The following is a 115,068-nucleotide window of genomic DNA, read 5'->3' as shown; positions in this document are numbered from 1 at the left end:
CTCCTGAGGAGAAGGGGGGCGGGGGCGGCAGCGTGACGAAGGTCGCGGGGGCTGTGGGGAAGGGTGCGGGTGAGGGGGCGGTGGGCAAGGAGGCTGTGGGCAAGGGGGCTGCTGGGAAGAAGGCGCTGAAGAAGAAGGGCGTCGGGGTGGGGAGCGCCGCCGGGAAGACGGCAGGGGCGAAGAAGGCGGCGGCTGAGACGGCTGTGCCCGGGAAGGCCACCGGGAAGATCGGGGCCAAGAGGGCGGCGGCGAAGGACGCGGCGGCTGAGACGGCTTCGCCCGGAAAGGCCGGAGCCAAGGCGGCGAAGAAGGGCACGCCGGCCGAGAAGGCTGAGCCTGGGAAGACCTCGGCCAAGAGGACGGCGCCGAAAAACACGCCAGTTGAAACGGCCGAGCCCGGAAAGGCCGCCGCCAAGAGGACGACGACGAAGAACGCCGGTACGAAGAAAGCCGCGGCAACGAAGGCAGCGGCGAAGAACGCCGTGCTCAAGAAGGCCGCGGCCAAGCAAGCGACGAAGAAGAACGCCGTGGCGATGACTGGTTCGGCGGAAGACACCTCGGCGACAAGAGCTGCGACGGAGAAGGCCATGACGAAGACGGGCGCCGCGAAGACGGGTACGGCGAAGAGGACGAACGTGACGGCGAAGATCCCGGCGGAGACGGGCTCGGCAGAAGACGTCGTGGCGGAAACGAGCAGCGCGAGGAAGACCGTGACGAAGAGGGCCGCAGCGAAGAAGGACGTAACCAAGAAGGGTGCCGGGAAGAAGAACTCGGCGAAGAAGGGCCTGGCCAGGAAGACGATCGCGGCGGACGAGAAGTCCACGCGGCGGACGGTGACTGCTGACACGGGGGTGGATTCGGGGATGGATTCCGGGCCGGCTTCTCTCGCGCTGGACGGGGAGGTTGCCGAACGGGAAGGGGTGGCTGCCGCGCCGGACCAGGGCGTTGCCACACCGGAGGAGGCTGATGCCACTTCCGGCATCGCGTCCACCCCGGAACCGGGTCCCGCCTCAGAGCCGGGTGCCACCTCAGAGCCAGGTGCCACTCCGGGATCGGGTCCCGCCCCGGAGTCGACCACGCCGCCGCTGGCGACCAAGGCCGCGGAGCCGACCGCGTCCTCGACCTCGCCCACCGCTCCGGCTGCGCTGCCAACTCCGGCCGACACCTCGGAGCCGAAGTCGGCCACACCGCCGACGCCGTCCACCTCTCCGACCGCACCGGCCACGGCGGTACTGCCAGCCCCGTCCGATACCCCGAAGCCGAAGCCGGCCACACCGCCCACCTCGCCGACCGCTCCGACTCCGGCCACACCGCCGGTATCGACCGACGCCCCGAAGCCGACCACCCCGCCGACGCCGTTCACCGCTCCGGCCCCGGCGCCGCTGATGGCCCCGACCGACGCAACCGAGTCGGCCACACCGTCACCGCTGCCAACCGCATCGGCTCAGGACCAGACTCCGGCCGATGCCCCAGAGCCCGTCACGCCCCCGATTCCGACCACCGCCCCGGCGCGGAACCAGCCTCCGGTCCCGGCGAACACCTCGGAGTCGACCACGCCCCCGCCCACCGCACCGACTTCGGCCACGCCACCGGCCTCGGCAGACGCCCCGAAGCCGACCGAGCCGCCGACGCCGAACCTGCCCACGCCGCCGGCCCCACTCACCGCCCCGACCCCGCCCGCCGCTCCAGCTGCGACGCCGGTCCCGCTGACGACTGCGGCTGACACCTCGGAGCCGACCACCCCACCGACGCCGGCCACCGCACCGACCACGCCCATACCGTCGGTCTCCGCCGACGCCCCGAAGCCGACTACGCCCACGACCCCATCGGCTCCGCCGGCAGCGCCCGCCCCTCCGGCCCAGGCCCCCGCCCCGCTGCCGACCCCGGCCGACATCCCGGAGTCCGCCACACAGCCCACCCCACCCACTCCCCCCACCATCACCATCTCCCCCGCCCTGGACGCCCCAGACCGCGACCGCCTCCTCCACGGAAACCACCACTCCCCCCACTCCGTACTCGGCGCCCACCTGGTCCCAGGCGGAGTCGCGTTCCGGGTGTTTCGGCCGTTCGCGCTCGGAGTGACCGTCGTGGCAGGGCAGTTGAAGGCCGAGTTGCACGACGACGGGGACGGGTTCTTCTCGGGGCTGGCCCCGCTGCAGGGGGTGCCGGAGTATCGGCTCGCCGTGGCCTACGAGGGCACCGTGCAGGAGGTCGAGGACGCGTACCGGTTCCTCCCCGCGCTCGGTGATCTGGATCTCCACCTGATCGGTGAGGGCCGGCACGAGGAGCTGTGGCAGGCGCTCGGGGCGCGGACGATGACGCATCAGGGGGTCACCGGCACCCGGTTCACCGTGTGGGCGCCGGACGCTCAAGGCGTGCGCCTCGCCGGTAGCTTCAACTTCTGGGACGGGACGGGCGCCCCGCTGCGCTCACTCGGCGGAACCGGTGTCTGGGAACTGTTCATGCCCGGCGTCGGCGAGGGCGAGCTGTACAAGTTCGAGATCACCCGGCCCGACGGATCGAAGACGATGCGCGCCGACCCGATGGCCCGCCGCACCGAGATCCCGCCCGCCACCTCCTCGATCGTCCACGCCTCGCACTACGAGTGGAACGACGAGGAATGGCTCGCCCAGCGCGCCGAACTCCCCGCCCACGAAGCGCCCCTCTCCATCTACGAACTCCATCTCGCCTCCTGGCGCCCGGGTTTGACATACCGCCAGCTCGCCGAGCAACTCCCCGCCTACGTCAAGGACTTGGGTTTCACCCACGTCGAGATGATGCCGGTCGCCGAGCATCCGTACGGCGGCTCGTGGGGTTACCAGGTCACCGGCTTCTACGCCCCGACCGCCCGCCTCGGCACCCCCGACGACTTCAAGTTCCTGGTCGACGCCCTGCACCAGGCCGGTATCGGCGTCCTCATGGACTGGGTCCCGGCTCACTTCCCGCGCGACGACTGGGCGTTGGCCGAGTTCGACGGCCGCCCCCTGTACGAGCACGAGGACCCGCTCCGGGCCGCGCACCCCGACTGGGGCACCCTGGAATTCGACTTCGGCCGCCGCGAGGTCCGCAACTTCCTTGTGGCGAACGCCGTTTACTGGTGCGAGGAGTTCCACATCGACGGCCTGCGCGTGGACGCGGTCGCCTCGATGCTCTACCTCGACTACTCACGCGAGCCGGGCCAGTGGACCCCGAACGAGCACGGCGGCCGGGAGAACCTCGACGCCGTCGCCTTCCTCCAGGAGATGAACGCGACCGTGTACCGCAGGGTGCCCGGTGTCGTGACGATCGCCGAGGAGTCCACCGCCTGGGACGGCGTCACGCGCGCCACGGACCATGTCGGACCCGGCGGATTCGGCGGCCTGGGCTTCGGGTTGAAGTGGAACATGGGCTGGATGCACGACTCGCTCGACTACATGTCGCACGAGCCCGTCCACCGCAAGCACCACCACGGCGAGATGACGTTCTCCATGGTCTACGCCTACAGCGAGAACTACGTCCTCCCCATCTCCCACGACGAAGTGGTCCACGGCAAGCGCTCGTTGGTGTCGAAGATGCCCGGCGACTGGTGGCAGCAACGCGCCAGCCTCCGCGCCTACCTCGCCTTCATGTGGTCCCACCCCGGCAAGCAACTCCTCTTCATGGGCCAGGAGTTCGCCCAGGGCGCGGAGTGGTCGGAGACAAACGGCCCCGACTGGTGGCTCCTGGACCCCTCCTACGGCGCCGAAGCCGACCACCGAGGCGTACGCGACCTGGTCCGCGACCTCAACACGGTCTACCGCCACACCCCGGCCCTGTGGCAACTGGACACCAACCCGTCCGGCTTCCAGTGGATCACCGGAGACGCTTCCGAGGACAACGTCTTCGCCTTCCTCCGCTACGACACCGACGGCTCCCCCCTCCTCGCCGTCAGCAACTTCTCCCCCGTCGTCCGCCACGACTACCGCCTGGGCACCCCCGACGACATCCCCGCCTGGCACGAAACCCTCAACACCGACACAGCCCGCTACGGCGGCAGCGACATCACCAACCAGGACCCCATCAAGCCCGAACCCCAACCGTGGCACGGCCGCCCGACGAGCATCCGCCTGACATTGCCCCCGCTGGCGACGGTCTGGCTGCGCCCGGCCTAGCACCCACAACTCCAGTTCCCGGCCGGCACCTTCACAACGCCGATCGGGACCTTCGCAGTGCCGGCCGGGACCTTTTCAGCTCCGGCCGGCACATCTCACCACCGGCCGGGACCTTTTCACCCCCGGCGGCAAATCCAGCCGGTCCGGCACTTGCTGACCCAGGCCGGCAAAATCCAGCCCGTCCGGCGTTTGAGGACGAGGCCCCTTCAGGGCCGACGGGGGTCTGGGGGCGCAGCCCCCAGGAACGCCCACACCAACACCGGCCACCAACACCAGCCGCCCTCACACCACCCCCGCTCCCGCCAAGCTCAGCGGCAGCGAACCCGTGTGCAACACCCCCAACCTCTGCGTAGCCCGAGTCAACGCCACATACAAATCACTCGTCCCGTACCGCCCCGGCTCGACAACCAACACCGAGTCGAACTCCAACCCCTTGGCCTGCCGAGGATCAAGCAGAACGACACTCCGCGTCAGATCCGGCTCGGCGCCCGCCGTCACCCCGTCCAGCCGCGCAGCCAACCGCCGATGCAGATCCCGAGGCGCGATAACCGCCAACCGCCCCTCCACAGGGGCAAGTTCACCCACGGCCTTCGCCACCGCACCCGGCAGATCGTCAGTCGCCCGCACCCAAGGCCGCACGCCAGTGGCCCGCACCGAACTCGGCGGCTCGAACCCCGGATTCTCCGCGCGGACGACCGCCGCCGCGAGGTCCATGATCTCGGCGGGGGTGCGGTAGTTGACGCCGAGGCGACGGTGGTCGAAGCGGTCCTCGACGTACGGGGCGAGGATCCCCGACCACGAGCCGACACCCGCCGCCTCCGCAGTCTGGGCGGGGTCGCCGACCAGGGTCATCGACCGGGTCGGACTCCGCCGCATCAGCAACCGCCAGGCCATCGGCGAGAGTTCCTGCGCCTCGTCGACGATGATGTGCCCGAACGCCCAGGTCCGGTCGGCCGCCGCACGCTCGGCGGCACTGCGGTGATCCTCCTCCTCATGCCGCTCCGCGAAGCGCTCCGCGTCGATGATGTCGTGCGCAGACAGCACCTCGGAACCCTCGGGATCGCCCTCCTCCTTGTCCTCGAACTCGAACGTCCGGGAGGCGAAGGACACGTCCAACACACCCTGCGCGAACGACACTTGCTCCTCCCGCTCGCGCTGCGCCCGCGCCCGCCGCACCCGGTCGTCCCGCCCGAGAAGCTCCGCGGCCTCGTCCAGCAGCGGTACGTCCGCCACGGTCCACGCGCGGGTCACCGGGCGCCGGATGGCGTCCGCGTCGTCGTCGGAGACGTAGCCCACGGGGTCGGCGAGGAAGTCCGCGACGAGGTACTGCGGGGTCAGCCGCGGCCACAACTGGTCGATGGCGGCCCAGACTTCGGGGTTCTCGGCGAGTTCGTCGCGGATCTGGGTGATGTCGCTGGGGTCGAGCAGGTTGCTGCCGTCGAAGGGGTCGGTGCCGATGCGTTCGGCGACCATCTCGGTGAGCGTGTTGAGGATGTGGCCCTCGAAGTGCTCCCGGGCCGCGTTGTGCGGGAGTTGGGCTTCGCGGGCGCGGTCGCGGGCCACCCGTACCAGGCCGTCGTCGAGCATGAGGATCTCGCGGTCGTGCTCGATCGCGATGACCGGGTCGGGCAGCGACTGCCAGTCGCGTACGACGGCGGCGAGGACGTCGGCCATGTCGGCCCGCCCCTTGACGGACGCCGCGGCCCGAGTGTCGGTGGCCGTGGCCTTCACACCGGGGAACAACTCGCCGACGGTGGCGAGGAGTACGCCGGTCTCGCCGAGGGACGGCAGCACCTCGCCGATGTAGCCGAGGAACGCGGGGTTCGGGCCGACGATCAGGACGGCCCGCTTCGCGAGCAACTCCCGGTATTCATAGAGGAGATATGCGGCCCGGTGCAGCGCGACGGCGGTCTTGCCGGTGCCGGGGCCGCCTTCGACGACGAGCACCCCGCGATAGGGCGCGCGGATGATCTCGTCCTGTTCGGCCTGGATGGTCTGCACGATGTCGCTCATCCGGCCGGTGCGCGCGGAGTTGAGCGCGGCGAGCAGGACGGCGTCGCCGCTGGGGTCCTCGTGGCCGGTGCGGGTGGCGTCGCCGAGGTCGAGGATCTCGTCGTGCAGGGCGGTGACGCGGCGCCCGTCGGTGGTGAGGTGCCGACGGCGGCGCAGATCCATCGGGGTGTGGCCGGTGGCCAGGTAGAAGGGGCGGGCGACCTCGGCCCGCCAGTCGATCAGGATCGGCGTGAGGTCGGCGTCGTCGGAGCGGATGCCGATCCGGCCGATGTGGTGGCTGACCCCGGAGGTCAGATCGATCCGGCCGAAGCAGAGCGAACCGTCCACGGCGTTCAGCGCGGCGAGCAGCCCCGAGCGCTCGGCGACCAGGATGTCCCGCTCCAGCCGGGCCTGCATGGGCGTGTTGCCCTGCCCGAGCGCGTCCGTGACAGAGTCCTCGGTGGCGCCGCGCAGCGCGTCCACGCGTGCGTACAGACCGTCGATGAATTCCTGCTCACCGTGAATTTCATCGCTGTTTGACAATTCCACTCCCGGACCTATATACTGTGCTCATTGAGCCTCTTTGCGACTCAATTCCCGTGAAGTCGCGAACCATTGAATATACGCAAAAGAATCCCCCGAGCGCAATTGCTCAGGGGATTTCCTCGTTCAAGAGGCTCGTCAAGAGGCCCGGGTCCCTCAGATCACATCGGCCAGTTCCTCCAGCAGCCGCCGCTTGGGCCGGGCCCCCACCATGGCCTTCACCGGCTCACCGCCGCGGAAGACCATGAACGTGGGCATCGAGAGAACCTTGTAGGCGTTCGTGGTCTCCGGATTCTGATCGACGTTCAACTGCACCACTTTCAGCCGATCCGCCTCCTCGGTGGCGAGGGCGCGCAGTACCGGTGCCATCTGCCGGCACGGAGGACACCAGTCCGCCGTGAACTCGACCAGCACCGGCAACTCGGCCCCGATCACCTCCGCCGTGAAATTCTCGTCCGTCACGTCCATTACGTGGGTCGCGTCGATCACAGTTCATGCCCTCCCAGTTCGCACAACGGTGGTGGCTCCTCGACCGTCGCCAGCCGCACCCCGATCTCCGCCCGCACGGCCTGCAACTCCCCGATCAGGGAGTCCAGTTCGGCCAGCTTGCGCCGGTAGACCGCGAGCGACGCCGGGCACGAGTCGCCCTCCGGGTGCCCGGCCCGCAGACACTCCACGAAGGGCCGCGTCTCCTCCAGGTCGAACCCGAAGTCCTGCAAGGTCCTGATCTGCCGCAGCAGCTTCAGATCAGCCTCGTCGTACGTCCGGTACCCGTTGCCGCCGCGCCGCGCGGGCAGCAGCCCCCGTGACTCGTAGTACCGCAACGCCCGCGTCGTGGTCCCGGCCCGCGCGGCCAGCTCGCCGATTCGCATGTCTACGACGGTAATCCTTGACGTCGGCGTCAGGGCAACAGCGGTTTCCGCTCCACCGGTGAGGTCAGCACGATGGACGTCGTGGTGCGCCCGAGGGCGGAGACCGCTTCGAGAACTTCCTCCAGGTGGACGGTGTCCCGGACGGCGACCTTGAGGATCCAGCAGTCCTCGCCGACGACATGGTGGACCTCGGTGATCTCGGGCCGCTCGATCAGCTCCAGGGTGCGGGGGTGCTTCAGGGTGTAGCCGCCGTGCGGGTCGACCCGGATGAACGCCTGGATGCCGTAGCCGAGCCGGCCGGGGACGACATGGGCGCCGTAGCCGCTGATCACGCCCGCCGCCTCCAGCCGTCGGACCCGCTCGGTGACCGCCGCCGGGCTCAGCCGGACCTGTCGCCCGAGCTCGCTGAGCTTGATCCGGCCGTCGGTCTGGAGGAGGTGGAGGATCTGCCGGTCCACTCCGTCGAAGGCCACCGGTGTTTCGTCGGCGGTGGCTCGCGGATGCCGTGGTTCTTTCGGTGCGGCGGCCCGAACTCCCATGTCTCCCCCTTCAGATCCTGCTCGTACGCCCGAAGAATTATGGTCATGGAAAAGGCACGGGACGTCCTGGTCATCGGCGGCAACCGCTACTTCGGCAAGCGGCTGATCGCGCGGCTGCTGGCCGCCGGGGACCGGGTCACGGTCCTCAACCGGGGTTCGTCGGCGCCGCCCGCGGGGGTGGTGCACCTGGTCGCCGACCGCGACGACGAGGACGCGTTGCGCGCCGCGCTCGGCCCGCGCACCTTCGACGTCGTCGTCGACCAGGTCTGCTACACCCCGCGCCAGGCGGCCATCGCCCGCCGCGTCTTCACCGGCCGCACCGGCCGCTATGTGATGACGTCGACGGTCGAGGTGTACGAGTACGAGGACTCGCCCGCGCTCGTGAGCGAGGCGGCCGTCGATCCGCTCGCCGTGACCGTGGATCTCCAACTCCCCTGGGAAGAACCGGAGTTCCTCGACGCGCACTACGGCGAGGGCAAGCGGCAGGCGGAGGCGGTGCTCGCGGCGGCCGGGCCGGAGTTCCCGTACACGGCGGTCCGCGTGGCCCATGTCCTGGGCGGCGCCGACGACTTCACCGGCCGCCTGGCCCACTACGCGGACCGCATCCGCACCGGCGAGCCGATCGCCGTCCCCCGCACCAACCACCCGGCGACCTACATCCACGTCGACGAGATCGCCGACTTCCTCTTCTGGACGGCCGGCCAGGACTTCACCGGCCCGGTCAACGCGGCCTCCCACGACCCGCTGACCACGGAGGACCTGTGCGCGGCACTCGCCGCCCAACTCCCGTCCGGGAGCGTGGTGTTCCGGACGGTGATGGAGGGCGAGCCCGTCTCCCCGTTCTCCTTCGCCCGCTCCTACGGCATGGACAACTCCCGTGCCACCGGGCTCGGTTACACCTTCACTCGGGCTCGGGAGTGGCTGCCGGGGGCGGTTCGGTAGCCGGGCACGACACCCCGAGCAGCCGGCGCGTCAACTGGTCGTGGTCCGAGAGGAGTTCGTCGAGGGCCTCGCGGAGGTCGGCGGGTTCCGTGCGTGCCGACTCGCGTTCGGCCGCGATGAGGACGGAGCGCCGTACCAGCTCCTTCGTGAAGGACGCCGTCGTGCCCTCCGTGCGGGTCACCACCTCGGCGGTGGTCTCCTCGTCGAGGTCCAGGCCGGTGCCGTAGAGGCCGAGGAGGCGGGCGCGGCCCGGGGCGTCCGGGAGGGGGATCTCCACGGCGAGGTCGACGCGGCCGGGGCGTTGGACCAGGGCCGGTTCGAGGAGGTCGGCGCGGTTGGTGGTGAGGAGGAAGGCCACGTCGGCGTCGTCGCCGAGGCCGTCCATCTCGTTCAGGATCTGGAAGAGCAGGGGCTGTTCGCCGCTGCCGTGGTCGCGGGCCTCGGCGATCAGGTCGCAGTCCTCCAGGACGACGAGCGCGGGCTGGAGCATGCGGGCCAGGGCGCAGGCGGGGCCGATCGCCTCGATGGTGGTGCCGGAGAGGATGACGACCGTGAACTGCGGGAGGTGGGAGAGGAGATAGCGGATCGTGTGGGTCTTGCCGGTGCCGGGCGGGCCGTAGAGGAGCAGGCCGCGGCGCAAGTGCTGGCCGGCGGCGCGGAGTTGTTCGCGGCGGCGGGCCACGCCGACGACCTGGCGTTCGACGCGCTCCAGGAGGCCCTCGGGGAGCACGATGTCGTCGCGGGTGAGAGTGGGGCGGCGGTGGAAGCGGAACGGGCCCAGGCCGTGGCCGAACTCGGAGCCCTCGAAGGAGAGCACCTGGCCGCGGAAGATGTTGTGCTCGCGCACGAGCACGTCGATCTCGGCGAGCAGCCGGTCCGCGAACTCCTTGTCCTGCGCGAGGACTTCGATCTCGACCTTGTTGTGCCCGTACTCGTCGGCGGGTCCGCGCAGCAGCACCGCGAACCGGTCCTCGCCGTCCGCGCCGAGGTAGAACCCGCAGGAGACACAGGCGAGTTCGGCGTCGGGCGAGATGGGGAGGTGGGCGTAGTCGACTGCCCCGATGGTGAACCGGTCGTGGCGGTCGGCGGCTTCGAGGATGTCGCCGAGGGTGAGGTCGGTGCGGTTCTGCGCGCCGCGCATGCCGACCAGTTCGTAGGAACGGCCGTCCCCGGCGAACCACTTCTCCAGCGCGAGCTGCACGTTCGGGAGGTCGTACGGCGGATACGCGGCCTTGACGACGGGCCGGTCGCCGGGGGCGGTGCCGAGGTGGGCGCGGAGGCGTTCGGTGAGGTTGCGGGCGGGGTCGTAGTCCTTGGTCTTGGGGCGGGCGACCGCGGCGAGGAACTCGTAGAAGAGTTCGCTGATCTGCTGCAACGACAGGGGCGAGGCCTCGCGTTCGGCGCCGTATCGGCGCTCGTACTCGGCCTCGCTCATGAACTCCACTCCGCCCGGTTCGCCCATGTTTGCCTCCGTAGTGCCCAGGTTCCGACGTTTCGAACCAGAGTGTCAGACCATGACCCCGGCCGATGTCTCCACCTCCAGCAGGGACGCGCTCTCCCGCTCCTCGTCGAAGGCCTTCCGCCCGCCGCGCAGCCCGAACAGCCGCTTGGCCAGGGCGATGTAGAGGACGGCGAGTATGTTGAGGACGAGGGTGGCGATCTTCAACCAGCTGATGTGTTCGGTGAGTTCGTAGATCTCCAGCGGCAGGAACGCGGCGGTGGCGACCACCGTCAGATACTCCGCCCAGCGCTTGGCGTACCAGAGCCCACCGGCCTCGACGAGTTCGATCAGCGCGTACGCCAGCAGCAGTACGGCGACCAGGACCAGCGTGGAGTGCTTGTAGCCGAAGGTCTTCTGGATGGTGCCGACGATCGGCGAGTGGTCGAGGTCGTAGTGGAAGTGCTTGAAGACGGGCCGGAAGACGTCGAGGTACTCGTCGAAGAGCTGGCGCACCGAGTCCTGGCTGTTGCTGAACTTCCATACGGCGGCGGCGACCAGCACGATGAACACCCCGCGCACGGCCCGCTCGATCGCGAGGAAGCGCAGGATGAACAGGTCCCGCAGCACCTTGCCGCGCGGTACCAGCGGGGCGTGGTCGGCGGGCCCCGAGCCGTGCGGTTCGCCGAGGACGAAGTCGCCGCAGCGCAGACAGCGCCAGGCCTCCCCGAACCCGGTCTCGGTACGCAGCCGTTCCCGCAATGGCGTCTCGTCGGGCGCGTACGTCGCGTGCCCGTGCCGTGCGCAGTGCCGCCGGTCCCAGTCGATCTTCATGCCCATGGCCCCCGTGACTCCTGCCCAACGTGAACGTGCCGTGCGGCGCCGGAGGTTTCCGGCACGGCACGGCACGCTAGTACATCCCTACTACGTCCCTGTAAGGAACTACGTCCCTGTAAGGACCGGGCGGCTGAGCGACGGGGGGACACCCAGCCGCCCGGAGTGCGTGGGGCGTCCGGACCGTGTTCAGGTCGGCCCGGGCGCCACGCTTGAGCAGAAGCGCTCAGGCCTTGGCGAGTTCCTTCTCGCCGCCCTGCTCGGGCACGCCGTCGAGGTGGTCGTCGCCGTCCTTCTCGTCGAGCAACGTCTTCTCGTCAAAGGGGAGTTCACCGGCGAGGACCCGGTTCACCCGCTCCTTGTCGACCTCGCCGGTCCAGGTGCCGATGAGCAGCGTGGCGACGGCGTTGCCGGCGAAGTTGGTGACCGCGCGGGCCTCGCTCATGAAGCGGTCGATGCCGATGATCAGGCCGACACCGTCGACCAGGGCCGGCTTGTGCGACTGGAGACCACTGGCGAGTACGGCGATGCCGGAGCCGGAGACACCGGCCGCGCCCTTGGAGGCGACCATCATGAAGAGCAGCAGACCGATCTGCTGGCCGATGCTCATCGGCTGGTCCATCGCGTCGGCGATGAACAGCGAGGCCATCGTCAGGTAGATCATCGTGCCGTCGAGGTTGAAGGAGTAGCCGGTCGGCACGGTGATGCCGACGACCGGGCGGCTGACACCCAGGTGCTCCATCTTCGCGATGAGCCGCGGCAGCGCGGACTCGGAGGAGGAGGTGGAGACGATCAGCAGGAACTCACGGCCGAGGTACTTCAGCAGCTGGAAGAGGTTGACCTTGGCGACCAGCTTGGTCAGCGTGCCGAGCACGACCACGATGAACAGGAAGCAGGTGACGTAGAAGCCGGCCATGATCGTGCCGAGCGCTTTGAGCGCGTCCATACCGGTCTCGCCGATCACAGCGGCCATCGCGCCGAAGGCACCGACGGGCGCGGCCCACATGATCATGCCGAGGATGCGGAAGACCAGCTTCTGGATGTACTCGACACCGCGCAGCACCGGCTCGCCGGTCCGGCCCATGGCCTGGAGCGCGAAGCCCGCGAGGAGCGCGATCAGCAGCGTCTGGAGGACCTGGCCCTCGGTGAACGCCGACACGAAGGTGGTCGGGATGACCCCGAGCAGGAAGTCGACCGGGCCCTCGGCGGCGGCCTGGGCCTGCGTGTGTCCGACGCCCTTGACGGCCTCGGTCAGGTGCATGCCGCTGCCCGGGTGGATGATGTTGCCGACGACCAGGCCGATGGCCAGCGCCACGAACGACATCCCGATGAAGTAGGCGAGCGCGAGCCCGCCGACCTTGCCGACCTGAGCGGCCTTCCGGACCGAGCCGACGCCGAGCACGATCGTGCAGAAGATGATCGGCGAGATCATCATCTTGATCAGCGCGACGAAGCCGGTACCGAGCGGCTTGAGCTCCTTGGCGAAGTCCGGCGCGGCGAACCCGACGGCGATGCCGAGGGCGACCGCGACGATCACCGCGATGTAGAGGTAGTGGGTGCGGTCCCGCTTCACGGGCGGTGCTGCGGGTGCGGCAGGTGCGGGTGCGGGGGTGCTGGCCACGGCTGCCCTCCTTGACGACGTCGTCGGCATCATCCGGCGTGCGGCTCACGACCGGCGGAACCCTGGCTGCGAGTGCGGCTCACGTCCGGGGTTTGGGGAATTCAAGCGGTCCGCGCCGAACTCCGTGCGGATTTCCGTACGGAGTTCCGTGTGGATCTCCGTAGGGGATCTCCACACAGCTCTCTCTGCGGGCCGGTCCGGGAGGCGGCTGCTTCCGGGGGTTGCGGTGACTATCTCCCGGCTTGTGAGAGCGGTCACCCTTACGTTCATTAAGTCCACGGCTCACACACTGCCCTGTTAGTTTCTGAGAATGACCGAGCCTGTTAAGCGGGCCTTCAGGTACCGCTTCTACCCGAGCGACGCGCAGGCGGCTGAGCTGATGCGCACGTTCGGCTGTGTCCGCACGGTCTACAACCTGGCTCTTCAGGCCCGTACCTCCGCCTGGTACACCGAGCGGCGTCGGATCAACTACGTCCAGACCTCGGCTCTGCTGACCGCGTGGAAGAAGACCGAGGAGTACGCCTACCTGGCCGAAGTCTCCTCGGTTCCCCTGCAGCAGGCGCTGCGACACCTGCAGGGAGCATTCACGAACTTCTTCGAGAAGCGTTCCGCCTATCCGCGGTTCAAGTCCCGCAAGAAGTCCCGCAACAGCGCGGAGTACACCCGCTCGGCGTTCGTCTACCGCGACGGTCGACTGACCCTGGCGAAGATGCGGGAGCCTCTGGACATCGCATGGTCCAGGCCTCTGCCGAAGGGGCAGGTGCCGTCGACAGTGACGGTGTCACGGGACAGCGCGGGACGCTGGTTCGTCTCGATGCTCTGCGAAGACGCTTCGGTGAAGGCGCTCCCGACGAGCCGCGCGGCAGTGGGCGTCGACGCGGGCATCACCTCGCTGGTGACTCTGTCGACCGGCGAGAAGGTCGTCAATCCGAAGTTCGAGAAAAAGGACCGGGCGAAACTGGCCCGCGCGCAGCGGGAGCTGTCCCGTAAGAAGAGGGGTTCCAGGAATCACGACAAGGCCCGCACTCGGGTCGCACGGATCCACGCCCGGAGCGCCGACCGGCGCCGGGACTTCCTGCACAAGCTGTCCACGCGTCTCGTTCGTGAGAACCAAACGATCGTGATCGAGGATCTCGCCGTCCGGAACATGCTGAAGAACCGCGCGCTCGCCCGTGCGATCTCCGACGCCTCATGGGCCGAACTGCGTTTCATGCTGGAGTACAAGGCCCGGTGGTACGGCCGCGAACTGATCGCGGTGGACCGCTGGTACCCGTCGAGCAAGACCTGCTCGGCCTGCGGCCATCTGGTCGCGAGAATGCCGCTGAACATCCGGGAATGGACCTGCACCGCATGCGGGGCACACCACGACCGGGATGAGAACGCGGCGAAGAACGTCCTGGCCGCCGGGCTGGCGGTGTCGGCCTGTGGAGCCGGTGTAAGACCCCAACGGAGAATCTCCGGGCGGGCGGCCGGTGTTGAAGCAGGAAATCTTCGAAGGAGTGCCGGACAGCGGCGCGGAGTCGGAGAGTCCCCCTCCGCGGAGTCGGGAGAGGCCAATTAGTTCGCGCTTGACCAACCGGGCGTAGATACGGGAATCAGAGGGGTGAGCTGCGGAGAGACGGGGAGGCACACTGATCCCATGCGCATTCCCCGCGTCCCCCGCCCCCGCAGCCTCGCCGGCCAGCTCTTCGGCATGCAGGCCGTGCTGATAGCGGTCGTCGTCGCCGGGTACGCGCTGTTCACCTACGTCAGCGACCGCAGCCAGGCCGAGGACGCGGCCGGCCGCCAGGCGATGGCGGTGGCGCGCTCGGTCGCGGACTCGCCGTCGGTGATCGCGGCGATCGGTACGTCGAACCCCACCGCGCACCTGGAGTCGTACTCCCTGAAGGTCCAGCGGGACACCCAGGTGGACTTCATCACGATCATGAATCCGCAGGGCATCCGCTGGACGCACCCGGACCGGAACCAGATCGGCAAGAAGTTCCTCGGCCACATCAAGCCCGCGCTGAAGGGCGACTCCTTCACGGAGACCTACACCGGCACACTCGGCGCGTCCGTCCGCGCGGTCACCCCCGTCAAAAGCGGCGACAAGGTCATCGGCCTGGTCAGCGCCGGCATCCGGGTCGAGGCGATCACCCAGCGGGTGCAGGACCAGGTCACGGCACTGATCGGGGTGGCGGCCGGCGCCCTGGCACTGGGTGCCGTAGGCACGTACGTCGTCAACGCCCGCCTCCGCCGCCACACCCACGGCATGAACGCGACCGAGCTGAGCCACATGCACGACTACCACCAGGCCGCGCTGCACGCGGTGCGCGAAGGGCTGCTAATGCTCGACGGTCAGTACCGGGTGGCGCTGATGAACGACGGCGGGCGGGAGTTGCTCGGGGTGACCGGGGACGTGGTGGGCCGGTCGGTGGCAAGCCTGGGCCTGCCGGCGCCGTTGACGGGCGCACTGCTGTCGTCGGAGGAGCGGGTGGACGAGGTCCATCTGACGGCGTCCCGGGTGCTGGTGGTGAACACCTCGCCGGTGTCGGGCGGTGAGCGTCGCGGAACGGTGGTGACCCTGCGAGACGTGACCGAACTCCAGTCGCTGATGGGCGAGTTGGACTCGGAGCGCGGCTTCACACAGGCGCTGCGGTCACAGGCCCACGAGGCGGCGAACCGCCTGCACACGGTCGTCTCGCTGATCGAGCTGGGGCGCGCGGAAGAGGCGGTGGACTTCGCGACGGCCGAACTGGAGCTGGCCCAGACGCTGACGGACCAGGTCGTCTCGGCGGTCAACGAACCTGTGCTGGCTGCCCTGTTGCTCGGCAAGACGGCCCAATCCAACGAGCGGGGCGTGGAGTTGGTGGTGTCCGAGGACAGCAGCATGGACGACGGCCTGCTGCCGGATTCGCTGTCCGCGCGGGACTTGGTGACGATCCTCGGCAACCTGATCGACAACGCGGTGGACGCGGCTCAGGGGAGCCTGCGGGCGCGGGTGACGGTGACGGCGTACACGGAGGCGGGGACGGACGGTTCGGCGCTGGTGCTACGGGTCGCGGATACGGGTTCGGGGGTGGATCCGGCGCACGCGGAGGCGGTGTTCCAACGGGGCTTCTCGACGAAGCCGGCCGGGCCCGGGGGTCGGGGGTTGGGGTTGGCGTTGGTGCGGCAGGCGGTGAATCGGCATGAGGGGACGTTGACGGTGGCTGAGGCGGAGGGGGGCGGGGCGGTGTTCGAGGTGCGGTTGCCTTTGTGGGGGGTGGGGGCGGATTCGGGGGCGCGTTCAGGTGCGGGTGCGAGTTCGGGTTCGGGTTCGGGTTCGGGTCGTGCGCGGGCGTCGTCACAGGGTTCTGTTTCCGAAGGTGGCAACTCATGAGTACGGCCGAGCCGATCCGTGTCCTCATCGTGGAGGACGATCCCGTCGCCGCCGACGCGCACGTGATGTACGTCGGCCGGGTGCCGGGGTTCGTGGCGGTCGGCAAGGCGCACACCGGGGCGGAGGCGCGGCGGGCGTTGGAGCGGACGCAGGTGGATTTGCTGCTGCTGGATCTGCATCTGCCGGATGCGCATGGCCTGCAGCTGGCTCGGTCCTTGCGGGCGGCCGGGTATCACGCCGACGTCATCGCGGTGACCTCGGCGCGGGATCTGGCCGTGGTGCGGGAGGGGGTGTCGCTGGGGGTCGTGCAGTACGTGCTGAAGCCGTTCACCTTCGCCACGCTTCGGGATCGGCTGGTGCGGTATGCCGAGTTCCATGCGGCTGCGGGTGAGGCGAGCGGTCAGGACGAGGTCGACCGGGCGTTGGCTGCTCTGCGGGCGCCGTCGCCTGCGGCGTTGCCCAAAGGGCTGAGTGCGCCGACGTTGGAGAAGGTGACTGTCGCTCTGCGGGACTGTGGGGAGGGGCTTACTGCGGCGGGGGTTGCGGAGGCGGTGGGGATTTCTCGGATTACTGCTCGGCGGTATTTGGAGCATTTGGTTGAGGCGGGGAGGGCGGCGCGTAGTCCGCAGTACGGGACTGTGGGGCGGCCTGAGTTGCAGTATCGGTGGGTTAAGGGGTGAGTGGGGGGTTGGGTAGGGCGGCGGCTCGGGTGCGGGAACGGGCGGCTTCGGTGGGGGCGTTGGCTCGGGTGAAAGCGGCGGCGGATTGTAGGTAAGCGGTGCGGGCTTCGGTGGGGCGGTAGACGGTCCGGTAGGCGAGGGCCAGGTTGTGGAGAGATCGCCCCTCGCCGTACCAGTCCTCGAACTGGCGGCAGATCTCAAGGGACTTGCCGTAAGCATCGGTCGCTTCCTCCGTCCGGCCCGAGTTCAGGAGAGCGTTGCCGAGGTTATTCCACGCCATAGCCTCGCACTGGCGGTCACCGGCGGCCTGAAACAGATCACGAGCCCGAGTATGGGCGCCGATCGCCTCACCTGGCCGGCCCTCGTCCAGCAAGGCGAGGCCGAGGTTGTCCCACGCCTTGCCCTCACCCCGACGGTCACTGGCGGCCTGAAACAGATCACGAGCCCGAGTATGGGCCTCGACCGCCTCAACTACCTGGCCCGCCTCTATCAGAGATCCTCCGAGGTTATTCCACGCATTGGCCTCGCCTTGGCGATCTCCAACGGCCTGGAACAGATCGCGGGCGCGGGTGTGGGCGTCTATGGCTTCCTCCACCCGGCCCGCCTGCCGCAGGGCGATGCCGAGGTTGCCCGATGCCATGGCCTCGCCCGGCTGATTCCCCGCGCAGTGAGCAGCTTCCCGTGCGGCCTCCGTGACAGCGATCCAGTCGTCGAGATATCGCCGCCAATTCAGGTACTCCCCCAGACATAGGGCCAACCGAATCGCAATGTCCGCGAACCGCTCCTCCCGCGCCCACTGCACCGCCGCCGCGACCAGCCCCGCCCTCTCCCCGTCCAACCACGCCAAAGCTTGCGCCCGATCATCAAACCGCTCCGGATTCGGCTGCCCTGGCAGCCACCGCAACCGGTCATCAGCCAAATCCGCCCACAAGAAGTAGAACTCCAACATACGCTCCCGCGCCGCCTCTCCTTCCTCCCTCAGCCTCGCGTCCCCCGCCGCCACTCCCACCCCGAAAGCCCGCACCAAGTCATGCAACCGCCACCACCCGCGGCCACTCCCCCGCTCTACGAGATGCGCACGGGCCAAAGCCGTCAACTCCCGCCCGGGAGGCGCCTCGGCTCCGACCAATGCGGCAACAACCTCGGCACTCACCTCCGGCCCGGGCGCAAGGGCGAGCAGTCGCAACAGCCGCGACTGCTCGGGCGACAGCCGGCGGTAAGAGAGTTCGAAGGCAGCACGGACGCTCCGCTCACCGTCGTCAAGATGATCGAGCCGATTGCGGGACTCCCCCAGTTCCACCACGAGTTCAATCACCGGCTTGCCCGGATCCTCCGCCAGCAGCGCGGCCGCGATCTGTAGCGCCAGCGGCAAATGTCCGCAGAGAAGGGCGAGTTGCTCGGCCGTGTCGGGGCCATCGACAACCCGGGTGTCGTGCGGGTCGGCGATCCGCAGGGCTCGGTCGAGAAGTTCGTACGCCTCCTTCGGCGTGAGCTGGTCCAACGACACCAGCCGCGCGCCCAGTTGGGGCAACCGGTCCCGAGAGGTAACCAGCACACGATGCCGACCGTCCCCCGGCAACAACGGCCGTACCTGATCCGGCGACGACGCATTGTCGGCCAGCACGAGCAGCGCACCGTATTCCCGCGCACGCGCCGCCAGCGTGGAACGGTAGAGCGCCACCCGTTCGTCCGCCGTGGCCGGCATGTGTTCCGGCGGGGTGCCAAGCGCGCGCAACAACGCCTGGAGCGCCCGGTCAGCAGTGACCGGCTCCTGGTCATACCCATGCAGGTCGATGAACAGCACCCCACCCGGGAACCACCCCCGCCCGCAGACCAGATACGCGGTCTCGACTGCCAGCGCGGTCTTACCGATGCCACCGAGTCCGGACACTGCAGCAACGAGAACCGCCGGCGTCTCCTTCGACTCCCCGGCTGGATCCAGCGCCCGGAGCAACGCCGTCGTCTCCTCCTCCCGTCCGGTGAACCCGCCAGGCCTCGGCGGCAACCCGGCCAACGCCTCGGGTACGGCAGCGCCACCCCGCTGAATCACGACCTGTACGCCGACGACCTCACGCAGAAAGACCCCGCCCCGGAAATCGGCGTGGTCCCCGTCGTACCAGGAAGCCGTAGTCCCACGCCCCATGGCCCGCGCAACCGCACCGGCAGCACCATCCGGATCAGCGGAGAGCAGCTCAGCCAGAGCCTCACCCCACTCGCGTACGGCATCGCGCCACGCGGGATCGTTAGCCGCCTCGGCGATTTCGCGCGCAGACGCCCCACCATCGAGCCCCAGCTTCCGCGCCAGCTCCGCCACCGCACAACGCCCCGCGTCCCCACCGGCCCCCGCGGACAGAGCCTCCAACAGCGCAGCTTTCATGCACTCGTCCCACCGTTCCGTACCAGGCTCACGCCGCCTGCCCCCAGTGGGTCAACGGTAGGGCTTCGGGCGGGACTTCACGCCGCCTTCGCGTACCAGACGACCTGCCAAGCCAGCCCTGCCACAGCGAGCACCTCCAACCCCGAGATGGCAACGAGCAGCCCGCTCCCCGCATCCACCCAGAACACCACCAGCGCGGCCAACGGCACCGCACAGAACGCCGTCAGATCAACCACGACCTGAACCGCCTTCCGGGACCCGCGCCGCCGGTCCCCCCGATGCGCGGTCTCCCACCCGAACGCCTCGAACCCACCGCCCGGTTGGGCCAACACCGCGAGCCTCGGCCCGAGTTCGTCGCGGACGTACGCCCCGATCGCCGAGATCTTCTGGTCGTTCACGAGGTACGTCCACCCGAGCACGACACACACCGGCGGCAACGCCAGCAGCATCGACGCCTGCTTGGCCTGCGCGGCGGCGGCGATGACGGCGGCCACGACGCCCAACGTGACGTAGAGCAGGTTGTCCCGGAACCCGATCCGCGCCTTCTGCTCGTCCTTGATGCTCTGGTACTCGGCGAGCAACAACTGCCCGACCGTTACGTCCTGTTCCGGCACTCGATTCCCTTCCCCCGCAGTACCTTATGAGTGTGCCGGAGCCGCAGCCCACAGTCCTCGTCCTGACCGCACTCCCTCTCGAATACGCCGCCGTTCGCGCGTACGTCGAGCAGCGAGAGGAAATTGTCACTTCCGACCGAACCCGAGTCGAACGGGGTCAACTCCCCGGCACCCCATGGCATGTTGCCCTGAGCGAACTGGGCGTGGGATCCGACCGAGCCGCCGCGCTCACCACTCAGCTCATCAACTGGCTTCATCCGCAAGCCGTGTTGTTCGTCGGAGTCGCGGGCAGCTTGAAGGACGACATCGGGATCGGTGACGTCGTCGTGGGGACGCAGGTGTACGAGATCCACGGCGGGAAGCAGACGCCGGAGGGTTTCCTGGTCCGGCCGAAGGCTCTGCCGGGGTCGCACGCGTTGGAGCAGGCGGCGCGGTCGGCCGTACGGGACATGCCCGATGTCCGTGCGCACTTCGTTCCGATCGCGACGGGCGATGTGGTGCTGGCGGACGCCAAGTCCGAGATCGCTCAGTTCATCCGCAGCAACTACAACGACGCCGGTGCGATCGAGATGGAGGGCTCCGGGGCTCTCCAAGCGGCCCATCTGAACGGGCAGTTGGACGCCCTGGTCGTCCGTGGCATCAGCGATCGCGCCAATGACGACAAGTCCGACGACGACGCCTCCGGGTCACAGCAACGCGCCGCCAAGCAGGCTGCGTTGGTGACGGTGGCGCTGCTGCGGAAGCACCGGCCGCGCGAGGGTTCCGCCGGCGCCGAGGAGGAGCCCCATCGAGGTGGCGGCGGAGCGACATACGGGGGAGATCACATCGACTTCCGGGGAGGGACCTTTAACGGGCCCGTCGTCGGGAAGCGGGTTGACGGGCGGGGGTAGGGGTACCACTCACGGGCCGGTTCCCCGGGCTAGCGCGACGCTGCGGCCAAGGCCGCTGGGCTTCACCGGGCGCTCGGCGGAACTGGACCGCTTGCTCCGACACCTCACACCTGAACAGGACGACCCAGCAGCTTTCCCTATCCTCATCTTCGCCGTCACCGGCATGGGCGGCATCGGCAAAACCGCGCTGGCTGTGGAGGCGGCGCACCGAGCCCGGGCGCAGGGTTGGTTCCCTGGCGGGACACTCTTCGTAGATCTGCGCGGGTACGACGACGATCCGGTCACGGCTGACCAGGCGGTCCTGGCGTTGCTCGACGCGTTGGGTGTGCAGGGGCAGGATCTGCCGCCGACTGCGGAGCGGCAGTACGACGTGTACCGGGGGCTTCTCGCCAAGCGGCGGGAGCGGATGTTGCTGATCCTGGACAACGCGTCGGATCCGTCGCAGTACGTGCCGTTGCTGCCGGGGTCGGATCATCACCGGGTGCTCATCACGTCCCGGGACCGTTCCGACGCCCTTCCGATGCGGCTCATCGACCTTGAGGCGCTCGATCCGGCGGAATCCGTCGCCTTGGTTACCCGCGCCCTGCAGGAGACCGACGAGCGGGACGAACGGCCGGGGCGGGAGCCGGACGCGCTGCGTGAACTGGTAGATCTCTGCGGGCACTTGCCGCTTGCTCTTCAGATCGCGGCTGGGATGCTGCGCAGGCGCAGACACCGTGACATCGCATCACTGGTGACCGAGATCCGGGAGGCCGGGGACCCGACGGTCGTACTCGACAAGGGCAGCCCCGGGACGGACCTGTACGGCCGGTCACTCGTGCTGCGCCCCGTGCTGGAGACCTCGTATCGCCGACTGCCGCCCAAACAGGCCCGGTTGCTACGGCTGCTCTGCCTTGCTCCAGGTGCGGAGACCGGGGCAGAGGCGATCGCGGCCTTGGTCGACCTCGAACTGGAGCCCGCGCTCAATCTGTTGGAGGAACTGGCCGCCACCCATCTCGTCACGCCGGTTCGCTGTGTCGACGGGACGGCTCCCGCCATGCGGTGGCGGGTGCATGACCTGGTGCGGGGGTTCGGGGTGGGTGTGGTGGCCGGCGATGTCGGGTTGCGGAAAGAGGGGGAGGCAGGGCGGGAGAGGGTTCTGGCGTTCTACTGCCGGTGGGCGAATGCGGCTGATCGCCGGTTGCGGTGGCTACCGGGGACAGCGGAGCCCGAGCGGTTCGGGGACCGAAAGCAGGCGTTGGCATGGTTCGACGGCGAGCGTGCGGGGCTGGTGGCGGCGGTGCAGTGGGCGCGGGAGGAGCGGTTCGCGGCTGCGGCAGTGCGACTGGCCGAGCATCTCGGGGTGTACTTGGATTGGCGGCGGTATTTCGACGACTGGATCGCTGTCGCGGAGGCCGAGCGTGAGGCCGTCCGCCGCGCCGGTAACCAACTGGGCGAGGCCAAGGCGTGCAATCACCTCGGCAACGCCCGGTTGGAATTGGGACAGGTGGGAGAGGCGATCGAGGCCTACACCCAGGCCAGCAGCTTGTTCCAAGTTGTCGGGGACCAGCTCCATGAGGCCATGGTGTGGAACAACCTCGGCAACGCCTTGTTCAAGGTGCACCAACTGGAGGAAGCAATCAACGCCCATACACGGGCACGCGACCTGTTCCAATTAGTCGGAGACCCCCTCCGTGAGGCAATTGTGTGGAACAACCTCGGCAACGTGTTGCTGGAGACGGGTCGGCCGGAGGAAGCGCTCGAGGCCCACATCCGCGCCCGCGACCTGTACCAGGCGGCCGGGGACCGACACCGCGAGGCCAGGGCGTGGAACAACCTCGGCAACGTCCATCTACAGATGGGTCGGACAGAGCAGGCGATCGAGGCGTATGGCAAGGAACTTGAGATCTGCCGGAAGTTCGAGGACTGGTACGGCGAGGCGCGGACCCTCCACAATCTGGCCCTCGCCCACAAGACCGCCGGCCGCCCCACCGCGGCCCGCATCGCCTTCCTCCATGCCTCCGAGGCCTACACCCGAGCCAACGCCCCCACCGAAGCCGCAGATACCCAATCCGCCGCAGACTCATTGACCTGACTAGACCACTCCACTTACCTTCACCGGGCAGCCATCCGCCCAGGCCACACCGCAGTGAGCCCGTAGGAGGTCGTGCCCGTGCGCCCCACCGCCGCCAGCCCCCGCCGAACTGCCGTACTCACACCCCTAGTTGCTCTCGCCGCCCTCTCCCTCGCCGCGACCACCCTCACCGCCTGCGGCAGCGGATCCGGCAGCAGCCCGGACACCGTCAAGATCTCCTTCAAGCAGTCGACGGACAACTCCATCAAGGTGATGGACACCTACCTCGCCGACATCAAGAAGCAGTTCGAGAAGCAGTACCCGGGCAAGAAGGTCGAGCTCGTCCCGATCAAGGCCCCGGACTCGGAGTACTACACCAAGCTCCAGCAGATGCTCCGCTCCCCCAAGACGGCCCCGGACCTGGTCTACGAGGACACGTTCCTCATCAACAGCGACATCACCTCCGGCTACCTCAAGCCCCTCGACTCCTACCTCGACAAGTGGCCGGACTGGAACCAGTTCATCGACACGGCGAAGTCGGCGGCCAAGGCCGAGGACGGAAAGACGTACGGCGTCCCGGACGGAACAGACACCCGCGGCCTCTGGTTCGACAAGGGAATCTTCAAGAAGGCCGGCCTACCGGCGAATTGGCAACCCAAGACCTGGAACGACGTCCTCGCCGCGGCCCGCACGATCAAGCAGAAGGTCCCGAACGTCACCCCCCTCAACGTCTACACCGGCAAACCGGCCGGCGAAGCCGCCACCATGCAGGGCTTCGAGATGCTGCTCTACGGCACCAACGACGGCACCACGGACCCCCTTTACGACAAGTCGACGAAGAAGTGGATCGCCGGCGGCCAGGGTTTCAAGGACGCACTCTCCTTCGTCCACACCGTCTACAAGGAGAAGCTCGGCCCGGACGTGTCCGACGCCCTCGACCCCAACATCCAGACCTACGTGGCCGGTGAACTCCTCCCCAAGGGCAAACTCGGCATCGCGCTCGACGGATCATGGCTGCCCCAGGCCTGGTTGAAGGGCAGCGGGCACGAATGGCCGGACTGGTCAAAGGAGTTGGGGCTCGCGTACATGCCCACGCAGAACGGCCAGGCGCCCGGCAAGGTGAGTATGTCCGGCGGCTGGACCTGGGCGATCCCCTCCAAGGCCGGCAACCCGGACCTCGCCTTCGACTTCATCAAGACGATGCAGACGAAGGCGAACGCGGAGAAGTGGTACATCGCCAACTCCGGTATCTCCGTGCGGAAAGACGTCGCCGCCGACCCCGCGTACGCGACCGCCCAGCCCGGCATCAAGTTCTTCACGGACCTGGTCGCGAGCACCCACTACCGCCCCGCCTACCCGGCGTACCCGAAGGTCTCCACCGCCATCCAGGAGGCGATGGAAGGCGTGACGACGGGCGACATGTCGGTGGACAAGGCGGCGAGTTCGTACGACGACGAACTCAAGTCGGCCACGGACAACCAGGTCACCCAGAAGTGACCACCGCACCCCGGCAAGCGACGGGCCCGGACGCACCGAAGACCACCCCGGGCCCGGCCCCCCACCAGCAACACCCCCACAACGGCAACGGCACCGGCACCCGCCCCCGAGCCCGCATCCGCATCCTCACCCACCACCTCCTCCCCCTCTCCCCCGCTCTGATCCTCCTGCTCCTCTTCCTGGCCGTCCCGATCGGCTACTGCGCCTACATCGCCTTCACCGACCTCCAACTCACCGGCCAGGCCCACTCGTCCTTCGTAGGCTTCGAGAATTTCCGTACGGCCTTCAAGGACGCGGAATTCCTCAACGCGGTATGGCTGACGCTGGTGTTCACGGTGTTGTCGTCCCTGGTCGGCCAGAACACCCTCGGCCTCGCGCTCGCCACCCTCATGCAGCGCGCGTCGAAACCGATCCGCACCCTCACGGGCGCGATCGTGATCACGGCATGGGTACTCCCGGAGGTGGTGGCGGGCTTCCTCCTCTACGCCTTCTTCCGCCGCGAGGGCACCCTGAACGCCATCCTGGACTGGCTCCATCTCCCGTCCCAGAACTGGCTGTTCACGCTCCCGATCCTGGCGGTGTCGTTCGCGAACGTCTGGCGCGGAACGGCGTTCTCGATGCTGGTCTACTCAGCGGCCCTGAACGAGATCCCCCAGGAGATCACGGAAGCGGCGGAGGTCGACGGCGCGGGCGGCTGGCGCCGCATGTGGCACATCACGCTCCCGATGATCCGCCGCTCGATCGGCACGAACCTCATGCTCAACACCCTCCAGACCCTCTCCGTCTTCGGCCTGATCTGGGTGATGACGCGAGGCGGCCCCGGCGACAAGAGCCAGACCCTCCCCCTCTTCATGTACGAACAGGCCTTCCAGAACAGCATGATCGGCTACGGCACGGCGGTCGCCCTGCTGCTGCTCCTGGTCGGTTCACTCTTCTCCGTGCTGTACCTGCGCCTGCTGCGAACGGAGGTCTGACCGCATGGCACTCCCCGTCTCGTCCCGCTTCTCCCTCACTTCCCGCTCCTCGCGCCGAACGAGCCGTCGCCTGGCGGCGGATGCGGGGCTGCTGGTGGTCGCGGCCACGTTCGCGCTGCCGCTGCTCTGGGTGATCCTCTCTTCCCTCGACCCGCACGCGGACCTCAAGGTGAAGGCCCCCGACGGCCTGACCCTGGACAACTTCCACGCGATCCTCAAACCGGACATCACCTTCACCCCCCTCCTCAACAGCCTGATCCTGTGCGGAAGTGGCACCTTGCTGACGGTGGTGTGCTCGGCCTTGGCCGCGTATCCGTTGTCGCGGTTCCAGTCGCGCCTGAACCGCCCGTTCCTCCTGACGATCCTCTTCGCGACGAGCCTGCCCATCACGGCGATCATGGTCCCGGTGTACGCGCTGTTCGTGCAGGTGAATCTGATCGACACCATGCAGGGCACGATCTTCTTCTTCGCCGCGTCCCAACTCCCGTTCGGCATCTGGCTGATGAAGAACTTCATGGACGGCGTACCGAAGGAGTTGGAGGAGGCGGCGTGGACGGACGGGGCGTCGTCGCTTCAGTCCCTCGTACGGATCGTGCTTCCGCTGATGGGTCCGGGGGTGGCGGTGGTGACCGTCTTCTCGTTCGTGATGATGTGGGGGAACTTCTTCGTCCCGTTCATGCTGCTCCTCACACCGGATCAGATGCCGGCGAGCGTGAGCATCAACGAGTTCTTCGGGAACCGGGGGATGGTGGCTTATGGGCAGCTGGCCGCGTTCTCCGTTGTTTATTCGACGCCGGTGATTTTGTTGTATGTGCTGGTGGCGCGGCGGTTGGGCGGGGGGTTTGCTTTGGGTGGGGCTGTTAAGGGGTGAGAGGTGGGGTGGGTAGTGGTTCTTGCTGCTCCTCGGCCCGGGTGCGGGCCCGGTCGGCTTTGGCGGTGTCACCGGCCCGGGTGAAGGCGTCGGCGGCTTGGAGCAAGCAGGCACGGGCCTCCGCAGGACAGCCAGCGTCCTCGTGGACGACAGCGAGGTTGTGAAATACCTGGCCCGTCCAGTACCAGTCCTCGAACTCCCCGTAGCCCTCCAGCGCTCGGCCATACCCCTCGACCGCCTCCACCGCCCGGCCCGCCACCAACAGGGCGAAGCTGAGACAGTGCCACGCGCGGGCCTCGCGGAGGCGGTCCCCGACAGCCTGGTACAGGTCACGGGCCTGCGTCTGGGCCTCGACCGCCTCCTCCACCCGATCCGCCTCCACCAGGGCGAGGCCGAGGTTGTTCCACGATCCAGCCTCGCCGTGACGGTCCCCTACGGCCTGGCACAGGTCGCGGGCCAGGGTGTGCGCCTCGACCGCCTCCTCCACCCGACCCACCTGCCGCAGGGCGAGACCGAGGTTGTCCCACGCGTCGGCCTCGCCGTCACGGTCCCCTACGGCCTGGCACAGGTCGCGGGCCCGAGTGTGCGCCTCGACCGCCTCCTCCACCCGACCCACCTCCACCAGGGCGAGGCCGAGGTTGTCCTCCGCGATGGCCTCGGCCGTACGGTCCCCGAAACGGCGAGCGCCCTCCACCCCGGCCCGGCCCACCACGACCCCGTCATCGAAATACCGCCGCCAGTCCAGGTACTCCCCCAGACAGGCGGCCAATCGCACCACCGTACCCGCGGACTGCTCTCGCTCCGCCCACCCCACCGCAGCCACCAGACCCGACCGCTCCCCGTCCAGCCACCCCAACGCCTCCCCCCGCCCACCAAACCGCCCCGGCACCTCCCTCCCCGGAAACCACCGCAACCAGTCATCAGCCGCATCCGCCCACTCGTAATAGAAGTCCAGCACCCGCCCCCGAGCCACCTCCCCCTCCTCCACCCACCCCACATCCCCCGCCACCACACCCACCCCGAACACCCGCACCAAGTCATGCAACCGCCACCGTCGACGCCCGCTCTCCCGCCCCCGCTCGACGAGATGCGCGCGAACCAGGGCCTCAAGGTCCCGGATCGGAGGGGTGTCCGCCCCGACAAGCGCGGTGACGACCTCATCGCTCGCGTCCGGCCCCGGCGCCAGCGCCAGCAGACGCAGCACGCGAGCCTGCTCGGGCGACAGCCGTCGGTACGACAGGTCGAAGGCCGCGCGGACATCGCGCTCGCCGTCGTTGAGGTGGCCGAGCAGGTCACGGGACGCGGCGAGTTCAGCGGCGAGTTCAGCGACCGGCCTGCCCGAGTCCACCACCAGCAGTGCCGCCGCGATCTGGAGGGCCAGCGGCAGGTGCCCGCAGAGGGCGGCGAGGTGCGCGGCCTCCTCCGGGTCGTCCGCGACGCGGCTGTCGGCAGGGCGGGCGATCCGCAGCGCACGATCGAGAAGCTCGTACGCCTCCTCCGGCGTCAGTTCGCCCAACGCCAGTAGCCGGGCACCCAGTTGGGGCAGCCGGTCGCGGGAGGTGACCAACAGCCGGTGCCCCGCACCGCCTGGCAGCAGGGGCCGTACCTGGGCGGGCGAGGACGCGTTGTCGGCCAGGATCAGTACGGGACCCCGCTCGCGGGCGCGGGCGGCGAGGGCCGAGCGGTAGAGCGCGGCTCGCGCGTCCACCCCGGTCGGGATGTGCTCCGGCTCCGTACCGAGCGCCCGCAGCAGTGCCTCCAGGGCCTGTTCGGCCACAACGGGCTCCTTGTCGTACCCGTGCAGGTCGACGAAGAGCACCCCACCCGGGAACCAGCCCTTCCCCCGCGCCTCGTACCCCGCCTCGACGGCGAGCGCGGTCTTGCCGATACCGCCGAGCCCGGAGACCGCCGCGACAACCACCGCTTCCGACGCGGCATTGGGCGCGGATGGGTCGAACGCGGCCAGCAGCTCCCGGAGTTCAGGCTCCCGGCCGGTGAAGCCGACCGCCCGCGCGGGGAGGGCGTCAAGGGCGCTGGGCGCGGGCGCGTGCTCCCGGTACTCAGCCTTCGCCGTGAAGGAGCCCTTGAACTCCCCTCCCCGGAAGTCGAGATGATCCCCGCCGTACCCGCTCACCGCGCACCCCCCAATACCCGGTCTCCCCAGCCCACTTGGCAGTACCGTTGAGTCTGTGCCGGAGACAAAACCCACCGTAGCGATCCTCACCGCGCTTCCGCTCGAATACGACGCGGTCCTCACGCACCTCTCGGACGTCGAGAAACTCAAGCACCCCCGCTACGGCACCCGCGCCCGGCGGGGCAGGCTCGCCGGCACCCCCTGGTACGTCGCCCTGGTCGACATGGGCGAGGGAACCCTGACGGCGGCGACACTCACGGAACGCGTGCTGTCGTGGCTGGAGCCCGAGGCGGTGCTGTTCGTCGGAGTCGCGGGCAGCCTGAAGGATGACATCAACCTCGGCGATGTCGTCGTAGCGACCAAGGTGTACGCAGTCCAGGGCGGCAAGCAGACCCCCGACGGATTCATGGTCCGCCCGGAAGCCTGGCGTGCCTCGCACGAGTTGGAACAGGCGGCCAAGGAAGCCCTGCGCGGCAAGGCGCACTTCAAGCCGATCGCGGTCGGGGACGTGGTCCTCGCGGACGCCGACTCCGAACTCGCCGCCCGCATCCGCACCAGCTACAACGACGCGGTCGCCATCGAGATGGAGAGCTCGGGCGTCGCCCACGCGGTCCATCTCGCCGGACAGGCGGGCGCGTTGATCATCCGGGGCATCAGTGACAAGGCGAACGCGCAGAAGTCCACCGCCGACGCCGAGGGCTCCCAGCCCCGCGCCGCTGCGAACGCCGCCGCGGCCGCCATCGCCGTACTCCACGAACTGGACCCGAAGCGAGCGACACCCGGCCAGGCGGAACCCGAGCCCCGGGAGGGTCCTTTTCGCGGCTCCACGTACGGAGGAGACCACCTCGACTTTCGAGGCAGCACCTTCAACTCCCCCTTCACCGCCAAGTCGGTCGACCGACGCCCCGACAACAACTCCGGACGGTAGCCAGTCCGCGGGACCGTTCACCGCCCACGGCCCGGTACCGGTAGCGACCGCCACACTCCCGCCCCGCCCCCTCGGCTTCACGGGCCGTTCGGCGGAACTGGGCCGCCTGCTGCCCCACCTCGAACCCGCCCCGAACGGCACCCCCGAACTCCCCCTCCTCATCTTCGCCGTCACCGGCATGGGCGGCATCGGCAAGACGGCACTGGCGGTCGAGACGGCACACCAGGCGTGCGCACGGGACTGGTTCCCCGGCGGGACACTCTTCGTCGACCTGCGGGGCTACGACGACGACCCGGTCACCGCCGACCAGGCGGTCCTGGCACTGCTGGACGCGCTCGGGGTACGCGGCCCGGACCTGCCCGCATCCGCCGTACGCCAGTACGACGCCTACCGCCGACTCCTCGCCGAGCGCCCACACCGCATGCTGCTGATCCTGGACAACGCCTCGGACCCGGCCCAGTACCTCCCCCTCCTGCCGGGCACGGACCGCCACCGCGTCCTGATCACCTCCCGCGACCGCCCGGACTCCCTCACCGGTGTCCGCTTCATCGACCTGGAGACCCTCCCTCCCGACGACTCCGCCGCCCTCATCACCCGCGCCCTCCACGACGCCGACGACCGCGACGACCGCCCATCCCGCGAACCGGCCGCCCTCCGCGAACTGACCTCCCTCTGCGGCCACTTGCCCCTCGCCCTCCAGATCGCCGCTGCAATGCTGCGCCGACGCCATACGCGCGGGATCGCCTCGCTGGTGACCGAGATCAAGGAGGCCGGGGACGCGATGGCCGCCCTGGACAACGGCACGCGCGGCACCGACCAGTACGGCCGCTCCCTCGTCCTGCGCCCGGTCCTGGAGACCTCGTATCGCCGCTTGCCTCCCGATCGGGCTCGCCTGCTGCGCCTGCTCTCCCTCGCCCCGGGCACGGAGACCGGCACGGAAGCGGTGGCTGCCCTGACCGACCTCGACACGGAGGCTGCCGCGAACCTCTTGGAGGACCTGGCCGCTGCGTGCCTCGTCACGCCGGTTCGGGCTGACGAGGGTTCGGACGGGGGTGTGCGGTGGCGGTTGCATGACTTGGTGCGGGTGTTTGGGGTGGGTGTGGTGGCGGGGGATGTGGGGTGGGTGGAGGAGGGGGAGGTGGCTCGGGGGCGGGTGTTGGACTTTTATTACGAGTGGGCGGATGCGGCTGATGACTGGTTGCGGTGGTTGCCGGGGAGTGAGGTGCCGGGGCGGTTTGGTGGGCGGGCGGAGGCGTTGGGGTGGCTGGATGGGGAGCGGTCGGGTCTGGTGGCTGCGGTGGGGTGGGCGAAGCGGGAGCGGTTCGCGGGTTCGGCGGTGCGGCTGGCCGTATGCCTGGGGGAGTACCTGGAGTGGCGGCGGTATTTCGATGACGGGGTCGTGGTGGGTCGGTCTGCGGTGGAGGGCGCTCGCCGTTTCGGGGACCGTACGGACGAGGCCATCGCGTGGGACCACCTCGGCATCGCCCTGCGGGAGGCGGGCCGCGTGGCAGAGGCGGTCGAGGCGCACACTCGGGCCCGCGACCTGTGCCAGGCCGTAGGGGACCGCCATGGCGAGGCTGGCGCGTGGAACAACCTCGGCATCGCCCTGCGGGAGGCGGGCCAGGTGGAGGAGGCGGTCGAGGCGCACACCCGGGCCCGTGACCTGTATCAAGGCCTAGGGAACCGCCTCCGCGAGGCCCGCGCGTGGCACGGACTCGGCATCGCTCTGGGGGAGGCGGGCCGGATGGAGGAGGCGGTCGAGGCGCACGCCCGGGCCCGTGACCTGTACCAAGCCGTCGGGGACCGCCACGGCGAGGCGGGCACGTGGAACGACCTCGGCGTCGCCCTGGAGGCGGCTGGCAGGGCGGAGGAGGCGGTCAAGGGGTACGGCCGGGCGTTGGAGGTCTACCGGGAGTTCGAGGACTGGTACCGGGCGGGCTGGGTCCTCCACAACCTCGCCCTCGTCCATGCGGGCGCCAGCCGTCCCGCCGACGCCCGGGACTGCTGGCTCCAAGCCGCCGAAGCGTTCACTCGGGCCGGTGACATCCCCGAAGCCGACCAGGCCCGCACCCGGGCCGAGCATCAGCAATAACCACCACCCCACCCCGCGTCACCTCCTCCCAACCCACACCCCCGCAAACCCTCGAGCCCCCACTCCACCGCGCACTCCCGCACCACACACCCCCAGGAACCCGCAGCACCGTCTGCCTTCGCGCACGGCAGGCCGTCGCCAACCGGCGAGTGGAGCGCCCCGCATACCCGTCCGATTCGTCGTGGACTGACGCTAAGCCTCACTGCGCACGATCAACGTCCCAATATGTCCAGGCTCGGGCGCATCAAGCACGGCCGCCACAGCCGACGAGAACCCGGCCCGAGTCAGCAACCGTTCCCAAACCGCAGGCCGATAGCTGTACCGGTACGTGAACATGGCCCTGCCCGCGAAGCCCCCCTTGTACATGCCCTGCGGCCCATACGCCCCGGGGATGGCCGGCGGCTGCGAGAACACGAAGACGCCTCCCGGGTTGAGCCGCGCCCGTACAAGCGGAAACAGCCGCCCCGGGTCGACGAACCAGGCCGCACCGAAGATCGAGTAGACCGCGTCGTAGGTGTCGTCGCATGAGGCGAGGTACTCCAGAACCTCACCGCACGCGAACTCGGCGCCGGTGTCACCCCACCGCTCGCTCACCTTCTCGACCATGACCGGCGAAAGGTCGACACCCTGCGCGCTAGCACCCTGCCCCGCGAGATACGCGAGGGAACGGCCGGTACCGCACCCGATCTCCAACACACTGCGCGGGGCACCGAGCAACTCGGGGCCCGGCCCATGACCGGCGTACTGCGTCCAGCAGAACGTGGGCTCGGCGTCGTCCTTGAAGGCGGACTCGGCGTAGGTGTCCCACAGTGCGGTCTCGGCCGGGATGTCGTGGGGTACGGGCACGGCGTCGTTCCTCCGCGTCATATCGGAATGGGGACCGACTGTAGCGGGCGGTCAGTGGCTGTCCGGAACCTTGTCGTCGCACGGCGAGCAGTCAGTGCCGTCGATGGCCCACAACTCCTCGTCCACGGGCCAGCCTTGGCTCTTCAGGAAGTCGCCGGTGCGCAGGCACAGGCCGTCGTTGCGGCGCTGGATGAACGGGGCGTGGTGCTTGTACCGGCCGTCGTTGTACAGACGGCAGATGCCGAACCAGACGGGCGTGTCGAGGATGAGTTGATGCACGCCGATGTCGACCAACTTGCCGACGCCGAGGTGTACGTCCGGGTTCTCGATGGAGCCCATCACGTACATGACGGCGTTGCCCAGGATGCGTTCGGCCATGTCACGGACCATCGTGTGGTCTCGTAGCAGCAGGGCTGCCTCTCGGTCCCAGATGCTCATGCCCGAGTCGAAGATGTTCACGGTCAGTTCGGTGATGTGCGGGGCGACCGCGTTGAGGAGTTCTTGCGGGTCCCGGGTACGGGTGCCTGCGGGGTGGTCGAGGGTGGCGGTCATGGGAGTTCCCTTCTTACGAGAGGAGCTTGAGTTCGCGCGGCCCTGACCCGAAACGGCCGCTATGGAGCCCCTGTTGAGGGCGGGGAGATCCTCGTCAGCGATGGCGCAGTCTGTTGGCGCACTTCGCGTGGATACATCCCGCCCTCGCCACGCCGCCCGAGGGGCCGACCTTGTCGTACGGCTGGGATTCTTCGCCGCCTTGGATCGGGTCGTCACAGGCCAGGCACATCGTGAGGCCGGTCAGAGAGTCATGGTGATCGCAGAGTGCGAGGACGGAACGGGCCAACCGTTGGACCCGCTTGACTTCACCGTCCAGGCCCACGGCCTCGATCTCGTAGAGGCGGCACCGGGCTTCCGCGACTCCGGCCTGTGCGACCTTGGCCGGGATGTCGTCATCCGGGAGGCGTCCCGCGAGCTGCTCGATTTCGGGGATCAGCTTCAGCAGGTTGCGATGGCAGTCGGCCGCGGCGTTCTGCACATCCTCGTAGCGTGGCAACGGCACGCACACGTCGAGGAATTCGGCAGCGTCGGCCCGCATGCGCATGATGTCGGGAAACGGCGGTGTCTCCGGGCGGGAGGCGTTGGCGGGTTGGTCTCCCTGCGCCGTGCAGCGGTAGCACCGGCACGGCAGGACAGCAGAGCCCAGCGGTAGGTTCTGCGCCTCCAGGATGTTCACGACGCCCCGATCCTCGGTGACTGTGCCGTCGCCGTTCACCGAGTACACCCGGATGGTCATCTTGACCTCCGGCTTTCGCAGGGCGGTACCGTTCGTCATGTCGACACTCCTCAGCAGCGTTGGCCGGCCCCGGAGTCGTGCGCGCGACTGCCGGGGCGCACCTGGCGTCGAACGAGGCCCCACAGCAAGGGTGTTGACCAGGTGTGAGTACAGCGTGACGCTGTGAGAAGAGGGGAACGCTCACAGATCCGTGAGCGTTGTGAGCGCAGTGCGCTACAGGCCGACCCAGGCCGCCAGGTGGCTGAGCGTGTCCGGCGTCCGCCGGGACAGGTGCACCAGACCTGTGATCGTGTCCCGGGCCGCCGGGTGGTAGCGGGTCTGTTCGGGAGCCAGACGACGCGCCTCGACCAGTGACTTCAGGGCAGCCTCGGTGTGCCCGGTCTCCATCTCGGTGCGTGCCTGGTCGATCAGGAAGTGCGCGCGGCGGGAAGTCGCCAGTTGCGAAGGTAGCCTGATCTTCCGGGCCTGCTTGAGTGCGTCGTCGTAGCGCCGCATCTCGACGGCGGCGGACATCTTGTGCAGGGCGACGTTGGCCGGCCCGAAACTGAGCCAGTGCACCTCGGAAGCGTCTCCGATGCGCTTCGCAATCCTGTGAGCCTCGGTGATGTGCCGGCCGACGCCTGCCTCGTCGTCAGCGCGCGCGGCAATGACGGAGCCTCCGAGATGGAGTTGTCCGGTGACCGCCAAGGCCTCACGGGTCTTGGCGGCTTGGCCGACCACCGTGTGTCCCGAGGCGATCAGCCGCTGCCCGATCCCGTACTCCCCCTCACGGAAGTAGACCAGCGCCCGCATGTACTGGCGCACCGCGCCCAGGCAGGCGTCGGAAGCACGCTCCGCCGCCCATGCCATTCGGTCCAGGGCGACCGAGGAGAGGTCGTAGTAGCCGAGCTTCACGCTGATGTCGTGTGCCGTGCGATAGGTCGAGGCCAGTGCCTGCCACAGTTCGGTCGAGGGCGTCGACCAGGCGCTGTGGGTGAGTTCGGCGACCAGGCCCGGCAGTTCGCGGGCCGCGTTGCGCAGGTGCGTGGCCCGGACCTCCGCGCACAGGTGATCGGCCCCAGCCATGAGCTGATCCGCCGACCGGACCGTCAGATCCGGATTCGGGCCGAGGTCGTAGAGGTCTAGGGACTCCCGGATCGGCCGCACCAGTTCGGCGAGCCGGTCGCGCTGCAACTCGGTCACGTACGGCTGCCCGGTGAGCACGGTGACGTCGATCTGGAGCACGCGCGCGATGGCGGCGACGAAGTCGGCCGTGGCCGGTCGGGCGCCACATTCGACCTGGTTCAGCAGACTGTAGGAATAGGGCAGCCGAGCGGCGAGCTGGCGCTGGGTGAGTCGGGCCAGTCTGCGCTGTTCCCTGATACGGGCGCCCGTATGGTTCTCGTCCAGTGTCGGCATACCGGTCTCCATTCTGAGCAGCCACTGGAACAGTACCCAGGCCGCACCACACGGCCGTGCCCTTCCGCCCCGACTCCCTCCGGAGCAGGGGCGGTTGTGTGTGATCGGATAGGCCCCATGACGACCACCCCCCGCGTCCTCTACCTCTTCGCCTCCGCCGCACCCCCCGTCTTCGACATCGCCAAGGTCATCAAGGACGCCCAGGCCCGCAACTTCGACGTATGCCTCGGTCTCACCCCCACCGCCGCCCTCTGGCTCGAACCCCAACTCGGCGAACTGACCCAGCTGACAGACCACCCCGTACGCAGCAAGTACAAGATGCCCGGCGAGCCGGACGTATGGCCGAAGGCGGACGTCATCGCGTTCGCGCCGGTGACCTTCAACACGGTCAACTCATGGGCGCTGGGCCTCACCCACGACTTCGTGGTCGGTGTCGTCGCCGAAGGCATCGGCAAGGGCATCCCCATCGTCGCGATGCCCTGCGTCAACTCGGCCTACGTACAGCACCGGCAATTCGAGCGCAGCGTCGCCGAGTTGCGCGCCATGGGCGTCCAACTCCTGTACGGCGAGGGCGGCTTCGTGCCGAACCAACCCGGGCAGGGCAGGCCGAAGGAGTTCCCCTGGCGGCTGGTGCTGGATGCGGCCGTAGACGCGACACGCACCTGAACGACCCGGCCGCCACCGCCCACCGGACACGCACCTGAACACCCCGCCCGCCCCCGCCCCCGGACACCCCCCGCCCACCCAGAGACGACTTTGCGCCACCCCCCACTTCCCCCCACACCCGATCACCACCCCCACCACAAACGCACTCCCCTTCGACCCCCGCCCACACACCCGACGCCGACAGGACGCCGACAGAACGACCCCCGGAGTCCACCGCACCGGCGAATGGCAAGGTAGGGAGGCATATTCATCGACCGGCACCCGTCCCCTGCCCGCCCCTCACCTCTCCTCGCCACCACTCAGCGTCACCGATCTCCCCCACCCCGGCCGCACCGCATGCCCGCCGGTCGACCGAATCCGTACGTTCCTACAATCCGTAATCCTGGCCGAACAGACCGTAGTCACCGCACTCCGGCGCCCCTAGCTTGTGGCCCGTGCGCCGACCCCCAGTTCAACCCAGCCAGTCCACGCCGCCCACGCCACCCACCCCGCCGTTCGACGCGCCCGCCGCCCGGCGGCTACGTACCGCGCTCAACATGGGTCCCGAACACGTCGCGTACGGCATGCGTGCCTCGTACGGGCTCCCCTACGTCACGCCTGACCTGGTCATCGCCTGGGAGCGAGGACTCACCGCGCCCTCCGGTCCCGAACTCGCCGCGCTGTCCGGTGTGTTGTGGTGTTCCCCGGCCGAACTCATCGGCAAGCCACGCACGCTGCGTGAGCATCGCCTCGCCCGGGGCCTCGCGCCGGAGGACGTCGCCCGGGCCGTCGGGCTCGAACTCCTCGCGTATCTACGGATGGAGGAGCACGACCAGTGGCGCGGCACCGAGCGCCAGTCCTCCGCGCTCGCCGATCTGCTCGACCTCTCGCTGCCCGACTTCATCAGCGTCACGGGGCGCGACAGCAAGCTCGCGGAGTTGCTGCGCGGCGCCATGACCACCCGCTGGCAGGCCCACGTACGGCAGATCGGCAAGATGGTGCCGCTGGACCGGCGGCTCCTGGAGGACTCCCTCCAGGAGTTGCACGAGGACTACCAGGCGCAGATGGTCGCCACCCTCAACTGGGGCGGCGGCAACTCCGCCGTCGACGCGAACGAGGCCGGCCGGGACTTCCTCGACCAGATCATCAGCCGTTTCTGGTCCATGGTCGAGAGGAGTACGTACTGAGCACGCAGCCGTAGAGCAGCACCCGCCGAAAACGAACCCCAGCCTCGAAACCCCGGCCAGAACCCCCGGCCGGAAACGAACCCGCTGGAACCCCCGGCCGGAAACGAACCGGCTAGAAAACCGACTCCGCCTCGTCCATCCGGTCCTTCGGCACCGTCTTCAACTCGGTGACCGCCTCGGCCAACGGCACCATCACCACGTCCGTCCCCCGCAGCGCGGTCATCCGTCCGAACTCCCCCTGGTGCGCGGCCTCCACCGCGTGCCAGCCGAAGCGCGTCGCCAACACCCGGTCGTACGCGGTCGGTACGCCGCCGCGCTGGATGTGGCCGAGGATGACCGGCTTGGCCTCCTTGCCGAGGCGGCGCTCCAACTCGTAGGCCAGCGCCGTGCCGATGCCCTGGAAGCGCTCGTGGCCGAACTGGTCGATCTCGCCCTTGTTGTAGTCCATGGAACCCTCGGCGGGGTGCGCGCCCTCGGCCACGCACACGACGGCGAACCTCTTGCCGCGGGCGAAGCGTTCCTCGACCATCTTGACCAGGTCGGCCGGGTCGAAGGGCCGCTCGGGCAGGCAGATGCCGTGCGCGCCCGCCGCCATGCCGGACTCCAGCGCGATCCAGCCCGCGTGCCGGCCCATGACCTCGACGACCATCACCCGCTGGTGCGACTCCGCCGTCGTCTTCAGGCGGTCCATCGCCTCCGTCGCGACCCCGACCGCCGTGTCGAAGCCGAACGTGCGGTCCGTCGACGAGATGTCGTTGTCGATCGTCTTGGGGACCCCGACCACCGGCAGGCCTGCGTCGCTCAACATGCGCGCCGCTGTCAAGGTGCCTTCCCCGCCGATCGGGATCAAGGCGTCGATCCCGAAGTCGCGCGCGATGTCCAGCGCGTTCTCGCAGGCCTCGCGGAGGCGGTCCCGCTCCAGTCGGGACGAGCCCAGGATCGTGCCGCCGCGGGCGAGGATGCCGCTGACCGCGTCCAGGTCGAGGTTGCGGTAGTGGCCTTCGAGCAGTCCGGCGTAGCCGTCCTCGAAGCCGATGACCTCGTCGCCGTAGTTGTCGACCGCTCGGTGCACGACCGATCGGATCACGGCGTTCAGGCCGGGGCAGTCGCCGCCTGCGGTGAGAACTCCGATGCGCATCGTGCTGTGTCTCCTGCTCGCTGTTGAGACCGGTGAGCCGGACCCGATTGTTTCACGTCCCCCAGGGCGTCGCCGCTCCCACCGGACTGACGGGCGCCTTAACCACCCCCGGAGGTATTGTCAAGAGGGTTCCGCTCACCCAGGTGGGCGATTTTTATGACCGTCGAAACGGGCAGCCAGAAACCCTGAGAACCAGAAGCCCCGAGAACCAGAAACCGTCAGAATCTGCCGGAACCGGAAGAGGAGACCACGCGTGACCCGCAGCGTGTACGTGACCGGGATCGACCGCGGCGACGGCCGTCAGGTCGTCGAGCTGGGGGTCATGGAACTCCTGACCCGCCAGGTCGACCGGGTGGGGGTGTTCCGCCCCCTCGTCCACGACGGCCCCGACCGCCTGTTCGAACTGCTGCGTGCGCGCTACCGGCTCTCCCAGGACCCGGCCACCGTCTACGGCATGGACTACCACGAGGCCTCCGCCCTCCAGGCCGAGCAGGGGACCGATGAGCTGGTGTCGACTCTTGTCGACCGGTTCCATCTCGTCGCCCGCGACTACGACGTCGTCCTCGTCCTCGGGACGGACTTCGCGGACACCCAGTTCCCGGACGAGCTGGCCCTCAACGCCCGCCTCGCGAACGAGTTCGGCGCCTCCGTGATCCCCGTCGTCGGCGGCCGCAAGCAGACCGCCGAGTCCGTCCTCGCCGAGACGCGCAACGCCTATCGCGCCTACGACGGCCTCGGCTGCGACGTCCTCGCCATGGTCACCAACCGGGTCGCCCGCGAGGACCGGGACGAGATCGCGCAGCGGCTCACCACCCGGCTGCCGGTGCCCTGTTACGTCGTACCGGACGAGCCCGCCCTCTCCGCGCCGACCGTCGCCCAGATCACCCACGCGCTCGGCGGCAAGGTCCTCCTCGGGGACGACTCCGGGCTCGCCCGGGACGCGCTCGACTTCGTCTTCGGCGGGGCGATGCTGCCCAACTTCCTCAAGGCGCTGACCCCTGGCTGCCTCGTCGTCACCCCGGGCGACCGCGCCGACCTCGTCATCGGCGCCCTCGCCGCGCACAGCGCCGGCACCCCGCCGATAGCCGGCGTCCTGCTCACCCTGAACGAGGTGCCCAGCCACGGGATCCTCACCCTCGCCGCCCGCCTCGCGCCCGGCACCCCGGTGGTCTCCGTGCCCGGCACGTCCTTCCCCACCGCCGCCGAACTCTTCTCCCTGGAGGGGAAGTTGAACGCGGCCACCCCGCGCAAGGCGGAGACCGCGCTCGGCCTCTTCGAGCGGTACGTCGACACGAGCGACCTGCTCAAGCGGGTCTCGGCGCCGAGCAGCGACCGACTCACCCCGATGATGTTCGAGCACACGCTCCTGGAGCGGGCCCGCTCCGACAAGCGCCGGATCGTCCTCCCCGAGGGCACCGAGCCCCGCGTCCTGCACGCCGCCGAGGTGCTATTGCGGCGCGGTGTCTGCGAGTTGACCCTGCTCGGCCCCGAGGACCAGATCCGCAAGCGGGCCGCCGACCTCGGCATCGACCTCACCGCGGCCCAGCTCATCGACCCGACCACCTCCGAACTCCGCGACCGTTTCGCCGAGAAGTACGCCCAACTCCGCGCCCACAAGGGCGTGACCGTCGAGCTGGCCTACGACGTCGTCGCCGACGTGAACTACTTCGGGACCCTGATGGTGCAGGAAGGGCTCGCGGACGGGATGGTCTCCGGCGCCGTACACTCCACGGCGGCCACCATCCGGCCCGCCTTCGAGATCATCAAGACCAAGCCGGACGCCGACATCGTCTCGTCCGTCTTCTTCATGTGCCTCGCCGACAAGGTGCTGGTGTACGGCGACTGTGCGGTCAACCCAGACCCGAACGCCGAGCAGTTGGCCGACATCGCCATCCAATCCGCCGCCACCGCCGAGCAGTTCGGCGTCGCGGCCCGGATCGCGATGCTGTCGTACTCCACCGGTACGTCCGGCTCGGGCGCCGACGTCGACAAGGTGCGCGAAGCGACCGAACTGGTCCGGCTGCGGCGGGCCGATCTGCGCATCGAGGGGCCGATCCAGTACGACGCCGCCGTCGAGCCGAGTGTCGCCGCCACCAAGATGCCGGAGTCCGAAGTCGCCGGTCAGGCAAGCGTGTTGATCTTCCCCGACCTGAACACCGGCAACAACACCTACAAGGCCGTGCAGCGTTCGGCCGGCGCGATCGCGGTCGGGCCGGTGTTGCAGGGCCTGCGCAAGCCGGTCAACGACCTGTCCCGGGGCGCCCTCGTCTCGGACATCGTCAACACCGTCGCCATCACGGCGATCCAGGCCCAGCTCCCCAAGACCCCGGCGCAACACCTCAAGACCCCCGCGCAGTCCCCGACCGAGAAGGCAACCCCCCAGTGAGCCCCGCCCCCGCCCCGGCCCGTGTCCTCGTCCTCAACTCCGGCTCCTCGTCGGTGAAGTACCAGCTGCTCGACATGCGCGACGGCGAGCGGCTGGCCATGGGGCTCGTCGAGCGCATCGGCGAGGAGACCTCCCGGTTCAAGCACACCTGTGTCACGTCCGGTGCCGTACGGGAGTCCACCGGCCCGATCCCCGATCACGAGGCCGCCCTGAAGGCCGTAGCCGAAGAGCTGTCGAAGGACCAACTTGGTCTGGACTCGCCCGAGTTGGCTGCCATCGGGCATCGGGTCGTGCACGGTGGGCAGACCTTCACCGCGCCGACCGTCATCGACGACGCCGTGCTCGCCGAGATCGAACGGCTCATCCCCGTCGCGCCGTTGCACAATCCGGCGAACCTCGTCGGGATCAGGACCGCGATGGCGTTGCGGCCCGATCTGCCGCAGGTGGCCGTGTTCGACACCGCGTTCCACACGACGATGCCGGAGTCGGCCGCGCGGTACGCGATCGACGTGGCGACCGCCGACGCGTACCGGATCCGGCGGTACGGGTTCCACGGGACCTCGCACGCCTATGTGTCGCGGGCGACGGCGAAGCTGCTCCGCAGAGCGCCCGAGGACGTCAATGTCATCGTGCTGCACCTCGGGAACGGGGCGTCCGCGTCGGCGGTCGAAAAGGGCCGGTGCGTGGAGACCTCCATGGGGCTGACGCCGTTGGAGGGGCTGGTGATGGGGACGCGGTCGGGAGACCTGGATCCGGCCGTCATCTTCCATTTGATGCGTGTTGGCGGAATGTCCACCGATGAGATCGACACTCTTCTCAACAAGAAGAGCGGTCTGATCGGGTTGTGCGGGGACAACGACATGCGGGAGATCCGGCGCCGGATCGACGAGGGCGACGAACAGGCGGAACTCGCCTTCGACATCTACATTCACCGGTTGAAGAAGTACATCGGTGCCTACTGCGCGGTACTCGGCAAGGTGGACGCGGTCGCCTTCACCGCGGGGGTCGGGGAGAACGCGAGTGCGGTGCGGGAAGCCGCCGTCGCGGGCCTGGAGCTGCTGGGGCTCGAGGTCGACGACGCGCTGAACGCCGTACGGAGTGATGAGCCGCGGCTGATCTCGCCGGCGTCCGGGCGGGTCGCGGTCGCGGTGGTGCCGACGGACGAGGAATTGGAGATCGCGACACAGACCTATGCACTGGTCGGAAATTACAACGCCTGAGCGCATGCCCGCCCATTTGTATCTTCCGCCAGACGGAATATTCCGTAGCGAAACAAACCGATAGGATCGTCCCATGCGCCGTTCGAAAATCGTCTGTACTCTCGGCCCCGCGGTCGACTCCCACGAACAACTGGTCTCGCTGATCGAGGCCGGTATGAATGTGGCCCGTTTCAATTTCAGCCACGGCACCCACGCCGAGCACCAGGGGCGGTACGACCGCGTCCGTGCCGCGGCCAAGGAGACCGGCCGTGCCATCGGCGTCCTCGCCGACCTGCAGGGCCCGAAGATCCGCCTGGAGACCTTCGCGGAGGGTCCCGTCGAGCTGGTGCGCGGTGACGAGTTCACCATCACCACCGAGGACATCCCGGGCGACAAGACCATCTGCGGTACGACGTACAAGGGCCTGCCCGGTGACGTCTCCCGCGGCGACCAGGTCCTCATCAACGACGGCAACGTCGAGCTGAAGGTCCTCAGCGTCGAAGGCCCCCGCGTGAAGACGATCGTCATCGAGGGCGGCGTCATCTCCGACCACAAGGGCATCAACCTGCCCGGCACGGCCGTGAACGTGCCCGCGCTGTCCGAGAAGGACGTCGAGGACCTGCGCTTCGCGCTGCGGATGGGCTGCGACATGGTCGCCCTGTCCTTCGTGCGCGACGCGGGCGACGTGTACGACGTCCACAAGGTGATGGACGAGGAGGGCCGCCGGGTCCCCGTCATCGCCAAGGTGGAGAAGCCGCAGGCGGTCGAGAACATGGAGGCCGTGGTCGCGGCGTTCGACGCGGTGATGGTGGCCCGTGGCGACCTCGCCGTCGAGTACCCGCTGGAGAAGGTCCCGATGGTGCAGAAGCGCCTGGTGGAGCTGTGCCGGCGCAACGCCAAGCCGGTGATCGTGGCGACCCAGATGATGGAGTCGATGATCACCAACTCCCGCCCCACGCGCGCCGAGGCCTCCGACGTGGCCAACGCGATCCTGGACGGCGCGGACGCGGTCATGCTGTCCGCCGAGTCCTCGGTGGGCGCCTACCCGATCGAGACCGTGCAGACGATGTCGAAGATCGTCCAGGCGGCCGAGGAGGAGCTGTTCTCCAAGGGTCTGCAGCCGCTCGTGCCGGGCAAGAAGCCGCGGACGCAGGGTGGTTCGATCGCGCGTGCCGCGTGCGAGATCGCCGACTTCCTCGGCGGCCGGGCCCTGGTGGCGTTCACGCAGTCCGGTGACACCGCCCGCCGGCTGTCCCGCTACCGCGCCTCGCAGCCGATCGTCGCCTTCACGACCGACGAGAGCACCCGCAACCAGCTCACCCTCAGCTGGGGCGTGGAGTCGCACGTGGTGCCGTTCGTCAACAGCACGGACGAGATGGTCGACATGGTCGACGGCGAGATCGCCAAGATCAACCGCTTCAACCCGGGCGAGACCGTCATCATCACCGCCGGCTCGCCCCCCGGCGTGGCCGGCACCACGAACATGCTCCGCGTCCACCACCTCGGCGGCGGCGAGGGCAACTGACGCACCGCTGAAGGCTCTTGTACGGCGCTGAGGGCGCCCCCTGCGACAGGGGGCGCCCTCGGTCCGTCCGCCGCCGGATCACGCGGCCGACGGCGCTCCGACGGTCTCCCGCAGCCAGGCGTGGGCGCGCAGCTCCGGATGGGCGGTGGTGATCAGCCGGAACGCGTCGGCCTTCGCCCGCTCGGTGAGCTGCCACAGCTCGGCCCAGGTCAGCTCCACCACGTCCGGCGCGTAGTTCGTGGTGAGGGTGACGGCCTCCGCTCCGCGGCTGAGGGAGAACACATGGCCGCTCACGCTCGTCTCCACCGCGATGTCGCTCCGGGTCTCCAGCTCCCTTCTCGCGTACTCCAGCATGAGAGCGAAGTCGACGACGGGCAGTCCGAGCGTGCGCAGGCCGAGATCCACGCCGTGGACGACGAGCCGTACGTCCGCCCGGAAGTAGCTCAGGGAGAAGTCCGCACCGGTCAGCTCCGGGTGCTCCGGCCGGTACGGGTGCTCCGGTCGCCGTGCCGGGGACCAGAAGGGGTCGTCGGCCCGGGGCTCGAAGGAGAAGTCGATCATCTGTCCTCCTTTGCGGATCGGCCTTTTGGATCGGCCGCGCTCCGGACACCGGACAGAGCGGTGCCCCGCCGAGTGGGTACTCGGCGGGGCACTGCTCCTTCGCGGCTCCCGAACGGGCTTGTGGACGGGCTCAGTTCTGGTAGCTGTGCAGACCGGGGACGGTCAGCGTGCCGCCGAACTGGCCTGCCTGGACCACCTTCACGTTGGTGAAGTAGATCAGCGGGATGTTCAGCGGCGGCGGGTTGTCCGGGTCGAACGTGATCGGGATCAGTCCGAACAGGTTGCCCGAGATGGACTCCGTGTACATCACGGTGTCGCCGTCGCGGATGGTGGACGTCGAGCCCGAGGCCGCCTGCACGTGGTAGGTCTTGCCGGACTGCTTGTCGTTCACCGTCTGGTGCAGGTCGCCGATGTCGGTCCCGCCGGAGATGACGTACTTCAGGACCTTCTTGACCTTGCCGCTGGCGGTCTTCACCTCGACGACGCCCTGATAGTCCGCGCCCTTGAGCAGCAGCGAACTGGCGTTCAGGTACCAGGGGTCGTCGGGCAGCAGCACCTTGTTGTCGACGCCGCTGGTGTCGTCCGTGGCGACCGGGCAGTCCGAGGTGTCGGCGCTCTCGCTCGCGGACGGGCTCGGGGTGGCCGTGGCCGAAGCGGTCGCGTCCTCGGCCGCCTCAGCCGCCTTGGACGCCGCGTCGGTCGTGTCCTTCACGGTGTCGTTCACCGTGTCGGTGACCTTCTTGGTCGTGTCCTTGACGGTGTCGGACACGCTGGAGGAGTCGTCGGTGGACGAGTCCTTCGTGGCGCTCGCCGAGGCGGACGCGGTCGGCGTCGGGGTGGCGCTCGCCGTCGAGTCGGAGCTCGACGAACCGCCGGTGAGGATCCCGGTGATGGCGTCGCCGATGCTGTCCAGCAGGCCGCCGCTGCTCTCGGACGCGGAGGGCGTCGCGGTCGCGGTGCTGCTCGACGAACCGCTCGAATCCGTCGTCTTGCTCGCCGAGGCGGACGGCGTGGGCGTGGCCGTGTCGTCGTCGGAACCTGAATCCGACGACCCCGAAGAGGTCTTGCCCGAGTCGGCGTCCTTCGAGGCGGACGCCGACGGGGTCGCCTCGTCCTTGGACGAGTCGGCGGACTCGCTCGCGGACGCGGACGGCGTCGCCGAGGGGCTGGCCGTCGACTCGGCCAGCGCCGCGACGCAGTCCTTGTACTCGTCGGCCGTCAGGCTCTTGGACGACGGCGAGGCCGTCGCGCCGTTGTCGGCGAGAGCGAGCGAAGACGTGAATCCGAACCCCATGATCACGGCGGTCGGCATCGCCACCGTGGCTATCGCCTTGCCGGCGGGCATGTGGAGCCTGGTGAACAGCGGCTTCTTGGGTGCCGCATGCCGCGGCCCGGTTCTCACACGGGACTCGTCCACATCAGTCCCGTGGGTCACCTCGTCAGCCGGCACTGTGCCTCCCGTTCGCCCCGTTGTTCACCGGGCTCGTTCCTGACAGATCGTTCGGCTCACCCGTACCGTCGGCGGACTCGTACGGCGCGGGCTCCTGAGGCTTGGCGTAGTACGACGCGGAGTCGTGCGGCGCCGCCTCGTACGGTGTGGCCGCCTCGGCGGGGTCGCCGCCCTCTCCCTGTGCGACGTCCTGCAGCGCCTCCGGCTGCGGCGGCGCGCCCGGCGCCCACGACACGGCCAGTGCCCCGCCGACCATGGCGAGGAGGAAGCCGATCAGGAAGCCGCCGAGGTTGGACACGGGGATGGACACCAGCGCCAGCAGGATCGACGCGACACCGGCGAAGGTGCGCACGTGCTTCTGGAACCAGAGGCTGAAGCCCAGGACGACGAGCAGCACACCGATGATCAGGGACCCGGCGCCCGCGGTGGTGGCCATCGCCAGCGTCAGATGGCCCACCTGAAGATGTGCGTACGGGAAGTAGGCGATCGGGAGTCCGCCGAGCATGACGAACAGACCGGCCCAGAACGGCCTCGTGCCACGCCAGGCACGAAACTGCAGCCTCCGGCGGGCGAACTGGCCGGGTGCGGCAGGAGTCTCGGCGCTCATGGAAAACAGCTCCCTGGTACGGCGTTGCTGTGGTGGAGAGTTGCACCTCGTGTGAAGGCGCTGGTGGAAGGTGGACGGGCGGGGGCGCCACCGGCTCCCCCGCCCGCCGTCAAGTGCCTAGTAGCACTCGTGGGTGCCGGCCGAGACCGACATCTTCAGCCCGCTGAGCTTGAAGGTTCCGGCAGTGGTGGCCCACGCCGTCTGCTTCACCTTGGTCAGCTCGGCCGACTCGGCCTGCTGGGCGAAGCCGTAGGGGTTGGCAGCCTCGCTGCCGCCCTTCATGCCCGGACCCTTGCCGCCCTTGCTGGCAGCGGTGTTACCGGCCGCCACACCGATGTCGATGTTGTGGAACACAGCGTCGGCGCTGAGGTCCTCGACGTCGATGTACAGGTTGGTCGCCTCGACCGGCGTACCGCCGCCGCCCGCCCGCAGCACGAGGCTGACGGACCCGAGCACCGGGATGTTCGGGGTGACCACCGACTGGCACATGTTGGTGATCGTCGCCGACGTGAACGACGAGACCGCGACGGGGTGGAGCGACTTGCTGCCGTCCAGGTTGTAGCCCGAGTCCAGGGCTCCGTACTGGGCGAAACCCTGGCCGTTGAGCGAGTCGGCCGTCACCTTGAACGACTGACCCGAAACACTGAATGACGCGGCGAGAGCACCCTGCGCGAGGGCGACACCTATACACGCCGTAGCGGCGACGCTGGGCACCATGACCACAGCGAAGCGCTTCCATCTCGTCCCGCCACGCACCTGGGACTCCATATTTCCTCCTTCTCGGACGTACATCTCCTGGCCCTGACTGCCCCCTATTGGCGGCTCAGCCGGGCAGGGATGGGAGAAGTGCTACGTCCTCGGGAAGGGGAGCGCCTGTCCTCGGAGGCGCGAACCGCGCACCGATCACCGGCGATCACCCCCGAGCGACAACCACTGGTCGCGCCTGACGCACATCACGCACAACCTTGCTGGACAGGCTCCGCCGTACGGCGAAGACCCCCCTGCCCAAGAGCCGACTCCATTGTTTCCGGCTCTACTCGGTGGGGACCCAGAAAAATCCGTCGGCCCGACCGGCTGTCGGGTACGGCGATGGACCGAGCGTGGCCGATCGTGGTGCATTCTCGCCGCCCGCACAAGGGGCTTCGTTACTGGGTAGTAACGGCCGGATAACCGAACAACGACCCGCCGGTATCGGCCGACGACGCTGGGTGTCATCGTGGGCCAGGACAAATCAGTTGACATCCGGGCGGAATCCGACAGATCAACGCCCTCGACTTACTCCAAGTAACAGCGGCCGCGATTACCAAGTTTTGGTAAAGCGCGGCCGCAGTGACACTCCGTCGGCAAATCTTTCACTCCGGCAACACAGGTCACGAGGTTTACCGACTGGTCAGAACGGGCCCCGCACCCCGCTCAGAACAGCGCCCGCGCCAGTGCGCGCCGGGCCGCCGTCACCCTGGGGTCATCGGCCCCGACGACCTCGAAGAGCTCCAACAGCCGCAGCCGTACGGCATCCCGGTCGTCACCCACCGTGCGCCGCACGGTGTCGATGAGCCGGCTGAACGCGTCCTCGACATGACCGCCCACCAGATCCAGGTCGGCGGCGGCGATCTGCGCCGGCACGTCACCCGGCTTCTCGGCCGCCTCGGTGCGCACCTGCTGCGGGTCGAGCGTCGACACCCGCTGCAGCAACTCGGCCTGGGCGAGCCCCAGTTTGGCCTCGGTGTTGGCCGGGTCGTCGCTCAGCACGTTCTTGTAGGCCTGCACGGCCCCGCCGAAGTCCCCCGCGTCCAGGGCCTGTACGGCGGCTTCGAGCAGCGCGTCGTAGGGTCCCGCCGGCATCTCGGCCACGGCCTCGGGACGGTCACCCGGCGCGGCGTCGGGGTCGACGTCCAACCCGGTGAGACCGAAGCGCTGCTCGGCGACCTGGATCAACTGGTCCAGCGTCTCCCGGATCTGCGACTCGGGAGCGGCCCCCTGGAAGAGCGGCAGCGCCTGCCCCGCGACCACCGCGAAGACGGCCGGGATGCCCTGCACCCCGAACTGCTGCATCAGCATCTGATTGGCGTCGACGTCGATCTTGGCAAGGACGAAGCGTCCGTTGTAATCGAGGGCGAGCCGCTCCAGGAGCGGGCTCAGCTGCTTGCACGGCTCGCACCACTCGGCCCAGAAGTCGATGACGACCGGGACCTCGGTGGACCGCTGCAGGACCTCGCTCTCGAACCCCGCCTCATCTACGTCGATCACCAGGTCGGCCGGCGAGACGGCCCCGCCGCCGCCCTGCCTGGCGGTCTCGGCGCGCGCCTGCTCCGCCTTGACCTTGGCCTCCTGGGCCGCCTTCACCGCGGCGAGGTCGACGACTCCGCTCATGGACATGTTCCGTGGCTGCATACGTCTATCCTCCCCCGTCCGCGCGTGTGAATGAAAAGCGTTGTGAAAGCCGGTCTGTTGCAAGTCGGTTGTGAGCTGTTCGGCGCCGGGTCCCCACCCCGCGCCCGTGGTTTCGCTACGGGTCGTAGCGTAATAGCACAGGCCCCCTCCCGGATACAGGTACCCAGTGATCTCCCTCACTGCACCACAGGAACCGGCGGTTATGGTCGGGGGATGCAGAGCAGCACTCCCGTCCCGCGCGCCGCAGGACGCCCGCGCAGCGCCACCGCGGACACCGCGATCCTCGCGGCGACCCGGGAGGCCCTGGTCGAACTCGGCTGGTCCAAGCTCACGTTGGGAGACGTCGCCACACGCGCGGGGGTTGCGAAAACCACCCTCTACCGCCGCTGGGCCGGCAAGAACGAACTCGTCGTCGACGCGGTCGCCGAGCTCTTCGACGAACTCCACCTCCCCGACCGGGGCACGCTGGCCGCCGACATCGAGGGCGTCGTCCTCCAGTTCGCGACGATCCTGGCCCGCCCGGAGGCCAAGAGCGGGCTGATGGCGGTGGTCGCCGAGTCGATCCGGGACGACGCCCTGCGGGACCGCATCCGCGAGTCGATCGTCGACCGCCAGAAGTGCCTGGTCGTGGAGGGCAGGGCACGGGCCCAGGCCCGCGGCGAACTCCCCCCGGAGACCGACCCCGAGGAAGCCGCCCGCACGGCCGACCTCATCTTCGACGTGGTCGCGGGCGCGGTCGTCCACCGCACCCTGGTGAGCGCGGAACCGGCCGACGAGGAGTGGGTCCACAGCTTCACCCAGGTCCTGCTGCTCGGCCTGACGTCGCTCAGCAACCCCTAGGGCCTGTCCGGCGGGTCAGACCCCACCGACTCTCCTGCGGCCCGATCAGCCGGTCCGACCCCAGGCCGTGTCCGCGAAGTCCCGCCCGCCCCTCGACGCCCGGCACGCTCCCCCACTGCCTTAAGGGCGTGGGAGGTACCCCCACTCGCCGCATCGGACGCCGCGGGGCTGACCCTCGGGCCGACGCCGGGACTTCGCGGACACGGCCTAGAACCCGGCGGGCTCCGTGTACACCCCCCACTCGTCCCGCAGCACCCCGCAGATCTCCCCCAGCGTCGCCTCCGCCCGCGCAGCGTCCAGCATCGGGCCGATCATGTTCGACCCGTCCCGCGCCGCCGCGAGCATCGCGCCGAGGGCCGCCCCTACGGCCGCCTCGTCCCGTACGACCTTGCGCTGGCCCAACTCCCGGATCTGGTCCCGCTCCACCTCGTGGCTGACCCGAAGGATCTCCAAGTCACCGGTGACGGACCCGTGGTGGACGTTGACGCCCACGACGCGCTTGTCGCCCTTCTCCACGGACCGCTGGTACTGGAACGCGGCCTCCGCGATCTCGCCGGTGAACCAGCCGTCCTCGATGCCGCGCAGGATGCCGGAGGTGATCGGCCCGATCGGGTGCTGACCGTCCGGGTGGGCCCGCAGTCCCCGCTCCCTGATCTGCTCGAAGATCTTCTCGGCGTCCGCCTCGATCCGGTCGGTGAGCTGCTCGACGTACCACGAACCCCCCAGCGGATCCGCCACGTTGGCGACCCCGGTCTCCTCCATCAGCACCTGCTGCGTGCGCAGCGCGATCTCCGCCGCCTGCTCACTGGGCAGCGCGAGTGTCTCGTCCAGGGCGTTGGTGTGCAGCGAGTTGGTCCCGCCGAGGACAGCGGCGAGGGCCTCGACTGCCGTACGGACCACGTTGTTGTACGGCTGCTGCGCGGTCAGCGAGACGCCCGCGGTCTGGGTGTGGAAGCGCAGCCAATGCGCCTTCTCGGACCGCGCGCCGTAGACGTCCCGCAGCCAGCGGGCCCAAATCCTGCGCGCCGCGCGGAACTTGGCGATCTCCTCGAAGAAGTCGACGTGCGCGTCGAAGAAGAAGGACAGGCCGGGCGCGAAGACGTCCACGTCCAGGCCCCGGGACAGGCCGAGTTCGACGTACCCGAAGCCGTCGGCGAGGGTGTACGCGAGCTCCTGCGCGGCCGTGGAGCCGGCCTCGCGGATGTGGTAGCCGGAGACGGACAGCGGCTTGTAGGCGGGGATGCCGGTCGCGCAGTACTCCATGAGGTCGCCGATGAGACGCAGGTGCGGCTCGGGCTGGAAGAGCCACTCCTTCTGGGCGATGTACTCCTTGAAGATGTCCGTCTGGAGCGTGCCGTTGAGGACGGCGGGGTCCACGCCCTGCCGTTCGGCGGCTACGAGGTACATGCAGAAGACGGGGACGGCCGGGCCGCTGATGGTCATGGACGTCGTGACGTCACCGAGCGGGATGCCCTTGAAGAGGACCTCCATGTCGGCGGCGGAGTCGATGGCGACCCCGCAGTGCCCGACCTCGCCGAGCGAGCGCGGGTCGTCGGAGTCGCGGCCCATCAGGGTCGGCATGTCGAAGGCCACAGACAGCCCCCCGCCGCCGTTGGCCAGGATCTTCTTGTACCGCTCGTTGGTCTGCTCGGCGTTCCCGAACCCGGCGAACTGCCGGATGGTCCACGTCCGCCCGCGGTAGCCCGTCGCGTACAGCCCGCGCGTGTAGGGGTACTCCCCCGGCCACCCGATCCGCTCGAAGCCGTCGTACGTGTCCCCGGGGCGAGGCCCGTACACCGGCTCGACCGGGTCCCCGGAGAGCGTGGTGAAGTCGGCCTCACGCGTACGTGCGGCGTCGAACCGGGCCTGCCAGCGTCGGCGGCCCTCTGCGATGGCGTCAGCGTCCATACCCTCGAATTTACTAGGACGTCCTAGTAAATGTCGAGGATCGCCATCCCGACCGTCACGGCCGCCACCGTCACCCGATCAAAAGCGGTCGCCTCCTTCACAAAAAACTCCTACCTTGCGCTTAGTTGACGCACAGATCTATCGTGACTGCGCTGTGCCCACCGGAGCTGACCACTCCCTTGTGGGCACATCGATCAGTGACCGGGGGACACAGCCGCCAGCGAGGCCATCACCGCTTCGGACGGGCACCCTCACCTGCCCTTTTTCCGAAGAACGGATCTTGCCTTGCGTTCCAGACGCGCCAGGGCGCGGAGCTTCACGCGCCTCGTCCCACCCATGCTCGCGCTCGCCGTACTGGCCACAGTCGCCGGACACCCGGAACTGCCCGAGCGGCGGACCGTCGACAGCGGCCTCGTCGCCGACAGCTACGACGGCTTCGACGGGGCCGCCGCCGAACAACTGCGCCAGGACCAGTGCCTGTTGACCGGTGCCCTGCGCCTCGGCGGTCCGGCCATGTTCGGCACCGCGCAGGACGGGCTCAACCAGACGCCGGACAAGCTGCACACCGCGGCCGACCGGGCCTACTGGAACACGACCCCGCTCTCGACGGCGTTCGACAAGGACAAGGACGCCGCGGACAAGGAGGGCGACGCGCTGGGCGCGTACGTCGACGAGTGGAAGAAGCCACTGGCCGGGCTGAGTACCCCCGGTGGCTTCACCGAGACCGGGTTCCACTGGCCGCCGGGAACCACCGGTACCGGCCCGGGCTTCTTCGCCCAGACCGGCCTGGACAAGTGGGTCGCGGACCAGTTCTGGAAGCAGGAGGACGACTTCTACGCGGACCCGACCCCGAAGGCCGACGACAGCACCGTCCAGGCCGTGAAGAACCTCGGCACCCCGCTGTACGGCGCCGATCCCGACCCCACGCTCCCCGGTCAGCAATGGCAGCAGGCGTACGCCGAACACCGCGCCTGGGAGGATCTGGTCGACTGGGACCCGGAGCCGACCGGCGCGGACAACGCCCGTCTCTTCCTCTCCTCCGGCGGCTTCGCGCGTACCGCTCCCGAACCGGGCAGCGTCGAGTACCGCATCGCCGTGGAGGACCTCAAGAGCCGGTTCGCCGCCTGTGCCTGGCGCACCCCCGTCGACCCGAACAAGGTGCTCGGCAAGGAGGTCGCCGCCGCGTCCGGCGAGTGGCAGCAGGAGATCGCCGGCCAGGCCGCGCAGCGCAACAAGATCCTGGACGCCAACCGCGACGCGACCAAGGCCCTCGCGGCCGGTTCCAAGGCGCTGGGCGTGATGCTCGGTCAGTCGTGGATCGCCGACCGGCTGGCCCGCTGGCAGGACTACTGGTCGGCCGGCGGCCCCGGCTGGATCGGCGACAGCCCGATGATCGTGCACGCGCACGGCTCCTCCGACAAGTGCCTGGAGGCTGCGGGCGGCAAGAAGGACAACGGCACGCCGGTGCAGATCTACACCTGCAACGGCAGCGTGGGCCAGAAGTGGCAGATCAGCGGCACCACGTTCGTCAACGTCAACTCCGGCAAGTGCCTGGAGGTAAAGGGCACGGGCATCGTGAACGGCACCGCGCTGCAACTCGCCACGTGCACCACCGGCGCCGCCCAGAAGTGGGAGTACAACACCCACGCGACCACCCGTCTGTACAACCCGGGCACCGGCAACTGCCTGGACCTCGCGACGTACGACAACGGCCGTGACGCACGGATGTGGGACTGCAAGGGCACCGACCCGCAGAAGTTCGACATGACGCCGTCGGGCCACAACGGCACCGGCGATCTGGACTACCCGACCACGGCCCAGTTCGACAAGGCGAAGAAGGGCGTCACGGACGCCCAGACGGCGGCGAAGAAGCAGCTCGACCTGCTGAAGGCCCAGGCCACCGCGGCGAAGAAGTCCGCCACCGACACGGACACCGCCGAACAGGCCGCCTACGGCATCGCCGACCAGGCGGGTGCGCCACGCGGCCGCGGTCTGCTGGTCGGACAGCAGAAGGCACAGGTCACGATGGCCGCGTCGGCCGCGCTGGACGCGCTGTCCAAGGCCGGCGACACCGCGTACGCCGCGACGAAGGCGGCCGCCGGTGACAGCGCGACCATCGCCGCCCGTGCCGTGACACAGGCCGCCGCGTCGAAGGCGGCCTTCCGTACGGCCGCCGCCCAGGCCGCCAACGAGCAGGCGAAGGCCGCCGCGGACGCCGCCGCCGTACAGGCGCAGAAGGCCAAGGACGCGCGGGACACCGCGCGGGCGAAGCTCGCCGAGACGCTGCGGGCCGAGGGCGACGCGAAGGCCGCGGCCGCCACCGCGCACGCCAAGCGGCTCGCTGCCGAGGCCGAGGAGCTGACGGCCAAGGCGGAGAAGGAGACCGCCGCCGCCAAGCAGGCCGAAGCCGCTCAGCACCGAACGCGGGCCGAGGGGTACGCGACCAAGGCCAAGGACGCCCAGAGCGCGGCCGAGACGGCGGAGGGCACCGCCCGGGACCGGCGGCAGGACGCCGAGACCGCCCGGGACAAGGCCAAGGGCAAGCGGGACGACGCCTGGGACGCCGCGAACCAGGCGAACGCCGCGCGCGCCAAGGCGGACGCCAAGGACGCCTACGCCGACGCCCACGACTCCGCCGACGACGCCCAGGCCTCACGCGCCGCCGCGAACGACGCGGACAAGGCCGCCGACGACGCCGAGTCCGCGTCCGCCTCGGCCCGCTCCGAGGCGGACGCGGCGACCAAGGCGGCCGCCGACGCCGATGCCGCGGCGACCCGCGCCGAGGCCGCCGCCAAGCGGGCCAGGTCCGACGCCGACGACGCCCAGGCCGCCAAGCTGAAGGCGGACGCGGCGGTACGGACGGCGACCAGCGCGGCCGCGGACGCCATCAAGGCCTCGCAGGACGCCGCCGCCGCGGCGCGCACCGCCGTGAAGCTGGCCGACGACGCCGAGAAGGACGCCGTAGACGCGAAGAAGCAGGCGGACGCGTCCGAGGCGGAGGCGGTCAAGGCGGTCGCGGGATCGGCGGACGCCGCCGGACACGCGTACACCACCGCCCAGGCGGCGGAGGACGCCCGCAACTCGGCCCTGCAGGTCGCCGCGCCGGCGAACGACGCGATCCAGCTCGGCTCGCCGTACCTCACCACCGACTCGGCGGCCGGACTCGTGGTGCTGTCCGGACAGTCGTCGAAGACGATCGCCGAACAGCAGCAGGCCGTGGCCGAGGCGCACGCCGCCAACGCCCAGAAGGCCGCCGCGCAGGCGCAGAGCACCGCCACCGCGGCGACCGGTGACGCGAAGGCCGCGTACACCATCGCGGCGGAGGCCGCCGGCCACGCGGCGGACGCCCGCACGTCGGCCAAGGAGGCCCTGGGTTACGCGGCCGACGCGGCGAAGGCAGCGGCGGACGCCCAGTCGTCCCTTTCCCGCACGATCGACTACGACCAGCAGGCCACCGAGGACGCGACCGCCGCCGACAAGGCCGCCGGACGCGCCGAGGGCTACGCCGCGGACGCCCGCGACTCCGCCGACCAGGCCGCCCTCGACGCGGCTGCCGCCCGCACGGCGGCGGCCGAGGCCGAACAGGCGGCGAAGGACGCCCGCGCCGCGGCCGACCGTGCCGACACCGAGGCGACCGCGGCCGAGGCGGCGGCGAAGGACGCGCAGAAGTACGCGGACTCGGCGCAGCAGGCGGCCGACGAAGCCGGGCGCAAGGACGCCAACAAGCAGGTGCAGACCGGTGCTTCGACCGGCGTCGGGGGCGTGTTCTCCGTCATCGACGACATCAAGGAGACCGGGCAGCGCGAACAACTCCCCAACGAGTGCCACGGCCTGGACTGCAACACGCTGGTGTTCGTCGTGCACTTCGACGCGATCGTCAGCTACTACTTCTGCGTCGACCCGGACGTGCCCGCCACGGAAGCCGGCTGCCCGGCCGAGGACACCGTCTTCATCAAGACACTGCCGTTCAAGAACCTGACCAAGACGGTCAAGATCTCCGCGTGGGACGTGACCAAGGACGTCTGGAAGGGCATCTACGACTCGATCATCGGCGACTTCACCGGCTGCTACCACAAGGTCAACGGAGACGGCAGCGGCAGCTACGGCGACTGCGCCTGGGCCGCCACCTGGATCCCGCTCGGCGGCCCGATCGCGAAGATCACCGAGGCGATCCGTGCCGTGGACGCCGCGATGCGCACCGGGGTAGGGGTCAGCGACGCGTTGAAGGCGCTCAAGGCGCTGGACGTCGACGCCCAGACCCTGGCCGACATCGAGCACTCCGTGGAGGTGTACGAGGAGGCCCGCACCGCGTGCAGGGCCAACAGCTTCCCCGGCACCACGGAGGTCGTCCTGGCCGACGGCAACCGCAAGGCACTGCGTGACGTGCGGACCGGCGACCTCCTGCTGGCCGCGGACCCGGCGACCGGGCACACCCGGGGCGAGCCGGTCACCCGCACCTTCCGCCACGCCACCGCCGACCTGGTCGACGTCACCCTGACCGAGGGCGGGCGCCTCACCAGCACGCCCGGGCACCGGTTCTTCGTCACCGGCCGCGGCTGGACCCTCGCGTCCGACCTACGGCCCGGAGACGCCCTGCGCGGCCCGGACGGCGCTCTCCGCGTCGTGGCCGCACTGCTCGACCGGCACGAGGCGGCGCCGCGCACCGTGTACGACCTGACGGTGTCCGGCCTGCACACCTTCTACGCGGTGGCGGGCGACAGCCCGGTCCTGGTCCACAACTGCAACGACCTCGTCTTCGACCAGGGGGAATTCCCCGGACTGGCCCACACGCTCGACGAGCACACGGCGGGTGTCGTGTCCGTCGACGATGCCAAGCGACTGGCCGCGGCGAAGACGGAGAAGCTCGGGCGCCTCACCGCGAACTCGCTGTTCGTCGACCAGCAGACCGCCCAGCAGGTCGTCGACTACGCGCTGGCCAACAACGCGAACAGGATTCGCACGTGGCTCCGCGGATCGGCGCGGGACCTGGACTGGCAGGGTTACTTCGGAGCGAAGAACTCCCTCGGTACGGCCTACTACCCACCGGGGCAGGGGAGCCCGGTGGTCTTGGGCAACGGGTTCTACATCAAGCTCGTGCGGGCCAAGGGGCACAAGGCCGGCTACTACGTCCAGACGTGCTATCCGAAGTAGAAGCATCCGAAGCAGAAGCAAGGGAGGTCAGACGCGGTGCCACGCTTTACGGAGTTCGACTTCGGTGTGTCCTGGGTGATGGGTTTCTTCCATCAGGACGGGACCCACGACGGGGACACGGCCGCCGAGATCGTCGCGAACCACCTGACGGGGTGGAGCGACGAGGCGGCCCTGGCGGTACGCCGTGACGCGCGAACCCTCGGCAACCTCCCGTCGGAGACGCTGGAGGTGCTCTGGAACGCCGGGGCGGAGTACCTGCCGAGTTTCGAGACACGGCTCGGCAGCGGGGCGGAGTGGACGCGGACGGTCGTCGGCCTCTGCGACGCCCGGCTGTCCACGGAACCCGACGTACGCCCCCTCACGGGAGCGGACACGGAGGACGGCACGGCCTGCCTCGACGCGGTCGTCGCCGAGATCGAGGAGACCCGGTTCCTGACGGCGGAGGTACGGGCGGCGCTGATCGACTGCGCCCACCGCTGCACTCCGGACCTGGCGTTCCGGGTGCTGTTGAGAGCGATGGCCGCCGCGCGGGACGCCTCGCTGTCCCCGGACCGGTACGCGCGGCTGGAGGCCGTCGGATCGGCCCTCCAGTACGGCGAGTTCGTGGTCGACAACGTCAGGTTCCTGGTCGAGGAACCCTGACGGCGACCCAGGAGCCCGCACTCGGCCGAGTGCGGGCTCGTCGCTACGCCTTCGCGGCGACCGGGGTCGGCTCGGCGAAGTGACCCTCCAGCTCGCGGCTGATCTTCCGCTCGACGAAGAACGCGGCCGTTGGAATCGTGCCCGCGAGGAGCACCCACAGCTGCTTGCCGACCGGCCACTTCGCCTTGGAGCCCAGGTCGAAGGCGAAGAGGAGATACACGACGTACAGCCAGCCGTGCGCGATGGCGACGACCTCGGTGAAGCTCCCGGCGCCGTCGATCTTCAGGAGGTACTTGGCGATCATGCTCAGACACAGCAGGACCAGCAGCACACCCGTGGTGTACGCCAAAACGCGGTAGCGGGTGAACACGCTCTTTTTCATGAGGACGAGCGTAACGACCGGTTCCGGGCGATCTTTCCCCGGGTCGGCGGCCCGGGTCAGTCCTCGTCGAAGTCCGCCGCCGCGACCCTGAGCGGCCGCAGCATCGCGAAGATCTCCCCGCACTCCTCGGCGTCGTAGGCCCCGAGTCCGAAGTCCATCTCCATCAGGTCGCGCGTGGCCGCGTCGCAGACCTCGCGGCCCTTGTCGGTGATGGAGGCGAGGGTGCCGCGGCCGTCGTTGGGGTTGGGGCGCTTGTCGACGAGACCGGATCTGACCAGGCGGTCCACGGTGTTGGTCACGGACGTGGGGTGCACCATGAGCCGCTCGCCGATCTTGGACATCGGCAGCTCGCCCGCCTTGGAGAAGGTGAGCAGCACCAGCGCCTCGTAGCGCGCGAAGGTCAGTCCGTACGGCTTGACGACCGCGTCGACCTCGGCGAGCAGGATCTGCTGGGCCCGCATGATCGAGGTGATGGCGGCCATGGACGGCACGTTTCCCCAGCGCTGTTTCCAGTGTTCGTCGGCGCGGGCGATGGGGTCGAAAGGGAGACTGAGCGGCTTCGGCACGGCACCAGACCTTACCGGCCGGTCACATCGTGGTCAGCCCCGTCTCGCCCATCGGTCCTGCGGGCTTCCACGGCGAGCAGGGCGCAGCAGACCGTGCCGAGCACCCCGGCTCCCACGACCGCCCCGCGCACCCCGGCGAACTCGGCGGCCACACCGGCCAGGGCCATGCCGACGCCCTGGATGGTCATCAGCCCGGCGGTGAGCAGGGTCATGGCCCGGCCGCGCAGTTCCTCGGGCACGTCCCGGACGAACCACTGGTCGAGGCCCAGCGTGTACGCGGACCCGGCGCCCGCGACCACCAGCAGTACCAGCGAGAGGGCCAGGCCGGGCCGGCCGGCGTAGCCGAGGTAGGGCAGCAGGGTGCAGCAGACCAGCGGGAGCGCGATCCGCGCCCGGGTGGCGGGGCGCAGTCGGGAGCCGGCGTACAGCTCGCCGGCGATCGTGCCGACGGGCAGGGCGCACATCAGCAGCCCGAGCCCGGTCGAACCGACGCCGAGTTCAGCCGCGTAGGGGGCGGCGAGCGCCTCCGGGGCGACGGAGAACATCGCCGGGAGCCAGAAGAGCAGGAGCAGCGCCCGGACCCGGCGGTCGGCGAGGACCTGCCGGGCGCCCTTGAGGGAATCGGCGAGCAGGGCACCTTTGCCGGTGCCGCGGGCGGGGCGGCGGTGGGTGCCGAGGCGCAGCAGGGCGGCGGAGGTGAGGAAGGTGCCCACGGTGATCAGCAGGGCGTGGCGCGGGGAGACCACGGTGAGCAGCAGGCCACCGAGTCCGAACCCGACGAGCACCGCGCTCTGCGACACGATCCGCAGCAGTGAGCGGCCGAGCACGAACAGGTCGCCGTCGCCGAGGATGTCGACGAGCGTGGCCATCCGGGTGCCCGCGAACACGGGTGAGACGACGGCGAGGGCGCAGCGGAGCAGCAGCAGGACGGCGATGCCGGTGCCGGGCGTCACCATCGCCGCGACGCAGGCCGCGCACACCAGGTCGCAGACCACCAGCACCCGCCGGGCCGGATACCGGTCGGCGACCCCGGCGAACAGCGTCCCGCCGATCAGATAGGGCAGGAAGCCCACCGCGAACGCGAGCGCGCTCAGCAGGGGCGAGCCGGTGAGGTCGTAGACGAGGACGGAGAGGGCGATCTCGGTGACGACCACGCCGAGGAGGGAGAGCGCGTGCGCGGCGAAGACGATGCGGAACTCGGGGACGGCGAGGACGCGGCGGTAGCCGGTGGGCGGAGCGGGAGGGGCTTGGAGCATGGACAGCAGCGTGCTCGGCGGCGCTGCGGCGTCCTAGAGTTTCGGACAGAGCCGAATCTTCAGGCTCTCAGGTTCTTCAAGTTCTCAGGTTCTGCAAGGCCGGATCTTCTGGGGGGGGTGGGGCATGCCGTCGCGGCTGTATTTCGGGGAGGACGACTTCCTCAGGTGCCGGTTCGCGGTGTCGCCGCTGTGGGAGACGCAGGAGGTGGTGCGCACGCTGAAGCGGCCGGAGCGGCACGGGTATCACGCGCGCTGGCTGCGGCGGATCGGTGCGGCGGCGGCCGGTCTCGATCTCGCTCCGCTGTGGCTGCTGATGCCCCAGACCGGGCACTGCCCCGACTGGCTGTGTCCGCCGCCGATCGGTCCCTCGGCCACCTTCGAGCAGGAGATCGCCGCCGTCCGCGCGGCCGATCCGGCGCGGGCGCGGGAGGACACGGCCCGGTCGCTGGCGGACACCCCGGGCGCTCTGGAGTCCGCGCGGGGCCGGGCCTGGCTGCGTGAACCCGCCCTCATGATCGAGGAGTTGGCGGACGCGATGGAGGCCGTCTGGCACACCCTGGTCGCGCCGGACTGGCCGCGGCTGCGCGCCCTGCTGGAGGCGGACATCGCCTTCCACTCGCGCCGGCTCGCCGAGGTCGGGCTCGGCGTGCTGCTCCCGGAGATCAGCCGGGACTGCGGCTGGGACGCCGGGACGCTGACCGTGAGCTTCCGGGGCGAGCACGAGCGTCTGCTCGGTGGTCAGGGGCTGGTGCTGCTGCCGAGCGTCTTCATCTGGCCGAACGTGGTGAGCACCTTCGAGCACCCCTGGCAGCCGACCCTCGCCTACCCGGCGCGTGGCATCGGCGCCCTGTGGACCGAGCCCGCCGGCCACACACCGGACGCGCTGCTACGGCTGCTGGGGCGCGGCCGGGCCACCGTGCTGGCCGCGCTCGACGAACCCGCCTCCACTACCGCCCTCGCCCACCGGCTCCGCCTCGCACCCTCGTCGGTGTCCGCGCATCTGACGGTGCTGCGCGACGCGGGCCTGCTCACGGCGCGACGCTACGGCCATCAGGTGCTCTACGAACGGACACCGCTGGGGATCGCGCTGGCCTCGGGCGGCGGCTGACCGGCGCGCCAGGGCCCGGCACGGTGCGCGATCGTCCACAATGCTGACGAATCATCACTTAATGTCCCCTCGCGCAAGGGAGCGACATGTCCCGGCTGATCCGCACGTTCGCGGCGCTCACGGTCCTCGGGCTCGCGGTGGGCTGTTCGTCCGCGTCCGACGTCGACGAGGCCTCCGTCGCCGGTGCCCGGTCCAAGGGGCCGATGGGCGACATGACCTTCTGGGTCGACCCGGCGAGCCCGGCGGCCGAGCAGATCCAGATGTGGGAGCGGGAGGGGCGCAAGCAGGACGCCGCGCTGCTCAAGCGGATCGCCGAGGAACCGACCGCGCTGTGGCCGGCCGGTGAGATCGACCCCGGCCCGGTGATCAGGGCGGCGACCGCGTCCGCGCGCCAGGAGGGTCGTACGGCGGTCTTCGTGGCGTACGACATTCCGCACCGAGACTGCGGTCAGCACTCGGCCGGCGGGGCCGGGGACGCCGACGCGTACCGGGCGTGGATCGGGAAGTTCGCCGACGCGCTGGGGGACTCCAAGGCTCTGGTCGTGCTGGAGCCCGACGCCGTCGCGCACATGGTGGACGGGTGCACTCCCGGCGAATACCAGGGCGAGCGGGAGCAGTTGCTGAGCGAGGCGGTCGTCCGGCTGAAGCAGCAGTCGGGGACGAGGGTGTATCTCGACGCGGGCAACCCGTCCTGGATTCAGGACTCTTCGAAGCTCGTGGAGCCGTTGAAGCGGGCCGGGGTCGAGGAGGCCGACGGGTTCTCCCTCAACGTGTCCAACTTCCAGACGGACGCGGTGACGAAGAAGTACGGCGTCCAGCTGTCCCGAGACCTCGGCGGCAAGCACTTCGTCGTCGACACCAGCCGCAACGGCAACGGACCGCTGGCCGGCGCCTGGTGCAATCCGCCGGGCCGGGGTCTGGGCACCCGGCCGACCACCGACACCGGGGAGCAGTCCCTGGACGCCTATCTGTGGATCAAGCGGCCCGGCGCCTCGGACGGCACCTGTGAGGGCGGTCCGGATGCCGGCCAGTGGTGGCCGGAGTACGCCTTGGAGCTGGCGCGCAACTCCAAGGCGTAGCAAGGCAGTTCAGTTCGCTTCAGTTCATTGCGGTCAACTTCACTGCACTTTGATCCACTTGGCCTCCGACGGCGTGCCCTGGGCGTCCGTCACGAAGAGCATGTACCAGCCGGGCGGCACCAGGGCCCGGTCGTTCGGTACGTCCACGGTCACCGACTTGCCGTCCTTGACGATGCCCAGCTCGATGGAGCGCTGCTCGACGTCCGTCGTGTGGGTGACCGAACTCGGGCGCATCAGGCGGGCCTTGACGACGCGGTCGGGGTGGTCGGTGCGGAAGGTCGCGCGGTGGTGCCGGTCCAGGGTCTCCGGACCGTCCTGCAGGACCGGCCTGTTGGTGCCGTTCTTGTGCAGCGCGGGCGGGGTGAAGATCTCCATGCGCTGCTCGAAGTGGCCCAGTTTGGTGTTGGCCTGGTCGTCGAAGAGCGGGTCGGAGCCGAACGTGACGACTCTGCCGTCGGGCAACAGCAGTGCCTCGGAGTGGTAGTTGCGGCCGACCATCGGGGCGGCGGCCTCGCGGAAGGCGTTGCCCTTCGGGTCGTAGAACTGCGCCTTGAAGATGTTGCTGGCGCTGCGGCCGCGGTAGTCCGAGGAGCCGTTGGTGGTGAAGACCGAGTCGTCCGGCATGATCACGCTGTTCAAGTACCGCGTGCCCTGCGGGAGATCGGGGCCGTCCTTGAAGACGGGGCTGTCCTGCTTGAGGTCGACGACCGCGGTGCGCGGGGTCGACTTCTTGGACTCGCCGACGCCTCCGCCACCGAGGATCATCACCTTCTGGTCCTGGGCGGGCGGCAGGAGGAGCGAGGACGAGGTCTCGGTCTCCTCGGGGTCGCGCAGTCCGGCGACCTTGGTGAACTTGTTGGTCTTCAGGTCCCAAAGTCCGGGCTCACGGCCCTTGTTGGCGGGTCCGTAACCGGCGTTGGAGGCCGGGTAGAAGAGCTTGCCGCCCTTGGTGAGGAAGAGGGCCGGGTAGGTGGGGAAGTAACGCTTGGGGCCCGGGGTCCACTTCTTGGTCTTCGGGTCGTAGATCTCGTTGTCGCCCTGGTCGATCACGCCGACGTCGTCGAGGCCGGAGACGGCGAGGACGCGGCCGTCGTCGAGACCGACGAGGGTCGGGTACCAACGGGCCTTCTCCATCGGGTCGACGGAGATGTACCGTTCGGCCTTCGGGTCGAACTCGTAGGCGGCGCGGATGCCTTGGTAGTCCTGCTTCTCCAGGGTGATCTTCTCGGAGAGGCCGTACGTGTTGTTCGCGTCCTTGCCCTTGAGGCCGACGATGTCGTACTGGGCCTGGTTCTCGGTGACCGACATCGGGCCCGCCTCGGTGGCCTCGACGAAGACGCGGACTTCGCTCGCGGTGACCTTGGTCTGCCAAGGCTGCATCGCACCGCGGGCGTTGTACGTCACCTTGAACTCGCGCTTGGCCTTGGGGACGGTGACGTCGAACTTGGTGACGTAGTCGACGCCGGCCGGTGAGCGGAAGACGGTGCCCTTCTTCAGGAACATGGCCTTGTTCGGGCTCTCGTTCTTGACCCGCATACCGCCGCCGGCCCGTTTGACCTCGCCGTCGAGGAGTTCGTAGCGGGCGGTGCCACCGGCCACCAGCAGGTTGCCGCTGGGGAGTTGGCTGTGTCCGCCGCAGAAGAAGTCGACCGGGGTCGGGATCTTCTTGAAGGTGTTGGCCTTCGGATCCCACAACACCGTGTCGAAGGACCCGGCGTTGAACTTCTTCTGCTCATTGCCGGAGCCCGCCACGATCAGCACCTTGCCGGTGTGCAGCAGCGAGGCGTGGATGGCGTTGGTGCGGTACTCCTTCGGGATGTCGATCTGGTCCCAGGAGCCGTACTTGGCCATGTAGCCGGGCCGGGTGATCTTGTACTCGTGGTACTGCTCGCCGGCGAAGTCGAGGGCGGCCGGGGCGTTGAGACCGGCCAGGACGGCGATGCCGCCGATGCCGAGGACGGTCTTCCTGGTTTTCTGGGACGGCTGGTACGCCATGGTCTAGTTGCCCCCTGTCGTGGTGCTGGAGACGGACGGACCGGCCCCGGTGGTGGCGAGCGCGGGCTCGGCGGTGTCGAGGGTGCGCGCGCCACCGAGCAACGACCGGCGCTCCCGGCGCTCCTTGAGCAGCGAGCCGATCCAAACTCCCAGCGGCGCAAGGGAGATGACCATCGCGAGGACCGCCCAGGTGCGCATGGCCGCGTGGGTGTGGTCGAGGATCACCGAGGCGGCCAGCGAGGTCGCCAGGAGGATCGCCCAGAAGAGATGGATCCGGAAGGTCATCACCCGGTCCGGGCTGGCGTCGCCGCCCTTGGGTGTGACGACGAACCGACTCGGCCGACGGATGAGCGCCTCGCCAAAGGACTTGAGGTAGATGGGCGCGGAGAGCGCCGACATCGCCATGCCCGCGAGACCACCGGACCCCTCCGGCTCGTGCGGGGAGACGTTGTGCCGCCGGTTCCAGAGATAGAGCCCGATCTGAAGCGCGGCCGCATCGCTGTAGAGCATCAGCCACACAGAGGCCGCGACCTGCGTACCGGAGGCCCCGAACCACAGGAACAGGAAGCAACTCATGATGCCCAGCAGCCAGTTGACGGCCGTCATCGGGTAGTAGACGAGCATCATCGTGTACGAGAACAGCCGCCCCGGAGGCATCGTGAACGGCGCCTTCCAGTACTGCTTGATGAGCGTCTCGTACGTCCCGCGCGACCACCGCATCTGCTGCGTGAAGAAGTCGGTCCAGGAGGCCGGCCCCTCCCCCACGGCAAGCACATCGGGCGTATACACGGACCGCCAGTGCGTACGGGTCAACGGGTTGCGATGCCGGTGGAGTTCGAAGCCGGTGGCCATGTCCTCGGTGATGGAGTCGTACAGCCCGCCGATCTGCTTGACGGCGGCCATCCGTACGACGTTGTTGGTGCCGACGAACATGGGGGCGCGGTAGCGGTTTCCGGCGCGCTGGATCAGCGCGTGGAAGAGGAACTGCTGCGACTCGGCGGCCTTGGTGACGGGGTTGTGGTAGTTCCCGTACACCTGCGGTCCTACGACGAAGGCGACGTCCGGGTCGCGGAAGTAACCCATCATCCGCTCAAGGAAGTTGGGGAGCGGCACATGGTCGGTGTCGACGGAGGCGAAGAACTCGTAGTCGCCGCCGTGCATGGCGATCCAGGCGTTGTAATTCCCGTGCTTCGTACGGGCCTTGTGGACACCCTTGGGGCGGTTCCACTCGGGAACTCCGTGCCGCGTGAAGTGCCGTACGCCCAACTCGGCGCACAAGGCCTTGGCTTGCTCGTCGTCACCCTCGTCGAGAAGCCAGACGTCGACCGGCCCGGTGTGGGTCACCTTGACCGCGCCTTCAAGAGTCGCGCGGACCATGGACAGAGGTTCCTTGCCCGGGACGTACGTCGTGAGGAAGGCGACGCGGGTGCCGGGGGCGGGGACGACGGGGATCGGGTCGCGGGCGACCAGCGTGGCGTGGGCGACGGAGGCGACGTTGACGACCATGAACAGCTCGATGAGACCGATGGCTATCAGCATCGTGACGTCGAGCCCGACCATCCACTCCTGACCGCCCTCGCGCTCGACCCAGTGGGAGGGCCAGACAAGATAGACGAGCAGGGCGGCGGTGAGCACCGGGGCGAGGCTCATCAGGAGGACAGCGCGTATTCGGTGGGGCTCGCGCGAGAGGAGCGAGGTGTACTGCACCTGGTACGACGCACCGGACGGCTCGGTGAGCGGTCCGGCCAGTCGGCTGTAGGTGTCGTAGTCGTAGCCCTCCGGCCGCACAGCGCCCTCCAATGATTGAGGAGTGATCGACGCCCGGGGAGCGAGGAACCGTGGAGTCCGAGTGGAGACCGTGGAACCGAAGATCGACCGGGCCGATACCCACACACAAGTGGACATATTGGGGCGTGTCGAACTGGGTGCGTCCAGGTGGGTGGGGAGTTGCCCCCGGCGGCGGAACGGGTGCCTCCGGCGGTGGAGCGGGGTTCGGGGGTGGCTCGGGGAGAATGCCCCGGTCATGATCCTCAGCAGCGTCCCGGAGGCACCCGCATGCACGACACCGCCGACCTCATCGCCGAGACCTACGCGCTCGGCGCCGGACCGTGGACGTTGACGCCCGTCACGCGTGGCGCCCTGGGCCAGATCTGGAAGCTGTCCGGCAACGGTTCGGGGCCGGGCTCGTCATGGGCCGTCAAGGAGCTCCTCTTCGGCTGCGACGAGGACCAGGTCCGCCGGGAGGCCGCGTTACGGGAGGCCGCGGAGAAGCTGGGGATCGCGTCGCCGCGGCTGCTGCCGAATCGGAAGGGGGCGTACGTCTCCCACCTCGACCGCGACTCCGATTCCGGCTCCGGCTCCGGCTCCGGCTCCGGCTCTTCGGGTGGGTCCCACGTCAAGCTGTACGACTGGATCGACGGCGCCCCCGCCGACGTGTCCGACCCGGACGTGCTGGACTGGTTCGGGCGGACCATGGCGCTGCTGCACAGGGCGGGCGAGGGCGAGAGTGTGATGCCGTCCGCCTGGTACGAGCGGTGCCCGGGGGACGACGAGTGGGCAGTGCTGCACGCGGAGGTCGGGCGGGCGGGGATGCCGTGGACGGACGAGCTGGGCCGGTTCATCGCCGGCTCCGCAAGGGAGTTGGCGCACTGGGTGACTCCGTCCGACCCCGGTGACCTGGTGACGTCCCATCTCGATCTGCAACCCCAGAACGTCCTGGTGGGCCGGGCCGGTCCCGTCCTCCTCGACTGGGACAACGCCGGATCCGCGTCTGCGGAACGGGAGTTGGCCCGCGCCCTGTTCGTGTGGTCGGGCGGGAACGCGGGGGATGTGGAGGCGGGCGTGCGGGTGGCGCGGGCGTATCGGAGTGCCGGGGGGCGTGCCGTCGTACAGGGCCCGCAGTCGTTCTCGATGCTCTTCGCGACCGCGCTGAACTATGTGCGGGTGCAGGCAGAGTGCGCGATCGACCCGGAAGTGACCGCAGAGCAACGGGAGTTCGCGAGCGGTCAGGTCGTCGCTTCCCTGGGGCAGTTGCCGGATCTCGGGTCCGTCTCCCGGTTGAGCACGGCGCTGGAGCGGGTGTGGTGACCGGCTGCGGGGCTGTGGTGGGGAGTTGGGGATGACGGTTCTGGTGTCGGTGTGGGGAGCGGCTCCCGGGGTCGGCAAGTCGACGCTGTGCGCCGGGCTGTCCCGGTCGCTCGCCGGCGCGGGGCTACGGGTGGATCACTTCCGCGAGGAGGAGATCCTGAGCCGGCCCGAATTCGCCGCGGTGGCCGAGGAGTTCGGGGCGACGGGAGCGGTCGGTCTGGAGACGCCGGCCGCGGCGACGGAGCGGTATGTCGCTTCTGTTCTGGCGGCCGGCGACGACGTGGTGGTCGCGGACGCGCTCGTGCCATTCGTGCCGACGTTGCTGGCGATGGGGCACGGCGAGGAAGTGATCGACGCGTTCATGACCGACCTCACGGGTGTGCTGGCCCCGGTCCGCCCGGTGGTGGTCTTCCTCGACGGGGACGCCGGGGCCGCGCTGTCCCGGGCCGTGGAACGGGAGGGGCCGGAGTGGCTCGACCGGTACGTCGGGAAACTCGCCGCGTATGAGGTGAGCCCGTCGGTGTCCGACCTCGCGTCGGCGGTGACATACCTGGGGCGCGAGCGGGCGGTGACGCTCGATGTGGTGCGGCGGCATGGGTGGGGGCTCGTGATGGTGGAGCGGGTGGATGAGCTGACGCCGGGTGAGGTGCTGGGGGCGGTGGAGCAAGGCCTTAAGCCATGGCTCCCTCAGTTGCCCTGACTTCGGGGGCGGCGGGGCAAGGCCTCAAACCCTTGCTCCCCCAACTCCCCCAGCTCCCCCAACTCCTCCGACCTCCCCGACCCGCCCCCGCCGGACGGCGCTCGCCCACTTCGCTACTCCGCCAGGTGTCGCTCGACCGTCTCCACCTTGGACGTGAGGCCGTCCGTCACGCCGGGACGGATGTCCGCCTTGAGGACCACGGAGACGCGCGGGGCGCGTGCCTCTACGGCGGCGACCGCGCGCTTGACGACGTCCATGACCTCGTCCCACTCGCCCTCGATGCTGGTGAACATCGCGTCGGTGCGGTTCGGCAGGCCTGACTCGCGGACCACGCGGACGGCGTCGGCGACGTACTCCCCCACGTCCTCGCCGACACCCAGGGGCGTCACGGAGAAGGCGACGATCATGCGTTCACGATCCCTTCCTGGCGGGCGCGGGAGGCGATGACCGCGTTCTCGGCCTCGCGCTTGAGCTTGCGCTCGGCGAAGAAGCCGCCGGTGGGCAGCACGGAGAGGATGAAGTAGAAGGCCGCGGTCTTCGCGCCCCACTTGGTGCGGTTCCAGGCGTCGGCCCAGAAGAGGACGTACAGGATGAAGAGGACGCCGTGGACCATGCCCATGACGGGCACCGCGTTGAAGTCCGTGGTCCGCTTCAGCACCGAGCAGACGAGCAGCAGGAGGAAGGACACGGCCTCGGGGGCCGACACCAGACGGAGGCGGCGGAGGGCGGTGGCGGTCTTGATGTCCACAGTTCACCTTCGGTGAGGGAGACGTCCACAGTTTGTGAACGCGAGCACAAACGTTCACCCATTGTGGCAAACGGCCGAGCGGGCCGAGACTGGGGGTCCGCAGCCGAGCCCCGGGAGTGCCCGTGCAGTTCGTTTTCTTCATGACGCTGCCCGGACTGGTGGTCCTGCTGACCGCGCTCGCGTTCCTGGACCAGCTGCTCCTGAAGATGGGCCGCGCCGGAATGCTCCCCTGGCGGAACGCCGGGCGACAGGGCCAGATATCCGCGACCGGCTTCGAGCAACTCCACGCGAGCCTGTCCCCGGGCAAGCAGACCGAGCTGAAGGAACGGCAGAGCGCCCTGGTGATGCGGGACGACGAGGAGGACGGGGACCCGCCCTGGTCCACGGTCGACCTGCACGCGGGCACGGCGGTCATCCGGCTGAACAGGTCGCGCGACACGGCGTAGCGCCGGGCGTCGATGTCGTACTGCCGATGCCGTACTGCCGATGTCGTCCTACGGCCCGGCGTCACGCGGCAGCACCGCCCATCGATCCGCCGGAACACCGCCCACTGGCACGTGGGAGCACCGCGCGGCGACACGCTTGGGCACGGCACACCCTGGGGCCACGCCGCGACACGCCCTGAGGGCGCCCCGGGTCCGCCCCTGTAACGAAACCCCGAGCCCACCCCGGGAGTGCCCCGCGACAACCCTTGCGCCCACCCCGGGTCCGCGCCCGCGCCGACGCCCGCGACAAACCGCAGTCCACCCCACAACACGTCCTGGGCCCACGTCAGGTCTGCGGCGCACCAAGTCGCCGGCCCGGCCCGGGTTCCACCCCGCGACCTGCCCGCCTGCCCCAAGTCTTGGACCCTCCCCGGGCGCGCCCCCACAACAAGCCCCGAGCCCAACCCGAATCCGCCCCGCGACCCGCACCCAGGCCCGTCCCAAGCCCACCCCACAGCCCACCCCCACCCAACACGCCCCTGACCCGCCCACAGTTCGCCCCCGGCTCCCCCTAGGGGCCAGGTCAGGGTCGTTCTCCACCCACGGGGCCTGTCCTCGACCGCGCCTCTCCGGCTACCTTCGCTGCGTGGCGATGTTTCGACTCCAGGGCAGCAAGGTGCTCGCCGTCGACATGACCGGGGACGCCGTGAAGGCGAAGAACGGCTCGATGGTCGCGTACGACGGGCAGATGGCCTTCAAGAAGATGACCGGCGGCGGTGAGGGCATCCGGGGGATGGTGACCCGGCGGCTCACCGGTGAGCAGATGACGGTGATGGAGGTGAGGGGGCAGGGGACGTGCTGGTTCGCGGACCGGGCCTCCGAGATCAACCTCGTGAGTCTCCAGGGGGACAAGCTGTACGTGGAGTCGAGCAATCTCCTCGTGACCGACGCCGGGCTGCGGACGGGGACCACGTTCACCGGCCTGCGCGGCGCCTCGCAGGGCAACGGGCTGTTCACGACGACCGTCGAGGGGCACGGCCAGGCGGCGATCATGTCGGACGGTCCGGCGGTGGTGCTGCGAGTGAGTCGGCAGTATCCGCTGACCGTCGACCCCGGCGCGTACATCGCGCACCAGGGGAACCTCCAGCAGTCCTTCCAGTCCGGTGTGACCTTCCGCACGCTCTTCGGGGAGGGCGGCGGCGAGGCCTTCCAGATCCGCTTCGAGGGCGACGGGCTCGTCTACGTCCAGCCCAGCGAGCGGAACACGATCGCGGGGGACGTGTGACATGGCGTTCACCGAGATCAACTCGAAGATGATCCAGGCCACCGTCATGCCGGGGCAACGGCTGTACAGCCAGCGCGGCGCGATGCTCGCCTACAAGGGCGAGGTCTCCTTCACCCCGAACATCCAGGGCGGCCAGGGCGGCGTCATGTCGATGATCGGGCGCCGGGTGGCGAACGAGGCGACCCCCCTGATGACCGTCGAGGGCAGCGGCACCGTGATGTTCGGTCACGGCGGCCACCACATCCAGATCATCAACCTCACCGGAGACACCCTCTACGTGGAGGCCGACCGCCTCCTCGCCTTCGAGGGCACCCTCCGGCAGGGCACGATGTTCATGGGCTCGCAGGGCGGCGTCATGGGCATGGTCCGCGGCCAGGTCACCGGCCAGGGCCTGTTCACGACCACCCTCCAGGGGCAGGGCGCGGTCGCCGTGATGGCCCACGGCGGTGTCTTCGAGGTGCCGATCACCCCCGGCAGACCCGTCCACGTCGACCCGCAGGCCTACGTCGCCCACCACGGCGACGTACGCAACAAGCTGTCCGCGGCGCTCGGTTGGCGCGACATGGTGGGCCGGGGCTCCGGCGAGGCGTTCCAGCTGGAGCTGAGCGGCAACGGCGCGGTGTACGTCCAGGCGTCGGAGGAGAAGCTGTGAGCCAGTACGCGGGGTCCGGCCCCACGGTCTACGACCCGATGACCCTCCCGGTCGACGACAACGTCAACAAGTACACCTTCTGCGTGGAGCTCAAGGGGAGCCAGTGGTTCCTGCAGAAGGGGAAGATGATCGCCTACTACGGCTCGATGGAGTTCAACGGCATCGGGCACGGGCGACTCGACCGACTTGTCCGTACGTCCTTCCATTCGCCTCTGCACGCGAGCGACTGGGTCGTGGCCGAGGGCTCGGGCAAGATGCTGCTCGCCGACCGGGCCTTCGACGTCAACTCGTACGACCTCGAAGACGGCAACCTGACCATTCGCTCCGGCAACCTGCTCGCTTTTCAGCCAACTCTCGCTCTCAAGCAGTCGATCGTTCCCGGCTTTCTGACACTCATCGGAACCGGAAAGTTCGTGGCCGCCTCGAACGGCCCGGTGGTGTTCATGGAACCCCCGATCCGGGTGGACCCGCAGGCCCTCGTCGGCTGGGCCGACTGCCCCTCTCCGTGCCATCACTACGACCACGCGTACATGACCGGCCTGATGGGCGGTCTACGTGCGATGACGGGCATCGGCGGGGCCTCCGGGGAGGAGCACCAGTTCGAGTTCGTCGGCGCGGGCACGGTGCTGCTCCAGTCGTCCGAGGCACTGATGGCCGAGCAGGCCACAGGGGTTGTGCCGCACGAGCCAGGGGTACCGAGTGGGGGCGGGTCCCCCACAGGCCCCGCACAGCAAGCGGGCGCACCGCGCCTTCCCGGACAGCTGGGGGACCTCCAGCGTCGCTTCGGGCTGTGAGCGGTAGTCTGCGGAGTGTGACGTCGAACATGTGCGCGCCGTCACGCCACCCTCACTAGTTCGCCTTTCAACATTTTAGGTAGACTTCATTCATGGAGACCGAGACGGCCACGCGCTGGCTGACCGAAGAGGAGCAGTGCGCCTGGCGCACCCACCTGGAGGTCAACAGGCTGCTGACGTACCAACTCGAGAAGGATCTACAGCCGTTCGGCCTGACGATGAACGACTACGAGATCCTGGTGAACCTCTCCGAGGCGGAGGACCGACGGTTGCGGATGAGCGACCTCGCGGCCGCCACCCTCCAGTCCAAGAGCCGCCTCTCGCACCAGATCACCCGCATGGAGAACGCGGATCTGGTCCGACGTGAGAACTGCGAGTCGGACCGCCGGGGCCTGTACGCGGTGCTGACCGAGCACGGCCTGGAGACGATGCAGAAGGTCGCGCCCCACCATGTCGCCTCGGTGCGGCGCCACTTCATCGACCTGGCCACCCCCGAGGGCCTGTCGGACCTCAGCAAGACCCTGAAGCCGATCGCGGAACACCTGCGGGGGCATCGGGGACGCCCGTAGCAGCAACAGGCTGGGCGGGGGCCGGAGTTCGCACAGAGCTCCGGCCCCCTGTCTTTGGGTTTTCAGGGGCGCGGGGCTGTGTCAATTTGCGGCTCCGCCGCGTGGGCGCGACCAGCCACGACGCACCGGCAGCCAAGACACAATCCCCGCACCCCCCGCCACCACCCCGGCAACCACAAAACAAACCCCCAACGGCACCCGCCCCACCAGCAGCCCCGTCACCACCGACCCACCCGAACTCCCCGCGTTCACCGCCATGTTGACCCACGCCCCCGCCTGCGTCCGCGCCTCCGGCGAAGCCACCTCGTCGGCGAGCAGATACGCCGTGGTCAACGCCGGTGCCACAAAGCCCCCCGCACACCCCACCGCCACGGTGAGTGACCACACCCCGGAGGCAGACCCGGCCGCGGCCAACGCCAGCCCAAGCCCGAGCGCCGCCCCGGACAACCGAACCCGCGCGGCCACCCGCCAGTTGATCGCCCCGTTCAACAACCCACCCACCGCGCTCCCCGCCGACACCGCCGCCAGCACCCAGGGCACGACATCCTCGCCGTACCCCCGCTGCTCCACGAACGCCATCACCAACAGGTAGACGGCACTCAACGCGAGCCCCATCCCCCCGGCCACGACAACCGGACCGAGCAGCCCACGAACCCTGGTGAGCCTCAACCCCCGCCCGGCGCCCGCGGATACGCGTACTCCGGACAGCGCCGGTGACATGACGAAGGCGAACGTCCCGGAAACGATCAGGGCCGCGCTGAGCAGGACCCCGGCAGCCGGTGGAGCGAAGCCGAGCACACCGCCGACCGCCAACGGGCCGACGACGTACAGGAGTTCCTCCGCGACCCCGTCGAGGCTGTACGCGCGCTGCAACAGCCCACGGTCACCGACGAGTTCGCCCCACACGGAGCGCATCGTGGGGCCGAGCGGGGGCGCGCACATACCGGTGAGCACGGCCACCGCGCCGAGCACCACAACCGGCGTTCCGGGACGCCATGTCACCGCCGCGAGGACGCACAGGAGACCGCCGTAGAGCATCGCCATGGGCAGGAGGGCGCGGCGGGGGCCGTGGCGGTCGACCAGGGCCGCGCGCAGGGGCATCAGGAGGACGGCCAGGGCCCCGAAGGCGGCCATGATCGTGCCGGCCGCCGCGTAGGAGCCGGTGGCGCGGACGACCGCGAGCAGGACCGCCGGCGAGACCATGCCGTACGAGAGCCGGCCGACGAGCGCGGCGGCGAACGTGCGGCGGGCGTACGGGACTTGGAGCACGGCGGCATACGAAGGGCACGCCGAAGTCGGCGTGGAAGAAGACGCGGACATGCGAGAGGTTCCTCAACTGGAGGCATGGGAAAGGGACGCCGGTGTGTTCGGCGTGCCCTATGCCATGAGGAGGAACATGTGGGTCAACGTAGCAGCGGCATACGGACGTTGACCATCGACTCAGACCTCCGTGATCCCCGCGATCAGCTCGTCCGCGGCCCGGTACACATCCAACTCCCCCGCCACGACCCGCTCCGCGAGCGCCCCCACCCGCCGGTCTCCGTGCAGGTCCCCGATTCGCGCCCGCAACGCCGTGACCGCGATCGTCTCGACCTCACGGGCCGCCCGGGCCGCGCGGCGCTCCGCGAGGACGCCGTGTTCCTCCATCCACGCCCGGTGCTTCTCCAGGGCTTCCACGACCTCGTCGATGCCCTCGGCGCGGGAGGCGACCGTCTTGACGATCGGCGGGCGCCAGTCGCCGGGGCCACGGGCCTCGCCCAGGCCGAGCATGTGGTTCAGCTCGCGGGCGGTCGCGTCGGCGCCGTCGCGGTCGGCCTTGTTGACGACGTAGACGTCGCCGATCTCCAGGATTCCGGCCTTGGCCGCCTGGATGCCGTCGCCCATCCCCGGGGCCAGCAGCACCACGCTCGTGTCCGCCTGGGAGGCGATCTCGACCTCCGACTGGCCGACCCCGACCGTCTCCACCAGGATCACGTCGCAGCCGGCCGCGTCGAGGACGCGGATCGCCTGCGGGGCCGACCAGGCGAGCCCGCCGAGGTGGCCGCGGGTGGCCATCGAGCGGATGTAGACGCCGGGGTCGGAGGAGTGGTCCGACATGCGGACCCGGTCGCCGAGCAGGGCGCCGCCCGAGAACGGCGAGGACGGGTCGACGGCCAGGACGCCGACCCGCCTGCCCTGCTTGCGGTACGCCGTGACCAGCGCGGACGTGGACGTCGACTTGCCCACACCCGGCGATCCGGTGAGGCCCACGACGTAGGCCCCGCCGGTCAGTGGTGCGAGGGTCGCCATGACCTCCCGGAGCTGGGGGGACGCCCCCTCCACCAGGGAGATCAGCCGGGCCACGGCCCGCGGCCGGCCTTCCCTGGCCTGGGCCACCAGCGAGGCGACGTCCTCCATCACAGCTCCGTTCCCTTGCCGACGTGCGAGAAAGTACTGCTGCTCAGGCCTTCGGTACCCGCACGATCAGCGCGTCACCCTGACCGCCGCCACCGCACAGTGCCGCCGCGCCGACCCCGCCGCCGCGCCGCTTGAGCTCCAGGGCCAGGTGCAGGACCAGGCGGGCGCCGGACATGCCGATGGGGTGGCCCAGGGCGATGGCTCCGCCGTTGACATTCACCTTTTCCGTGGACACCCCGAGGTCCTTCATTGACTGAACGGCCACGGCGGCGAAGGCCTCGTTGATCTCGATCAGGTCGAGGCTCTCGACCTCCAGGCCCTCCTTCTTCAGGGCGTGCAGGATCGCGTTGGAGGGCTGGGACTGGAGGGAGTTGTCCGGGCCCGCCACATTGCCGTGGGCGCCGATCTCGGCGATCCACTCCAGGCCCAGCTCCTGCGCCTTGGTCTTGCTCATCACGACCACGGCCGCCGCACCGTCCGAGATCTGCGAGGAGGTGCCGGCGGTGATCGTGCCGTCCTTGGTGAACGCGGGGCGCAGCTTGCCGAGCGACTCGACCGTGGTCTCCGCGCGGATGCCCTCGTCCTTGCTGAAGACGACGGGCTCGCCCTTGCGCTGCGGGATCTCGATCGGAGTGATCTCCGCCTCGAAGACGCCGTTCTGCTGGGCGGCGGCGGCCCGCTGGTGGGACAGGGCGGCTACGGAGTCCTGCTCCGGCCGCGCGATGCCCAGCCGCGTGTTGTGCTTCTCCGTGGACTCGCCCATCGCGATGTTCTCGAAGGCGTCGGTCAGGCCGTCGTAGGCCATCGCGTCGAGCATCTCGATCGCGCCGTACTTGTATCCCTCGCGGGACTTGGGGAGCAGGTGGGGGGCGTTGGTCATGGACTCCTGGCCGCCCGCGACGATCACGTCGAACTCACCTGCACGGATGAGCTGGTCGGCGAGCGCGATGGCGTCGAGGCCCGAGAGGCAGACCTTGTTGATGGTGAGCGCGGGGACGCTCATGGGGATGCCGCCCTTGACGGCGGCCTGGCGTGCCGGGATCTGCCCTGCCCCGGCCTGGAGCACCTGGCCCATGATCACGTACTGCACCTGGTCGCCACCGATACCCGCACGGTCGAGGGCGGCCTTGATCGCGAAGCCGCCGAGATCGGCTCCGGAGAAGGACTTCAGGGAGCCCAGCAGGCGTCCCATGGGCGTCCGGGCGCCCGAGACGATCACCGAGGTCGTGCTGTTCGTTCCAGACATGAGGTGCGATCCCCTTCCAGCGTGTTTCAGCTGAGGAGTGAACGAGGGTTTACTTGAAATGTACTGAGCGGTAGACCGCCCCGTCATCGGGCCGTCGGTGTGATCGCGCGCACGTTGCGTAACCATCGCGCTAGCGCTGCACTACATACATGCTGACGCGAATCGACCACATCGGGATCGCCTGCTTCGACCTCGACACGACCGTCGAGTTCTACCGGGCCACGTACGGCTTCGAGGTGTTCCACTCCGAGGTCAACGAGGAGCAGGGCGTACGCGAGGCCATGTTGAAGATCAACAACACGGACGACGGCGGCGCCTCCTACCTCCAGCTCCTCGAACCCACCCGCGAGGACTCCGCCGTGGGGAAGTGGCTGGCGAAGAACGGGGAGGGGGTCCACCACATCGCCTTCGGTACGGCGGATGTGGATACGGACTCCGAGGACATCCGCGGGAAGGGCGTACGCGTTCTGTACGAGGAGCCCCGGCGCGGTTCCATGGGGTCACGGATCACGTTCCTGCACCCAAAGGATTGCCATGGCGTACTGACAGAACTGGTCACTTCGGCGGCTGTTGAGTCACCTGAGCACTGACCCGCGTACATAAGGGCCGGTAGGGTTGGGGTCGGTCGTCGCTCGCAACCAGGGCAACGGCATGCCGGGGTCCGGGTTTCGGGGGGCGAGCGTCGGGCAGCAGCCCATGCTCCGTCGTTGATCTGACACCATTCCCCGGGAGCACCGTTCGGTGGATGGACGGCGCTCGTTGGAGTAAACCGCGACCAGGGGACGGATGGGACCGCGCAGTGCGGGGCTACGAACGCCAGGAGCGAGAGCCGGCGGCTGACGTCGACCACCTCTCTCGGTTCGAGGCCGAGATGGAGCGGCTGAAGACCGAGCGGGAAAAGGCGATCCAGCATGCCGAGGACCTCGGCTACCAGGTCGAGGTGTTGCGCGCCAAGCTGCACGAGGCGCGCCGCACCCTCATGTCCCGACCGGCTTACGACGGCGGTGACATCGGCTATCAGGCCGAGCAGATGCTCCGTAATGCCCAGGTCCAGGCCGACCAGTTGCGGCAGGACGCCGAGCGGGAGCTGAGCCAGGCCCGCGCGCAGACCCAGCGCATCCTCCAGGAGCACGCGGAGAACGCGGCCCGGCTCCAGGCGGAGCTGCACCAGGAGGCGGTGACCCGGCGCCAGCAGCTCGACCAGGAGCTGGGCGAGCGCCGGCAGACCGTCGAGTCGCACGTCAACGAGAACGTGGCGTGGGCGGAGCAGCTGCGCGCCCGCTCCGAGTCCCAGGCCCGCCGTCTCGTCGAGGAGTCCCGCGCCGAGGCCGAGCAGGCGCTGGCCGCCGCCCGTGCCGAGGCCGAGCGGGTCGCCGCCGAGGCCCGGCAGCGGCTGGAGATGGACGCCGAGGCGGCCCGCGCGGAGGCCGAACAACTCCTGCGCCGCGCCCGCACGGACGCCGAGCGGCTGCTGAACGCGGCTTCCTCGCAGGCCCAGGAGGCCACCGACCACGCCGAGCAGCTGCGCAGCTCCACGGTCAACGAGTCGGATTCCGCCCGCCGCCAGGCCACCGAACTGAGCCGGACCGCCGAGACGCGCATGGCGGAGGCCGAGACCTCCCTGCGTGAGGCGCGCCTGGAGGCGGAGAAGGTCCTCTCCGAGGCCAAGGAGGCCGCCGCCAAGGCCCTCGCCGGCGCCGAGTCCGCCAACGAGCAGCGCACCCGGACCGCGAAGGAGCAGGTCGCCCGGCTGGTCACCGAGGCCACCAAAGAGGCCGAGACCACCAAGGCGGACGCCGAGCAGATCGTCGCCGACGCCCAGGCCAAGGCCGACAAGATCGTCGCGGAGGCCGAGGAGAACGCGCGCAGCCTCACCGCCGAGGAGACCGCCTCCCAGCTCGCCAAGGCCGCCCGCACCGCCGAGGACGTACTCGACAAGGCGTCCGAGGAGGCCAAGAACACCACGAAGGCCGCCACCGAGGAGGCCGAGCGGATCCGCTCCGAGGCGGAGGCCGAGGCCGACCGGCTGCGCGCCCAGGCGCACGACATCGCCGAACAGCTCAAGGGCACGGCGAAGGACGACACCAAGGAGTACCGCGCCAAGACGGTCGAGCTGCAGGAGGAGGCCCGCCGGCTGCGCGGCGAGGCCGAGCAGCTGCGCGCCGACGCGGTCGGCGAGGGCGAGCGCATCCGCGCCGAGGCCCGCCGCGAGGCCGTCCAGCAGATCGAGGAGGCGGCCAAGACCGCCGAGGACCTGCTGTCCAAGGCCCGCGCGGACGCCGACGAGCTGCGCCAGACCGCCACCACGGACAGCGAGAAGGTCCGCACCGAGGCCATCGAGCGCGCCACCACCCTGCGCCGGCAGGCCGAGGAGACCCTCGACCGCACCCGCAAGGAGGCCGAGCGGCACCGCTCCGAGGTCATCGAGCAGTCCGAGGGCATCAAGGCGGATGCCGAACAGGCGGCGCGCGATCTGCGCGACGAGACCGAGCGGGCCATAGAGGCACGCCGCGAGGAGGCCGCCGAGGGTCTGACGCGGCTGCACACGGAGACCGAGGAGCGGCTCGCCGCTGCCGAGCAGGCGCTCACCGACGCCCGTGAGGAGGCCGAGCGGATCCGCCGCGAGGCCGCCGACGAGTCGGAGCGGCTGCGCGCCGAGGCCGCCGACCGCATCCGCTCCCTCCAGGCGCAGGCCGAGGCGGAGGCCGACCGGCTGCGCAACGAGGCCGCGGGCGACGCGTCCGCCTCCCGCGCCGAGGGCGAGGCCATCGCCGTACGCCTGCGGTCCGAGGCGTCCGCGGAGGCCGAGCGGCTCAAGACCGAGGCGCAGGACACCGCCGACCGCCTCCGCGCGGAGGCCCAGGCCGCCGCCGAGCGGCTGGCCACGGAGGCGTCGGAGACGCTGGCCGCCGCCCAGGAGGAGGCCGTACGGCGTCGTCGTGAGGCCGAGGAGCTGCTCGGGTCGGCCCGTGAGGAGGCCGGGCAGGAGCGCGAGCGGGCCCGCGAGCAGAGCGAGGAGCTGCTGGCCTCGGCGCGCAACCGCGTCGAGGAGGCACAGTCCGAGGCGCTGCGGCTGGTCGAGGAAGCCGACCGGCGCGCCAACGAGATGGTGTCCGGTGCCGAGCAACACGCCCAGCAGGTACGGGAGTCCGTCGCCGGGCTGCACGAGCAGGCGCAGGAGGAGATCGCCGGGATCAGGTCGGCCGCCGAGCACGTGGCGGACCGTACCCGGCGTGAGGCGCAGGAGGAGGCGGACCGGGTCCGCGCCGACGCGTACAGCGAGCGGGAGCGGGCCACCGAGGACGCCAATCGCCTCCGGCGCCGGGCGGCCGAGGAGACGGACGCCGCCAAGGCCCTTGCGGAGCACACCGTTTCGGACGCGATCGCGGAGTCCGAGCGGCTGCGGTCGGAGGCCGCCGAGCACGCCCAGCAGGTGCGTACCCAGGCCTCGGACACGATCGCGCAGGCCGACCAGGACGCGGCGCGGGCCCGTGCGGACGCCCGCGAGGACGCCAACCGGATCCGTTCGGACGCGGCGACGCAGGCCGACACTCTCATCACCGAGGTGACGGCGGAGGCGGAGCGGCTCCAGACGGAGACGATCAACGAGGCCGAGCGGGTGCGTTCGGAGGCCGTGGCCAAGGCCGAGAGGCTCATCTCGGACGCGACCGGGGACGCGGAGCGGCTGCGCGCCGAGGCCGCCGACACGGTGGGTTCCGCGCAGCAGCAGTCCGAGCGGATCCGCAGCGAGGCCGCACGTCTCAAGGCGAACGCCGAGGCGGACGCCGAGCGGGTCACGTCGGCGGCGCGCGAGGAGTCCGAGCGGATGCTCGACGAGGCCCGCAAGGAGGCCAACAAACGGCGCTCCGAGGCGGCCGAGCAGGTCGACACCCTCATCACGGAGACCGCGGCCGAGGCCGACAAGCTGCTCAGCGAGGCCCAGCAGCAGGCGCAGAAGACGACGGCGGACGCCGAGGCACAGGCCGACTCGATGGTCGGCGCGGCCCGCAACGAGGCCGACCGGCTGGTGTCCGAGGCCACGGTCGAGGGCAACTCCCGCGTGGAGCAGGCCCGTACGGACGCGGACGAGCTGCTGGTCGGCGCGCGCCGGGACGCCACCGCCATAAGGGAGCGGTCCGAGGAGCTGCGCGACCGCATCACGACCGAGATCGAGAACCTGCACGAGCGGGCCCGCCGTGAGTCCGCCGAGACGATGAAGTCGGCCGGCGACCGCTGCGACGCGCTCATCAAGGCGGCCGAGGAGCAGCTCGGCAAGGCCCAGATGAAGGCCAAGGAGCTGGTCTCGGAGGCCAACTCCGAGGCGGGCAAGGTCCGTATCGCCGCCGTGAAGAAGGCCGAGGGTCTCCTCAAGGAGGCCGAGCAGAAGAAGTCCACGCTCATCCGCGAGGCCGAGGACCTGAAGGCGGAGGCGATCCGCGAGGCCCGCCGCACGGTCGAGGAGGGCAAGCGCGACCTGGAGGTGCTGGTCCGCCGCCGCGAGGACATCAACGCCGAAATCTCCCGTGTCCAGGACGTCCTGGAAGCGTTGGAGTCTTTCGAGGCCCCGACAGCGGCCAAGGACGGCGGGGTCAAGGCAGGAGCCACGGCGGGCGCAACTCGTTCGGGTGGCAAGTCGGTTGAAGGCTAGCGAAAGCTAGGAACCTCCTGTGAGGTTCGGGCGTTCTGGGGCCTTTGACCCGGTCTTTGGCAAGCGGTGGGACGGTTAGCCACTCAAAAGAGGTGTCATTCTCCAGATCAAACACGTATCCGCTCGATGACACACCGCTTCGGCCCCTAGGATTCCCCCTATCACCTCACCGGTCTCATTCGACAGGAACCCCATGAGCGACACTTCCCCCTACGGCTTCGAGCTTGTGCGGCGTGGGTACGACCGCGCTCAGGTGGACGAACGCATCTCGAAGCTCGTCTCCGACCGTGACAGCGCTCTGGCCCGTATCACTGCTCTTGAAAAGCGCATCGAGGAGCTCCACCTCGAAACGCAGAACGCCGCGGCCCAGGTAAGCGACGCGGAGCCGTCGTACGCCGGGCTCGGCGCGCGGGTCGAGAAGATCCTCCGCCTCGCCGAGGAAGAGGCCAAGGACCTGCGCGAGGAGGCCCGGCGCGCGGCCGAGCAGCACCGCGAACTCGCGGAGTCCGCTGCTCAGCAGGTCCGCAACGACGCAGAATCGTTCGCTGCGGAGCGCAAGGCCAAGGCGGAGGACGAGGGCGTCCGGATCGTCGAGAAGGCCAAGAGCGACTCCGCCCAGCTGCGTGGCGAGGCCCAGAAGGACGCGCAGCAGAAGCGCGAGGAGGCCGACGCCCTCTTCGAGGAGACCCGCGCCAAGGCCGCGCAGGCCGCCGCCGACTTCGAGACGAACCTCGCCAAGCGGCGCGAGCAGTCCGAGCGCGACCTGGCGTCGCGTCAGCAGAAGGCCGAGAAGCGCCTCGCGGAGATCGAGCACCGCGCGGAGCAGCTTCGCCTCGAGGCCGAGAAGCTGCGTACGGACGCGGAGCGTCGCGCCCGTCAGACGGTGGAGACGGCTCAGCGCCAGGCCGAGGACATCGTGGCCGACGCGAACGCCAAGGCCGACCGCATCCGTTCGGAATCCGAGCGCGAGCTGGCCGCCCTGACGAACCGTCGCGACAGCATCAACGCCCAGCTGACGAACGTGCGCGAGATGCTCGCCACGCTCACCGGTGCCGCGGTGGCCGCCGCGAGCTCGCCGGTCGAGGACGAGCCGATCTCTCGTGGAGTTCCGGCTCAGCAGTCCCGGTAAGCACCTGTCGTAAAGCCGGGGCCCGCATTCCCTCAGGGGGTGCGGGCCTCAGCCGTGTCTCGGCGGTGCCTCAGCCGTGTCCGGCCAGCAGGGGAAGATACACGTCGTCGACGATCCCGACGAGGGTGGCGTCGGCGACCGGGTCGAGGGAGAGGACCATCTCGTAACGCAGCAGGTCCGCGGGGACGGTGACGGCCCGTCGGGGCAGGTCGGCGGTGGGGATCTCGCCCCGCTTCACGGCACGTTGAAGCAGCGTCAGCAGAATGTCGTGCATGATCCCGAAGACCTTCGGGTCCAGGTCGGTCACCTCCGCGAGCAGACCCCGGATGACGTCCGGGCCGAGCTCCCGCTGCCGTTCGACCATCAGCCGCAGCAGGGTGAGCAGGTCCTCGCGCAACTCCCCGGTGTCCGGCACCTGGTCGACGATGAAGCCGGTGCGGTGCGGCAGGGCGGCCTTGACGAGTTCGGCGCGGTTGGCCCAGCGGCGGTAGAGGACCTGCTTGCCGGTCCTGGCCCGGGCCGCGACACCCTCCATGGTGAGCCGGGCGTAGCCGACGTCGGCCAGCTCCTCCCATACGGCGTCCAGGATGTCGGCCTCCAGCGCGGCCCCGCGCCGCCGCGTCTGCTCTCCGGTCATCACCGGCACCTTCCACTCAGAAACCCAGGGAGAACTCAGGAAACCTCGGAAGCCCTTAGGAGACCTTGCGTCTCTTATCGGGGCCAGTCTATCGTGGGAGAAATAAGAGACGCAGCGTCTCTAAGGGGAACCTCCATGCCCGAAACCACCGTCCACTCCGCCGAGCGCCTCGACCCCGCCGTCCGCAAACTCGCCGGCATCCTCGTCCTGGGCGCCCTCGCCCCGCTCCTCGACAGCACGATCGTCTCCATAGCCCTGCACACCCTGGGCCACGACCTGGGCGCCTCCACGGCGAGCCTGCAATGGGTCAGCACCGCATATCTCCTGGCCCTCGCCACGGTCGTCCCGGTCTCCGGCTGGGCCGTCGAACGCTTCGACTCCCGGAACGTCTGGCTGGGCGCGCTGACCCTCTTCCTCGCCGGATCACTCCTCTGCGGGCTCGCCTGGAACATCGGCTCACTGATCGCCTTCCGGGTCGTCCAGGGCATCGGCGGCGGACTCCTGCTGCCCGTCCTCCAGACCCTGGTCATGCGCGCCGCCGGCGGTCGCTCCCTCGGCCGCCTGATGGCCGCGATCACCCTGCCCGTCATGGTCGTGCCGATCCTCGGCCCGGTCGTCGGCGGCCTGATCGTCGGCCACCTCAGCTGGCGCTGGATCTTCTACGTCAACCTGCCCGTCTGCCTCCTGGCCCTCGCCCTGGCCTGGCGCGGCGTCCCGAAGGGCCCCGCCCGCCCCGCCCACCACCTGGACCTGACCGGCCTCCTGCTCCTCTCCCCCGGCCTCGCCACCCTCGTCTACGGCCTCTCCGAGACCGGCGTCGCCCGCGCGACGGCGATCCCCGTGGGCGCCGTACTGATAGCCCTGTTCGCCCGGCACGCACTGCGCGTCCGCGAACCCCTCGTGGACCTGCGCCTGTTCCAGGACCGTGCCTTCGCCGTCTCCTCGATCCTGACGTTCCTGAACGGGCTCGCCCTGTTCGGCGGGATGTTCCTGCTCCCCCTCTACTACCAACAGGCGCGCGGCGAGGGCGTGATCGCGGCCGGGCTGCTGCTGGCGCCGCAGGGTCTGGGCAGCCTGCTGGCCCGGGTCACCGGCCCGCTGACCGACCGGCTCGGACCGCGCCCGGTCACCGTGGCGGGGATGCTGCTGTGTGCGCTGGGCACCCTCCCCTTCCTTCTCCCGCATCCTGGTGCGGCTCTGCTCCTCGTCGCGCTGGTCGTGCGCGGGCTCGGGGTGAGCGCGGCCAACATGGCGGTCATGGTGGGCGCGTACCAGGATCTCGACCGCGCCCGTATCCCGCACGCGAGCACCACCGTGCGGATCGTGCAGCAGCTCGGGGGCGGGGTCGGCACCGCCGTACTGGCGACGGTCCTCGCGCACGGGCACGGCAGCACCGCCTTCCCGCACGCGTTCGCCTGGGCGACGGCGTTCACGGTTGTTGCCTGCCTCGTCGGACTCTGTTTGCCCGTTCGGGTGGCATCCGCCGAACGGGCGTCTTAGCGTGGCCGCATGATCGAGCTCTCGGGGCTGACCAAGCGGTACGGCGACAAGGTGGCGGTGAACAACCTCACCTTCGCCGTGAGGCCGGGCATCGTCACGGGCTTCCTCGGCCCGAACGGCGCCGGCAAGTCGACGACCATGCGCATGATGCTCGGGCTCGACCGGCCGACCGCCGGTGACGTACGCATCGACGGCCAGCACTACGACCAGCTCAAGGACCCGCTGAAGTTCATCGGCGCCCTCCTCGACGCCAAGGCCATGCACGGCGGACGCAGCGCCTTCAACCACCTGCTGTGCCTCGCGCAGAGCAACGGGATCCCCAACAGCCGCGTCCACGAGGTGCTGGACACCGTCGGGCTCACCTCGGTCGCGAAGAAGAAGGCCAAGGGGTTCTCGCTGGGCATGGGGCAGCGGCTCGGTATCGCGGGCGCGCTGCTCGGTGATCCGCGCATCCTGATGTTCGACGAGCCGGTCAACGGGCTCGACCCCGAGGGCATCCACTGGATCCGCAACCTGATGAAGTCCCTTGCCGCGCAAGGCCGTACGGTCTTCGTCTCCTCGCACCTGATGAGCGAGATGGCGCTGACCGCCGACCACCTCGTCGTCATCGGCCAGGGCCGGCTCCTCGCGGACACCTCCATGGCCGACTTCATCCAGCAGAACTCGCGGTCCTACGTCCGGATCCGCACCCCGCAGCGCGAGCGACTGCTCGATGTGCTGCACCAGGCCGGGATCACGGTGGTCGAGTCCGGCAGCGGGGTCCTCGAAGTCGACGGGGGCAAGTCCGAGCAGATCGGTGAGCTGGCCGCGTCGCATCAGCTCGTGCTGCACGAGCTGAGTCCCCAACAGGCCTCCCTGGAGGAGGCGTTCATGCAGTTGACCGCGGAGTCGGTGGAGTACCACGCGCATTCCGACGCACCCCTCCCCGTGGCACCTGCCGAACAGCAGCAGGGCTGGGGCGACGGCTGGAAGAAGGGCTGACATGGCGGCGACCCAGGTCATCCGCTCGGAATGGACCAAGATCCGTTCCGTGGCGTCGACGGTGTGGACGCTCTCGCTGGCCGTGGTGGTGACGATCGGGCTCGGCATGCTGATCTCGGCGCTGTCGAAGAGCCAGTTCGACGACATGAGCGCCGAGGACAAGCTGTCCTTCGACCCGACGTTCATCAGCTTCGCCGGGATGAGTCTCGGGCAGCTCGCGATGATCGTGTTCGGAGTGCTCGTCGTGTCGAACGAGTACAGCACCGGCATGATCCGCACCTCGCTCGCGGCGGTCCCGCAGCGCGGCACCTTCCTGTTCAGCAAGATCGCGGTGGCCACCGGGCTCTGTCTCGTAGTCGGCCTGGTGACGAGCTTCGTCACGTTCTTCCTCGGGCAGGCGATGCTCGGCTCGCACAAGGCGGAGATCGGTGACCCGGGTGTGCTGCGCGCGGTGATCGGCGGCGGGCTCTACATGACCCTGATCGCACTGTTCTCCATGGGCGTCGCCTCGATGCTGCGCTCGCCGATGCTGTCGCTGGGCATCCTGATGCCGTTCTTCTTCCTGATCTCCAACATCCTCGGCAACGTCTCCGCGACGAAGAAGATCGGCCAGTACCTGCCCGACCAGGCCGGCAGCAAGATCATGCAGGTGGTCACGCCGGTCGACGACTCCGCGCCGTACGGACCCTGGGGCGGGCTCGGGATCATGGCGCTGTGGGTGGTGGCGGCGCTGGCCGGCGCGTACGTCCTGCTGAAGCGCCGGGACGCGTAGCCGAAGCGCCGGGACGCATAGCGGAGGCCATAGCTTTACTTTCCCTTGGGCGGAACCGTCGGCGCCCCTATATCCTCCTAACCCTTACGGGGGCGTGCGCCCTGCTGTCCTGATCCTTTCGATGGGTGCGGAGCATGATCGAGGCTGTCGGCCTGACCAAGCGGTACGGCGACAAAACCGCCGTGTACAACCTTTCCTTCCAGGTGCGGCCCGGTGCCGTCACCGGTTTCCTCGGGCCCAACGGCTCGGGCAAGTCGACGACGATGCGCATGATCCTCGGCCTGGACAACCCCACGTCAGGACAGGTGACGATCGGCGGCTTCCCCTACCGCAAGCTGCCGAACGCGCCCAGACAGGTCGGTGCCCTGCTCGACGCCAAGGCCGTGCACGGTGGCCGCAGCGCCCGCAGCCATCTGCTCAGCCTGGCCCAGCTCTCGGGCATCCCGGCCCGGCGCGTGGACGAGGTGCTCGGGGTGGTGGGCCTCCAGGACGTGGCGAGAAAGCGCTCCAAGGGCTTCTCCCTCGGCATGGGCCAGCGGCTCGGCATCGCCGCCGCGCTCCTCGGCGACCCCCAGGTGCTGCTCTTCGACGAGCCGGTCAACGGGCTCGACCCCGAGGGCATCCTCTGGGTGCGGAACCTGATGAAGGCGCTCGCGGCGGAGGGCCGTACGGTCTTCGTCTCCTCGCACCTGATGAGCGAGATGGCGCTGACCGCCGACCACCTCATCGTGATCGGACGCGGGCAGCTGCTCTCCGACATGAGCGTGCGGGACTTCATCTCGGCGAACTCGGCCGACTTCGCGCGCGTGCGCACCCCCGACACCGAGCCCCAGCTGCGCGAGAAACTGACCTCGGCGCTGACCGAGGCGGGCGGGCACGTCCTGCCCGAGCAGGACGGCGGACTGCGTGTGACGGGACTGCCGCTGCCGCGCATCAGCGACATCGCGCACGACACGGACGTACGGCTGTGGGAGCTGTCCCCGCATCAGGCCTCGCTGGAGGAGGCGTACATGCGGATGACACAGGGGGCCGTCGACTACCGCTCGACGATCGACCAGAAGGCCGGCCTGATGCAGCAACTGCCGCCGGGCGCGCAGCCGCCCATGCCGGTACCGGGCCAGGGCCAGCCGGGCTGGTACGCGCCGCCGTCGCCGCAGCAGGGCGGCCGGCCGTTCGCGATGGGGCAGCCCCCGGCGAATCCTTACGGCGCCCCGAACCCGTACGGCGCCCCTGCGGCGCCCGGCGCGGCGCTGCCGGGCCCGTACGGGCCCCCGGCGCCCATGGCTCCCCAGGCGCCGTCACAGCCGCCTCAGGGCCCGGCTCAGGATGCGCCCGCGGTTCCGGCACCCGATGCCGCCCCGGCACCCGCTCCGGCCGCTCCCGCGCCCGCGCAGCCCGCCGCCGCCTCCCCCGCCGCCGACCTGACCAAGCCCGAGGACGCCCGATGAGTACGCCCCAGCCCCCGATGCCGCAGGCAGCCGTGCCCAACTGGCAGGCGGCGCCCGGTCCTTCGTACGGCGGGTACACCTCGCCGATCCCGGTGGTGCGCACGCATCTCGGGCATGCGCTCGCCTCCGAGTGGACGAAGATCAAGTCGGTGCGTTCGACGATCTGGACGCTCGGTGTGTTCGTGGTGCTCGTCGTCGGCATCGGGCTGCTCGCCGCCGTCGTGGTCAGCAACTCCTCCTCGGAGCTGCACGGCGAGAACCCGCTCTCCTACGGCTTCTTCGGGCTGCTGCTGGGCTCCATGTGCATCATCACGCTCGGCGTGCTGACCACGGCCTCGGAGTACGGCACCGGCATGATCCGCACGACGATGACCGCGTGCCCCAGCCGGGGCCGTGTCCTGGCTGCGAAGTCGATCGTGTTCTTCGGGGTCGCCTTCGTGGTCACCCTGGTGGCCGCGGGGTTCATCGCCTTCGTGGACGCCTCGCTGCTGGAGAACAACGGCGCGAAGGACCCGTCCGCCGGCGAGTGGCTCAAGGGGACGGTCGGCGTCTCGCTCTACATCGCGCTGCTCGGGCTGCTCTCGCTGATCGTCGGCTCGATCATCCGGCACTCGGCGGGCGCGATCACCGTGATGATCGGCGCGGTGCTCGCCCCGCTGGTCATCGCGCTGTTCATGTTCTCGCAGTCCCTGGAGGACGTCCGCCAGAAGCTGTTCGAGTACTCGATCCCGAACCAGATGAGCGTCTTCTACTCCAACTCCCTGACGGAGAGCGGCCCTTCGGGCTGGGACCCGCTGTGGATCATCGCGAGCGTGACGGCCGTGGCGTTCGCCGGCGCGGTCGCGCTGCTGGAGCAGCGGGACGTGTGAGCCGCACCACTTTCTAGAACGCCGGCCTAGAACTTCGGCGCGTTCCTGGACCGCTGCACCCGTGTGGTGCGGCGGTCCTTCGCGTTCCAGCAGGCCTTGTGCCAGTGGCGGCGGTCGTCCACGCCCGCGTGCTCCGGCCAGGCCACGACATGCGGGACGCCGGAGGGGATCTGCTGGTCGCAGCCGGGGCAGCGGTAGGTCTTGCCCTGCGCGCTCGCCCCGGCGACGTGGCGCACGCTCCACTCCTCGCCCTGCCAGTGCTCCGTGGACTGCCAGCCGCCGTAGCGGCCCGAGCGCTCGTCGTCGGCACTCTGGCCGGGGGAACCGGACTCCTTGGGTCGGTTGCGACGCGGGGACACAGAACACCTCACGGGGCTATACAGGAGGCAAGGGCTGTGTCCAGCCTACGTGGCGCGGACAGGGGTACGCGAAGGGCATCAACCCGCACAAGTCCCCCTCGGGACCGCGCATTCTGCAGACAATCCGCAAATCTCTTCGCCAGGCCGTGTCTTCGGCACGTGTCGGACGGTTATGCCCGGTGGGGGAGCTCCGTGTCGGGGCCAAGGAAGCAGGAAGAACCATGCGCGTCGGAAGTTTTGTGTTGGCCGCCCAGTTCCCGGGGCAGGGCCAGGGGGAGGCACTGCACCGCGCGGTCCGCTCGGTGGAGGTCGCGGAGGAAGCCGGTCTGGACACGGTCTGGCTGGCCGAGCACCACTTCGTGCCCTACGGCACCTGCCCGTCCGCGGTCACCCTGGCCGCGTTACTGCTGGGCCGCACCCAGCGCATCCGCGTCGGCACCGCGGTCAGCGTGCTGTCCACCGTCCACCCGGTCGCCCTGGGCGAGCAGGCGGCGCTGCTGCATGTGACGAGCGGCGGGCGCTTCTCGCTGGGCGTGGGGCGCGGCGGGCCGTGGGTCGACCTGGAGGTGTTCGGCTCGGGCCTCGCGGCGTACGAACAGGGGTTCCCGGAATCACTCGATCTGTTGATGAACTGGCTGCGCGAGCCGTCGGTCGCGGGCACCGGTGGCCGCTTCGCGTTCCGTGAAGTCCCGGTCGTACCAAGGCCGTCGGAGGCGCTGTCGGACGCGCCGGGCCCCGAGGTCGTCGTCGCCTGCACCTCCCCCGCGAGCGTGCGGCTGGCGGCCGAGCGGGGCCTGCCGATGCTGCTGGGCATGCATGTCGGGGACGAGGAGAAGGCGGAAATGGTCGCCCTGTGGCGGCAGTTGGCGCGGTCGGCCGGGCGGTCGGCCGAGGAGATCCACGGCGCGGCCCATGTGTCGGCCGGTGTCTGCCAGATCGCCGACAGGCGGGCGGATGCCGTGGAGGCCCTGGTGAAGGCGATGCCGGGCTGGTTGAAGCAGGGGCTGGACGCCCATGTGACGGTGGACGACCGCGAGCGCCGGATGCGCGACCCGCTCGCGTACACCGAACTCCTTTGCGGACTGCACCCGGTGGGCACCCCGCGCTTGTGCGTCGACCGGCTCGCGGCGACCTCGGAGCGGACCGGCATCTCCCGCTTCGCGCTGCTCGTCGAGGGGTCGGGGGACCTCGCGGCGACCGAGGAGAACGTACGGCGGCTCGGTGCCGAGGTGCTCCCCCACCTCGGCTGAGCGATCCGTGCTGAACGATCCGTGCCGTGTGATCCGTGCTGAGCGATCCGTGCTGAGTGATCCGCGGGGAGCTTGCCGCCCCGTACAGTGCACCTCCCGCGTACGGAGCGGCAAGCAAGTGCGCCGTAGCCGCGTCAGCAGTCCCTGAACTCCGGGGACTGGTTGAGCAGTTGGCTGCGCACGGAGGTGAAGCGGGCCAGCGTCTCGTCCACCGAGCCGTCCAGCGGGAACACCGCCACCCGGTGGCAGTTCTGGAAGGCCAGGCGTACACCGAAGTGCCGCTGCAGCGCGCCGCGTATCGCGTCACTCGCGAGCGCACGCAGCAACTGACCGCGCGCCTGCTCGTCCGGCGGCGGCGTCTGGTTGTCGGCGAACGCACCGCCGTCGACCTTCAGCTGAGCCACCAGGGAGCTGATCATCTCCCACGCGTAAGGCAGGGAGGTCCGGACGCAGTCGACGAATTCAGCTTCGTCGACCTCGCCTCGCTCGGCCTTTTCGAGTAGGGCCGGTGAGACGTCGAGCGACATGGGTTCTCCTCTCGCACCCCCAACTCGTGGGGGTTGCCGGACAGATAAGGGAGTTCGCGATGACGAACACGCTGCGTACATGTCTCGCGACCTCCCGCTTATACGGTAGGCAACGGAGGATGGCGGCACCAGGAGAATGCGTACATAGGGAACTCTCAATGGGCCCACAATCGGCCAAGAATGAACAACGGGCGTCACGGGTCTTCCAGGGCGAATCGCGTCGACCCACGCCCGTCGAGTAGCGTTGCCCACCATGCGTCTCGTCATTGCCCGGTGTTCCGTGGACTACGCGGGCCGGCTCACCGCCCACCTCCCCTCCGCCCCCCGTCTGATCCTGGTGAAGGCGGACGGCAGCGTCTCGATCCACGCGGACGACCGGGCCTACAAGCCCCTCAACTGGATGTCTCCGCCCTGCACGCTGAAGGAGGGTTCCGGCGACGACGACGGCGTCTGGACCGTCATCAACAAGGCGGGCGAGAAGCTCATCATCACGATGGAGGAGATCCTCCACGACTCCTCGCACGAACTCGGCGTGGACCCCGGCCTGATCAAGGACGGCGTGGAAGCGCACCTCCAGGAGCTGCTCGCCGACCGCATCGACACCCTCGGCGAGGGCTACACGCTGATCCGCCGCGAGTACATGACGGCCATCGGCCCGGTCGACATCCTGTGCCGGGACGCCGAGGGCCAGACCGTCGCGATCGAGATCAAGCGGCGCGGCGAGATCGACGGCGTGGAGCAACTCACCCGCTACCTGGAGTTGTTGAACCGCGACCCCCATCTCGCCCCGGTCCGCGGCATCTTCGCCGCCCAGGAGATCAAGCCCCAGGCCCGCGTCCTCGCCACCGACCGCGGCATCGGCTGCACGGTCCTGGACTACAACGCCCTGCGCGGCATCGAGGACGACAAGCTGCGCCTGTTCTGACCGACACGAAAAGGGCCGGTTCCGATCATCGGAGCCGGCCCTTTCTTGTCGTACGGAGGGTCAGATCACGGTGCCCGCACTACTCGACGTGTCCGCGCCGCCGCTCTCGGGCGCGGCCGAACTGGTCGTGTCGACAGGGGCACTTGAGGATGCGCCGCTCGCCGAGGTGTCGGCGGACGGGGTGATCGACGGCGAGGGCGAGTCGGTCGGCGTGGGGGACTCGCTCTGCGACGGCGACGGAGAGCCCGAATCCGTCGGCTTCGACGTGGTCGGGCTCGACGAAGGCGGCTTGGTCGTGGGCTTGGTCGGCGACGGGCTCGTGTGCCCGCCCCCTGAAGTGCTCGTCCCGCTCGGCTTGTCCGAGGGTGTGCCACTGCCCGAAGTCGGCGTCGGGTCGTCCGACGTGCCGTAAGTACCGTCCGGGCCCGGGTCGGTCGGGCTGCTGGTCGCCGTGCCCGTGTCGCCGTTGTCGCCCTTCTTCGCCTTGTCGGCGCCGAGGCTGTCGTTGTCGGTGCCCTGGCTCGCGGACGGGTTGGGGCCGACGTTGTCGGACGGGTTGTCGGCCTTGTTGTTGGACGTGGCGCCGAGGGTGACGACCGTGCCGAGGACGGCGGCGAGCAGGACGCCCGCGCCGGCCGCGACGAGGTTGCGCCGGGCGTAGCCGCGCAGGCCGCCCCGGGCCTTGTTGTGGGCCTTCGGGGTCGAGGACTGGTGGGAGACGAGGGTGTACGTCTCGCCGGACGGCTGGAGCGGCGGGAAGGGCGCCGGTATGCCGCCGGGCGGCGAGGCCGACTCCTCGTAACGCGCGTCGGGCACTTCCTCGCCGGCCGTGGAGCCGAGGGCGAGCGCGATGCCGGAGCGGTCGGCGACCAGGGCGAGGGCTCGGCGCCCGGCGACGGCACCGCGCTTGTCGGCGGCGGCGCCGCGCAGCCCGATGGAGGACTCCAGCTCGGCACGGGCCCGGTCGAGGTCGCCCTCGCACAGCGCGAGGACACCCAACTCGTGCTGGAAATAGGCCTGTTCACTCACGTCGTCGGCGAGCTGGGCGGCCTCGGCGCCGGCGCGCAGCACGTGCTCCCAGGCGCTCCAGTGCAGTCCCGCGGCGAACGCGGGGGCCGCCGTGCGGGCCAGGTGGACGGTGGTGCTCTCCTCGCCGTCGCCGGCCGGTGTCGTCGCCGGCAGCAGGGCGACGAGCGCGGCGAGCAGGGCGTCCGCCTCGGCACACACGCGCTCGGGCGTGACCGAGGGGTGCCCGGCCCACCAGGAGTAGTGCAGGGCGGCGATCAGGGCGCCGGACTCGACCTCGTCGCCGTATCCGGCGGCCTCCAGCTGGGTCTGGACACCGGCGGCGAGCCGGTAGCGGGAGCCGACCGGGGAGACCAGTCCGCAGCCCGCGAGTTCACCGAGGGCGGCGTCCGCGTGGGTGTCGCCGACGAGCGCGGGCAGATGCGCCTGGTGCGGCACCTCGCCGCCGAGCGCGACGGCGAAGCGCAGGGTGGCGCGGGCCGAGGTGCTGAGCCGGGAGGCGAGCAGCGGCGCGGGCGCGGCGGCCTCGCCGAGGGACGGCAGGGGTACGTCGTCGCCCTGGTCGGGGTCGAGGGGCGGGGCGTCGAAGGGCGCGTCGACCGGGGGCGCGTCCTGGAAGACGCCGAACTCCTCGACGGCGCTGGTGCCGACGCGCAGTTCGTCGCGCTGGCGGAGCAGGGCGCCGGCCTGGACGAAGCGCAGGGGCAGGCCCTCGGACTCGAAGTAGAGGTCACCGGCCCAGTTCGCCTCCTCCTCGGTGAGGACACGGCCGACGGCACGTTCCAGGACCTCCACGGCGCCGGGCCTGCCGAGGCCGCCGAGGAAGACCTCCTCGATGGCGGAGTCCGCGGACGGTGCCGGGACCTCCGGGGTCGCGGCGATCAGGAAGGCGCACTCGGGCGTCGCGTCGAGCAGTTCGTCGAGCGCGGCGGCGCCGAACTCGATGTCGTCGAGGACGACGACCGCGCCGATCTCCCGCGTCAGCGCGAGGAGTTCCTCGCGGGCGGGCCGGTGCAGGGGTGCGTCGTAGACGGCGTGGAAGAGGTCGTGGAGGAGGTCGCCGGCGGTGCGGTGGAAGCCGTTGAGGCGGATCACGCCGTCGGGAGCGAGGTCCAGGCAGTCCTCGGCGACCAGGTCGAGCAGGCTGGTGCGGCCGGAGCCCGAGGGACCGGTGAGGCGTACGGAACGGCCGCAGGCGAGCAGCCGTACGAGACGCTCGCGCTCCTCCTGGCGTTCCAGGAGGGGCAGTTCGGGGCGGTTCAGGCCGGGCGGGGCCGGTGGCCTGGCCGCGCGGGCCGTCTCGGCGCGCTCGGCGGCGCCGAGCTTCGCGGGCCGGACGGGCCGCTGTCCTGGCGGGCAGACCTCGATCTCGCTGCCGTCGACGGGGTTGACGGTGAGCAGGAAGTCGCCGGTGACCAGCTGCACGGTGCGGGCCATCGCGGGCGTGTGCTGGCCGAAGTCGGGTGTGAGGGGTTCCCGGGGCGGGCGCTGACGCGACGACGTGTCGTCGCCGTCATGGCCGTACTCCTCGGGTCCCCGGTCGATCGGGTCCATAGGTCCAAGCCCCCCAAAAGCGTCGTGTGCGGGTCGACAGGACCCAGGCCCCTCCCGGCCTTGTGCACACCGCGCTGTCGCTTCTGGTCCGGGCCCGCTCGAAGGGTGGTGAGGCAGCGGGCGACCGAACCCTAAACCTTCGCACAGTATCTACGACAGGCCGGGGTACCGCGCGGTGCGAGACGTCACAGTCTCATGAGGATTGTGCGCGGTACGTGATCACCCTCCGGGTCCGGGATCACACCCTGGGAAGCGACTCGACCCCGATCCCGCCCTCGATGGCGAGGATGCGGTGCAGCCGGGTGGCCACGAGCAGGCGCTGCATCTGCGGCGGTACGCGGCGCAGCACGAGGCGGCGGCCGCAGCGGCCGGCCCGTCGGTGGGCTCCCATGATCACGCCGAGGCCGGTGGCGTCCCAGGAGTCGAGCTCGGACAGGTCCAGGACCAGATCGCCGACTCCGTCGTCGACGGCCGAGTGCAGGACCGTACGGGCGTCCGCCGCGCTGCGGACGTCGAGGCGGCCCCCGACGACCAGCTCGACGTGGTCGCCCCTGATGTACATATGCGCTCCCCGTGAGTGCGGTGGCGTACTCGGTGTTGTCCGTGAAGTCGGTGAGTCGGTGATGCAACCTCTGACTGCGTGAAGTGCCGGGAAGTTGCCGTCTGTGAGCGAACCGATACCGAATTCACCCCTGCGTGTGATGGGGCAGGGGCGTGTGCGGTTTCAGTGCTTGTAGAAGCCCTGCCCGCTCTTGCGTCCGATGTCACCGGCGTCCACCATTCGGCGCATCAGCTCCGGCGGGGCGAACTTCTCGTCCTGTGACTCGGTGTAGATGTTGCTGGTCGCGTGCAGCAGGATGTCGACGCCGGTGAGGTCCGCGGTGGCCAGCGGGCCCATCGCGTGACCGAAGCCCAGCTTGCAGGCGAGGTCGATGTCCTCGGCGGTGGCGACGCCCGACTCGTACAGCTTCGCCGCCTCGACGACGAGCGCCGAGATGAGACGGGTCGTCACGAAGCCGGCCACGTCACGGTTGACGACGATGCAGGTCTTGCCGACGGATTCGGCGAACTCCCGCGCGGTGGCGAGGGTTTCGTCGCTCGTCTTGTAACCGCGCACCAGCTCGCACAGCCCCATCATCGGGACCGGCGAGAAGAAGTGCGTTCCCACGACGCGCTCCGGACGCTCCGTCACGGCCGCGATCTTCGTGATCGGGATGGCGGAGGTGTTGGAGGCGAGAACGGCGTCCTCGCGCGCGATCTTGTCCAGCGCGCGGAAGATCTCGTGCTTGATTTCGAGCTTCTCGAAGACGGCTTCGACGACGATGTCCGCGTCGGCGACGGCGTCGAGATCGGTGGTCGCGGTGATACGTCCAAGGGCCGCGTCGGCGTCGTGCGCCTCCAGCTTGCCCTTGCTCACGAACTTGTCGTACGAGGCCTTGATGCCGTCGGTGCCACGCTTGAGGGCTTCGTCGGTGACATCGCGCAGGACGACGTCCCAGCCCGCCTGCGCGGAGACCTGGGCGATACCGGAACCCATGAGTCCGGCGCCGATGACGGCAAGCTTCCGTGCCACTGTGCGACTCCCCTTTGAAACGCTTACAGCGTGTATCCGTATGCCTCTCGGCGGACACTAGCGAAGCTGCGGCGCTGTGTGACCGGTAAGTAACGCGCGTCACGTCTCATCTGACGGACATCACACCGGGGCGGGTCATTCGACCGCCCGTACGGCGTAGTTGAGGACGTTCTCGCTCAACAGGTCCTCGATGTCGTCGAGGAGGACCAGGGCCTCTCGTGACACTTCGCCCGGATTGCGCTCCTTGACCATCTCACGCCCGATCACCCCCATGACGGTGCTGTGCACCCAGCCGAGCTGACCGGCGATCAGGTGCGGCATCGGGTCGTCGTCAGCGGCTCCGGTCTCCTCGCGCAGGGCCTCCTCGAGGTTGGCCTGAACCTCCTGGCCGATCGCCCACAGCCGTGAGCGCAGCGCCGGCGCGTCCTCGATGACCCGCATGAAGGCGGCGTACCCGGGCATCAGCCCGACCCGCGGCGAGACCGCCTCGATCTCCTCGCGCAGTTCGCGCAGGACGGCGACGGCGGCCGACTCCCCCCTTGCTCCGGCCGCGCACCCAGCGGACCATCCGGTCGACCAGTCCGGCGGAGCGGTCGAAGAAGAGGTCCTCCTTCGCCGGGAAGTAGTTGTAGACGGTGTTGGCGGAGACGTTGGCGGCGTCGGCGATCTCGGCGACGGTCACCGCGTCGAAGCCGCGTGGGTGCCTCCGGCAGGAGGACCAGCGCAGAATGCCGGGGTCGGGGTGCCCGGCACCCACAAAGGCGAGGTCGTCGGATACGGGTGCGTGCCGGACGGCTTCACCGCACCCCTGCCCGCCGCTCAGGCCGCCCGCCAGGGCCCCGTGGAGGCCGTCCGCTGCATCGACCTCACCGTCCGCGAGGGCGAGATCCTCGGCTTCCTCGGCCCGAACGGCGCCGGCAAGACCACCACCCTGCGGATGCTCACGACCCTGCTCGCACCGACCGGCGGGGCGGCCACGGTCGCGGGCTGCGACCTGACGACCGATCCGGCCGGAGTGCGGCGGGCGTGCGGATACGTGGCCCAGTCCGGCGGGGCGGACCCGAACATCGGAGTGCGGGAGGAACTCGTCACCCTGGGTCGCCTCTACCGTCTGACCAAGGATCAAGCAGCGGTACGCGCCGAGGAGTTGGCCCGCGATCTGGGCTTCGCCGACCTCCTCGACCGCAAGGTGGGCGCACTCTCCGGCGGCCAGCGGCGCCGCCTCGACATCGCGATGGCCCTCACCCACGGCCCGCGGGTCCTGTTCCTCGACGAACCGACGACCGGCCTCGACCCCGGCAGCCGCGCCGACCTGTGGAACCTGATCCGCCGCCTGCGCGACGCCCACGGCACGACCGTCTTCCTGACCACCCACTACCTCGACGAGGCCGACGCCCTCGCCGATCGTCTGGTCATCGTCGACAAGGGCGTCGTCGTGGCCGAGGACACCCCGGGCGCGCTGAAGCTGCGGCACGGCGGCTCGATCGACGCGACGCTCCAGGACACGTTCCTCGCCATCACCGGCCGCGGCCCCGCCCCGGCCGACGCCGCCCCCGTATCCGTATAGGAACCCGAACCCGAACCCGAACCCGAACCCGAACCGAATCCGTATCCGTAGAGGAACCCGATGCTTCTCCACGACACCGCACTGATCTACGGCCGCTACCTCCGGCAGTCCCTCCGCTCCCGCTTCGCGCTGCTCTTCGGGGTGCTGATGCCGCTGCTGTATCTGCTGTTCTTCGGCCCGCTGCTGACGGGCCTGCCGCTCGGCGGGCCCGTCAGCTCATGGCAGGTGCTGGTGCCCGGGCTGCTGCTCCAACTCGGCCTGTTCGGCGCCTCGTACGCGGGCTTCACGATCATCATCGAGAAGAGCCAGGGGGTGGTGGAGCGGATGCGGGTGACCCCGGTGAGCCGTCTCGCCCTGCTGCTCGGCCGCGTGCTGCGCGATGCCACGGTGTTCGTCTTCCAGGCGGTGCTGCTGGTGCTGGCGGCAGTGGCGACGGGGCTGCGCGCTCCCCTCGGCGGGGTCCTGATCGGCTTCGGGTTCGTCGCCCTGCTGACGGTCTCGCTCGGCTCGCTGTCGTACGCCGCGGCGATGAAGGTCGACACCCCTCAGGAGTTCGGCCCGCTCATCAACGCCATGACCATGCCGTCGATGCTGCTGTCCGGACTGATGCTCCCGATGGCCCTGGCCCCGGCCTGGCTGGACGTGCTCTCGCACTTCATGCCGTTCCGCTATCTGGTCGACGCGGTGCGGGACGCCTACGTCGGCTCGTACACGACGGCTCACATGCTGTACGGGGCGCTGGTCGCGGTCGGCATCGCCGTACTGGCCGTGACGGTGGGCACACGCGTGTTCCGAACCGCCGGTGCCTAACTACGCTGGTCACATGGTCAATCTGACGCGCATCTACACCAGGACCGGCGACCAGGGCACCACCGCCCTCGGCGACATGAGCCGGGTCGCCAAGACCGACGTCCGGATCTCGGCGTACGCCGACGCCAACGAGGCGAACGCGGCGATCGGCACGGCGATCGCCCTCGGCGCCCTCCCCGAAGACATCGTCAAGGTCCTCACCCGCGTCCAGAACGACCTCTTCGACGTGGGCGCGGACCTGTGCACCCCGGTCGTCGAGAACCCGGAGTTCCCGCCCCTGCGCGTCGAGCAGTACTACATCGACAAGCTGGAGTCGGACTGCGACCACTTCAACGAGCAGCTGGAGAAGCTCCGCTCCTTCATCCTCCCCGGCGGCACCCCGGGCGCGGCCCTGCTCCACCAGGCATGCACGGTCGTACGACGGGCGGAGCGGTCGACGTGGGCGGCCCTGGAGGTCCACGGCGAGGTGATGAACCCCTTGACGGCGACCTACTTGAACCGCCTCTCCGACCTGCTGTTCATCCTGGCCCGCACGGCCAACAAGGAGGCGGGGGACGTGTTGTGGGTGCCGGGCGGGGAGCGCTGACCGGCGGTAAACGGGTGCGCAGAGAGCCGCCGTCCGGTCGATGGCACTGAGCGGATGGCGGGCGACGGTGACCGAAGGCGTACTTCACGCCCCGTCGGGGGCCAACCTGCGGAAGATCTCCGCGTTCGCGGCCACAGGGACGCCACCACGAGTGATGACGGTTGGCTCCCCCTTCGCCGCGCGGTCCAGAAGTCGCGTCAGGTCGGCCCGCGCTTCGCGGACGGACGCGGATGCGGATTCGTCCATACGGCCGGTGCCCTCGTCCCGGTACACCCGAGCTGCATCCTTCGACGTACTCACAGACCATCCCGCAGGAGCGGCTGCACGCCGAACAGACCGCCCTGCTCGCGGAACGCCCGAGGCCGCCGAACTCCTCGCCGCCGTACGGACGGTGGCGGGCGGCGAGGGACTCATCGCGTCCGCGGTGACGCGCCGCCTGATCGCCGAGTTCGCGGCGAAGCCGGTACCTCGGCCGGGGGCCGAACCGGCCGTCCTCGACGCGCTCAGCCGGCGCGAGCGCGAGGTGTTGTCGTGTCTCGGTGAGGGAATGGCCAATGCGGAGATCGCGGACCGGCTCGACATGGCCGAGGCGACGGTGAAGACGCACGTCAGCCGGTTGCCGGCGAAGCCGGGGCTGCGCAGCCGGGTCCAAGCGGCGGTATTGGCGCAGGAGTTGGGGGTTTAGCACACCCACACGGAAGTGGTCCAGACCTATTGACCCGTGGTCCAGACCTTTCTATTCTCGCGGGACTGTGGGTGCGAAGGCTCAGTCGCGCCCCGACACCCCCCGCCTAAGGCGCGCGCCGGAGGCGTAAAAACAAAAGAGGAGGCGCTCAATGCGCTTCAGACAACGAGCAGTTGCCGGGTTCACCACCCTGCTGCTTCCGCTCGCCGCTCTCGTCGGCCTGGCCGCCCCCGCCGAGGCCGCGTCGACCGCCACCGCCACCTTCACCAAGTCCAGCGACTGGGGTACCGGCTTCGGCGGTCAGTGGACCGTCAAGAACACCGGTACCAGCGCGATCAGTTCATGGACGGTCGAGTGGGACTTCCCCTCCGGTACCTCCGTCACCTCGGCCTGGGACGCGGACGTCACCAACTCCGGCAACCACTGGACCGCGAAGAACAAGTCCTACAACGGCTCCATCGCCGCGGGCGCCTCCGTCTCCTTCGGCTTCAACGGCGCCGGCAGCGGCTCGCCCTCCAACTGTCTGCTGAACGGCGGCAGTTGTGACGGCGGCACCACCGTCCCCGGTGACGCGGCCCCCTCCGCGCCCGGCACCCCCACCGCCTCCGCGATCACCAACACCTCGGTGAACCTCTCCTGGAGCGCGGCCACCGACGACAAGGGCGTCAAGAACTACGACGTCCTGCGCGACGGCACGAAGGTCGCCACGGTGACGACGACGTCGTACAGCAGCACCGGTCTCACCGCCGGCACCGACTACTCGTACACCGTGCAGGCCCGCGACACCGCGGACCAGACCGGCCCGGTCAGTGGCTCGGTCGCCGTGCACACCACGGGCGGTACGACCACTCCCCCGGCCACCGGCAGCGCCGTCAAGCTCGGGTACCTCACCGAGTGGGGCACCTACACCCGCAACTACCAGGTCAAGAACCTGGTGACGTCCGGCTCGGCCGCGAAGATCACGCACATCAACTACGCCTTCGGCAACGTGACCAACGGGCAGTGCGCGATCGGTGACGCCTACGCCGACTACCAGAAGACGTTCACCGCGGACCAGTCGGTCAGCGGTGTCGCCGACACCTGGGACCAGCCGCTGGCGGGCAACTTCAACCAGCTGCGCGAACTGAAGGCCAAGTACCCGAACATCAAGATCCTCTGGTCCTTCGGCGGCTGGACCTGGTCCGGCGGCTTCGCCCAGGCGGCGGCCAACCCGACCGCGTTCGCCAACTCCTGCTACAGCCTGGTCGAGGACCCGCGCTGGGCCGATGTGTTCGACGGCATCGACATCGACTGGGAGTACCCGAACGCCTGCGGTCTGTCCTGCGACACCAGCGGCGCGGCGGCGTACAAGAACCTGATGCAGGCCCTGCGCGCCAAGTTCGGCTCCAGCAACCTGGTCACCGCCGCCACCACGGCGGACGGCACCTCCGGCGGCAAGATCGACGCCGCCGACTACGCGGGCGCGGCCCAGTACGTCGACTGGTACAACGTGATGACGTACGACTTCTTCGGCGCCTTCAACGCGACCGGCCCCACCGCCCCGCACTCCCCGCTCACCACCTACAGCGGCATCCCGACCCCCGGCTTCACCACGGCCGACGCGATCGCCAAGTTCAAGTCGAAGGGCGTCGCCGCGAGCAAGCTCCTGATCGGCATCGGCTTCTACGGCAGAGGCTGGACCGGCGTCACCCAGGACGCCCCCGGCGGCACGGCCACCGGCCCGGCGCCCGGCACCTACGAACAGGGCATCGAGGACTACAAGGTCCTCAAGACGTCCTGCCCGGTCACCGGCACCATCGCGGGCACGGCGTACGCCCACTGCGGCTCCAACTGGTGGTCCTACGACACCCCGAGCACGATCGCCGGAAAGATGAGCTGGGCCAAGACCCAGGGTCTGGGCGGCGCGTTCTTCTGGGACTTCAGCGGCGACACCAGCAACGGTGAGCTGGTGAGCGCCATCAACAGCGGGCTGAGCTGATCCCCACGCCGCTCAGCGCCCTGCCGCGGACAGACCTCACGGGGTCTGTCCGCGGTGCGTTGTCCCGGCTCGGGCCGACTCGGGCCGGCTCAGGCCACGTTGACCCGCTGGCCGGGCGGAGCCGCCTCCAGCCAGGCCAGGAAACCGGTCAACGCGTCCTCGCTCATGGCGAGTTCGAGGCGCGTGCCCCGGTGCAGGCAAGTCAGGATGATCGCGTCGGAGAGGAGGGCGAGTTCCTCCTCGCCCTCGGGGAGACGGCGGCCGGCGACCTCGATCGCGGAGCGTTCCAGCGTGCGGCGCGGGCGGTAGGCGTAGGAGAAGACGCGGTACCACTCGATGCGGTCGCCGTTGTAGCGGGCGACGCCGTAGCTCCAGCCCTTGCCGTTGGTGTCGGGTTTCTCCGGGACGTCCCAGCGCAGGGAACAGTCGAAGGTGCCGCCGGAGCGCTGGATGAGTCTGCGGCGGAGGCCGAAGACGAACAGGCCCAGCACCACCAGGGCCACCACAATTCCGCACGCAGTCAGAGCGAGGACCATCGACACCGACCTCCTCGTCTCCTAGGCAAAACAGGTAACGGAACGGAAAAAACACCCACATTCGCCTCAGCCGCGGCTGGGGCCGGATTCCTCCGGTCCCAGCCGCGGCTGAGTCACGTCATCGCGTCGAACCTGGGTTCAGCGCGTCTCCACCGCACGCAGGCGGACGTCCGCGCGGCGCTCGGCGGACTCGTCGCCCGCCGCCTTCGCCTGCTCCAGCTCGCGCTCCACGCGCTGGACGTCGATCTCGTCCGACAGCTCGGCGATCTCGGCGAGCAGCGACAGCTTGTTGTCCGCGAACGAGATGAAACCGCCGTGCACCGCGGCGACGACCGTCCCGCCGTCGCTCGTGCGGATGGTCACCGGGCCCGACTCCAGCACACCGAGCAGCGGCTGGTGACCGGGCATGACGCCGATGTCGCCGGACGTGGTGCGCGCGACGACCAGGGTGGCCTCGCCGGACCAGACCTGGCGGTCCGCGGCGACGAGCTCGACATGCAGCTCAGCAGCCAAGGTGGGCTCCTCGGGTCACCACCCGGCGGTCGTGCCGGGTGTTGGGTCAATTCTAATGGGCGTGAAAGAGGGGGTGGGACACGCCCCACCCCCTCAGGTGAAGCACGGGGTCAGGAGACGCCCAGCTCCTTCGCGTTCGCCTTCAGGTCCTCGATACCACCGCAGAGGAAGAACGCCTGCTCCGGGAAGTGGTCGTACTCGCCGTCGATGATCGAGTTGAAGGCCACGATCGACTCGTCCAGCGGGACGTCCGACCCGTCGACGCCGGTGAACTGCTTGGCGACGTGGGTGTTCTGGGACAGGAAGCGCTCCACGCGACGGGCACGGTGGACGGTGAGCTTGTCCTCCTCGCCCAGCTCGTCGATACCGAGGATCGCGATGATGTCCTGAAGGTCCTTGTACTTCTGGAGGACCGTCTTGACGCGCATCGCGGTGTTGTAGTGCTCCGCCGCGATGTACCGCGGGTCCAGGATGCGGGACGTGGAGTCCAGCGGGTCCACGGCCGGGTAGATGCCCTTCTCGGAGATCGGACGGGACAGAACCGTCGTCGCGTCGAGGTGGGCGAAGGTGGTGGCCGGGGCCGGGTCGGTCAGGTCGTCCGCGGGGACGTAGATCGCCTGCATCGAGGTGATCGAGTGACCGCGGGTCGAGGTGATGCGCTCCTGGAGGAGACCCATCTCGTCGGCCAGGTTCGGCTGGTAGCCCACCGCGGAGGGCATGCGGCCGAGCAGGGTCGAGACCTCGGAACCGGCCTGCGTGAAGCGGAAGATGTTGTCGATGAAGAACAGCACGTCCTGGTTCTGCACATCGCGGAAGTACTCCGCCATGGTCAGACCGGCCAGGGCCACGCGCAGACGGGTGCCCGGGGGCTCGTCCATCTGACCGAAGACGAGCGCCGTCTTGTCGATGACGCCCGAGTCGGCCATCTCCTCGATGAGGTCGTTGCCCTCACGGGTGCGCTCGCCGACACCGGCGAACACGGAGACACCGTCGTGGTTGTTGGCGACGCGGTAGATCATCTCCTGGATGAGCACCGTCTTGCCGACACCGGCACCGCCGAACAGGCCGATCTTGCCGCCCTTGACGTACGGGGTCAGCAGGTCGATGACCTTGACGCCGGTCTCGAACATCTCGGTCTTCGACTCGAGCTCGTCGAAGCGCGGGGCCTTGCGGTGGATGGACCAGCGCTCGCCCGTGTACTTCTCGTCGCTGTTCAGCACCTCACCAAGGGTGTTGAAAACCTTGCCCTTGGTGAAGTCGCCGACCGGGACGGTGATGCCCGTTCCCGTGTCGGTGACCGCGGCCTGGCGGACCAGACCGTCGGTGGGCTGCATCGAGATGGTGCGGACCAGGCCGTCACCCAGGTGCTGGGCGACCTCCAGGGTCAGCGTCTTCTTCGCGCCGTCCAGGGCCGGGTCGGCCACCTCGACGTGCAGAGCGTTGTAGATCTCCGGCATCGCGTCGACGGGGAACTCCACGTCGACGACCGGGCCGATGACCCGGGCGACGCGGCCCGTGGCAACGGCCGTCTCAACTGTCGTCGTCATTACTTGTCACTCCCCGCGGTCGCGTCGGCCAGGGCTGCGGAGCCACCGACGATCTCGCTGATTTCCTGGGTGATTTCGGCCTGGCGGGCCGCGTTGGCAAGACGGGAGAGCGTGGTGATCAGGTCTCCCGCGTTGTCGGTCGCCGACTTCATCGCGCGGCGGGTGGCGGCGTGCTTGGAGGCAGCCGACTGGAGCAGCGCGTTGTAGATACGGCTCTCGACGTACCGCGGCAGCAGGGCGTCCAGGACGTCCTCCGCCGACGGCTCGAAGTCGTACAGCGGAAGGATCTCGCCCTGGGGCACGTCCTCCGCGACCTCTTCGAGGCTGAGGGGCAGCAGCCGGCTGTCGATCGGCGTCTGCGTCATCATCGAGACGAACTCGGTGTAGACGATGTGGAGTTCGTCCACGCCGCCCTCGGCCGTGTCCTTCTCGATGGCCTCGATGAGCGGACCCGCGACCTTCTTCGCGTCCGCGTACTCGGGCTGGTCGGTGAAGCCGGTCCACTGCTCCGCGATCTTGCGCTCACGGAAGTTGTAGTGGGCGACACCGCGGCGGCCGACGATATACGTGTCGACCTCCTTGCCCTCGGCCTCGAGACGTGCGGTCAGCTGCTCCGCGGCCTTGATGGCGTTGGAGTTGAAGGCGCCGGCCAGACCGCGGTCGCTCGTGAGGAGCAGTACCGCGGAACGGGTCGGCGTCTCCGCCTCGGTGGTCAGCGGGTGCCGGGTGTTGGAACCCGTTCCGACCGCCGTGACCGCACGCGTCAGTTCCTTCGCGTACGGCGTCGAGGCCTGCACCTTGCGGTGCGCCTTGACGACGCGCGAGGCGGCGATCATCTCCATCGCCTTGGTGATCTTCTTGGTCGCGGTGACGGATCGGATGCGACGCTTGTAGACCCGGAGCTGGGCTCCCATGAGTCAGGTCCCTTCCTACGTCACTTGGCCGCGGCCGGGGCGTCCTCGCCGAGGAGCTTGCCGTCCGAGGTCTCGAACTGCTTCTTGAACTCGGCGATCGCGTCCGCGGCGGCGGTGAGGGTGTCGTCCGACATCTTGCCGCCCTCCTTGATGGAGGTCATGAGGCCCTGCTCCTTGCGGTGCAGGTACTCCAGCAGCTCCTTCTCGAAGCGGCGGATGTCGGTGACCGGTACGTCGTCCATCTTGCCGGTGGTCGCGGACCACACGGAGACGACCTGGTCCTCGGTGGGCATCGGCTGGTACTGCGGCTGCTTGAGCAGCTCGACCAGGCGCTGACCGCGCTCCAGCTGGGCCTTCGACGCGGCGTCCAGGTCGGAACCGAAGGCGGCGAACGCCTCCAGCTCGCGGTACTGGGCGAGGTCGAGACGCAGTCGGCCGGAGACCTGCTTCATCGCCTTGTGCTGCGCGGAACCACCGACTCGGGAGACGGAGATACCGACGTTCAGCGCGGGGCGCTGACCGGCGTTGAAGAGGTCCGACTCCAGGAAGCACTGGCCGTCGGTGATGGAGATGACGTTGGTCGGGATGAACGCCGAGACGTCGTTGGCCTTGGTCTCGACGATCGGCAGACCGGTCATCGAGCCCTTGCCCATCTCGTCGGAGAGCTTCGCGCAGCGCTCCAGCAGACGGGAGTGCAGGTAGAAGACGTCACCCGGGTAGGCCTCGCGGCCCGGCGGACGGCGCAGCAGCAGGGACACGGCGCGGTAGGCGTCGGCCTGCTTGGAGAGGTCGTCGAAGATGATGAGGACGTGCTTGCCGTCGTACATCCAGTGCTGGCCGATGGCCGAACCGGTGTACGGCGCAAGGTACTTGAAGCCGGCCGGGTCGGACGCCGGGGCGGCGACGATGGTCGTGTACTCCAGCGCGCCGGCCTCTTCGAGCGCACCACGCACGGAGGCGATGGTGGAGCCCTTCTGACCGATGGCGACGTAGATGCAGCGGACCTGCTTGTTCACGTCGCCCGAGCGCCAGTTGTCGCGCTGGTTGATGATCGTGTCGACGGCCAGGGCGGTCTTGCCCGTCTGGCGGTCGCCGATGATCAGCTGACGCTGGCCACGGCCGATCGGGGTCATCGCGTCGACGGCCTTGTAGCCGGTCTCCATCGGCTCGTGCACCGACTTGCGGACCATGACGCCCGGGGCCTGAAGCTCCAGGGCGCGGCGGCCGGTGGTCTCGATCTCGCCGAGGCCGTCGATCGGGTTGCCGAGCGGGTCGACGACACGGCCGAGGTAGCCCTCGCCGACGGCGACGGACAGGACCTCTCCGGTGCGGGTGACCGGCTGGCCCTCCTCGACGCCACTGAACTCACCGAGGATGACGGTACCGATCTCGCGCTCTTCGAGGTTGAGCGCGAGACCGAGGGTGCCGTCCTCGAACTTCAGCAGTTCGTTGGCCATGGCCGAGGGCAGGCCCTCGACCTTCGCGATGCCGTCGCCGGCAAGGGTGACCGTACCGACCTCCTCGCGCGAGGCCGCGTCCGGCTTGTACGACTGGACGAAGTTCTCCAGCGCGTCCCGGATCTCCTCCGGCCGGATCGTGAGCTCCGCCATCTGGGTTCCCTGCTCTCCTTGTTGGGCCCGAAGTTTCACTTGGGGGGATGGGGGGACTCCCCCCGTGACGAGGTGAATCCTCTGCACGGCCCAACTCGGGCCGCCTTACTACGTCTTTGTATGGGTGCTGCTAGCTCGCCATGCGGCGAGCGGCGTCATCGAGGCGGTCCGCGATGGAGCCGTTGATGACCTCGTCGCCGACCTGCACCCGGATACCGCCGAGGACCTCGGGGTCCACGTCGATGTTCAGGTGCATGTTGCGGCCGTAGAGCTTCGCGAGGGCGGCGCCCAGGCGCTGCTTCTGCGGGTCGCTCAGCGGGACCGCCGTGGTGACGACCGCGACCAGGCGGCTGCGGCGCTCGGCGGCGAGCTTGGAGAGGGACTCGAGTCCCGCTTCCAGGCTACGTCCCCGGGGCGCGGTCACCAGGCGGGTCACCAGTCGCTCGGTGGCCGGCTTGGCGCGGCCGCCGAGCAGGCTGCCGAGCAGCTCGCTCTTGGCACTCGTGCCGGCGGCGCGGTCGGTCAGCGCGGCGCGCAGCCCGGTGTTCGAGGAGACGATCCGGCCGAACCGGAACAGCTCGTCCTCGACGTCGTCGAGCTCGCCCGACTGCTGGGCGGCGGTGAGGTCGGCGGTGGCCGCCAGCTCCTCCAGCGCGTCCACCAGGTCGCGGGACTGCGACCAGCGGGAGCGCACCATGCCGGACAGCAGGTCGAGGGCGGGGCCGCCGACCTGGGCGCCGAGCAGGCGCTCGGCCAGCTGGGCCTTGGCCTCGCCGTCCTGCGCCGGGTCGGTGAGGACCCGGCGCAGGGACACCTCACGGCCGAGCAGCGCGGTGACGGCGGCCAGCTCGTCGGCGAGCTGCGCCGCGTTCACGGACGTGGAGTCCGTCAGCGCGTCGAGACGCTCACGTGCGGCTGCCAGGGCCTCGCGGCTCGCTCCGTTCATCGTGCGGCCTCGGCCTTCTCCTCGAGTTCATCGAGGAAACGGTCGATCACACGGCTCTGCCGGGCGTGGTCCTCGAGGGACTCGCCGACGAGCTTGCCGGCCAGGTCGGTGGCGAGCTTGCCCACGTCCTGGCGCAGCGCCTGCGAAGCGGCCTTGCGGTCGGCGTCGATCTGCGTGTGACCGGCGGCGACGATCTCCTCGCGCTGCCGCTGGCCTTCCGCGCGCATCTCGGCGATGAGCGTGGCGCCCTGCTCCTGCGCCTCCTGGCGCAGCCGCGCGGCCTCGTGCCGGGCCTCGGCGAGCTGAGCCTTGTACTGCTCAAGCACGCTCTGCGCCTCGGTCTGGGCGGCCTCGGCCTTCTCGATACCGCCCTCGATGGCCTCGCGCCGCTCGTCCAGAACCTTGTTGATGTTCGGGAGGAGCTTCTTGGCGAGGAAGCCGAAGACGATGACGAAGGCGATCAGGCCGATGACAAGCTCAGGGATCGGCGGGACGAGAGGGTTCTCCGTCTCGGCCGCCAGAATGAGCAGCTGGCTCATGTCAGTGCCTTTCGTCTAGTGGGCTGTCGTGGATCCGCAGATCTACTTGCCGTAGACGAACGGCATGACCAGACCGATGAGGGCGAGCGCCTCACAGAAGGCGAAGCCGAGGATCTGGTTGGCGCGGATCAGGCCGGCAGCTTCGGGCTGACGGGCAAGAGCCTGGGTGCCGTTGCCGAAGATGATGCCGACGCCGACGCCGGGACCGATGGCGGCAAGGCCGTAGCCGATGGAGCCGAGCGAACCGGAGACGGCGGCGAGGGTCTCAGTGGCAGCCATGCTGATTCTTCCTTCTCTGTACGGACCGGCGGGGGTTGGCCACCGGACGCTAAGGGGGTTCTGGAGGGGTGTTGCTCAGTGGTGCTCGGCGAGCGCGCCCTGGATGTAGGTGCAGGTCAGGAGGACGAACACGTACGCCTGCAGGGCCTGGATGAAGAGCTCGAAGGCCGTCATCACGAGCGTCATGATGAAGCTGACGCCGGCGTAGGCGATACCGATGCCGTTCAGCAGGTACCAGCTGGCGATCGTGAAGAGCAGCAGCAGGGTGTGGCCCGCGAACATGTTGGCGAAGAGTCGTACGGCGTGCGTGAACGGCCGGACGAGGAGGTTCGAGAAGAACTCGATCGTCATGGCCAGCGGCAGCACCGCGCCCAGCGACTTGTCGTAACCGGTGAAGTTCTTGAAGGCACCGACGAATCCGTGCCGCTTGAACGTCAGCGAGACCCACAGGATGTAGACGATGACTGCGAGAACCGCCGGGTACGCGATGATCGAGGTCACCGGGAACTGGGCGACCGGGACGATCGACCAGAGGTTCATCATCCAGATGAAGAAGAAGAGCGAGACGACGAGCGGTACGTACTTCTCGCCTTCCTTCTTTCCGATCGTCTCGTAGACGACACCGCGGCGGATGAAGTCGTAGCCGGTCTCGGCGACCATCTGCAGCTTGCCGGGGACGACCTTCGGCTTGCGGAAGGCGGCCCAGAAGAAACCGACGACGATGACCGAGCCGATCAGCGCCAGCAGCATCGGCTTGTTGAAGTACACGTTGCTGTCGCCGTCCCCCAGAAGGGGCTTGAACAGGAACGAGTGCAGGCCGGGAGCCGGGAAGCCACAGCCGTCGAAGATGTGGCAGTCGGTCTCGAAGGCGAGCACCTGCGTCGGGTCAGCACTCACCGCGGGCTCCTTCAGCGTGGCGCATAGGTACGGCAACCTCGTTGTGTCGGCGCGGCGCGCAGCCGCGGTTCGGCACTGGACTGGTGTTACGGATGTGGGGGCGGCAGTGGGGCATCGAGCCTCGCGATTGAGCAGGCGTCAGCTCAGATGCCCGCGCCCGCGATGCCGCAGTTGGCACCGGACGATAGCAGGGTCGCTTACGTGCTCTTATCCCGGCCCTACCTCTCACGACGAGTGCTCCGACTTCTCGGGCTCGACGTAGAGGATTTTGGCCTTCATGTGGGCACGGGTCTGCGCGACGATCCAGACGATGGTTCCGGCGAGCAGGGTGAACGCGAAGGCCTTGGGATTGAACAGCGAGGTGTGCTTGAACGCGGCGAGGAAAATGAACAACAGAAGAATCTGCGCCGCGAAGAGCATGAGGCCCATCGCCTGGAACAGGTGCGGAAGCGATTTGGCAGTGCGCTGCAGAACGTAGAGCCCGATTCCCATGAAGAGGATCACGATCAGCGTCGCAACGGCTGCCCCAATAGCTCCTTTGCCGCCGACGACCACACCACTGACGACGGCGGCAATCGCGCCGACGGCAGCTGTGGGCACAGCGGCTTGAAGGAGAATCCGGGCGTCATTGGACGGCATGGCGGCAACTCCGCTTGCTAAGGGGGGCGTGTCGTCATGGACGAGCGTAGTCCCGGGATGAGAGAGAACCTCACGCCAATGGACCCTCGCACTACGGTCCTTCGGCTCTGTCCCGGGTTCTCGTGAACCGTATCACAAACTATTTGATGCGGTCTTTACCTAGAAGGTGTGCTTGCTGTCACACATGAGAGTGACAGTGCGCGTCTGTGCAAAATAGCGGCCAACTTGTCTGGTATGGGGAGGCTTTGTCTGCCCACGGGATGGCAACGCTTTAGTCAGATTCTTACCTTGGCGTCAGCGCGAGGACTCGGCTTTACGTCCGTCCAGGAGGCGCGAACGGGGGCCGACTGCGGTCGCCCCGTTGACTCCTGACACTCCGCCGACAATGGGAGGACGCGGGTCGCGGTCCTCCTCCGCCAGCACGGCCACGGGGTCAACTGCGGCCCTGCGACGGCGATATCGAGGCGGCACCAGGTGTTCGGCCCAGCGCGGGGCGCGCGGCGTGAAGCGCGGCAGCAGGAGCAGCAGGAGGCCGATCGCGCTCAGGAAGACGATGCCGAGGACGATCCACATCGAGGCCGAGTTGACCGAGTAGGACAGCGCCCCGAACGCGATCAGCGCCGACCAGAAGTACATGATCAGCACCGCCCGGCTGTGCGAGTGGCCGATCTCCAGGAGCCGGTGGTGCAGATGGCCGCGGTCCGCGGCGAAGGGCGACTGTCCGCGCCAGGTACGGCGCACGATGGCCAGCACCAGGTCGGCGGCCGGCACCGCGATGATCGTCAGCGGCAGCAGCAGCGGGATGTAGACCGGCACCGTCTGGTGCACCGCCGCCTTCTCGGAGCCGACGAACAGCTGGAGCGCGTCCGGGTCGACCTGTCCCGTGATGGAGATCGCACCCGCGGCCAGCACCAGGCCGATCAGCATCGAACCGGAGTCGCCCATGAAGATCCGCGCGGGGTGCATGTTGTGCGGCAGGAAGCCCAGGCACATGCCCATCAGGATCGCCGAGAAGAGCGTGGCCGGGGCGGCGGCCTCGATGCCGTACGAGTACCAGATCCGGTAGGCGTACAGGAAGAACGCGCAGGCCGCGATGCACACCATGCCGGAGGCCAGGCCGTCGAGGCCGTCCACGAAGTTGACCGCGTTGATGGTGATGACGACCAGGGCGACCGTGAGCAGGGTGCCCTGCCACTGGGTCAGCGCCACGTTGCCGACGAACGGGATGGGCAGCCACAGGATCGTCAGACCCTGCATGACCATCACGCCGGCGGCGATCATCTGGCCGCCCAGCTTGATCAGGGCGTCGATCTCGAACTTGTCGTCCAGGACGCCGATCAGCCAGATCAGGGCCGCTCCGGAGAGCAGGGCGCGCGGCTCGTTCGAGTTCTCGAAGACCTCGCTGAGGTTGGTCAGGTGGTCGGCGACCAGCAGACCGGCGCACAGACCGAAGAACATGGCGATACCGCCGAGCCGCGGAGTGGGTTCCCGGTGCACGTCACGGGCCCGGATCTCCGGCATCGCCCCGGCCACGATCGCGAACTTCCGCACCGGCCCGGTCAGCAGATACGTCACCGCGGCCGTCACGCAGAGCGTCAGCAGGTATTCACGCACAGGCTTCCCCACAGGTCTCGCTGGCCATCACAGCCCCACACCCTAGCGAGGGACGCATATGGTTGGGGACTTCCGGGTAGCGACGATGGTTGCACGTGTGGCTGTGCACCTGGGTACGGGTACCCCCGTTCAGCCCGGATACGGCAGGAATCCACCCACAAGATCCCGCACTTCGTCACGGGCCCGCCGGGTATCCACCCGCCCGCGCAGCACCCCCGCGACCAGCGCCGCGATCCCCGCCATCTCGCCCTCCCCCATGCCCTGCGTGGTCACCGCGGCGGTACCCAGCCGCAGCCCGCGCGAGTCTCCGTGCGGCAGCGCGCAACAGTCCAACACCACTCCGGCGGCGGCGAGTTGACCACGTGCGGCACGTCCATCGACGCCGAGGGGCAGCGGGTCGGCGGTGATCAGATGGGTGTCGGTACCGCCCGTCGTGACGACCAGCCCCTCCGCCGCCAGCCCCGCCGCGAGCACCCGTGCGTTGGCGACCACCTGATGGGCGTACGCCGTGAAGGCCGGCGTCGCCGCCTCGCCGAACGCGACGGCCTTCGCCGCGATGGTGTGCATCTGCGCGCCACCCTGCGTGAACGGAAAAACGGCCCGGTCCACCCGTTCGGCCAGCTCACTCCCGCACAGCAGCATCCCGCCGCGCGGCCCGCGCAGCACCTTGTGCGTGGTCGCGCAGACGACATCGGCGTACGGCACCGGGTTCGGCGCCGCTCCCCCGGCGACGAGGCCGATGGGATGCGCGGCGTCGGCGATGAGATAGGCGCCGACCTCGTCGGCGACCTCGCGGAAGAAGGCGTAGTCGATGTGCCGGGGATAGGCGATGGACCCGCAGACGATCGCCTTGGGCCGATGCGTACGGGCGAGGGCACGGACCTGCTCGTAATCGATGAGCCCGGTCTCCGCGTCCACCCCGTACCCCACGAAGTCGAACCACCGCCCGGAGAAGTTCGCGGGCGACCCGTGCGTGAGATGCCCGCCGTACGGCAGCCCCAGCGCGAGGACGGTGTCACCGGGCCGCAGCACCGCGGCGTACGCGGCGAGCACGGCCGAAGACCCGGAATGCGCCTGCACGTTGGCGTGCTCGGCCCCGAACAGCGCCTTCGCCCGTTCTACGGCGACCCGCTCGGCGACGTCGACGATCTCGCAGCCGCCGTGGTGGCGGGCGCCGGGGTATCCCTCGGCGTACTTGTTGGCGAGCGGTGAGCCGAGCGCGGCCAGCACGGCGGGCGAGGTGAAGTTCTCGGCGGCGACCAGCTGAAGCGTCGTCGACTGCCGCGCCAGCTCCCCGAGCAGGATCTCGGCCAGCTCGGGGTCCTGCCGACGCAGGACATCGGCCTCAAGGACAGGGGTGACCGACATGGTGGACTCCGGGGCGTCGACGGTGACGTACGTCCAATGTAGGCCCGGGGCGGGTGGGGCGCGCGGTCGTTGTCAGGTCTTCGCGGGAACGCCTGTGAGGGCGGTGACCACGGGGTCGATCGCCTGATTTATCTCGTCGCCGATGGAGCGGAAGAACGGGAGCGGGGCGCCGTACGGGTCGAAGACCTCGTCCGCTTCCGCCGTGGGGGCCAGGAGCCAGCCTCGTAGGGCCGCTGCCGCGCGGACCAGGGCGCGGGCCCGGGCCACCATGCCGTCCTCCAGAGGGGGCAGGGTCGCGGGGTCTATCGCCTTCACCAGGCGGGTGAACTCCTTGAGGGTGAAGGTGCGCAGGCCCGCCGAGTGGCCCATCGAGATGACCTGGGCGCGGTGGTCCCGGGTGGCCGTCAGGACCAGGTCGGCACGGATCACATGGTCGTCGAGCAGCTCGCGGCCGGTGAAGCCGGAGGGGTCCGCGCCGAAGTCGGTGAGGACGGTCGCCGCATTGGTCTCCATGGGCGCGCCCTCATGGCCCCACGTGCCGGCGCTCTCCACGATCAGCCCGCCCCACAGCGGGTCGCCGAGCCGGTCCGCCAGGGCATGACGGGTCAGCCGCTCGGTGATCGGCGAGCGGCACACGTTGCCGGTGCTGACGTGGAGGATGCGGAAGCTGTCCATGGGGAGCCCGAAGGTCCCCGTCACTTCCCCGTTGCCTATGCCACGCCCCGCGTCAGGGGCTGTCAATTCGCCACCTCGAGGTCGGGTACGACCTTGCGCAGCTCCTCCGCCGAGATCGCGCCCGCGCGCAGCAGCAGCGGCACCTCGCGGGTGACGTCGACGATCGAGGACGGCACGTTGCCGGGCGTCGGACCGCCGTCGAGGTACACGGAGACCGAGTCGCCGAGCATCTGCTGGGCCGCGTCACAGTCCTCCGGCGCCGGGTGGCCGGTGAGGTTCGCGGAGGAGACCGCCATCGGGCCGACCTCCGTCAGCAGCTCGATGGCGACGGGGTGCAGCGGCATCCGTACGGCGACCGTGCCCCGGGTGTCCCCCAGGTCCCACTGGAGGGACGGCTGGTGCTTGGCGACCAGAGTGAGGGCGCCCGGCCAGAACGCGTCGACGAGTTCCCAGGCCAGCTCGGAGAAGTCCGTGACGAGGCCGTGCAGCGTGTTCGGGGAGCCGATGAGGACGGGGGTGGGCATGTTGCGGCCCCGGCCCTTGGCGTCCAGGAGATCGGCGACGGCCTCCGAGGAGAATGCGTCGGCCCCGATGCCGTAGACCGTGTCGGTCGGCAGGACCACGAGTTCGCCCCGGCGGACGGCGGACGCGGCCTCGCGCAGACCCGTCGTGCGGTCGGTCGCGTCATTGGTGTCGTATCGCCGTGCCATGTCTAGCGGTCTCCTTTTTTTGTAGCTCGGTTCGCCTCCGGGGCGCCTGTTGTCGGTGTCGAGCCCCCGACCGTGCTCACCCCTTCGGGCCTCCGCGCGCTCGGCCTCTCGACACCGACGCGCCCCTTCGGCTCACTCGCTGCTTGGCTGGCGAACGCGGCTGTCATGGCGTCGCCCGGCGGGCGGTCGCGAAGCGCGGGCGGTTGTTGAGGTCGGGGTGGTCGGCCGCGTCGGCCCAGCCACGCTCCTCGGTGAAGATCCACGGCACCTGCCCGCCCTGGGTGTCGGCGTGTTCGATGACGACGACACCGCCGGGACGGAGGAGACGGTGTGCGGTGCGTTCGATGCCGCGGATCAGGTCGAGGCCGTCCTCCCCCGAGAACAGGGCGAGTTCGGGGTCGTAGTCCCGCGCCTCGGGAGCGACGTACTCCCACTCCGTGAGTGGGATGTACGGCGGGTTGGAGATGACCAGGTCGACATGGCCGTCGAGGTCGGGGAAGGCGTCCAGGGCATTGCCCTGCCGCAGGTCGACCCGGGAGCCGTCCATGTTCTTGCGGGTCCACTGGAGGGCGTCCTCGGACAGCTCCACGGCGTGCACCCGGGAGCGCGGGACCTCCTGCGCGAGGGCGAGCGCGATGGCGCCGGATCCGGTGCAGAGGTCCACGATCAGCGGCTCTACGACGTCCATCGCGCGGACCGCGTCTATGGCCCAGCCGACCACCGACTCGGTCTCGGGGCGCGGCACGAACACCCCTGGCCCGACCTGGAGTTCCAGGTACCGGAAGAAGGCGCGGCCGGTGATGTGCTGGAGCGGCTCACGCTGCTCTCGCCGGGCGATGGTCTCCCAGTAGCGGGCGTCGAAGTCCACGTCCTTCACGGAGTGCAGCTCGCCCCGCTTCACACCGTGCACGTACGCGGCGAGCTCCTCCGCGTCGTTGCGCGGCGAGGGCACGCCGGCGTCGGCCAGCCGCTGGGTGGCCTGGGCCACCTCTGCGAGCAGCAGGTTCACGCAAGTCCTCCGTGTCGTACTCGTCCGTGCGATACGTGCAGTGCTTACGCCGCCGCGAGCTTGGCGGCCGAGTCCGCGTCCACGCAAGCCTGGATCATCGCGTCGAGGTCGCCGTCCAGGACCTGGTCAAGGTTGTACGCCTTGAATCCGACGCGGTGGTCCGAGATGCGGTTCTCCGGGAAGTTGTACGTACGGATCTTCTCGGAGCGGTCGACCGTGCGGACCTGGCTGCGGCGGGCGTCGGCGGCATTCTTCTCCGCCTCCTCCTGTGCCGCGGCGAGCAGCCTGGAGCGCAGGATACGCAGTGCCTGCTCCTTGTTCTGCAGCTGGCTCTTCTCGTTCTGGCAGGAAGCGACGACTCCGGTCGGAATGTGCGTGATGCGCACCGCGGAGTCGGTCGTGTTGACGGACTGCCCGCCGGGACCGGACGAACGGTAGACGTCGATGCGGAGGTCGTTCGGGTTGATCTCGACGTCGACCTCCTCCGCCTCGGGGGTGACCAGGACGCCGGCCGCCGAGGTGTGGATACGGCCCGCGGACTCGGTCGCCGGGACGCGCTGCACGCGGTGCACGCCACCCTCGTACTTCAGTCGCGCCCAGACACCCTGGCCGGGCTCGGTCGCGCCGTTGCCGCCCTTGGTCTTCACGGCGACCTGGACGTCCTTGTAGCCGCCCAGCTCGGACTCGGTGGCGTCGATGATCTCGGTCTTCCAGCCGACGCGCTCCGCGTACCGCAGGTACATGCGCAGCAGGTCACCCGCGAACAGCGCGGACTCGTCGCCGCCCGCGCCCGCCTTGACCTCGAGGATCACGTCCTTGTCGTCGTTGGGGTCACGCGGCACCAGCAGCAGCCGCAGCTTCTCCGTGATCTCCTCGCGCGTCTTCTCCAACTCCTTGACCTCGGCCGCGAACTCCGGGTCGTCGGCGCCGAGTTCACGCGCGGTCTCGATGTCGTCGCCGGTCTGCTTCCAGGAGCGGTACGTGGCGACGATCGGGGTGAGCTCGGCGTAGCGCTTGTTCAGCTTGCGCGCGTTGGCCTGGTCGGCGTGGACCGACGGGTCGGCGAGCTTCGTCTCAAGGTCGGCGTGCTCGCCGATGAGGTCCTCGACAGCCTCGAACATCTTGGGCTCCTGAAATGCGTACGGAAGGGAAGGCGGGCGACCAAAAACGCCGGTCCCGGCACGCCGAAAAAAGGGCGTGGCCGGGGACCGGCGAAATGGAAGCTCGCTACTTCGTGGAGCCGGCAGCAGCCTTGCCGAAGCGGGCCTCGAAGCGGGCCACGCGGCCACCGGTGTCGAGGATCTTCTGCTTGCCCGTGTAGAACGGGTGGCACTCGGAGCAGACCTCGGCGCGGATGTTGCCGCTCGTGATCGTGCTGCGGGTGGTGAACGACGCGCCGCAGGTGCAGCTGACCTGGGTCTCGACGTACTCGGGGTGGATCTCGCGCTTCAAGGTGTCTCCTAGTTTCGGGAGGGCGCCGGGTCGCTGCCGCGGGTGCGGTCGCGTGAACCGGGGCCGACTGTCCAGTCTGCCAGCACTGGAGCCATCTCCCAAAACCGGGGGTTCGCGTTGTCTATTCCCCTGCGGGCCGGTGGGGGCTTGTCGCGCCCCGCGG

General features: G+C 69.4%; 98 protein-coding genes and 2 pseudogenes. 44 read left to right on the top strand and 56 right to left on the bottom strand.

Annotation, left to right across the window (positions count from 1 at the left end; translation table 11 throughout):
- The first annotated feature begins 1,775 nt into the window (after positions 1-1,775).
- Positions 1,776-4,130 carry a 1,4-alpha-glucan branching enzyme gene (gene glgB / locus SPR02S_RS66475; RefSeq protein WP_078623039.1) on the top strand — a complete coding sequence of 785 codons (2,355 nt, stop codon included), beginning with the start codon at positions 1,776-1,778 and terminating at the stop codon, positions 4,128-4,130.
- A 282-nt stretch (positions 4,131-4,412) separates the two neighbouring features.
- Here the strand turns inward: glgB and SPR02S_RS30425 are convergent, their stop codons facing one another.
- The 4 genes from SPR02S_RS30425 to SPR02S_RS30410 all read right to left on the bottom strand — a co-directional run bounded on the left by SPR02S_RS30425 (position 4,413) and on the right by SPR02S_RS30410 (position 8,076).
- The gene (locus SPR02S_RS30425) at positions 4,413-6,665 is read right to left on the bottom strand and encodes a HelD family protein (RefSeq protein ID WP_052347075.1); all 2,253 of its coding nucleotides are present in this window, start codon (positions 6,663-6,665) and stop codon (positions 4,413-4,415) included.
- Between the two features lie 156 nt (positions 6,666-6,821).
- Positions 6,822-7,133, bottom strand: coding sequence for a thioredoxin (trxA, locus tag SPR02S_RS30420; protein ID WP_043258585.1), 312 nt, complete (start codon positions 7,131-7,133; stop codon positions 6,822-6,824).
- Between the two features lie 17 nt (positions 7,134-7,150).
- Entirely contained in the window at positions 7,151-7,537 is a 387-nt protein-coding gene (locus tag SPR02S_RS30415) for a MerR family transcriptional regulator (protein WP_019060807.1), read from the bottom strand.
- A gap of 29 nt (positions 7,538-7,566) precedes the next feature.
- The gene (locus SPR02S_RS30410) at positions 7,567-8,076 is read right to left on the bottom strand and encodes an Lrp/AsnC family transcriptional regulator (RefSeq protein ID WP_245607638.1); all 510 of its coding nucleotides are present in this window, start codon (positions 8,074-8,076) and stop codon (positions 7,567-7,569) included.
- A 39-nt stretch (positions 8,077-8,115) separates the two neighbouring features.
- Between SPR02S_RS30410 and SPR02S_RS30405 the strand changes: the two genes are divergently transcribed.
- Positions 8,116-9,018 carry an NAD-dependent epimerase/dehydratase family protein gene (locus tag SPR02S_RS30405; RefSeq protein ID WP_019060805.1) on the top strand — a complete coding sequence of 301 codons (903 nt, stop codon included), beginning with the start codon at positions 8,116-8,118 and terminating at the stop codon, positions 9,016-9,018.
- Here SPR02S_RS30405 and SPR02S_RS30400 read toward each other — a convergent pair.
- The 3 genes from SPR02S_RS30400 to SPR02S_RS30390 all read right to left on the bottom strand — a co-directional run bounded on the left by SPR02S_RS30400 (position 8,978) and on the right by SPR02S_RS30390 (position 12,944).
- Positions 8,978-10,480, bottom strand: a complete 1,503-nt coding sequence (locus SPR02S_RS30400) for an AAA family ATPase (protein WP_019060804.1) — start codon at positions 10,478-10,480, stop codon at positions 8,978-8,980. The two genes, SPR02S_RS30405 and SPR02S_RS30400, sit on opposite strands and share 41 nt — an antisense overlap.
- Before the next feature lie 45 nt (positions 10,481-10,525).
- A complete protein-coding gene (locus tag SPR02S_RS30395) occupies positions 10,526-11,290 on the bottom strand; it encodes a DUF2127 domain-containing protein (RefSeq protein ID WP_026150990.1) in 765 nt (254 codons plus the stop codon).
- Between the two features lie 226 nt (positions 11,291-11,516).
- Positions 11,517-12,944 (bottom strand): cation:dicarboxylate symporter family transporter, encoded by a 1,428-nt coding sequence (locus tag SPR02S_RS30390; protein WP_052347074.1) that lies wholly within the window; start codon positions 12,942-12,944, stop codon positions 11,517-11,519.
- 277 nt (positions 12,945-13,221) lie between these two features.
- Between SPR02S_RS30390 and SPR02S_RS30385 the strand changes: the two genes are divergently transcribed.
- The 3 genes from SPR02S_RS30385 (at position 13,222) to SPR02S_RS30375 (ending at position 16,952) form a co-directional block, all read left to right on the top strand.
- On the top strand, positions 13,222-14,472 hold the full coding sequence (locus tag SPR02S_RS30385) for an RNA-guided endonuclease InsQ/TnpB family protein (RefSeq protein ID WP_019060801.1): 1,251 nt from the start codon (positions 13,222-13,224) through the stop codon (positions 14,470-14,472).
- 78 nt (positions 14,473-14,550) lie between these two features.
- Positions 14,551-16,272, top strand: coding sequence for a sensor histidine kinase (locus SPR02S_RS30380; RefSeq protein WP_019060800.1), 1,722 nt, complete (start codon positions 14,551-14,553; stop codon positions 16,270-16,272).
- Positions 16,269-16,952 carry a response regulator gene (locus SPR02S_RS30375; protein WP_019060799.1) on the top strand — a complete coding sequence of 228 codons (684 nt, stop codon included), beginning with the start codon at positions 16,269-16,271 and terminating at the stop codon, positions 16,950-16,952. The genes SPR02S_RS30380 and SPR02S_RS30375 overlap by 4 nt, the downstream gene beginning before the upstream one ends.
- Here the strand turns inward: SPR02S_RS30375 and SPR02S_RS59070 are convergent.
- Together SPR02S_RS59070 and SPR02S_RS30365 are read right to left on the bottom strand one after the other, a co-directional pair.
- On the bottom strand, positions 16,942-19,329 hold the full coding sequence (locus tag SPR02S_RS59070) for a tetratricopeptide repeat protein (protein WP_019060798.1): 2,388 nt from the start codon (positions 19,327-19,329) through the stop codon (positions 16,942-16,944). The two genes, SPR02S_RS30375 and SPR02S_RS59070, sit on opposite strands and share 11 nt — an antisense overlap.
- A 77-nt stretch (positions 19,330-19,406) precedes the next feature.
- Entirely contained in the window at positions 19,407-19,943 is a 537-nt protein-coding gene (locus tag SPR02S_RS30365) for a hypothetical protein (RefSeq protein ID WP_019060797.1), read from the bottom strand.
- A gap of 26 nt (positions 19,944-19,969) precedes the next feature.
- Between SPR02S_RS30365 and SPR02S_RS30360 the strand changes: the two genes are divergently transcribed.
- The 5 genes from SPR02S_RS30360 to SPR02S_RS30340 all read left to right on the top strand — a co-directional run bounded on the left by SPR02S_RS30360 (position 19,970) and on the right by SPR02S_RS30340 (position 26,228).
- Positions 19,970-20,833 (top strand): 5'-methylthioadenosine/S-adenosylhomocysteine nucleosidase family protein, encoded by an 864-nt coding sequence (locus tag SPR02S_RS30360; protein WP_026150989.1) that lies wholly within the window; start codon positions 19,970-19,972, stop codon positions 20,831-20,833.
- 139 nt (positions 20,834-20,972) lie between these two features.
- On the top strand, positions 20,973-22,907 hold the full coding sequence (locus SPR02S_RS30355) for a tetratricopeptide repeat protein (RefSeq protein ID WP_026150988.1): 1,935 nt from the start codon (positions 20,973-20,975) through the stop codon (positions 22,905-22,907).
- A 72-nt stretch (positions 22,908-22,979) separates the two neighbouring features.
- A complete protein-coding gene (locus SPR02S_RS30350; RefSeq protein ID WP_026150987.1) occupies positions 22,980-24,383 on the top strand; it encodes an extracellular solute-binding protein in 1,404 nt (467 codons plus the stop codon).
- A complete protein-coding gene (locus SPR02S_RS30345; protein WP_019060793.1) occupies positions 24,380-25,357 on the top strand; it encodes a carbohydrate ABC transporter permease in 978 nt (325 codons plus the stop codon). The genes SPR02S_RS30350 and SPR02S_RS30345 overlap by 4 nt, the downstream gene beginning before the upstream one ends.
- Positions 25,358-25,361: 4 nt before the next feature.
- Positions 25,362-26,228, top strand: coding sequence for a carbohydrate ABC transporter permease (locus tag SPR02S_RS30340; RefSeq protein WP_019060792.1), 867 nt, complete (start codon positions 25,362-25,364; stop codon positions 26,226-26,228).
- Here the strand turns inward: SPR02S_RS30340 and SPR02S_RS30335 are convergent.
- On the bottom strand, positions 26,218-28,362 hold the full coding sequence (locus tag SPR02S_RS30335) for a tetratricopeptide repeat protein (protein ID WP_019060791.1): 2,145 nt from the start codon (positions 28,360-28,362) through the stop codon (positions 26,218-26,220). The two genes, SPR02S_RS30340 and SPR02S_RS30335, sit on opposite strands and share 11 nt — an antisense overlap.
- 55 nt (positions 28,363-28,417) lie before the next feature.
- Between SPR02S_RS30335 and SPR02S_RS30330 the strand changes: the two genes are divergently transcribed.
- Positions 28,418-29,290, top strand: a complete 873-nt coding sequence (locus tag SPR02S_RS30330; RefSeq protein WP_019060790.1) for a 5'-methylthioadenosine/S-adenosylhomocysteine nucleosidase family protein — start codon at positions 28,418-28,420, stop codon at positions 29,288-29,290.
- Between the two features lie 178 nt (positions 29,291-29,468).
- Positions 29,469-31,382: a tetratricopeptide repeat protein gene (locus SPR02S_RS30325; RefSeq protein ID WP_019060789.1), complete on the top strand. Its 1,914-nt coding sequence runs from the start codon at positions 29,469-29,471 to the stop codon at positions 31,380-31,382.
- 192 nt (positions 31,383-31,574) lie between these two features.
- Here the strand turns inward: SPR02S_RS30325 and SPR02S_RS30320 are convergent, their stop codons facing one another.
- The 4 genes from SPR02S_RS30320 to SPR02S_RS30300 all read right to left on the bottom strand — a co-directional run bounded on the left by SPR02S_RS30320 (position 31,575) and on the right by SPR02S_RS30300 (position 34,914).
- Positions 31,575-32,228, bottom strand: a complete 654-nt coding sequence (locus SPR02S_RS30320) for a class I SAM-dependent methyltransferase (protein WP_019060788.1) — start codon at positions 32,226-32,228, stop codon at positions 31,575-31,577.
- 51 nt (positions 32,229-32,279) lie between these two features.
- Positions 32,280-32,780: a hypothetical protein gene (locus tag SPR02S_RS30315; protein ID WP_019060787.1), complete on the bottom strand. Its 501-nt coding sequence runs from the start codon at positions 32,778-32,780 to the stop codon at positions 32,280-32,282.
- A 94-nt stretch (positions 32,781-32,874) separates the two neighbouring features.
- Positions 32,875-33,555: a DUF6415 family natural product biosynthesis protein gene (locus SPR02S_RS59065; RefSeq protein ID WP_019060786.1), complete on the bottom strand. Its 681-nt coding sequence runs from the start codon at positions 33,553-33,555 to the stop codon at positions 32,875-32,877.
- 174 nt (positions 33,556-33,729) lie between these two features.
- Entirely contained in the window at positions 33,730-34,914 is a 1,185-nt protein-coding gene (locus tag SPR02S_RS30300; RefSeq protein WP_019060785.1) for a helix-turn-helix domain-containing protein, read from the bottom strand.
- A 117-nt stretch (positions 34,915-35,031) separates the two neighbouring features.
- Between SPR02S_RS30300 and SPR02S_RS30295 the strand changes: the two genes are divergently transcribed.
- Together SPR02S_RS30295 and SPR02S_RS30290 are read left to right on the top strand one after the other, a co-directional pair.
- Entirely contained in the window at positions 35,032-35,580 is a 549-nt protein-coding gene (locus tag SPR02S_RS30295) for a flavoprotein (protein ID WP_019060784.1), read from the top strand.
- A 536-nt stretch (positions 35,581-36,116) separates the two neighbouring features.
- Complete coding sequence (locus SPR02S_RS30290) at positions 36,117-36,746, top strand: hypothetical protein (RefSeq protein ID WP_019060783.1); 630 nt, start codon at positions 36,117-36,119, stop codon at positions 36,744-36,746.
- 112 nt (positions 36,747-36,858) lie between these two features.
- On the opposite strand, the gene SPR02S_RS30285 is transcribed toward SPR02S_RS30290, so the two are convergent.
- A complete protein-coding gene (locus tag SPR02S_RS30285; protein WP_019060782.1) occupies positions 36,859-37,884 on the bottom strand; it encodes an ATP-dependent 6-phosphofructokinase in 1,026 nt (341 codons plus the stop codon).
- A 253-nt stretch (positions 37,885-38,137) separates the two neighbouring features.
- Here SPR02S_RS30285 and pta point away from each other — a divergent pair, with 253 nt between their 5' ends.
- From pta to pyk, 3 genes are all read left to right on the top strand, one after another.
- Complete coding sequence (gene pta / locus SPR02S_RS30280) at positions 38,138-40,270, top strand: phosphate acetyltransferase (RefSeq protein ID WP_019060781.1); 2,133 nt, start codon at positions 38,138-38,140, stop codon at positions 40,268-40,270.
- Positions 40,267-41,490 carry an acetate kinase gene (locus SPR02S_RS30275; protein ID WP_019060780.1) on the top strand — a complete coding sequence of 408 codons (1,224 nt, stop codon included), beginning with the start codon at positions 40,267-40,269 and terminating at the stop codon, positions 41,488-41,490. Before pta ends, SPR02S_RS30275 begins: the two co-directional genes overlap by 4 nt.
- 73 nt (positions 41,491-41,563) lie before the next feature.
- Positions 41,564-42,994, top strand: coding sequence for a pyruvate kinase (gene pyk, locus SPR02S_RS30270; RefSeq protein ID WP_019060779.1), 1,431 nt, complete (start codon positions 41,564-41,566; stop codon positions 42,992-42,994).
- A 78-nt stretch (positions 42,995-43,072) separates the two neighbouring features.
- Here pyk and SPR02S_RS30265 read toward each other — a convergent pair whose 3' ends face one another.
- From SPR02S_RS30265 to SPR02S_RS30245, 5 genes are all read right to left on the bottom strand, one after another.
- Positions 43,073-43,555, bottom strand: a complete 483-nt coding sequence (locus SPR02S_RS30265; RefSeq protein WP_019060778.1) for a hypothetical protein — start codon at positions 43,553-43,555, stop codon at positions 43,073-43,075.
- Positions 43,556-43,685: 130 nt separating this feature from the next.
- Positions 43,686-45,005 (bottom strand): hypothetical protein, encoded by a 1,320-nt coding sequence (locus SPR02S_RS30260; protein ID WP_019060777.1) that lies wholly within the window; start codon positions 45,003-45,005, stop codon positions 43,686-43,688.
- Entirely contained in the window at positions 44,995-45,612 is a 618-nt protein-coding gene (locus SPR02S_RS30255) for a DUF6114 domain-containing protein (protein ID WP_019060776.1), read from the bottom strand. Before SPR02S_RS30255 ends, SPR02S_RS30260 begins: the two co-directional genes overlap by 11 nt.
- Positions 45,613-45,729: 117 nt before the next feature.
- Positions 45,730-46,380 (bottom strand): DUF6230 family protein, encoded by a 651-nt coding sequence (locus SPR02S_RS30250; protein ID WP_019060775.1) that lies wholly within the window; start codon positions 46,378-46,380, stop codon positions 45,730-45,732.
- A 645-nt stretch (positions 46,381-47,025) separates the two neighbouring features.
- Positions 47,026-48,003 (bottom strand): tetratricopeptide repeat protein, encoded by a 978-nt coding sequence (locus tag SPR02S_RS30245; RefSeq protein ID WP_019060774.1) that lies wholly within the window; start codon positions 48,001-48,003, stop codon positions 47,026-47,028.
- Between the two features lie 213 nt (positions 48,004-48,216).
- On the opposite strand from SPR02S_RS30245, the gene SPR02S_RS30240 reads away from it, so the two are divergent.
- Positions 48,217-48,843, top strand: coding sequence for a TetR/AcrR family transcriptional regulator (locus SPR02S_RS30240; protein ID WP_019060773.1), 627 nt, complete (start codon positions 48,217-48,219; stop codon positions 48,841-48,843).
- 207 nt (positions 48,844-49,050) lie between these two features.
- Here the strand turns inward: SPR02S_RS30240 and icmA are convergent, their stop codons facing one another.
- Positions 49,051-50,751 carry a coenzyme B12-dependent isobutyryl-CoA mutase large subunit gene (icmA, locus tag SPR02S_RS30235; RefSeq protein WP_019060772.1) on the bottom strand — a complete coding sequence of 567 codons (1,701 nt, stop codon included), beginning with the start codon at positions 50,749-50,751 and terminating at the stop codon, positions 49,051-49,053.
- A gap of 336 nt (positions 50,752-51,087) precedes the next feature.
- Here icmA and SPR02S_RS30230 point away from each other — a divergent pair, with 336 nt between their 5' ends.
- Both SPR02S_RS30230 and SPR02S_RS30225 read left to right on the top strand, forming a co-directional pair.
- Positions 51,088-55,902: a ricin-type beta-trefoil lectin domain protein gene (locus SPR02S_RS30230; RefSeq protein WP_052347073.1), complete on the top strand. Its 4,815-nt coding sequence runs from the start codon at positions 51,088-51,090 to the stop codon at positions 55,900-55,902.
- Positions 55,903-55,938: 36 nt separating this feature from the next.
- The gene (locus SPR02S_RS30225) at positions 55,939-56,544 is read left to right on the top strand and encodes a hypothetical protein (protein ID WP_019060771.1); all 606 of its coding nucleotides are present in this window, start codon (positions 55,939-55,941) and stop codon (positions 56,542-56,544) included.
- 43 nt (positions 56,545-56,587) lie between these two features.
- Here the strand turns inward: SPR02S_RS30225 and SPR02S_RS30220 are convergent, their stop codons facing one another.
- Genes SPR02S_RS30220 through SPR02S_RS30210 form a run of 3 tightly spaced genes read right to left on the bottom strand, consistent with a single transcriptional unit; the run spans position 56,588 to position 58,748 of the window.
- Positions 56,588-56,926, bottom strand: a complete 339-nt coding sequence (locus tag SPR02S_RS30220; RefSeq protein ID WP_026150985.1) for a DUF3817 domain-containing protein — start codon at positions 56,924-56,926, stop codon at positions 56,588-56,590.
- Positions 56,927-56,982: 56 nt separating this feature from the next.
- Positions 56,983-57,492 (bottom strand): MarR family winged helix-turn-helix transcriptional regulator, encoded by a 510-nt coding sequence (locus SPR02S_RS30215; protein WP_019060769.1) that lies wholly within the window; start codon positions 57,490-57,492, stop codon positions 56,983-56,985.
- 11 nt (positions 57,493-57,503) lie between these two features.
- Positions 57,504-58,748 (bottom strand): MFS transporter, encoded by a 1,245-nt coding sequence (locus SPR02S_RS30210; protein ID WP_019060768.1) that lies wholly within the window; start codon positions 58,746-58,748, stop codon positions 57,504-57,506.
- Positions 58,749-58,872: 124 nt separating this feature from the next.
- Here SPR02S_RS30210 and SPR02S_RS30205 point away from each other — a divergent pair, with 124 nt between their 5' ends.
- Positions 58,873-59,856 carry an ArsR/SmtB family transcription factor gene (locus SPR02S_RS30205; protein WP_019060767.1) on the top strand — a complete coding sequence of 328 codons (984 nt, stop codon included), beginning with the start codon at positions 58,873-58,875 and terminating at the stop codon, positions 59,854-59,856.
- Between the two features lie 86 nt (positions 59,857-59,942).
- Positions 59,943-60,935 (top strand): glycoside hydrolase family 6 protein, encoded by a 993-nt coding sequence (locus SPR02S_RS30200; RefSeq protein WP_019060766.1) that lies wholly within the window; start codon positions 59,943-59,945, stop codon positions 60,933-60,935.
- Between the two features lie 39 nt (positions 60,936-60,974).
- Here SPR02S_RS30200 and glxA read toward each other — a convergent pair whose 3' ends face one another.
- Positions 60,975-62,930, bottom strand: coding sequence for a radical copper oxidase GlxA (gene glxA / locus SPR02S_RS30195; protein WP_019060765.1), 1,956 nt, complete (start codon positions 62,928-62,930; stop codon positions 60,975-60,977).
- Positions 62,931-62,933: 3 nt separating this feature from the next.
- Entirely contained in the window at positions 62,934-64,718 is a 1,785-nt protein-coding gene (locus SPR02S_RS30190; protein ID WP_019060764.1) for a glycosyltransferase family 2 protein, read from the bottom strand.
- 267 nt (positions 64,719-64,985) lie between these two features.
- Here SPR02S_RS30190 and SPR02S_RS30185 point away from each other — a divergent pair, with 267 nt between their 5' ends.
- A complete protein-coding gene (locus SPR02S_RS30185) occupies positions 64,986-66,017 on the top strand; it encodes a phosphotransferase (RefSeq protein WP_019060763.1) in 1,032 nt (343 codons plus the stop codon).
- A 31-nt stretch (positions 66,018-66,048) separates the two neighbouring features.
- The gene (locus tag SPR02S_RS30180) at positions 66,049-66,717 is read left to right on the top strand and encodes a hypothetical protein (protein ID WP_019060762.1); all 669 of its coding nucleotides are present in this window, start codon (positions 66,049-66,051) and stop codon (positions 66,715-66,717) included.
- Positions 66,718-66,830: 113 nt separating this feature from the next.
- Here SPR02S_RS30180 and SPR02S_RS30175 read toward each other — a convergent pair whose 3' ends face one another.
- Together SPR02S_RS30175 and SPR02S_RS30170 are read right to left on the bottom strand one after the other, a co-directional pair.
- Entirely contained in the window at positions 66,831-67,124 is a 294-nt protein-coding gene (locus SPR02S_RS30175) for an MTH1187 family thiamine-binding protein (RefSeq protein ID WP_019060761.1), read from the bottom strand.
- Positions 67,121-67,465: a DUF3817 domain-containing protein gene (locus tag SPR02S_RS30170; protein WP_019060760.1), complete on the bottom strand. Its 345-nt coding sequence runs from the start codon at positions 67,463-67,465 to the stop codon at positions 67,121-67,123. Before SPR02S_RS30170 ends, SPR02S_RS30175 begins: the two co-directional genes overlap by 4 nt.
- A gap of 122 nt (positions 67,466-67,587) precedes the next feature.
- Between SPR02S_RS30170 and SPR02S_RS30165 the strand changes: the two genes are divergently transcribed.
- The 5 genes from SPR02S_RS30165 (at position 67,588) to SPR02S_RS30145 (ending at position 71,190) form a co-directional block, all read left to right on the top strand.
- The gene (locus tag SPR02S_RS30165) at positions 67,588-67,911 is read left to right on the top strand and encodes a DUF6191 domain-containing protein (protein ID WP_019060759.1); all 324 of its coding nucleotides are present in this window, start codon (positions 67,588-67,590) and stop codon (positions 67,909-67,911) included.
- Between the two features lie 631 nt (positions 67,912-68,542).
- A complete protein-coding gene (locus tag SPR02S_RS30160) occupies positions 68,543-69,175 on the top strand; it encodes an AIM24 family protein (RefSeq protein WP_019060758.1) in 633 nt (210 codons plus the stop codon).
- Between the two features lies 1 nt (position 69,176).
- The gene (locus tag SPR02S_RS30155; RefSeq protein WP_019060757.1) at positions 69,177-69,827 is read left to right on the top strand and encodes an AIM24 family protein; all 651 of its coding nucleotides are present in this window, start codon (positions 69,177-69,179) and stop codon (positions 69,825-69,827) included.
- Between the two features lie 38 nt (positions 69,828-69,865).
- Complete coding sequence (locus tag SPR02S_RS30150; protein WP_078623038.1) at positions 69,866-70,621, top strand: AIM24 family protein; 756 nt, start codon at positions 69,866-69,868, stop codon at positions 70,619-70,621.
- A 92-nt stretch (positions 70,622-70,713) separates the two neighbouring features.
- The gene (locus tag SPR02S_RS30145; RefSeq protein WP_019060755.1) at positions 70,714-71,190 is read left to right on the top strand and encodes a MarR family winged helix-turn-helix transcriptional regulator; all 477 of its coding nucleotides are present in this window, start codon (positions 70,714-70,716) and stop codon (positions 71,188-71,190) included.
- 81 nt (positions 71,191-71,271) lie between these two features.
- Here SPR02S_RS30145 and SPR02S_RS30140 read toward each other — a convergent pair whose 3' ends face one another.
- From SPR02S_RS30140 to SPR02S_RS30130, 3 genes are all read right to left on the bottom strand, one after another.
- Positions 71,272-72,510: an MFS transporter gene (locus SPR02S_RS30140; RefSeq protein ID WP_019060754.1), complete on the bottom strand. Its 1,239-nt coding sequence runs from the start codon at positions 72,508-72,510 to the stop codon at positions 71,272-71,274.
- Positions 72,511-72,630: 120 nt separating this feature from the next.
- Complete coding sequence (gene meaB, locus SPR02S_RS30135; RefSeq protein ID WP_019060753.1) at positions 72,631-73,587, bottom strand: methylmalonyl Co-A mutase-associated GTPase MeaB; 957 nt, start codon at positions 73,585-73,587, stop codon at positions 72,631-72,633.
- 43 nt (positions 73,588-73,630) lie between these two features.
- Positions 73,631-74,833, bottom strand: a complete 1,203-nt coding sequence (locus tag SPR02S_RS30130) for an acetyl-CoA C-acetyltransferase (protein WP_019060752.1) — start codon at positions 74,831-74,833, stop codon at positions 73,631-73,633.
- A 149-nt stretch (positions 74,834-74,982) separates the two neighbouring features.
- On the opposite strand from SPR02S_RS30130, the gene mce reads away from it, so the two are divergent.
- The 3 genes from mce to SPR02S_RS30115 all read left to right on the top strand — a co-directional run bounded on the left by mce (position 74,983) and on the right by SPR02S_RS30115 (position 80,610).
- Complete coding sequence (gene mce, locus SPR02S_RS30125) at positions 74,983-75,423, top strand: methylmalonyl-CoA epimerase (RefSeq protein WP_019060751.1); 441 nt, start codon at positions 74,983-74,985, stop codon at positions 75,421-75,423.
- A 209-nt stretch (positions 75,424-75,632) separates the two neighbouring features.
- Complete coding sequence (gene scy, locus SPR02S_RS30120; RefSeq protein ID WP_019060750.1) at positions 75,633-79,481, top strand: polarized growth protein Scy; 3,849 nt, start codon at positions 75,633-75,635, stop codon at positions 79,479-79,481.
- 193 nt (positions 79,482-79,674) lie between these two features.
- Positions 79,675-80,610 (top strand): coiled-coil domain-containing protein, encoded by a 936-nt coding sequence (locus SPR02S_RS30115; protein WP_019060749.1) that lies wholly within the window; start codon positions 79,675-79,677, stop codon positions 80,608-80,610.
- A gap of 70 nt (positions 80,611-80,680) precedes the next feature.
- Here SPR02S_RS30115 and SPR02S_RS30110 read toward each other — a convergent pair whose 3' ends face one another.
- Positions 80,681-81,247 (bottom strand): TetR/AcrR family transcriptional regulator, encoded by a 567-nt coding sequence (locus SPR02S_RS30110; protein WP_019060748.1) that lies wholly within the window; start codon positions 81,245-81,247, stop codon positions 80,681-80,683.
- A gap of 135 nt (positions 81,248-81,382) precedes the next feature.
- Here SPR02S_RS30110 and SPR02S_RS30105 point away from each other — a divergent pair, with 135 nt between their 5' ends.
- The 5 genes from SPR02S_RS30105 to SPR02S_RS30085 all read left to right on the top strand — a co-directional run bounded on the left by SPR02S_RS30105 (position 81,383) and on the right by SPR02S_RS30085 (position 86,817).
- Positions 81,383-82,747: an MDR family MFS transporter gene (locus SPR02S_RS30105; protein ID WP_019060747.1), complete on the top strand. Its 1,365-nt coding sequence runs from the start codon at positions 81,383-81,385 to the stop codon at positions 82,745-82,747.
- Between the two features lie 9 nt (positions 82,748-82,756).
- Entirely contained in the window at positions 82,757-83,728 is a 972-nt protein-coding gene (locus SPR02S_RS30100; protein ID WP_019060746.1) for an ABC transporter ATP-binding protein, read from the top strand.
- A gap of 1 nt (position 83,729) precedes the next feature.
- On the top strand, positions 83,730-84,500 hold the full coding sequence (locus SPR02S_RS30095) for an ABC transporter permease (RefSeq protein WP_019060745.1): 771 nt from the start codon (positions 83,730-83,732) through the stop codon (positions 84,498-84,500).
- A gap of 134 nt (positions 84,501-84,634) precedes the next feature.
- Positions 84,635-85,948 (top strand): ABC transporter ATP-binding protein, encoded by a 1,314-nt coding sequence (locus tag SPR02S_RS30090; protein ID WP_019060744.1) that lies wholly within the window; start codon positions 84,635-84,637, stop codon positions 85,946-85,948.
- Positions 85,945-86,817, top strand: coding sequence for an ABC-2 transporter permease family protein (locus SPR02S_RS30085; protein WP_026150983.1), 873 nt, complete (start codon positions 85,945-85,947; stop codon positions 86,815-86,817). Before SPR02S_RS30090 ends, SPR02S_RS30085 begins: the two co-directional genes overlap by 4 nt.
- A gap of 26 nt (positions 86,818-86,843) precedes the next feature.
- Here the strand turns inward: SPR02S_RS30085 and SPR02S_RS30080 are convergent, their stop codons facing one another.
- Positions 86,844-87,176, bottom strand: coding sequence for an Rv1322 family protein (locus tag SPR02S_RS30080; RefSeq protein WP_019060742.1), 333 nt, complete (start codon positions 87,174-87,176; stop codon positions 86,844-86,846).
- Positions 87,177-87,397: 221 nt separating this feature from the next.
- On the opposite strand from SPR02S_RS30080, the gene SPR02S_RS30075 reads away from it, so the two are divergent.
- Positions 87,398-88,426: an LLM class flavin-dependent oxidoreductase gene (locus SPR02S_RS30075; RefSeq protein ID WP_019060741.1), complete on the top strand. Its 1,029-nt coding sequence runs from the start codon at positions 87,398-87,400 to the stop codon at positions 88,424-88,426.
- Between the two features lie 134 nt (positions 88,427-88,560).
- Here the strand turns inward: SPR02S_RS30075 and SPR02S_RS30070 are convergent, their stop codons facing one another.
- Entirely contained in the window at positions 88,561-88,953 is a 393-nt protein-coding gene (locus tag SPR02S_RS30070; RefSeq protein WP_019060740.1) for an SCO5389 family protein, read from the bottom strand.
- A 253-nt stretch (positions 88,954-89,206) separates the two neighbouring features.
- On the opposite strand from SPR02S_RS30070, the gene nucS reads away from it, so the two are divergent.
- Positions 89,207-89,878 (top strand): endonuclease NucS, encoded by a 672-nt coding sequence (gene nucS, locus SPR02S_RS30065; RefSeq protein ID WP_019060739.1) that lies wholly within the window; start codon positions 89,207-89,209, stop codon positions 89,876-89,878.
- 60 nt (positions 89,879-89,938) lie between these two features.
- Here nucS and SPR02S_RS30060 read toward each other — a convergent pair whose 3' ends face one another.
- The 4 genes and pseudogenes from SPR02S_RS30060 to SPR02S_RS56600 form a co-directional block, all read right to left on the bottom strand.
- Positions 89,939-92,458, bottom strand: coding sequence for a P-loop NTPase family protein (locus SPR02S_RS30060; protein ID WP_019060738.1), 2,520 nt, complete (start codon positions 92,456-92,458; stop codon positions 89,939-89,941).
- Between the two features lie 238 nt (positions 92,459-92,696).
- On the bottom strand, positions 92,697-93,020 hold the full coding sequence (locus SPR02S_RS30055) for an STAS domain-containing protein (protein WP_019060737.1): 324 nt from the start codon (positions 93,018-93,020) through the stop codon (positions 92,697-92,699).
- A 162-nt stretch (positions 93,021-93,182) separates the two neighbouring features.
- On the bottom strand, positions 93,183-94,031 hold the full coding sequence (locus tag SPR02S_RS30050; protein WP_019060736.1) for a 3-hydroxyacyl-CoA dehydrogenase family protein: 849 nt from the start codon (positions 94,029-94,031) through the stop codon (positions 93,183-93,185).
- Between the two features lie 135 nt (positions 94,032-94,166).
- Positions 94,167-94,728: pseudogene (locus SPR02S_RS56600) on the bottom strand (TetR/AcrR family transcriptional regulator); the annotation flags it as partial.
- Positions 94,729-94,815: 87 nt separating this feature from the next.
- Here SPR02S_RS56600 and SPR02S_RS30040 point away from each other — a divergent pair.
- Genes SPR02S_RS30040 through SPR02S_RS30030 form a run of 3 tightly spaced genes read left to right on the top strand, consistent with a single transcriptional unit; the run spans position 94,816 to position 96,994 of the window.
- Positions 94,816-95,598 (top strand): ABC transporter ATP-binding protein, encoded by a 783-nt coding sequence (locus tag SPR02S_RS30040; protein WP_052347072.1) that lies wholly within the window; start codon positions 94,816-94,818, stop codon positions 95,596-95,598.
- Positions 95,599-95,658: 60 nt separating this feature from the next.
- A complete protein-coding gene (locus SPR02S_RS30035; RefSeq protein ID WP_019060733.1) occupies positions 95,659-96,408 on the top strand; it encodes an ABC transporter permease in 750 nt (249 codons plus the stop codon).
- Positions 96,409-96,421: 13 nt separating this feature from the next.
- Positions 96,422-96,994: a cob(I)yrinic acid a,c-diamide adenosyltransferase gene (locus tag SPR02S_RS30030; RefSeq protein ID WP_019060732.1), complete on the top strand. Its 573-nt coding sequence runs from the start codon at positions 96,422-96,424 to the stop codon at positions 96,992-96,994.
- 84 nt (positions 96,995-97,078) lie between these two features.
- Here SPR02S_RS30030 and SPR02S_RS62440 read toward each other — a convergent pair whose 3' ends face one another.
- The gene (locus SPR02S_RS62440) at positions 97,079-97,240 is read right to left on the bottom strand and encodes a type II toxin-antitoxin system Phd/YefM family antitoxin (RefSeq protein WP_106437035.1); all 162 of its coding nucleotides are present in this window, start codon (positions 97,238-97,240) and stop codon (positions 97,079-97,081) included.
- Between the two features lie 112 nt (positions 97,241-97,352).
- Between SPR02S_RS62440 and SPR02S_RS56595 the strand changes: the two are divergent.
- Together SPR02S_RS56595 and SPR02S_RS30015 are read left to right on the top strand one after the other, a co-directional pair.
- Positions 97,353-97,679 (top strand): annotated as a pseudogene (locus SPR02S_RS56595) (helix-turn-helix domain-containing protein); the annotation flags it as partial.
- A 151-nt stretch (positions 97,680-97,830) separates the two neighbouring features.
- Positions 97,831-99,657 (top strand): glycoside hydrolase family 18 chitinase, encoded by a 1,827-nt coding sequence (locus SPR02S_RS30015; protein ID WP_019060729.1) that lies wholly within the window; start codon positions 97,831-97,833, stop codon positions 99,655-99,657.
- Between the two features lie 89 nt (positions 99,658-99,746).
- Here the strand turns inward: SPR02S_RS30015 and SPR02S_RS30010 are convergent, their stop codons facing one another.
- From SPR02S_RS30010 to rpmE, 17 genes are all read right to left on the bottom strand, one after another.
- Positions 99,747-100,193, bottom strand: coding sequence for a DUF2550 domain-containing protein (locus tag SPR02S_RS30010; protein WP_026150981.1), 447 nt, complete (start codon positions 100,191-100,193; stop codon positions 99,747-99,749).
- Positions 100,194-100,331: 138 nt separating this feature from the next.
- Positions 100,332-100,706: a F0F1 ATP synthase subunit epsilon gene (locus SPR02S_RS30005; RefSeq protein ID WP_019060727.1), complete on the bottom strand. Its 375-nt coding sequence runs from the start codon at positions 100,704-100,706 to the stop codon at positions 100,332-100,334.
- 110 nt (positions 100,707-100,816) lie between these two features.
- Positions 100,817-102,253 carry a F0F1 ATP synthase subunit beta gene (atpD, locus tag SPR02S_RS30000; protein ID WP_019060726.1) on the bottom strand — a complete coding sequence of 479 codons (1,437 nt, stop codon included), beginning with the start codon at positions 102,251-102,253 and terminating at the stop codon, positions 100,817-100,819.
- Entirely contained in the window at positions 102,253-103,167 is a 915-nt protein-coding gene (locus SPR02S_RS29995; RefSeq protein WP_019060725.1) for a F0F1 ATP synthase subunit gamma, read from the bottom strand. The genes atpD and SPR02S_RS29995 overlap by 1 nt, the downstream gene beginning before the upstream one ends.
- 20 nt (positions 103,168-103,187) lie before the next feature.
- Complete coding sequence (gene atpA / locus SPR02S_RS29990; RefSeq protein WP_019060724.1) at positions 103,188-104,777, bottom strand: F0F1 ATP synthase subunit alpha; 1,590 nt, start codon at positions 104,775-104,777, stop codon at positions 103,188-103,190.
- Between the two features lie 130 nt (positions 104,778-104,907).
- Positions 104,908-105,723, bottom strand: a complete 816-nt coding sequence (locus SPR02S_RS29985; protein ID WP_019060723.1) for a F0F1 ATP synthase subunit delta — start codon at positions 105,721-105,723, stop codon at positions 104,908-104,910.
- Positions 105,720-106,262: a F0F1 ATP synthase subunit B gene (locus SPR02S_RS29980; RefSeq protein ID WP_019060722.1), complete on the bottom strand. Its 543-nt coding sequence runs from the start codon at positions 106,260-106,262 to the stop codon at positions 105,720-105,722. Before SPR02S_RS29980 ends, SPR02S_RS29985 begins: the two co-directional genes overlap by 4 nt.
- Before the next feature lie 42 nt (positions 106,263-106,304).
- Positions 106,305-106,541 carry an ATP synthase subunit C-like protein gene (locus SPR02S_RS29975; RefSeq protein ID WP_019060721.1) on the bottom strand — a complete coding sequence of 79 codons (237 nt, stop codon included), beginning with the start codon at positions 106,539-106,541 and terminating at the stop codon, positions 106,305-106,307.
- A gap of 75 nt (positions 106,542-106,616) precedes the next feature.
- Positions 106,617-107,453, bottom strand: a complete 837-nt coding sequence (gene atpB / locus SPR02S_RS29970; protein ID WP_043258576.1) for a F0F1 ATP synthase subunit A — start codon at positions 107,451-107,453, stop codon at positions 106,617-106,619.
- 210 nt (positions 107,454-107,663) lie between these two features.
- Complete coding sequence (locus SPR02S_RS29965; protein WP_026150980.1) at positions 107,664-108,077, bottom strand: Cg1360 family ATP-synthase-associated protein; 414 nt, start codon at positions 108,075-108,077, stop codon at positions 107,664-107,666.
- A 294-nt stretch (positions 108,078-108,371) separates the two neighbouring features.
- Positions 108,372-109,691 (bottom strand): MraY family glycosyltransferase, encoded by a 1,320-nt coding sequence (locus SPR02S_RS29960; protein WP_019060718.1) that lies wholly within the window; start codon positions 109,689-109,691, stop codon positions 108,372-108,374.
- 129 nt (positions 109,692-109,820) lie between these two features.
- Positions 109,821-111,059, bottom strand: a complete 1,239-nt coding sequence (gene glyA / locus SPR02S_RS29955; protein ID WP_019060717.1) for a serine hydroxymethyltransferase — start codon at positions 111,057-111,059, stop codon at positions 109,821-109,823.
- Positions 111,060-111,131: 72 nt separating this feature from the next.
- Positions 111,132-111,800 (bottom strand): arsenate reductase/protein-tyrosine-phosphatase family protein, encoded by a 669-nt coding sequence (locus SPR02S_RS29950; RefSeq protein WP_026150979.1) that lies wholly within the window; start codon positions 111,798-111,800, stop codon positions 111,132-111,134.
- Positions 111,797-112,444 carry an L-threonylcarbamoyladenylate synthase gene (locus SPR02S_RS29945; RefSeq protein WP_019060715.1) on the bottom strand — a complete coding sequence of 216 codons (648 nt, stop codon included), beginning with the start codon at positions 112,442-112,444 and terminating at the stop codon, positions 111,797-111,799. Before SPR02S_RS29945 ends, SPR02S_RS29950 begins: the two co-directional genes overlap by 4 nt.
- Positions 112,445-112,607: 163 nt before the next feature.
- Entirely contained in the window at positions 112,608-113,453 is an 846-nt protein-coding gene (gene prmC / locus SPR02S_RS29940) for a peptide chain release factor N(5)-glutamine methyltransferase (protein ID WP_019060714.1), read from the bottom strand.
- A 44-nt stretch (positions 113,454-113,497) separates the two neighbouring features.
- Positions 113,498-114,574: a peptide chain release factor 1 gene (gene prfA, locus SPR02S_RS29935; RefSeq protein WP_019060713.1), complete on the bottom strand. Its 1,077-nt coding sequence runs from the start codon at positions 114,572-114,574 to the stop codon at positions 113,498-113,500.
- A 106-nt stretch (positions 114,575-114,680) separates the two neighbouring features.
- Positions 114,681-114,905: a 50S ribosomal protein L31 gene (gene rpmE / locus SPR02S_RS29930; RefSeq protein WP_019060712.1), complete on the bottom strand. Its 225-nt coding sequence runs from the start codon at positions 114,903-114,905 to the stop codon at positions 114,681-114,683.
- Positions 114,906-115,068: the final 163 nt, after the last annotated feature.

Source organism: Streptomyces prunicolor NBRC 13075 (assembly GCF_000367365.1).
GTDB classification, from domain to species: domain Bacteria; phylum Actinomycetota; class Actinomycetes; order Streptomycetales; family Streptomycetaceae; genus Streptomyces; species Streptomyces prunicolor.
The sequence above is the reverse complement of the archived record's forward strand: the minus strand, read 5'-3'. Positions and strand labels throughout refer to the sequence as shown.

Excerpts from the sequence above, each read along its gene's own strand:
- trxA (WP_043258585.1), bottom strand. The coding sequence starts at position 7,133 with ATGGACGTGACGGACGAGAATTTCACGGCGGAGGTGATCGGGGCCGAG.
- SPR02S_RS30415 (WP_019060807.1), bottom strand. The coding sequence starts at position 7,537 with ATGCGAATCGGCGAGCTGGCCGCGCGGGCCGGGACCACGACGCGGGCG.
- SPR02S_RS30410 (WP_245607638.1), bottom strand. The coding sequence starts at position 8,076 with ATGGGAGTTCGGGCCGCCGCACCGAAAGAACCACGGCATCCGCGAGCC.
- SPR02S_RS30405 (WP_019060805.1), top strand. The coding sequence starts at position 8,116 with ATGGTCATGGAAAAGGCACGGGACGTCCTGGTCATCGGCGGCAACCGC.
- SPR02S_RS30400 (WP_019060804.1), bottom strand. The coding sequence starts at position 10,480 with ATGGGCGAACCGGGCGGAGTGGAGTTCATGAGCGAGGCCGAGTACGAG.
- SPR02S_RS30395 (WP_026150990.1), bottom strand. The coding sequence starts at position 11,290 with ATGAAGATCGACTGGGACCGGCGGCACTGCGCACGGCACGGGCACGCG.
- SPR02S_RS30390 (WP_052347074.1), bottom strand. The coding sequence starts at position 12,944 with ATGATGCCGACGACGTCGTCAAGGAGGGCAGCCGTGGCCAGCACCCCC.
- SPR02S_RS30385 (WP_019060801.1), top strand. The coding sequence starts at position 13,222 with ATGACCGAGCCTGTTAAGCGGGCCTTCAGGTACCGCTTCTACCCGAGC.
- SPR02S_RS30380 (WP_019060800.1), top strand. The coding sequence starts at position 14,551 with ATGCGCATTCCCCGCGTCCCCCGCCCCCGCAGCCTCGCCGGCCAGCTC.
- SPR02S_RS30375 (WP_019060799.1), top strand. The coding sequence starts at position 16,269 with ATGAGTACGGCCGAGCCGATCCGTGTCCTCATCGTGGAGGACGATCCC.
- SPR02S_RS59070 (WP_019060798.1), bottom strand. The coding sequence starts at position 19,329 with ATGAAAGCTGCGCTGTTGGAGGCTCTGTCCGCGGGGGCCGGTGGGGAC.
- SPR02S_RS30360 (WP_026150989.1), top strand. The coding sequence starts at position 19,970 with ATGAGTGTGCCGGAGCCGCAGCCCACAGTCCTCGTCCTGACCGCACTC.
- SPR02S_RS30340 (WP_019060792.1), top strand. The coding sequence starts at position 25,362 with ATGGCACTCCCCGTCTCGTCCCGCTTCTCCCTCACTTCCCGCTCCTCG.
- SPR02S_RS30325 (WP_019060789.1), top strand. The coding sequence starts at position 29,469 with ATGGGCGGCATCGGCAAGACGGCACTGGCGGTCGAGACGGCACACCAG.
- SPR02S_RS30315 (WP_019060787.1), bottom strand. The coding sequence starts at position 32,780 with ATGACCGCCACCCTCGACCACCCCGCAGGCACCCGTACCCGGGACCCG.
- SPR02S_RS59065 (WP_019060786.1), bottom strand. The coding sequence starts at position 33,555 with ATGACGAACGGTACCGCCCTGCGAAAGCCGGAGGTCAAGATGACCATC.
- SPR02S_RS30300 (WP_019060785.1), bottom strand. The coding sequence starts at position 34,914 with ATGCCGACACTGGACGAGAACCATACGGGCGCCCGTATCAGGGAACAG.
- SPR02S_RS30295 (WP_019060784.1), top strand. The coding sequence starts at position 35,032 with ATGACGACCACCCCCCGCGTCCTCTACCTCTTCGCCTCCGCCGCACCC.
- SPR02S_RS30290 (WP_019060783.1), top strand. The coding sequence starts at position 36,117 with ATGGGTCCCGAACACGTCGCGTACGGCATGCGTGCCTCGTACGGGCTC.
- SPR02S_RS30285 (WP_019060782.1), bottom strand. The coding sequence starts at position 37,884 with ATGCGCATCGGAGTTCTCACCGCAGGCGGCGACTGCCCCGGCCTGAAC.
- pyk (WP_019060779.1), top strand. The coding sequence starts at position 41,564 with ATGCGCCGTTCGAAAATCGTCTGTACTCTCGGCCCCGCGGTCGACTCC.
- SPR02S_RS30265 (WP_019060778.1), bottom strand. The coding sequence starts at position 43,555 with ATGATCGACTTCTCCTTCGAGCCCCGGGCCGACGACCCCTTCTGGTCC.
- SPR02S_RS30255 (WP_019060776.1), bottom strand. The coding sequence starts at position 45,612 with ATGAGCGCCGAGACTCCTGCCGCACCCGGCCAGTTCGCCCGCCGGAGG.
- SPR02S_RS30250 (WP_019060775.1), bottom strand. The coding sequence starts at position 46,380 with ATGGAGTCCCAGGTGCGTGGCGGGACGAGATGGAAGCGCTTCGCTGTG.
- SPR02S_RS30245 (WP_019060774.1), bottom strand. The coding sequence starts at position 48,003 with ATGCAGCCACGGAACATGTCCATGAGCGGAGTCGTCGACCTCGCCGCG.
- SPR02S_RS30240 (WP_019060773.1), top strand. The coding sequence starts at position 48,217 with ATGCAGAGCAGCACTCCCGTCCCGCGCGCCGCAGGACGCCCGCGCAGC.
- icmA (WP_019060772.1), bottom strand. The coding sequence starts at position 50,751 with ATGGACGCTGACGCCATCGCAGAGGGCCGCCGACGCTGGCAGGCCCGG.
- SPR02S_RS30230 (WP_052347073.1), top strand. The coding sequence starts at position 51,088 with ATGCTCGCGCTCGCCGTACTGGCCACAGTCGCCGGACACCCGGAACTG.
- SPR02S_RS30220 (WP_026150985.1), bottom strand. The coding sequence starts at position 56,926 with ATGAAAAAGAGCGTGTTCACCCGCTACCGCGTTTTGGCGTACACCACG.
- SPR02S_RS30210 (WP_019060768.1), bottom strand. The coding sequence starts at position 58,748 with ATGCTCCAAGCCCCTCCCGCTCCGCCCACCGGCTACCGCCGCGTCCTC.
- SPR02S_RS30205 (WP_019060767.1), top strand. The coding sequence starts at position 58,873 with ATGCCGTCGCGGCTGTATTTCGGGGAGGACGACTTCCTCAGGTGCCGG.
- SPR02S_RS30200 (WP_019060766.1), top strand. The coding sequence starts at position 59,943 with ATGTCCCGGCTGATCCGCACGTTCGCGGCGCTCACGGTCCTCGGGCTC.
- glxA (WP_019060765.1), bottom strand. The coding sequence starts at position 62,930 with ATGGCGTACCAGCCGTCCCAGAAAACCAGGAAGACCGTCCTCGGCATC.
- SPR02S_RS30185 (WP_019060763.1), top strand. The coding sequence starts at position 64,986 with ATGCACGACACCGCCGACCTCATCGCCGAGACCTACGCGCTCGGCGCC.
- SPR02S_RS30180 (WP_019060762.1), top strand. The coding sequence starts at position 66,049 with ATGACGGTTCTGGTGTCGGTGTGGGGAGCGGCTCCCGGGGTCGGCAAG.
- SPR02S_RS30175 (WP_019060761.1), bottom strand. The coding sequence starts at position 67,124 with ATGATCGTCGCCTTCTCCGTGACGCCCCTGGGTGTCGGCGAGGACGTG.
- SPR02S_RS30160 (WP_019060758.1), top strand. The coding sequence starts at position 68,543 with ATGTTTCGACTCCAGGGCAGCAAGGTGCTCGCCGTCGACATGACCGGG.
- SPR02S_RS30155 (WP_019060757.1), top strand. The coding sequence starts at position 69,177 with ATGGCGTTCACCGAGATCAACTCGAAGATGATCCAGGCCACCGTCATG.
- SPR02S_RS30150 (WP_078623038.1), top strand. The coding sequence starts at position 69,866 with ATGACCCTCCCGGTCGACGACAACGTCAACAAGTACACCTTCTGCGTG.
- SPR02S_RS30145 (WP_019060755.1), top strand. The coding sequence starts at position 70,714 with ATGGAGACCGAGACGGCCACGCGCTGGCTGACCGAAGAGGAGCAGTGC.
- SPR02S_RS30140 (WP_019060754.1), bottom strand. The coding sequence starts at position 72,510 with ATGTCCGCGTCTTCTTCCACGCCGACTTCGGCGTGCCCTTCGTATGCC.
- meaB (WP_019060753.1), bottom strand. The coding sequence starts at position 73,587 with ATGGAGGACGTCGCCTCGCTGGTGGCCCAGGCCAGGGAAGGCCGGCCG.
- SPR02S_RS30130 (WP_019060752.1), bottom strand. The coding sequence starts at position 74,833 with ATGTCTGGAACGAACAGCACGACCTCGGTGATCGTCTCGGGCGCCCGG.
- mce (WP_019060751.1), top strand. The coding sequence starts at position 74,983 with ATGCTGACGCGAATCGACCACATCGGGATCGCCTGCTTCGACCTCGAC.
- SPR02S_RS30115 (WP_019060749.1), top strand. The coding sequence starts at position 79,675 with ATGAGCGACACTTCCCCCTACGGCTTCGAGCTTGTGCGGCGTGGGTAC.
- SPR02S_RS30110 (WP_019060748.1), bottom strand. The coding sequence starts at position 81,247 with ATGACCGGAGAGCAGACGCGGCGGCGCGGGGCCGCGCTGGAGGCCGAC.
- SPR02S_RS30105 (WP_019060747.1), top strand. The coding sequence starts at position 81,383 with ATGCCCGAAACCACCGTCCACTCCGCCGAGCGCCTCGACCCCGCCGTC.
- SPR02S_RS30100 (WP_019060746.1), top strand. The coding sequence starts at position 82,757 with ATGATCGAGCTCTCGGGGCTGACCAAGCGGTACGGCGACAAGGTGGCG.
- SPR02S_RS30095 (WP_019060745.1), top strand. The coding sequence starts at position 83,730 with ATGGCGGCGACCCAGGTCATCCGCTCGGAATGGACCAAGATCCGTTCC.
- SPR02S_RS30090 (WP_019060744.1), top strand. The coding sequence starts at position 84,635 with ATGATCGAGGCTGTCGGCCTGACCAAGCGGTACGGCGACAAAACCGCC.
- SPR02S_RS30085 (WP_026150983.1), top strand. The coding sequence starts at position 85,945 with ATGAGTACGCCCCAGCCCCCGATGCCGCAGGCAGCCGTGCCCAACTGG.
- SPR02S_RS30075 (WP_019060741.1), top strand. The coding sequence starts at position 87,398 with ATGCGCGTCGGAAGTTTTGTGTTGGCCGCCCAGTTCCCGGGGCAGGGC.
- SPR02S_RS30070 (WP_019060740.1), bottom strand. The coding sequence starts at position 88,953 with ATGTCGCTCGACGTCTCACCGGCCCTACTCGAAAAGGCCGAGCGAGGC.
- nucS (WP_019060739.1), top strand. The coding sequence starts at position 89,207 with ATGCGTCTCGTCATTGCCCGGTGTTCCGTGGACTACGCGGGCCGGCTC.
- SPR02S_RS30060 (WP_019060738.1), bottom strand. The coding sequence starts at position 92,458 with ATGGACCCGATCGACCGGGGACCCGAGGAGTACGGCCATGACGGCGAC.
- SPR02S_RS30055 (WP_019060737.1), bottom strand. The coding sequence starts at position 93,020 with ATGTACATCAGGGGCGACCACGTCGAGCTGGTCGTCGGGGGCCGCCTC.
- SPR02S_RS30035 (WP_019060733.1), top strand. The coding sequence starts at position 95,659 with ATGCTTCTCCACGACACCGCACTGATCTACGGCCGCTACCTCCGGCAG.
- SPR02S_RS30030 (WP_019060732.1), top strand. The coding sequence starts at position 96,422 with ATGGTCAATCTGACGCGCATCTACACCAGGACCGGCGACCAGGGCACC.
- SPR02S_RS62440 (WP_106437035.1), bottom strand. The coding sequence starts at position 97,240 with ATGGACGAATCCGCATCCGCGTCCGTCCGCGAAGCGCGGGCCGACCTG.
- SPR02S_RS30015 (WP_019060729.1), top strand. The coding sequence starts at position 97,831 with ATGCGCTTCAGACAACGAGCAGTTGCCGGGTTCACCACCCTGCTGCTT.
- SPR02S_RS30010 (WP_026150981.1), bottom strand. The coding sequence starts at position 100,193 with ATGGTCCTCGCTCTGACTGCGTGCGGAATTGTGGTGGCCCTGGTGGTG.
- atpD (WP_019060726.1), bottom strand. The coding sequence starts at position 102,253 with ATGACGACGACAGTTGAGACGGCCGTTGCCACGGGCCGCGTCGCCCGG.
- SPR02S_RS29995 (WP_019060725.1), bottom strand. The coding sequence starts at position 103,167 with ATGGGAGCCCAGCTCCGGGTCTACAAGCGTCGCATCCGATCCGTCACC.
- atpA (WP_019060724.1), bottom strand. The coding sequence starts at position 104,777 with ATGGCGGAGCTCACGATCCGGCCGGAGGAGATCCGGGACGCGCTGGAG.
- SPR02S_RS29985 (WP_019060723.1), bottom strand. The coding sequence starts at position 105,723 with ATGAACGGAGCGAGCCGCGAGGCCCTGGCAGCCGCACGTGAGCGTCTC.
- SPR02S_RS29980 (WP_019060722.1), bottom strand. The coding sequence starts at position 106,262 with ATGAGCCAGCTGCTCATTCTGGCGGCCGAGACGGAGAACCCTCTCGTC.
- SPR02S_RS29975 (WP_019060721.1), bottom strand. The coding sequence starts at position 106,541 with ATGGCTGCCACTGAGACCCTCGCCGCCGTCTCCGGTTCGCTCGGCTCC.
- SPR02S_RS29965 (WP_026150980.1), bottom strand. The coding sequence starts at position 108,077 with ATGCCGTCCAATGACGCCCGGATTCTCCTTCAAGCCGCTGTGCCCACA.
- glyA (WP_019060717.1), bottom strand. The coding sequence starts at position 111,059 with ATGTCGGTCACCCCTGTCCTTGAGGCCGATGTCCTGCGTCGGCAGGAC.
- SPR02S_RS29945 (WP_019060715.1), bottom strand. The coding sequence starts at position 112,444 with ATGGCACGGCGATACGACACCAATGACGCGACCGACCGCACGACGGGT.
- prfA (WP_019060713.1), bottom strand. The coding sequence starts at position 114,574 with ATGTTCGAGGCTGTCGAGGACCTCATCGGCGAGCACGCCGACCTTGAG.